This window comes from Neisseria sp. HMSC078H04 (assembly GCF_001838135.1).
Classification (GTDB): Bacteria; Pseudomonadota; Gammaproteobacteria; order Burkholderiales; family Neisseriaceae; genus Neisseria.
In genome coordinates this window covers 1-114537 of sequence record NZ_KV835825.1, presented here as the reverse complement: position 1 = coordinate 114537, position 114537 = coordinate 1, and the positions used below count along the sequence as shown (strand labels likewise).

Here is a 114537-nt window from a genome sequence, read left to right as displayed (position 1 = left end):
ACCAATTCGCCCAGCAGGAAGGTTTTTACTAAATTAGCCATTTTCGGATGCTCTTTTCGGATTGTTCTGTTTACAGGCCGTCTGAAAGCGGTTTTTTTAACCTGCCGCGCCCACCATTTCTAAAAACTCGGCTTCGGTCAGCTTCGGGGTATCGTTGGCCAAGTCATAATACGGAGCTTTGCAATCAATAAAGATTTGTGAGGTAGTTTCAAAGCCCGCGTTGTCGGCAAACAGCCCGGCGTTGATGTAATAATCGTTGCCAACCTGCACAAACAGGTGTGTGCCGCAGTGTTTGCAAAAACAGCGTTGCGCCCATTCGGACGACTGATAATGCGCGATGTGCTCGCTGCCTGTGATTTCGGGCGACCGGGCGGCCAAAGTAAAAGACGCGCCGCTGCCCCATGTGCGGCATTTCCCGCAATGGCAGGCGTGGAGTTCGCGGTTTTCAGCGGTTTCCAGTGATACTGCGCCGCACAGGCATTGAGCTTTCATCGGTTTCTCTCGGTTTGAAACGGTTAAAAATTTGGGGTTCAGGCTACCTGAAAACTTTCAGACGGCCTCCCTGCCCTATTTCCACAAATTCAGCGGTGAAATCATCCACACGCCCAAAATCACGATGTAGGCGAAGCCGATCGGAATCAGCACTTTCCAGCCCAAACGCATGATTTGGTCGTAACGGTAGCGCGGGAAAGTTGCACGGATCCACAGGTACCAGTACAGCACCGCCGCCATTTTCACGAACATCCAGAATGCGGAAGGCGTACCGACAAAGCCCCAGCTTTGCGGGAACGGAGACAACCAGCCGCCGAGGAACATCAGCGATGTCAGCGCGGCAATCAGAATCATGAAAATGTATTCGGCAAGGAAGAACAGCGCGAATGCGAAGCCGGAGTATTCAACGTGGTGACCGGCAACGATTTCAGATTCACCCTCTGCCACGTCAAACGGCGCACGGTTGGTTTCAGCAACGGCGGAAATCAGATAGACGATGAAGATTGGGAAGAGCGGCAGCCAGTTCCAAGAGAATACCGAACCGCCGGCAATACCTTTGGCTTGCGCGGCAACGATGTCGGAGAAGTTCATGCTGCCCGATACCATCACGACACACACCAGCGCAGCACTCATGGCAATCTCGTAGGAAATGCTTTGCGCGGAAGCACGCATTGCACCCAAGAACGAATATTTGGAGTTGGAAGCCCAGCCCGCGATGATCACGCCGTAAACCGACAGCGAGGTAATCATCAGGATGTACAAAAGGCCGATATTGATATTGGTCAGCACCCATTCTTCGTTGAACGGAATCACTGCCCATGCTGCAAAAGACGGGGCGAGCGACATAATCGGGCCGATGTAGAACAGGGCTTTGTTTGACAGCTTCGGACGGGTTACCTCTTTAAACAAGAGCTTGAACACGTCGGCAAACGGCTGAATCAGACCCCACGGGCCGGTTACGTTCGGGCCGACACGAAGCTGCATAAAGCCGATGACTTTACGTTCGAAATATGTCAGATAGGCAACGGTCAGAATCAGCGGAATCAGGATAATCACGATTTTGACGATGACGGATACCACCAAGCCTACGGTGATACCCAAATCGCCCAGACCGAGCGTTGCGGCAAAGAGGTTTTGGAACCATTCTTGCATGATCAAGCTCCCGCCAGTTCAATAGTGTCCATCAACGCACCCAGCGCGGCATTTTCGGTATGCAGCGGCAGATGCACCACGTTTTCAGGCAAACCGGCATCGGCTTTGACAGCAACCGATACGCTTGCGCCGTTTTGTTTGGCGACAGCGGTTTGTCCGTCTTGCAGGCCCAAGCGTGCCAATGTGTTCGGATTTACACGCGCGGCAGGCACAGCGGCATGGCTGGTTTCTTGCAACGGCGCGGAACGGCGCACGATAGAATCAGTGTGATAAATACCGACTCCGCCGACACGGACGAGGCGGTCTGAGGCCGTCTGAACGCCCTCCCCTGCCCATGTGCTGCGGTTGTCCAGTTTGGACGGCAGACTTTCCGCATCCAGCGCGTCTTTCAGAATCGCGGCGGTATCGTGGTATTCAAAGCCTTTCAGGTCAAACAGGTTGCCCAATACGCGCAACACTTTCCACATCGGACGCGAATCGCCGAAGCCTTGTACCACGCCGTGGAAAGATTGCAGACGGCCTTCCATATTGATGAAGCTGCCTGATGTTTCGGTAAACGGCGCAATTGGCAACAATACGTCGCACACGTCCAGCAACGTTTCGCTGACAAACGGCGTAAATGCCATCACGCTTTTTGCCTGTTTCAACGCTGCTACGGCTTTTGCACCGTCAACTGTATCGATTTCAGGCTCGACATTGAGCAGCAAGACTGCCTGTTTCGGCGCGTTTGCCATTTCGGCAACGCTCTCGCCGGAGTTTACATTCAAGACATCCGCACCAACGCTGTTAGCGGCTTGCGGCAAAATACCCAGCACTGCGCCGGTCGCGGTAGCCAGCTCTTGCGCGGCAGCATAAATGGCGGCGTAATCAGGATGGTTTTGCACTTCCGCGCCCAAAATCACCGCTGCTTTTTCAGCGTTTTTCAGGCTGGCGGTAACTGCGTGTTCCGCATTGGCAGACAGGTTTTTCAGACGGCCTGCCCATTCGTCGGGATGTGCGGCTTCTTGAGACAGAAGCGGCATAAACAATTCTTCTTTACTGCTGGCCAATACGCTCAAGGCCATACGGTCTTTGGCGGCGCGGCGCAGGCGGGCGGTCAAGAGCGGCTGTTCTTTGCGCAAGTTCGCTCCGACTACTAATACAGCATCGTTGTCCGCCAGCGATTCAATACTTTGTCCCAACCATTGCGCACCTTTAAGGCCGTCTGAAAGACGTTTGTCTTGTTGACGCAAACGGGTTGCAAAGTTTTTAACACCCAAGCCGTCGGAAAGTTTTTTGGCCAGATACAGCTCTTCAACCGTATTCATCGGATTGGCCCAAACGCCGACTTGGTTTTGATTGCCTTCTTTGGCGATACATTCAATCGCGCTGCGGACATATTCCAACGCGGTTTTCCAATCCACGTCCATCCACTCGCCGCCCTGTTTGATTTTCGGGTTTTTCAGACGGCTTTCGTGATACAGGCCTTCGTAGGCGAAACGATCGCGGTCGGACAGCCAGCATTCGTTGATGGCTTCGTTTTCCAACGGCAACACTCGGCGGACGGTATGGTCTTTGGTTTGCACAATCAGGTTGCTGCCCAAAGCATCATGGGCGGAAACGGATTTGCGGCGGTTCAATTCCCAAGTACGCGCGTTGAAGCGGAACGGTTTGCTGGTCAATGCGCCGACAGGACACAAATCGATGACGTTGCCTGACAATTCGGTTTCCACTGCTTTACCGATAAAAGGCATGATTTCGGAATGTTCGCCGCGGTTGGCCATGGCGATTTCTTGCACGCCGGCGATTTCTTCAGTGAAACGAACGCAACGGGTACAGTGGATACAACGGCTCATTTCCTCGGCGGAAACCAAAGGCCCCATGTCTTTGCCGACGACAGAACGTTTTTCTTCGGTATAACGGCTGGTGGTTTTGCCGTAACCCATCGCCAAATCCTGCAACTGGCATTCACCACCTTGGTCGCAGGTCGGACAATCAAGCGGATGGTTGATGAGCAGGAACTCCATCACGCCTTCTTGTGCCTCTCGGGCTTTTGCCGAATGCGTACGCACAATCATGCCGTCTGTAACCGGCGTGGCACAGGCGGGCAGAGGTTTGGGGGCTTTTTCCACGTCCACCAGACACATACGGCAGTTGGCGGCGATGGAAAGTTTTTTGTGGTAACAGAAATGCGGGATATAAGTACCGAGCTTGTGCGCGGCTTCAATCACCGTCGCGCCCTGCTCCACAGATACCTGTTTGCCGTCGATTTCGATTTGTAACATGGTTCGTTCCTAGTTACGGGTATTTAATAAATAATTCTTTTAGAGGCCGTCTGAAAACTTAGCACCACTTATTCGGTTTCATCGGTCCGCCGTGTTCGATGTAATGCACAAACTCATCACGGAAATGCTTGGTAAAGCTGCGGACAGGGAAGACGGCGGCATCGGCAAGGGCGCAGATAGTGCGGCCTGCCATTTGGTTGCCGACGGAATCCAGCAAATCCAAGTCTTCCATGCGGCCTTTGCCTTCTACGATGCGGTGGACGATGCGGTAGAGCCAGCCAGTACCTTCACGACAAGGCGTACATTGGCCGCAAGACTCGTCGTAGTAGAAGTAGCTCAGGCGTTCAAGGGCTTTCACCATGCACACGTCTTCGTCCATGACGATAATCGCGCCGGAACCCAACATCGAGCCTGCTTTGGAAATCGAGTCATAGTCCATATTGGTCTGCATCATGATATCGGCAGGCAACACGGGCGCGGACGAACCGCCGGGAATAACGGCTTTAAGTTTTTTACCGCCGCGCATACCGCCCGCCATTTTCAGAACTTCGGCAAACGGCGTGCCCAACGGCACTTCATAGTTGCCCGGACGCTCGACATGACCGGAAATACAGAATAATTTGGTACCGCCTGCATTCGGAATACCTTTATCGGCAAACGCCTGTCCGCCGTCACGGATAATGAATGGAACGGAGGAGAACGTTTCGGTATTGTTGATGGTGGTCGGTTTGCCGTACAGGCCGAACGAAGCAGGGAATGGCGGTTTAAAGCGCGGCTGGCCTTTTTTGCCTTCCAACGATTCGAGCAATGCGGTTTCTTCACCGCAAATATACGCACCGTAGCCGTGGTGGGCGAAGAGTTCAAATTCAAAATCCGAACCCAAAATATTTTTACCCAAAAAGCCTGCGGCACGCGCCTGCTCCAAAGCGGCTTCAAAGCGTTGATAGCCTTCGAAAATTTCGCCGTGGATATAGTTGTAGCCGGCTTTCGCACCCATTGCGTAACCGGCAATAATCATGCCTTCAATCAGGGCATGAGGATTGAACATGATGATGTCGCGGTCTTTAAATGTACCCGGCTCGCCTTCGTCGGTGTTACAAACCACATATTTTTCGCCCGGGAAGGAACGGGGCATAAAGCTCCATTTCAAACCGGTCGGGAAGCCTGCACCGCCACGACCGCGCAAACCGGAGGTTTTGACTTCGTCAATCACATCGGTTTGCGAGATGTTTTCGGACAGGATTTTACGCAGGGCGGTATAACCGCCACGTTTGACGTATTCGTCCAATGTCCAGCAATCGGGATTGGCGGTATCCACTTGGTCAAAAATCACGCCTGATTGGTAAATAGCCATTTTTGGTGTGCCTGTTTGTTTTCGTATAGGTTGCAGCCGTTGTTTTCAGACGGCCTAATATACCTTTGTATATCGACTCTATGCCGTCTAAAATAAAATATGTTGATTCACTAAAGTTGATATTTCAGACGACCTTGTATTTCGTTTTCATGGTTATAGACCTAGTCTACTTTGCTGAAGTTATCACAATCCACCGCATTTATCTTCACATGGGATCCCATCACCATCACCATCCATTTTGGTATCAGAACAATTCTGTAAAAACCATTTGGCCTCTTCGCATGACACCATCTGAGAACAATATTGCCTGCCATCACAACGATATTTATTACTATTGCTTTTTTTAGCTTGTATCGTAGCTGGATCATTAAGCTCTACTGGTGCATTAGTTTGTTTAGGGACTAATTTTGCTGCGGCGAATTGATATATCTGATAACCAATTAACCCGAAAAGTGCCAACCCTACCAATTGCGTCAATATGGAAGACGACGTATCTAAGGCAAAAAATGATTTTTTCTTTGCACTCGAACGATGGTTATGATTCCGCTTAAAATCTCTTGCCTCACGATTCAAGTAACGAATCTGTTTAGCAACATTTTTTCCTTTTCCGTTAGCAGATACTTCAAAGCCAACCGCCTCATTAAGTTCAGGACGAGGGCTTCTTTGGGAAAAGTCAGAAATATGGCAGAAAATTTCTTGTTTACTACCATCTATCCGTATAAAACCATAACCTTTTTCATCATCCCACTTAACAATTATCCCTTTCATTAACCGCTTCCCTTTTTATTGTTACTTTTAAATCACAATTTAAAATTTTGGAATAACTAGTAAGTTTGATTACAAACCGAATATGTTCAGACGATCTATTCTAATTCTGCTAATTTTTTCTCAATCGCTTCTTCGGTCATAAAGCTGCACATGCTGTGGTTGTTGACCAGCATGACCGGAGCGTCGCCACATGCGCCCATGCATTCGCCTTCGACAAGGGTAAATTTGCCGTCGGGCGTGGTTTCGCCGTAGCCGATACCGAGTTTTTGTTTGAGGTATTCGCCGGTAGCCATACCGCCGCGCAGGGCGCAGGGCAGGTTGGTACAAACGGTCAGTTTGTATTTGCCGACAGGCTCAAGGTCGTACATATTGTAGAAAGTAGCGACTTCGTAGGCTTGTGCAGGCGAGATGCCGATATAGTCTGCAACAAAGGCAATGGTCTCAGGAGCAAGCCAGCCTTTTTCGGTTTGTGCAATACGCAATGCGCCCATAATGGCGGATCGGCGTTGGTCGGCTGGATATTTTGCCAACTCAATATCAATTTGTTTTAAGGATTCTGCGGATAACATTATCGGTCAACCTCCCCGAATACGATGTCCTGCGTACCAATGATGGCAACGACGTCGGCCAGCATGTGGCCTTTTGCCATTTCGTCCATGCCTTGCAGGTGGGCGAAGCCGGGTGCGCGGATTTTCAGGCGGTAGGGTTTGTTTGCGCCGTCTGAAATGATGTAAACGCCGAACTCGCCTTTCGGATGTTCGACAGCGGTGTAGGTCTCACCCTCGGGAACGTGCATACCCTCGGTAAAGAGTTTGAAATGGTGAATCAGGTCTTCCATACCTGTTTTCATTTCGGTACGTTTGGGCGGAGCGAATTTGTGGTTTGTGGTAATGACCGGACCCGGATTGACACGCAACCACTCGGAACATTGTTTGATGATGCGTACGGATTGACGCATTTCTTCCATACGGCAGAGGTAACGGTCGTAACAGTCGCCGTTGACGCCGACTGGGATGTCGAAATCCATTTTGTCGTACACTTCGTAAGGCTGTGTCTTACGCACGTCCCATTCTACGCCGGAACCGCGCAACATAACGCCGGTAAAGCCTTTTTGCATGGCGCGCTCAGGAGTGACAACACCGATGCCGACGGTACGCTGTTTCCAAATACGGTTGTCGGTCAGGAGGGTTTCGAGTGTGTCGATGTTTTTCGGGAAACGCTCGCAGAAGGCGTCGATAAAGTCGAGCATGGTACCTTCGCGGGATTCGTTGAGCTGCTTCAATACTTTGGCATTGCGGAATTTGCTGCTCTCGTATTTAGGCATGAAGTCGGGCAGGTCGCGGTAAACGCCGCCGGGACGGAAGTAGGCCGCGTGCATACGCGCGCCGGAAACGGCTTCGTACAAGTCCATCAGCTCTTCGCGATCGCGGAAGGCGTAGAGAATGGCGGTCATCGCACCAATGTCGAATGCGTGCGAACCAATGCCCATCAAGTGATTGAGGATGCGCGTTACTTCAGCAAACATCACGCGGATGTATTGGGCGCGGATAGGCACATCGATACCGGCAAGTTTTTCTACCGCCAAGCAATACGCCTGCTCGTTGACCATCATGGAAACGTAGTCCAAGCGGTCCATATAGGGCAGGGCTTGCAGATAGGTTTTGGTTTCAGCCAGTTTTTCAGTACCGCGGTGCAGGAGGCCGATATGCGGGTCGGCACGGACGATGGTTTCGCCCTCCAACTCCAAAATCATACGCAATACGCCGTGCGCCGCAGGGTGTTGCGGGCCGAAGTTGATGGTGTAGTTTCTTAATTTATTGGCCACCGTAGTTCTCCTCACGGACGATACGCGGCGTGATCTCGCGCGGCTCAATGGTAACAGGTTGGTAAATCACGCGTTTTTGCTCTTCGTCGTAACGCATTTCCACATAGCCGGAAATCGGGAAGTCTTTGCGGAACGGATGTCCGACAAAGCCGTAATCGGTCAGGATGCGGCGCAAGTCCGGGTGGTTGTTGAACATGATGCCGTACATATCGAAGGCTTCGCGTTCGTACCAATCCGCGCTGTTGTAAATATCGACTACGGATTCGACTACGGGGAAGTCGTCGTCTGAAACCCAGACGCGTACGCGGATGCGTTGATTGTTTTTAACGGAAAGCAACTGACTGACGACGGCAAAGCGTTTGCCCTGCCATACTTCGTTTTTGTAAGTGCTGTAATCGACACCGCACAAGTCAACCAAAAGCTCGAAACGCAACTCTTCATGGTCGCGCAATGCGGTCATGACGGAAATATAGTGTTCGGGCAGACACTCGACGGTAATCTCACCCAAAGCTGAAATGACTTTGCTTGCCTGATCGCCAAGCACGCCGACGACGGTGTCGTATAAGTTTTGAATGCTTGCCATATCGTCCTCTCCTTACTCGTCACGCGCGATGGTGGAAGTGCGCTTGATTTTTTGTTGGAGCTGAATCAGGCCGTAAATCAGGGCTTCCGCAGTCGGCGGACAACCCGGCACATAAACGTCTACCGGCACAACGCGGTCGGCACCGCGCACAACGGAATAAGAGTAATGATAATAGCCGCCGCCGTTAGCACACGAGCCCATAGACAATACCCAGCGCGGCTCGGCGAGCTGGTCGTATACGCGGCGCAGGGCTGGCGCCATTTTGTTGGTCAGCGTACCTGCCACAATCATCAGGTCGGCCTGACGTGGGGACGGACGGAAAATGATGCCGAAACGGTCAAGGTCATAACGCGCCATACCCGCATGCATCATTTCCACGGCGCAGCAGGCCAAGCCGAAAGTAACCGGCCACAATGAACCGGTACGCATATAGTTCAACACCGTATCCGCGCTGGTGGTGATGAAACCTTTTTTCAAAACGCCTTCTATTCCCATTCCAGCGCACCTTTTTTCCATTCGTAAATAAAGCCTACCGTCAGAACGACGATAAACACCAGCATAGACCAGAAGCCGTACGCGCCCAAATCTTTGAACACAACTGCCCACGGCAACATGAACGCGACCTCCAAATCAAACAGGATGAAGAGGATGGCGACGAGGTAATAGCGCACGTCGAACTTCATCCTTGCGTTTTCAAAGGCTTCAAAACCGCATTCGTAAGCCGCGTCTTTTTCGGCATAGTGATGTTTCGGGCCTAAAATTGTGCCGAGCAGAATAAACAGCACGCCGGCCGCAAGGCCGACGAGGATGAATACGAGGACGGGAAAGTAACTGGCCAACATGGTCGTACCTAACTGGTTGACAGACAAATCTTAAAAATAGATTACCATTTTATCGAATTTCAAAAGCCATTTAAAGGTAAATATCAGCAAATCAGCAAAAAAACCCTAATAAATTCAATAAAGTTATGAGAACAATTCTTATTCTTATTTAATATTTCGCAATTTTAATTTCAGTTTAATCATGTATCATTTAATTCGGGTTTTCCGCCTGTCCGATTTACTTCAAAAATATGGAAAACCACCCTTTTCCAAACCTCAATAAAAACATCAGGCCGTCTGAAAACTGATTCTTTTCAGACGGCCTGTATTTACATCACATTATTTTAAATAGAAAAATCAATCGACACCTTTGAGCATGCGGTTCAATACCGGGGCGAGTACCAGCAGGATACCGCAGGTTACCGCGCCGATGGTGGCCAGCATCCAGTAGAAATCCAATGGCGACTGAGCATTGTAGTAGTCTTTAAACAACACTCCGCCCAAGGTAAAGCCGATGGACAAAGCCAAGAAATTCAACGCAACCATTTGTGTTTTAAACATACTCGGTGCGATTTTGGTGGAAAACGACAACGAAATCGGCGACAGCATCAACTCGCCTATCGTAATCGCCAGCAACACCAGCATAAACACGATAATCGGCATCGGGGTCTCGGATGAAATATACGGAATGAAACACAAATAAGAGACGCCGGTTATCAACATGGCCAGCGCAAACTTCAATGGCGTTTTAGGTTGGCGTTTGCCCATTTTCGTCCACACCGCTGCCATCACGCCGGAGAAGAGAACCACCCACATGGCCTGTATCGAATCTTTCCATGAAACAGGCACGGTAAAGCCGAAGAAAGTACGGTCAACCGTTTCGTCAAAATAAACCGTTGCAACGGTGTACACCTGAAACCAAACCGCCCAGAACATACAAATGGTCAAAAACAGCGGAATATAGGCCATGATGTAACGTTTATTGGCCGCCTCAACCTGGCTGCTGCCCAGCAGGCGTGCGAAATAAGCGATAACAGTGATAATGACCACGCCCAAGAGCCAGCGTGAAAAGTTCTCAAGATTGAGCGCGCCGGAAGCAATCACGCTGCCCAACACCAAAACCAGCAACACACCGACAGCTATTGCAGTCTGTACCTTTTCAGGGCGCAACGGATTCGGAGCCGGCGTATGCGGCAGGTTTTTACGGCCGCGCGAATACCACAGCAGGCCAAATGCCATACCGACGGCCGCCGCGCCGAAACCGTAATGGAATCCCATTCTGTCTTGCAAAATACCGGTCAACAAAGGGCCTAAGAAACCGCCGATATTGATGGAAATATAGAAAATGGAGAAACCGGCATCACGCAATTCGCGCAGGTCGTCCCGTTCATACAAAGAGCCGACCATCGAACCGGCAGACGATTTCACGCCGCCGCTGCCCAGCGCGATAAACACTAAACCCAACAGCAATCCCATCAAGCCCGGCACAATCGCCAATAAAATATGGCCGGTCATCACGACGATACCGGCGATAAACAGGGTACGTTCCGCGCCCCAAATGCGGTCGGCCAACCATGCGCCGAGAATGGTGGACAGGTAAACGCTGCCGCCGTATGCGCCGACAATGCCGCCGGCCAAGGCTTTATCCATACCCAAACCGCCTTGATTCGCGGTGTAATACAGATAAATCAGCAGGATGCCCTGCATACCGTAGAAGGAAAAACGTTCCCACAGCTCAATATGGAATAGGGTGGATAATTGCAAAGGATGGCCGAAGAAAGTTTTCTCGGCAGAAGACAGCTTTTGACCGGACATTTAATAAGTTCTCCTAATATATCGGACAGGATCAGGCTTCAGACGGCCTATTGCACCTACCAATCATTTTTATAGAAACTATATATTACCGCCAATCTTTGCATTTGCAAAACATGTTTTAATATTTGCAAAATAATGTTTCTTTCAAACTGAAAAATGCCGTCTGAAATCTTTCAGACGGCCTGTTTATCTCTTACGGTTTACACACCTTGTTTCAGGCTGGCTTCGATGAAGCCGTCCAAGTCGCCGTCCAATACGGCTTTGGTGTTGCCGACTTCGTAGCCTGTACGCAAGTCTTTGATGCGTGAGGAATCCAAAACGTATGAGCGGATTTGACTGCCCCAACCCACATCGGACTTGCCTTCTTCCAACGCCTGCTTCTCTTCGTTGCGTTTGCGCATTTCCAATTCGTACAGTTTGGACTTCAACATTTCCATCGCAGCGGCTTTGTTGGCGTGTTGCGAACGGTCATTTTGACACTGCACCACAATCCCGGTCGGCTCGTGGGTAATACGCACGGCAGAGTCGGTTTTGTTAATGTGCTGACCGCCGGCACCGGATGCGCGGTAAGTGTCGATACGCAAATCGGCCGGGTTGATTTCGATTTCGATGGAGTCGTCGATTTCGGGGTAAACGAACACGGATGAGAACGACGTATGGCGTTTGTTGTTGGAGTCAAACGGCGAGTAGCGAACCAAGCGGTGAACGCCGGTTTCGGTACGCAACAGGCCGTAGGCGTATTCGCCTTCCACACGGATGGTGGCGCGGTTGATGCCTGCGATTTCGCCGTCGTCTTCTTCAAGGATTTCGATTTTGAAGCCTTTGCGCTCGGCGTAGCGGCTGTACATACGGAACAGCATACCCGCCCAGTCTTCGGCTTCGGTACCGCCCGCGCCTGCGGTGATGTCGATAAAGCAGTTGTTCGGGTCGGCAGGCTGGTTGAACATTCGTTTGAATTCGAGATCGGCCATTTGTTTTTCCAAACCGGCCACATCTTCCTGCACGGCGGCGAAACCTTCTTCGTCGTTTTCTTCGACGGCCATTTCAATCAGTATGCGGTTGTCTTCGATACCTGTGGCGATGTTGTCGAGGGTCACCACGATGCCTTCGAGGATTTTGCGCTCTTTGCCGATTTCTTGGGCGCGTTTGGGGTCGTTCCAGAGTTCCGGATCTTCGGAGAGGCCGACGACTTCTTCAAGGCGGTCTTTTTTGCCTTGATAGTCCATATAGACGCGGATGTCTTCGCTGCGCTTCTCCAAGTCGTTTAGGGTGTTGTTAAGCTGGTTGATTACTTCGGCTTCCATGATTCTTGTGTTCTTTCAAAATTTTAGGGGCGTATTGTAAGGGATTTGCCTGTTTTTTTCCATGACCGGGCCGTCTGAAAATGTGCAGTTTGGCTTTTCAGACGGCCTCGATTTTGAATTTTTCCATCCAAAGCCGCCAGTCGTTGTCTATCGGCGCTTGTACAGTCATCCGGCTGCCGTCTTCTATGCTTTGGAAACTGAGGCTTCGCGCGTGCAACATTAAGCGTTGCGTGCCGATATGTTCGGCAACGGCATGGTTTTGGCGCAAATCGCCGTAGTTGGTGTCGCCGACGATGGGGTGGAAAATGTGTTTCATATGGCGGCGGAGTTGGTGTTTGCGACCTGTGTGCGGCGTAAGTTCGGCCCACGAATAACGCGAGGTCGGATAACGCAGGGCGGATTGGAACGGCAACTCGGTTTGCGCCAGACAGCGGTAGGTGGTTTGCGCTTCCTGCAATGTGGCTTCGGTCTGCGCTTCGGCGATTTTGTCGGGCATATATTTGAGGGCGTAATCAATCAGGCCGTCTGAAGGCAGATGACCGCGAACAATCGCCCAATAAGTTTTTTCGATGGTTTTGTTTTCAAACTGCTGCGTCAATAACCGTGCGGCTTCGGTATCGAGTGCAAACAGCAAGACGCCGGAAGTCGGGCGGTCGAGGCGGTGGACGGGATAGACGTGCTGCCCGATTTGGTCGCGCAGGGTCTGCACGGCAAAACGGGTTTCATGTTTGTCTAACCAGCTTCGGTGCACCAGCATTCCGGCAGGTTTGTTGACGGCAACGGTGCGGCTGTCGCGGTGGATAATATCGAGCATGGCGGAGCAGTTGAATAAAAGCAGATATTGTAACGGGCTTTTGAAAATGTGGCAGGCACACTTGCCGCCGAAACCCAACTTTCAGACGGCCTGCCCCTTTCGGGTTACAATACTGCACATAAAAACACGAAGGAAAAGCCGTGAGCCTGCTCAAAAAACTGCCCAAACCCATGCTGCCCGACGAAACCCGCCGCGATATTCAGGCGCGCGAGTCGTATCATGTATTGAAAATTATTTCCGAATTTGTCGAAGCCGGCGAAGAGTTACGCGCCATTCAGCCAGCCGTCAGCATTTACGGCAGCGCGCGTACGCCTGAAGATCATCCCGACTACGCGTTCACATTGCGCTTGGCACGCAAACTGTCGGATGCCGGATTTTCCGTCATTTCCGGCGGCGGACCGGGCATTATGGAGGCGGCCAACAAAGGCGCATTTGCAGGCGTAAGCCCGGCGGTGGGGCTGAATATCGTGTTGCCGCACGAGCAAAAAGCCAATCCGTATCAGGATTTGTCGATTAAATTCCAACACTTCTTCCCGCGCAAAGTCATGTTCGTCAAACACGCCGTGGCGTATGTCGTTATGCCCGGCGGTTTCGGTACATTGGACGAATTGTTTGAAAGCCTGACTTTGGTGCAAACCGGCAAAACACCCGACCGCCCGATTATCTTAGTGGGCAAAGCATTTTGGGCGGGACTGTTGGACTGGATACGCGAGCAGTTGCTGGGCAGAAACCTGATTTTGGAAGAGGATTTAAACCTGATCCGCGTCATCGACGACGAAGACGAAATCATCGAAGAAATCTTCGCCCATTACGAAAACCGCTTGGAAGACTTGTCCGAACACCAAAATGCTTGGTCGCTGGGGCTGTAAAAAACTAAGGTTTCAACTAAAAAAGGGCGGTTATCCCACCTGCCCTTGCTTCATTAATAAAGGCCGTCTGAAAATGTTTTCAGACGGCCTTGAGATTTATCTTTTCCGACCTTTCTTTTGTTCCATTTTATCCAACGCTTTTCCCATATCTTCTAAAGCATTCGGATTACCACCAAAATCATGGCCGCCGACACTACACACAGTAGCAGATAGTATACTCATCGTCGAAATCTCTTTCATTTCAAACCGTTCAGATTCCCTTGGGATCTCATGCAATAATTTCCCTTTTCCAAAATGACGACTGTATAGCTTTACCGGCTCCGGATTCATAATATCAATCCTGTTCAGACAATCCAGATAGTGCTTCTCTATCATGGAAGTACCTGCCAAATTTTTATTCGTATCATCAAAATTAGTTATCACATCATATACTAACAAATTTGGATTGTGAGGATGATTTTTGATACTTTCCATATCTGCATAAACACGACTCTGAGCACCCTCCAGCATCGGCAAAAATCTTGGCTTATCGGCAAATACTGAGATTGGTAAACAAATTGTCATCAAAAAAACAGCTAACTTTTTCATTTTACTTTCCCCCGATTAGATCAAGTCGTTCACGACGAATCAGTTTATCATTCGGATAACCCTGAATAGTACAGATAAGAGAAGTTTTACCGTCACTCTCTTCCAATATCAGCGATTTTTCTACTGTATTTTTTGCAGGCATCGAACCAGACGTTGCTTGCATATTTGGCTGCCAACGCAAAGACTTATGACTATTAATAATAATTTGCGGAGAAGTCACAAAATCCTCTCCCATCGGTTTCAATCCCCATTGAGGGAACTTTGCTACCACATCAGCAGCCCGAGCTTTTTTAAGCTCGAACCCCCAGAAATAAAAAACAGGATTTTTACCCGTCTCATTAACCGGCAGTTCCGAATATTCTGCCGAAAAACTACTAAAATGTATGCCGTTTACTATTATCGGTTTATTGAAGATAACCTGTCTTTTCCCATCTTCATCGGCACTACCTAACTGAAAACGTGCAGTCTTTCCTACTTTCTCAATCGGAGCATATTTACTCGATTGCTCCTGCTTGTTTTTCAAGATATCAAACATAGATGCATCACATTTTACAAATGCATTCAGCAACTCTTCTTCCGCACTTCCTGCCCATGCATTGGTTGTAAGTGCAAGTACAGCCATACTCAAATATTTGATAGATCGTTTCATATTGTCTTTCTAAAGTTAGCGTAGATTATCGTTGAATTACCCAACCATTTTAATTCATGACATCAAATTAAGCACGATATAAATTATTGTTTTTTTCAGACGGCCTTTTATCTTCTTTCAAAGCGTTTAATTGTTTTCCCACTCGACATGCTCACTCAAGAAGCCGCCGCTTTGGTGCGCCCAAAGTTTGGCATACAGGCCTTGTTTCTCGAGCAACTCGGTGTGGCTGCCTTCTTCGATGATGCGGCCTTTGTCCAAGACGATGAGGCGGTCCATCGCGGCGATGGTGGAGAGGCGGTGGGCGATGGCAATCACGGTTTTGCCTTCCATCATTTTGTCGAGGCTTTCTTGGATGGCGGCTTCGACTTCGGAGTCAAGCGCGCTGGTGGCTTCGTCAAGCAATAGAATCGGCGCGTCTTTAAGCATAACGCGGGCGATGGCGATGCGTTGGCGTTGGCCGCCGGAAAGTTTCACGCCGCGTTCGCCAACGTGCGCATCATAGCCGCGTCGGCCTTTGGCATCGCTTAAGTTAGGAATAAAACCGGTGGCCTCGGCGCGTTCGGCGGCAGAAATCATTTCGGCTTCGGTCGCATCGGGACGACCGTAGATAATGTTGTCGCGCACGGAGCGGTGCAGCAGGGAGGTATCTTGCGTCACCAAACCGATTTGGGCGCGCAGACTTTCTTGGGTAACGCTGTCCACGTTTTGGCCGTCGATCGAAATCGTGCCGCTTTGCGGTTCGTAAAAGCGCAGGAGCAGGTTGACGATGGTGGATTTGCCCGCGCCGCTGCGGCCGATCAAGCCGACTTTTTCGCCGGGTTTGATGTTCAGATTAAAGCCGTTGAGGAGCGGTTTGCCTGCTTCGTAGGAGAAATCGACGTGATCAAACTTGATTTCGCCTCGGGTGACTTTAAGCGGCAGGGCTTGCGGTTTGTCGAGGATGGTGTGGGGTTTGGACAGGGTAGCCATGCCGTCGTTGACGGTACCGATGTTTTCAAACAATCGGGCGGATTCCCACATGATGTATTGCGACAAACCGTTCACACGCAATGCCATGGCCGTGGCGGTGGCTACCGCGCCTACGCCGACTTGGCCGTGATACCAAAGCCAAATACCCAAGGCGGTCGTGCCTACGGTCAGCGAGCTGTTGACGATAAAACTGCAAGTATACAGCAGCGTTGCCAAACGCATTTGGGCATGGACGGTTACCATAAACTCTTCCATTGACTGCTTGGCATAAGCGGCCTCGCGTGCGCCGTGAGAGAAGAGTTTGACGGTGGCGATATTGGAATAGGCGTCGGTAATGCGGCCGGTCATCAACGAGCGCGCATCGGCTTGGCGTGCAGCGGTTCTGCCGAGTTTGGGAATCAGGAAGCGCATAATCATCGCGAATCCAATCATCCAGCAGATAAACGGCACGATAAGCCAGGCATCGAATGAGGACAGAATCACACCGGAAGTGATGAAGTACACCAGCACATACACAACCATATCGGCAACGGTCATCACCACATCGCGCAACGCCAGCGCGGTCTGCATGACTTTGGCGGACACACGTCCTGCAAATTCGTCCTGATAAAAGCCTAGGCTTTGTCCCAGCATCAGGCGGTGGAAATTCCAGCGCAGGCGCATGGGGAACACGCCTTGCAGGGTTTGCAGGCGCACACTGGACGCGAAAAAGGTCCAAACGGCAAAAAATGCCACCATGGCCATCATGCCGATTAATGCATGGCCTTTTTCAGCAAAAAGTGTTTGCGGTGTATACGCGCCGAGCCAGTCGACCACCTTGCCCATAAATTGGAACATCAAGGCTTCCATGATGCCGACGCCGACCGTAAACACGGCCAACACGGCGATCCATTTGCGCACGCCTTCAATATTGCTCCAAATAAACCGCCACAACCCTTTTTCTGGCGTTTTCGGCGCGGCTTCTGGATAAGGGTCGATGCGGGACTCGAACCATGAGAATATTTTTTTAATCATTGTTTTTGCAAATGTGATGAGACGGTCAGGCCGTCTGAAAAGAGGTGTTCAAATACATTCAAGACTGTATTTTACGGGAAAAATCCAACTGATGACAGCGGATACCGTCAGTCCGACCAAACCAATCTATCGGCTTGGCCATCTAAAAATCCCTTTTCCTTTTCCCAAAGCAAAGGCCGTCTGAAACTTTTCAGACGGCCTTTGCTGGATTTAGGTTGCCCTTAAAAATCACTCTTTACGTTGACGGCCCAAATCGGCAGCGGCAGTAAACAAAACGTCGGTGGAAGAGTTCAACGCAGTTTCTGCAGAGTCTTGAATCACGCCGATGATGAAGCCGACGGCAACCACCTGCATGGCCACATCGTTATCGATACCGAACAGGCTGCACGCCAAAGGAATCAGCAGCAACGAACCACCAGCCACACCGGATGCACCGCACGCGCTGACGGTAGCCACCAGGCTCAACAGCAGGGCGGTGGCGAAGTCAACCGTAATGCCTTGCGTGTGCGCCGCAGCCATCGCCAAAACGGTAATGGTGATTGCCGCACCGGCCATATTGATGGTTGCACCCAATGGAATGGAGATAGAGTAAGTGTCTTCGTGCAGGCCAAGTTTTTTCGCCAATGCCATGTTCACAGGGATATTGGCGGCGGAAGAACGGGTAAAGAAGGCATACACGCCGCTTTCGCGCAGGCAGGTAAACACCAGCGGGAAAGGATTGCTGCGGATTTGCGTCCACACAATAATCGGATTGACCACCAAAGCGATAAACAGCATACAGCCGAGCAATACGGCCAACAGCTGCATATAGCCGGCAAGCGCTTCAAAACCGGTTTCCGCAATGGTAGAGGACACCAAGCCGAAAATACCCAGCGGCGCAAAACGGATAATCCATTTCACAACGGTCGAAACGGTATCAGCCAAATCGGCCGCCACTTGGCGGGTCGTATCCGAACCGTGATGGCGCAAAGCCGCACCCAATATCAGGGCCCAAGCCAAAATGCCGATATAATTGGCATTAGCCAGTGCGTTAATCGGGTTGGCCACCAAATTCATCAGCAGCGTTTTCAATACTTCGACAATGCCGGAAGGCGGCGCAACGGATACATCGCCTGCCGCACGCAGAATCAGCGTGGTCGGGAATGCCATGCTGGCGACAACCGCCACCACAGCCGCTGCGAACGTACCGAAAATATACAAAATCAAAATCGGTTTTATGTGGGCCTGATTGCCTTTTTGGTGTTGCGCAATGGCGGCAGTCACCAAAACAAATACCAAAATCGGTGCAATAGCCTTAAGCGCACCGACAAACAGGCTGCCCAGCAGTCCTGCGCTGATACCGACTTGCGGCGCAACTGCGCCCACAAGAATACCTAAAACCAAGCCGATGGCGATTTGCACCACCAGGCTGACGCTGTTGATCGCGTTTAAAAGCGGATTGCCACTTGCCATATCCGTTCCTTCAATTTAAAGATATGTTAAAAAAGTCTTACATTCTAAAATAAAAAATCATTTGTCGGCGAGGTTTTCATGCACACCTCACAAAAACAGCATTAAAGTTTAGCATTTATGACACAGTTGGCACTTTATGCCAAAAATACAATCAAACCTGCTCAAATCCTACTTTCAAGCATACCCATACCGTTGCCTTATCCCTCTATAATCTTGATTTCAGACGGCCTGAAATCTGCGCCATAGAGCCGAATATAAAGGTAACTTCATCAGTCAAAACACAAAACATAAATATTACAATCAGATAGAAACAAACCAAAATCCGCCCTTACGTCGCCTTTTGCAACGTCATCGCGCTAAATTTCCGTTTACAACCATAGCCTGAAAGCTTGCAGAAATAATGTTAAAATCCCCAAACTGAAGAATTGTCGCTGTCGAACACACATCATGACCAAACTGACCTACCCTGTTTTATTTGCATCATTGGCGCTCGCCTACGGACACGCGTTGGCAGTAGATACTTCCGTTCCCAAAGCAGAAGACTACGAGGCTATTCCCGAATCTGAAATGCCCAAGCAGCCCAAAGACGACCAAACAGGCAAACTCAAGCCCAAATTCCCCGTCAAAATCGACACCCAAGACAGCGAAATCAAAGAAATGCTTGAAGAATACCTGCCGCTGATTACCCAGCAGCAGGACGAAGAGCTGGACAAAGAGCAGGTCGGCTTCCTCGCCGAAGAGGCGCCCGACAACGTCAAAACGATGCTCCGGACCAAAGGCTACTTCAACAGCAACGTCAATATTCAAGACCACGGCGAAAGCTATACCGTCAACGTCACCCCCGGCCCGCGCACCAAAGTCGACAACGTCAGCGTGGCCATCCTCGGCGACGTATTGAATGATGACAACTTGGCCGAGTACTACCAAAATGCGATGGAAAACTGGCAGCAGCCCATCGGCGAAAACTTCGACCAAGACGGCTGGAGTGCAAGTAAAACCTCCGTCCTCAGCGCGGTAACACGCAAAAAATACCCTTTGGCGAAACTCACTACCACCCAAGCCACCATCAATCCCAATACCCAAAAAGCCGACTTGAACGTCATCGTGGAGAGCAACCGCCCCATTTACTTCGGCGATTTCCAAATCACCGGCGCACGCCGCTACCCTGAGAGCGTGGTTTCCGGCATGGCGCGCTTCCAACCCGGTTCGCCTTACGACTTAGACAAAATCCTCGACCTGCAACAGGCGCTCGAACAAAACGGCCACTACTCCGGCGCGTCCGTACAGGCCGACTTCGACCAACTGCAAGGCGACCGCGTTCCCGTCAAAATCAACGTGACTGAAGTCAAACGCCACAAACTGGAAACCGGTATCCGCTACGACTCCGAATACGGAATCGGCGGCCGCATCGCCTACGACTATTACAACCTCTTTAACAAGGGTTATATCGGTTCCATCGTTTGGGACATGGACAAATACGAAACCACGCTGGCCGCCGGTATCAGCCAACCGCGCAACAACCGCGGCAACTACTGGACCAGCAACGTTTCCTACAATCGCTCGACCACGCAAAACCTTGAAAAACGCGCCCTGACCAGCGGTATTTGGTATGTCCGCGACCGCAACAATATTGATGCACGCTTCGGCCTCGAATTCATTACCGAAGACCGCAAAGTCCCCAACACCAGCTACGATTTGGGCCGAAGCCATGCCACCATGCTGACCGCCTCATGGAAACGGCAAAGCATCGAAACCGAGCTGCACCCTCAAAACGGCTATTACCTCGACGGCAAAATCGGTACAACTTTGGGCAAACTCCTCTCCTCCACCCAAATGGCACGCGCCACGGCACGCGCAGGCTATTTCTTCACGCCTGAAAACAAAAAACTCGGTACATTCATCGTACGCGGACAGGCAGGCTATGTTTATGCCCGCGAAGGCGAAGAAGTGCCGTCCAGCCTGATGTTCCGCACCGGCGGCGCAACTTCCGTACGCGGTTACGAACTCGACAGCATCGGCTTGGCAGGCCCCAACGGCTCCGTCCTGCCGCAACGCGCCTTGGTGGTCGGCAGCCTCGAATATCAATTCCCGGTTACCAAAAGCTTCTCCGGCGCCATCTTCCACGATGTCGGCGATGCGGCGAGCAACTTCAAACACATGACCTTAAAACACGGTACCGGCTTGGGCGTGCGCTGGTTCAGCCCGGTTGCACCGTTCTCCTTCGATATTGCCTACGGCCATCACGACAAAAAAATCCGCTGGCACATCAGCTTGGGCACAAGGTTTTAAAAAACATACTCACCATCCATTCCTTCAGACGGCCTCAGCCATTTCAGGCCGTCTGAACAACAGACAAACAGAAAAATATCATGACCGATACTGCAAACACTTCCACGCCGTCTGAACAACAGCCTGCCCCGCCAAAGCGCAAAAAACGCCTGTTGCGCGGCTTTGTCCTGTCCGCCTTGGGCGTATTGACCGTTTCCGCCGGCGCGATCGGCTGGCTGGTTGGGACGGAATCGGGTTTGCGTTTCGGTTTGTACAAAATCCCGTCATGGTTCGGCGTCAAAATCTCCTCGGATACGCTGAAGGGCACGCTGATTGACGGGTTTGAAGGCGACAAATGGTTGATTGAAACAGAAGGTGCGGATGTCAAAATCAGCAGCTTCCGCTTTGATTGGAAACCGTCCGAGCTGACCCGTCCGTCCTTGCACATTACCGAAGTCGTGGCCGGCGACATCGCCATCGTGACCAAACGCACGCCGCCTAAAGAAGAAGAGCCTTCAAAAGGCCTGCCCGACAGCATAGACCTGCCCGTTACCGCCTATCTCGACCGTTTGGAAACCGGCAAAATCAGCGTAGGCAAGCGTTTTGACAAGCAAACCGTCTATCTCGACCACCTACACGCAGCCTATCATTACGACAAAAAAGAACACCGCCTCCACATCAAAACTGCCGATACGCCCTGGAGCAGCTCGACAGGCGCGGTAGTGCTTGGTTTGAACAAACCCTACGTCCTCAATACCGCCATTTACACCAAAGGCCAGCTTGAGGGCGAAACCCTACATGGTACGGTGCGCCTGTGGGGCAGCCTGCAAGACGTATCCACCGACTTGCTGCTCGATAGCGACAACGTTCATTTATCGGCCAAATCCACCATTCACCCATTCGCCGACAGCCTCAATGAAACCGTCGGCGAAATCCTGATTAAAGGTTTCAATATCAATCCGCAGGCCTTCCTGCCCAGCCTGCCTAAAGCGCGCCTAAATTTCGACGCTACCACCATTCCGTCGTTTACCAACGGCGTTGCGTTGGAAGGCTCGATTGACTTGGAAAACGACCAAGCCGGTTTTGCCGATGAAAATCATATCCCCGTCAAACGCATCCTCGGCGAATTCATCGTCGACGATAAAGGCACGGTCATGATTGAAGACATCGGCGTCGACCTGCTCAAAGACGGCAGCATCGATGTATCCGGCTCTATCGATACCGCCCAAGACCAGCTCAAACTCGCACTGGGCATCAACAATACCGGCGCAGACGACTTTGTCCGTCAAAATATCGCAGGCCGTCTGAACGGCAGTATCGACGTCAAAGGCGAAACCTCCTCCCCCGTCGTCAACTGGAATCTCGACAGCGGATTTGCGCGTACAGACGGCATGCTGTTTTTCCAAACCGACAAACAGCTCGGCCAGCGCACGCTCAAGCTCGACAAAGTCCGCCTGGTTCCGCAAAACGGCGGCGAACTCAATGCCAAAGGCTCGCTCGAACTCTTCAAAGACCGCAAACTGCAACTGGACATCGTCAGCAAAGCCTTCAACCCTGCGCGCATCGATCCGCAGCTTCCGCAAGGTAGCGTCAACGGCAACATCAACTTGACCGGCATACTGGCGCAAGAAAAATTCGCCGGCAAAATGCAGTTTGCACCGAGTACGCTCAACGGCGTTCCGCTCAGCGGCAAAGCCGACGTCGCCTATGAAAACAAACACCTCTCGCGCGCCCTGACCGACCTGACCCTCGGCAGCAACATCGTCAAAACCAACGGCAGCTTCGGCAAAAAAGGCGACCGCCTCAACCTCAACATTACCGCCCCCGATTTGTCGCGTTTCGGCTTCGGCTTGGGCGGCCTGCTCAACGCGCGCGGCTACATCTCCGGCAGTTTTTCAGACGGCCTCAAAACCCTTGAAGCCGATTTGAACGGCGAAGCACGTAACTTCAAAATCGCCGATACCGTCAACATCCGCACCCTCGACTTCAAGCTTAAAGGTTCGCCCGACACCAACCGTCCGTTGAGTGCCGATATTAAAGGCGAACACATCGCCGTCTCAGGCGGCGCGGCCCTGATCGACAACGTCAACCTGCTCATCAGCGGCACAGGCTCGCACCACCACATCCGCGGCAACAGCAGCATGGCGGTGGACAACAAACGCTACAAGCTCGACCTCGACGCCACCGGCGGCCTCAACAAAGACCAAACCCAATGGAAAGGCACGGTTGACACGCTCGACATCAACGGCGCGTTCAACCTCAAACTGCAAAACCGCCTCAACCTCGAAGCCGGCAGCGAACGTGTTTCCCTCAGCAGCGCACGCTGGGCGGCCATGGGCGGCAGCCTCAACCTGCAAAATTTCGTTTGGGACAAGAAAGCCGGCATTACCAGTAAAGGCAGCGCACAAAATCTGCACATTACCGAATTGCACAACTTCTACACTCCGCCCATCGAACACAACCTCGTCTTGGGCGGCGACTGGGATTTGGCGTACAGTCAAAACGCGCGCGGCTTCCTCAACATCAACCGTCAAAGCGGCGACATCATCCTGCCGGGCAAAGACCCGAAAAACAAACAGCCTTTGGGGCTTTCCGCACTCGCCCTGCGTACCCGTTTCCAAAACGGCCGCATCGACAGCACGCTGGAAGGCAACACCCGCTTCGGCAAAGTTGACGGCACGCTCGGTATCGCCCAGCAGTTCGGCAACAACATCAACAAGGCCCCTGTCAGCGGCAAAGTCAATATCAGCGTTCCCGATTTGGGCTCGCTCAAATCCTTTATGCCGGCGACAGCCCAAGGCATTGCAGGCCGTCTGAACGCGACCGCCACCATCGGCGGCCGACTCGGTTCGCCTACCGTCAACAGCAACCTCGACCTCCAAACCAATTACGGCCGGGCCGACGGTACCGTCAACATCGGTCAAGGCACCAGCTTCGATACCGCCCCTCTGAGCGGCAAACTCAACCTGAACGTTGCCAACCTCGAAGTCTTCCGCAACTTCCTGCCCGTTGGCCAAACCCTCAAAGGCCGTCTGAACGCCGCCGTCAACTTGGCAGGCCGTCTGAACGATCCGCAACTGAGCGGCCTGATTAACGGCGACAACCTCTATTACCGCCATCAAACCCAAGGCCTGATTCTCGACAACGGCGTATTGCGTTCACGCCTGCAGGGTCAAAAATGGGTGATCGACAGCCTCAAATTCCACCGTGGCGGCACGATTGAGCTCAAAGGCGCGGTCAACCTTGCCAACGCCAACCCCGATGTCGACGTGGACATCGTCTTCGACAAATACCGCACCCTCTCGCGTCCAAACCGCCAACTGCAGCTCTCCGGCGCGGCCAAAGTCCTCTACAATCCGGAAAAAGGCGTATCACTCAACGGCACGCTCAACACCGACTACGGCAGGTTTGGTTCGCAAAAATCCTCCATGCCGACCCTCGATGACGACGTGGTTGTACTGGGCGAAACCAAAAAAGAAGCAACGGCCACCACGCCGATTAATATGAACCTTGTCTTGAACATCAACGACAATGTCCGTTTTGTCGGCTACGGCGCAGACGTTACCATCGGCGGCAAACTGGCCATCACATCACATCCGGGCGAAGCCGTCCAAGGCGTCGGTACCGTGCGCGTTGTCAAAGGCCGCTACAAAGCCTACGGCCAAGACCTCGACATCACCAAAGGATCGGTTTCCTTTGTCGGCCCGCTGACCAATCCAAACCTCAACATCCGTGCCGAACGCCGTCTCTCCCCGGTCGGTGCAGGTGTCGAAGTCCTCGGCAGCCTCAACAATCCGCGCGTGACCTTGGTTGCCAAGGAAGCCATGAGTGAAAAAGACAAACTCTCCTGGCTCATCCTCAACCGTGCCAGCAGCGGCAGTGACGGCGACAACGCCACGCTCTCTGCGGCCGCCAGCGCGCTGCTTGCTGGCCAAGTCAACGACCGCATCGGCCTTGTCGACGATTTGGGCTTTACCAGCAAACGCAGCCGCAACGCCCAAACCGGCGAGCTCAACCCTGCCGAACAAGTCCTGACCGTCGGCAAACAGCTCACCAACAACCTCTACGCAGGTTACGAATACGGCATCTCCAGCGCCGAACAATCCGTCAAACTCGTGTACCAACTGACCCGCGCCATCCAAGCCGTTGCCCGCATCGGCACGCGCTCCTCCGGCGGCGAGTTGAAATACACCATCCGCTTTGACAACTGGTTCGGCAAAGACGAACCCGAGCCGGAAGAACAACACTAAAAGCCGTGAAAAAGGCCGTCTGAAATTCATCTTTCAGACGGCCTTTATCTTGTTCTACCGTATTAGAATCTTCAGCCATGCCTCAAAAAACAAAGGCCAACGGCGCAAGTTTGAAAATAAATGCAGCTAAAAAAGTGAACGGCAAACCATGGCTTATTCAAGGTTAGCGATAAATAAAGCAGATGCAAAAAGGCCGTCTGAAACTGACAGGGGCAGGTTTCAGACGGCCTTTTTTTAATTATCGAAATATCTTGTGCATGGCGTTGCTGATTAATTCGAGCTGTTTCTTATATTCGCGGCAACGGGGGCAGAGCGACAGGTGCACGGCAAGGGCAATGCGGTTAAAAAGACTGAGACGCACTTGGTCTTGCTGTTTGGAAATCAGATCGGTCATTTTGCGGCATTTTTTCATGGCGTTTTCCTGTCAGGCATGGGAGAACCATTTGATTTGCAGGCACTGGCGCAAGGTTTCGCGCGCGCGGTGCATGATGGTGTGATAGTTGGCATGGCTGATGCCGCATTGCTCGCGGATTTCATCGCTTGAAAAACCGAGAATTTCTTTCATGGTAAACACGCGGGCGGTGTTTTCCGGCAGATGGTAGAGGCAGGTCTGTAAAACTTGGTAGAACTCTTTATTGTTCAAACTGGCTTCGGGCGAGTCCCAACCCTGAGGTTGTCCTTCATCCGTCCAATGCCCGTCAGCGGCAAAATGTCCTTCAAAGGCTTCATCCAAGGCTTCCTCGTCGCGCGTGACGAAAACTTGGCGTTGCCGTCCGATTTGGCGCAGGCAGTCGGTAATTTTGTTTTTTAAGATTGCAAACAGCCAGCTGCTCACTTGGGCGTCGCCTTTGAAACCCTCGGCCGCACGGTAGGCAGAAAGCATGGTTTCCTGTACGAGGTCTTCCGCCAAATCGGGGCGGTCGGGCAGCTGGATATGGGCAAAGCGCAACAGCAGTTTGCGGGATTCGGCAAGCTCGGCATCGGTCAGTTCGGGTAGAGCCATAATGTATCAGTATGAAAGGAATGATCAATATACTTTTGATTTTACGCTGATACGGCAAGAGCATGCGATTGAATCTATAAACGATTTCAGTAGTATTTTTGTTTCGCCGAAACCGACTGCGTCCGTTTCAGACGGCCTTGGTTTATGCCGCAACCAAAATGCCCTGTTCCCGCCAATCCGTCCATTTCTGCCTTAATGCGTCCTGCCAAGCGTTTTCAGACGGCATGAACTCTGCCAGCATGGTTTGCAGGCCATTTAGGGAAGTGGGCGTTTCTGCCAGCGTTTCCAGCAATAAGGCGTCGAATCCATCAAGCATTTGGTACATCACGTCGTCTTCCTTATCGCGCCACACCAAAACGGCAGTTTCCGCCTCCTGCAATTCGTCCGTCACGTCATACTGATAACGGCGCACAAAGGCGGCGGGAGAAAGGGTGTAGGCCAAATCGTCTGAATCGGCATGGGTTGTTTGGCTGTCGGTTTGAGCGGTTTCGGCAAGCAGCTGGGTGTGTTCAAAGTCCATCAATGCCAAGAGGTCGTCTGAAAGCGGCAGGCTTTGGCAATATCGGAGGAACTCGCCGGGGATTTCTTGAAAATAGGGCGTTTGTGCGCGCGCGTCGCGGACGAAACCTTCTTTCAGACGGCCCCATTCTTCGCTGTCAAAGTATTGCAGCGTTTCGGTATAACAGCGGTCGATAAAGCTGTGAATATTGTTGCGTATCAGGCGGATATAGACGTTCAGGCGCTCTTGCGGCAATCCGTCTGCGGCTTTGCCTTCGCGTATGGCTTGGGCAAAGCGGTGTTGGTATTGGGCAGAGGTTTCAGGCTGCACGGCGGTATTCCTTTCCGGCACGCGTTTGATAGTCGGCGATTTTGGCGACTTCAGCTTCGAGTTCGGCAAAAGGCGGGAAATTGAAATCGCGTTCCAGCAGGGTGGGCGGAATCGTCGGCAGTTTGGCATAGGCGAGTTCGAGCAAATCCCAAACAGTCGGCAATACTGCGGCGCCGTGGGTATCAATCAACAATTCGGGCGTTTCCACGTCATGTCCGGCAATATGGATATAGCACACGCGCTCTGCGTCCACATTTTCTAAAAAGGCTTCAGGCGACAACAGGCCGTGGTTGACGGCGTTGACATAAATATTGTTCACATCCAAATGAATACCGCAGTCGGCTTCACGGGCAACGGCGTTGAGGAACTCAACCTCGTTCATCTCGGCAAGCGGAGAATGCAGATAGTAGGAGGTGTTTTCCACGGCAATACGGCAGCCCAACCGGTCTTGCACTTCGCGGATACGCCGCGCGGTATGCCGCACCATCTCTTCAGTGAAGGGCAGCGGCAACAGGTCGTAGAGATGACCGCCATCATGGCAGTAGCTCAAATGGTCGGAGAAAAACGTGCAATCGTAGCGGCGCATCATTTCTTTGATTCCGTCTATCAAGGCAGTATCCAGCGGGGCCTGTCCGCCCAGCGACATGGATAATCCGTGCAACGCCAGCGGCAGCCGCTCTGCCACGCGGTCAAACTGTTTGCGCGCCCTGCCGCCCATTTTCAGCCAGTTTTCGGGGGCGGCTTCGATAAAGCGTATCGGGCTGTCGTCTGAAAGCGAGAGGAAGTCTTCCGCCAAGTCGCGGCGGTAGCCCAAGCCTGCGTGTTGAATCATGGTGATGTCCTGTTATGATGCCGTATGAACGACAAAGTCGCATTTTTGTTTATAAAATGCGACTTTGTTAAAGGTATGTTGCAGGATTATTTAGAACCGCATTTACCTTCGCCGCATTTGCCTTCTACTACTTTGGCAGCTTTGGCTTTAGATGCTTTGCCTTTTTTGGCGTGAGTTTTTTCCACGGTTGAACCGCATTTGCCTTCGCCACATTTGCCTTCGCTTGCTTTAGAAACAGCGCTTGCACCGCATGAACCTTCACCGGCTTTAACCGCACCGCAAGAGCCTTGAGCAGATTTCTGAACACCTGCTTTGCTGCTTAACGGTTTATCAGCGGCAACAACGCCGGCAGCCAGAGACAGGGACAGCGCACCGGCCAAAGCAGCAGCTACATTTTTTTTCATTTTAACTTCCTTTTTAGAATACGAGTTTAAATAAATCAAGGGATAATATCGGGCATTTAAAGTCGGCCCGCGACCGTTAATCCTTAAAGAAAATGCTTGATACGACAACAGCGTTTCTTCAGCAGGGCATCCAAAGACAGACGGCCTGCGCCCTGCAATAGGACAGGAAATAAAACCACCAAATAAATCAGTGCTATTTTATAACCGTTGTCGCACACATTGTACCCCAAGCCGGCATGTACCGCAGACCATGCGACAGCCGTTACGACCATCAATCCCAGCGCGGACAGCCGCGTTGCCAAGCCGACGATGAGCAGCGCAGGCAAAACCAGTTCCGCCCACATGGCCAAATTCCAGTTGACCGTATCCGACAACAAATTGAACGGAAAGGGAAATTGACTGTTTATTTCTGCAAACCAGTTTTCCCCGTTCCATTTTTCCAAACCGGACTCAAGAAATTCATACGCGGCAAAAAGCCTGAGCGTCAACAAACCGAAAGCAGCCTGCCAAGAGGGGTTGGATGAGGTGTTCATTTATTTTCCTAATCAATGTGTGTTGAATGGGATGGGACGAAAAATCAATCGGCACCATCCCATATTTCATGCCTGTTTAGACGCGGCAGCTTTAAAAAACTGACGAAATAAATAAAGTTATTTTCTTATTCATTGTTTTATAAAGATTAAAAATTCAAAAGGCCGTCTGAAACACCATGCTTGATTGGGTTTCAGACGGCCTTTAATGATGAACGCGGTCAATCAATCCGCTTGTTTACACAATTCGACAATTTCTGCGCCGTATTTGTCGATTTTCTCCTCATTCATGCCGTGGATTTCCGCCAACTCCGCCAAATCTTGCGGCCGTCGGGCGGCAATCGCGCGCAGGGTAACTTTGCTGCATATCTGATAGGCTTCGAGGCCTTCATGGCGGGCAGTATCGATGTTCCACTGAAGCAGACGGCGCATCAAACGGCGTTTGCGTTTATCCTCTTCGCTCAGGCCGTCTGAAAACGGGCGGCAGATGTTTAAAATGCCCTCGCCGTATTGCTCGATACGTTTTTCGCCGAGTTTATACACGCCTAAAAGGTCGATGGGTTCGGCAGGCGTATTGGTCAGCAAATCGTCCATGCTTTCGTTGGAGAATACCGTTCCCAGCGTCACTTGATCGGCACTTGCCTGCTGCTCGCGCCAAGTTTCCAAAACCTGTTTTAAGGCCTGTTCGCGCTCGCCCAAGCTGTGGATAACTTGTATATTATCTGTGGAAACTGTACCGGCTTCGGCCGTTTCGCAAACGTCGAGTATCTCCAAACCGAATTTATTGATTTTCGCCTCACCCAGGCCGTAGATTTGATGTAAATCTTCCAAACTTCGGGGCATTTTTTCGACAATATCGCGCAGGGTTTTGTCGCCGCAAACCACATAGGCCGGTACTTCCTCCGCCTGGGCGCGTTGTTGACGCCATTGGCGCAATGCCTGCCACAAACGCTCTTCGCGCTCGGTGCGCAACCAATCGTCTTTCGGCTTTTGGGTGGCCGTTTTTTCGCGGCGCAGGGGACGCAACATGACTTCGGTTTCGCCCTTGAGGACTTTTTTGGCCGCTTCGGTCAGCTGCAAGGCTTGATGCTGCTCGACGTTGACGGTGAGATAGCCCAAGCTGATGCACTGGCGGATGACACTGCGCCATTCCTTGTCAGTCTGTTCGCTGCCGATGCCGAATGTGGATAACTTGTCATGGCCGTTGCGCAGTATCCAATCGTCGCTTTTACCGCGTAAAAGGTTGGTGATGTAACCGGCGGCAAAGCGTTGTCCGGCGCGGTACACGCAGCTGAGTAATTTTTGCACCAACACCGTGCCGTCAAACCGCACGGGCGGATGCAGGCAGTTGTCGCAATGGCCGCAGGGTTCGGATTCTTCGCCGAAATGTTTGAGCAGCAGTACGCGGCGGCAGGCGGCGGTTTCGCAGACGGAAAGCATGGCATCGAGTTTTTGCATTTCGATTTGCTTTTGCACCTCGTCGCTGTTGCCTTCGGCAATCCGTTCGCGCAGCAACACCCAATCGTTCAAGCCGTAACACAGCCAGCTCACGGCAGGCAGACCGTCCCGGCCGGCGCGCCCCGATTCCTGATAGAAATGTTCGACACTTTGGGGCATATCGAGATGGGCGACAAAGCGCACGTCGGGTTTGTCTATGCCCATGCCGAACGCCACGGTCGCCACCACAATAATATTGTCTTCATGCGTAAAGCGGCGTTGGTTTTCCTCGCGCACGTCCATGCTCAAACCGGCATGATACGGAATCGCCTCCAAGCCGTTTTCACACAAAAACTGAGCCACATCCTCGACTTTTTTGCGGCTTAAGCAATACACAATGCCGCTTTGCCCATACATCTGCTTGCGGATGAAATCCAGCAATTGTTTTTTGCCATTATTTTTTTCGATAACCTGATAATAAATATTCGGACGGTCAAAGCTGGAAATAAATTCGGGCGCATTGTCCAAGTGCAGATAATGCTTGATGTCGGCGCGCGTGGCCGCATCGGCGGTAGCGGTCAGGGCGATGCGCGGGACGTTCGGATAGCGTTCGGCAAGCATGCCGAGCTGTTGATATTCGGGGCGGAAATCGTGTCCCCATTGGCTGACACAATGCGCCTCATCAATGGCAAACAGACTGACGGTTTGTTGGTCGAGAAAACGTAAAAAGCGGTCGGTAACCAAGCGTTCCGGTGCGACATAAAGCAGTTTCAGACGGCCTTGGGCAAGTTTGTCGGCAATCTCGCGCGCCTCATCTGCCGATGTGCTGCTGTTGACTGCCGCCGCTTCAATCCCGGCCACATGCAGGCTGGCCACTTGGTCGTTCATCAGCGCAATCAGCGGCGATACAACAACCGCCACGCCTTCGCGCATCAGCGCCGGAATCTGGTAACACAAAGACTTGCCCCCGCCCGTCGGCATCAGCACCATCAAACTCTCGCCGCCGGCCAAAGCATTGACGATAGCCTCCTGCTTGCCACGAAATTCGGGATAACCGAATACTTCGTGCAAAATCTGTTTGGAGGTCGGCTGAAGCATAATGGTTCCGTAGAATAGGGGAAAGCGTTATTTTAACGGTTTTACACCCGCGTATGTGCGGAACATTTTGCCGCCGCTTTTTCAGACGGCCTGAAATTCAACTCTATTAAAGTTATTTAATTTTAAATAAAGATTTATTTTGTTTTAAATGAAATGCACAAAGGCCGTCTGAATCCTAATCTTCGGATTTCAGACGGCCTTTCAAAAATAAAATCTTTAGGCTTTTTTGACGAACTCAGATTTCAAGTTCATCGCGCTGCCATCGATTTTGCAACCGATATTGTGGTCGCCCTCTTGCAGGCGGATGCCTTTGACTTTGGTGCCTTGCTTGATGACCATAGAGCTGCCTTTGACTTTCAGATCTTTAATCAAGACAACCGTATCACCATCTTGCAATACCGCGCCGTTGGCATCTTTGACTTCCAAGGCATCATCGCTTGCAGCCGCAGCATCGGCCTCGTTCCACTCATGGGCGCACTCAGGGCAAACGTATTGGGCACCGTCTTCGTAAGTGTATTCGGAGTGGCATTTCGGGCAGGAAGGTAGGGACATGAGGTTTCCTTATAAATATGATAAAAGAAGCGTAAAACGCAAATAATACAATGTCTAAATTATTGATTCGCCTTGCTGCCGCCTACGCCGTAAACGGCATTCCAAGCCGCGTCCAACATTTGGCCGGCTTGTTGCAGCTTGGCATTTTGCTGCTCTTTCTGAGCCAAAGCCGTCTGAATTTCGCCTTTCAAACGGTCAATATCGGATTGTGCGGCCTGCAAACGGCGCTGCGCGCTTTCCAAATCACTTTGCAGGGAAATGATTTTGCTGTCGTTGCTGTTTTGCTCATGCAAAGCGGCACGGTAAACCGATTGGACGGACAGCAAACGGTCTTCCGCCTCACCGGCATACGCGGCAGCGGCGGATAACATCATCAGGGCAAGTAAGGTTTTTTTCATGGGTTTTCCTTTAAAGTTGTTTGATTTGTAAAGTAAAGCGCAGAGCCGATTTTTCCGCCGCCAAGTTTACATAATATGCTTGTTGGTCTTTGTTCTTGATGGCTTATTTTATCCAATCCGGACATTCAGGCTGCCGATAAAAGTTAATTCAATCGGCAGTTGTAACAGGCAGGCGGCTATTATTTTCTCATATTCTCCGCCTTATTCCATTATTTTCTGGTTTTATTATAAAAGGCCGTCTGAAAAATTTTCAGACGGCCTTTTTGAGTTTCACAATGATGGCTCTGCCTCTCGTCAAAAAGCTTTCCTGTATTTTTAAATTACAGTCATATTTAAATATGTAAATATGATTTATTTATTGTAAAATTTATCCTTTAGTCATGCCGGAGCATATGGTGTTGCGGCTGTCTGCATCTTTTTTAATTCTTCTTCCATGAGAACCCTATGATGAAAAGCAACCATCTCGCCTATGCCGTTTTGGCAGCCCTACTATCTATCCAAACCCTGCCGGCTTCTGCAGCCAAATCTGATACTGCTTCTGCCGTCGAGGCATCCGGGCAAGAAGCGCAACAAGCCTCAGACTCTATCGCAAACTACGTTGACGACCAGATCGTCCAAGGCCCAGCAACCGTTGATTTGGGCAATCAGGCCAAACTGAAACTACCTGCAAAAATGGTCTTTGTGAAAAAAAATCGCGCCAATGCCATGATGAGAGAAGCAGGCAACGCTACAGATCCCAACCGCTACGGCCTGATTCTCCCCGAGTCGGAAAACGAGGACGGTGATACTAATTGGATGGTAGACCTAACCTTTACCGATTCCGGCTATATCAAAGACGATGATGCCAAAGAATGGGATGTTGAGGCCATGCTCGAGCAGCTGAAAGAAGGTACCGAGGAACAAAATAAAGAGCGTGCCTCCCGCAACCTGCCGGAATTGGAAACACGCGGCTGGGTAGAAAAACCGCAATATGATGCAAAGACCCATCGTCTGATTTGGTCGATTGACGTTCTGAATAAAAACGAACCCGATCCCAATCCTGCCATCAACTACAATACTTTCCAGCTGGGACGCGAAGGCTATATTGAATTGACTATGATCACCGATTTGAAAAGCATAGATCAATACAAACCTATTGTGCAAGAATTGTTGGGCAATATCGAATTCAATGAAGGCAAGCGCTACAGCGATTTCAATGCGGCAACCGACAAAGTGGCCGAATACGGACTGGCTGCCTTGGTTGGCGGTATCGCTGCAAAAAAACTGGGATTATTAGCTTTGGCCGGCGCATTACTGGCTAAATTCGGCAAACTGATTATTTTTGGTGCTGTTGCAGCAGGTGCATTGTTTAAAGGCCTATGGCGCAAAAAAGATAAAAACAAACCGAGCGAAGAAGAATAAATAAATCCTGTTCAAAATAAAAAGGCCGTCTGAAAACTTGGCATTCCCAGTTTTCAGACGGCCTTTTATCATTCATGCCTTACGAACGGATCCGTTTCAACACTTCTTCTTTGCCGATCAAAGCCAATACGGCATCGACGCTTGGGGTTTTCGCCGTACCACAGACTGCGAGGCGCAAAGGCATACCGAGTTTGCCCATTTTGATGCCTTCTTCGTCGCAGAAAGGTTTGAAGAGGTCGTGGATGGCTTCGGCGGTCCAGTCTTCCAGCCCTTCGAGGCGTTCAGCAAAGCGCAGCATACGGGCGGCGGCTTCGTCGTCCCAGTGTTTCTGCATGTCTGCTTCGGCCGGCGTTTGTTTGACGTAGAAGTAGAGGCACTCGTCGGCAAGCGTGTTCAGGTCTTGGGCACGGTCTTTGACCAATGCCAACACGTCTTCCAAAGCAGGCTTGCTTGTTTCATGGATATCGCGCAGGGCGAGGCGCGGTTTCACCATTTCGGCCAGTTTTTCGTTGGCGGTGATTTTGATGTGTTCGCCGTTGATCCAGTAGAGTTTTTTCAAGTCCATACGGCTTGGAGACGGGGAAACGTCTTTCAAATCAAACCATTCGATGAATTGTTCCATTGTGAAGAATTCATCGTCGCCATGCGCCCAGCCTAAACGTGCCAGATAGTTGAGCATGGCTTCGGGCAGGATACCCATCGCGCCGAAATCGGTAATGGCAACGGTATCGCCGCTGCGTTTGGAGATTTTTTTGCCTTGTTCGTTAAGAATCATGGGCAGGTGGCCGTATTCGGGCAGATTTGCACCGATGGCTTTTAAGATGTTGATTTGTTTCGGGGTGTTGTTCACATGGTCGTCACCACGGATAACGTGGGTAATGCCCATGTCGTAGTCGTCCACGACAACGCAGAAATTGTAGGTCGGCGTGCCGTCGGCGCGGGCGATAATCAGGTCGTCGAGTGCTTCGTTGGGGATGGAGATTTCGCCTTTGACCAAATCCGTCCATTTCGTAACGCCGTCCAAAGGCGTTTTGAAGCGGACGACGGGTTGAACGTCGGCAGGGATTTCGGGCAGAGTTTTGCCTTCTTCCGGACGCCAACGGCGATCGTACGTCGCCGTGCCTTCTTTTTCTGCTTTCTCGCGCATGGCTTCCAGCTCTTCTTTGCTGCAATAGCAGTAGTAGGCATGGCCTTTTTCTAAAAGTTCGGCGATGACTTCTTTATAGCGGTCGAAACGGCGGGTTTGGTACACGACGTTGTCGGCGTTGTCGTAGTTCAGGCCGACCCATTTCATGCCGTCGAGGATGATGTTGACGGATTCGGCAGTAGAGCGCGCCAAGTCGGTGTCTTCGATACGCAATAAGAATTCGCCTTTATGATGGCGGGCAAACGCCCATGAAAACAAGGCGGTGCGTACGCCGCCGATGTGCAGGTAGCCGGTGGGGCTGGGGGCGAAACGGGTTTTGACGGTCATGATGACTCCAAAGTCTTTGAAAACAGGTATTTTACTTTTTCGGCAAGGTTTAAACAATGTACGGCCGTCTGAAAATAATGTCGGCGCAGAAGGACCGTCTGGGAACTTTTCTCCTGAAAACAAGACAAATGATAATCATTTCTTTGAAAGTATCCGCTCATGAACAAACGCGCTTTATTTGCCGTCCTCGCCCTCCTGCCCCTTTTTGCCCAAGCCGAAATCAAAACTATCAAAGACGTATTGGGACGCGAAGTCAAAGTCGATGTCCCTGTCAAACGCGCGGTTTTGGCGTTTTACTATCCCGACTATATCGCGGTAACGGGCGCGGACAAATTTAAAAACGTCATCGGCATTTCGCGTGAGTTTTGGGAGAAATTCAATCCCGGCAGCTGGGCGATGTTCAAACAGAAGCTGCCTACGCTGCAAAACATTGCGGACATCGGCAACATCAGCACCGGCACGTTTTCACTGGAGAAAACGCTCGCGCTCAAGCCGGACGTATTGATTCTGGCCGACTGGCAGTATAAGGCCGTCGCCACCCACCTGCCGCGCATTGAAGCGGCAGGCATACCCGTCGTCGTGGTCGATTTCAACGCTGAAACCGTCGCGCGGCACACGCGCAGTGCGGAAATTTTCGGCGAACTCAACGGTACGCAGGCGCGCGCCCAAAAAATTGCCGCCGAATACGCCCGAGGCATTGCCGACATCCAAAAACGCGTCGCGCGCGCCAAGCAGTCCAAACCGAAAATCTATATCGAGTTCGGCGACAAAGGCCCGTCCGAATACAGCTACACCTTCGGCAAAGATATGTGGGGCGCGATTGCCGACACAGCAGGCGGTAACAATATCGCCGCGCCTTACGTTAAAAACTGGGGACCGATAAACCCTGAAAAATTCCTGACGGCCAAACCCGACGTCATCGTCATTTCGGGGACGGAAAACGGCCATAAAGACAAGCCTGGCATTATGGCGATGGGCATAGGCATCAGCCAGGCCGATGCGCAACGCCGCCTGGCCGGATTTGTCAAACGCAAAGGCTGGGCAGACATTCCTGCCGTCAAAAACAAACGCGTTTACGGCATCTACCACACCGCCTCCCGCTCGATCGCCGATTTGGCCAGCGCGCAATTTATCGCCAAAACCCTGTATCCGCAGCAGTTTGCCGACATAGACCCAAACAAGACCTATCTGGACTTCTACCGCAAATACCTGCCCGTCGTGCCGGACGGTACATTTTATATCCGATTGAAATAGCGGCTGCAAAAATCATAGGCTCAGGCCGTCTGAAGATTCAGACGGCCTGAACATGCTATGCCGATACTGTTCTTTCAACAAAGTTACTGGGTACGTATGAACGGAAAAAACCAAATCGATCGGCCTCAGGCTCCGGTCGTCAGCATCAGCGAATGGTTGGTTGGTAACCAGCTTGATTATGATGATTCCGCTGGTCAATCTGATCATGATGTTTGTGTGGGCATTCAGCTCAAACACCAATCCGAATAAAGCCAATTATTTCAAGGCTGCCTTGATTCTGTTTACCATCGTAATGGCAATTTATCTGGTGCTGGCCGTAGTCATTTTTGGCAGTATAGCTGCAAATCAATATTAATAAGTAAGAATACATTTAGGCCGTCTGAAACCTAAAAGGCTTCAGACGGCCTTTTGTATGGCTTGCCCAAGGCTCAACTGCTTATCCAATTCCAAACGGCATCGCTCCATTTTCCGATACGGTAGAGAAACAAAGAATAGCTCTCCTGCATCAGGAACTTGGCTTTCTTGCTGCGCTCGTCAAAGCGCGTGGTCGGAGTGGCGGAGAACTGCGCGTCTGACAAGCCCAAATCGGCGGCCATTTCTTCGGCGCGCGCCAAATGATACGGGTCGCTGACAACAATAATGCTGCCGACTCCGTTGGCGTGCATGATGGGGACGATATTGCGCAGGTTTTCGTAAGTGTTGCGCGACGTGTTTTCAAACAGGATATTGTGCGCCGGTATGCCCTGCTTGAGCGCGTATCGGCGCCCCACTTCGGCTTCGGTCATAAATCCTTTTTTGGGTGTACCGCCGGTGAAAATGATTTTGCCGACCCGATGGCTTTGGTAGAGCGTGATGGCATGGTTGATTCGCTCACGGAATACCGGCGACGGGCGTTTGTCCCACGCCGCCGCACCCAACACCACCGCCGCATCGGCATGAACGTCCTTCGGCAAGGTTTGCAAACCTGTCCGGTAAATCTGCCATGTGCCGCTCAAAAAAATACCGCACACCAGCAAAACGCTCAAAGCAAGGCCGCGAAACAGGTAATATCGCAGGCCATTGCGGCTTTTAAGCAGGGAAATCATCTTCAGACGGCCTTATCCAACCCCGTCAGCCGAGTAGGGCGGCAATGTTTTCTAACGGACGGCCGATGGCTGCACGCGTAGGCGTTACCAAAATGGGACGCTCGAGCAGGGCGGGGTGTTCGGCGATTGCCTGAAGCAGGGCAGCATTGTTCAAATCAGGATTATCCAAACCCAATTCTTTGTACAAATCGTCTTTCGTGCGCATCATGCCGCGCACCGATTCGATACCGAGTTTGGCAAACATATCCTGCAAAGTCGCCAAATCGGGCGCGGTATCCAGATATTTGACCACGTCGGCGGCAACGCCTTTTTCTTCGAGCAAAGCCAGCGCGGCACGCGATTTGCTGCAACGCGGGTTGTGATAAAGTGTGAATTCAGACGGCATGAAAATCTCCGTATTATTGCAAAATCATTTAATGATGGCGGTTATTATCGTCTGCAACTGATTTTTACTCAAACTTTTTACCTGATATCTTGATACGAATCGGTAGGCATACCCACCAAACCGTTTTACAATAAACACAATTTCGATTGGCAACCTCAAGGATACAACCATGAAAGCCTTAACCGCCCTTCTACTGTCCACCACCGTTTTTACCGCTGCACCGGCCTTTGCGGCCGACGAAACGGCAGGTTGGCAGGACAACAAACCGCAAAGTCTGGAATCGCTCAAAGCCCCCGTGCGCGTGGTCAACCTTTGGGCAACCTGGTGCGGCCCCTGCCGTAAAGAAATGCCCGCCATGTCCGCATGGTACAAAGCGCAGAAAAAAGGCAGCGTCGATATGGTCGGCATCGCGCTGGATACCACCGACAACATCGGCAAGTTCCTGAAACAAACGCCGGTCAGCTACCCGATTTGGCGTTACACCGGCGCCAACAGCCGCAACTTCATGAAAGCCCACGGCAACAACGTCGGCGTATTGCCCTTCACAGTCGTTGAAGCGCCGAAATGCGGCTACAAACAAACCATCACCGGCGAAGTCAACGAAAAAAGCCTGACCGCCGCCGTGAATTTGGCCAAAACCAAATGTAAATAAAACAGCGGATAGGGTGCTTAACCTACGCTGCTGATACCGAGGCCGTCTGAAACCCAACCGTTCAGACGGCCTTTTTTCAAACCATATTACTTTGTGTTGCAAACCGACAGTGTCTCCACAGGCAGAACCGGGGTTTCACTATCAAAAAGCAGCCGAAATATTTATAATCTGTGAATATCCCCATTTTTTCAGACGGCATGTTGCCCTATCGATGACGCCGGCCGTCTGAATCCCTATTTTCAGGAAAACCCATGATCCGTTTCGAACAAGTTTCCAAAACCTATCCCGGCGGTTTCGAAGCCCTGAAAAATGTCAGTTTCCAGATTAACAAAGGTGAGATGATTTTTATTGCCGGCCATTCGGGCTCAGGAAAATCCACCATTTTGAAGCTGATTTCAGGCATTGCCAAGCCTACCAAAGGCAAGGTTTGGTTCAACAACCAAGACCTCGGCACCTTAAGCGACAATCAGATCGGCTTTATGCGCCAACACATCGGCATTGTCTTCCAAGACCACAAAATCCTCTACGACCGCAATGTCTTGCAAAACGTTATCCTGCCTTTGCGGATTAGCGGTTATCAGCCGCGCAAAGCGGAAGAGCGTGCGCGCATTGCGATTGAGAAAGTCGGCTTGAAAGGCCGCGAAAACGATATGCCCATCACTTTGTCCGGCGGCGAACAACAACGTTTGTGCATCGCGCGCGCAGTGGTTCACCAACCCAGCCTGCTGATTGCCGACGAACCGTCCGCCAGCCTCGACCGCGCCTATGCGCTGGATATTATGGAATTGTTTAAAACCTTCCATGAAGCAGGCACGACCGTGATTGTTGCGGCGCACGATGAAACGCTGATGGCGGATTACGGCCACCGCGTCTTGCGCCTGCAGAAAGGACGCCTCGCATGAGTATGATTCATTACATCTCGTTACACGTCGAATCGGCACGCGCCGCACTCAAAGAGCTTCTGCGCCAACCCATCGGCACGCTGCTGACCCTGCTCATGCTTGCCGTTGCCATGACCTTGCCGCTGTTTATGTATTTGGGCATCCAAAGCGGACAAAGCGTGTTGGGCAAACTCAACGAGTCGCCGCAGATTACGGTTTATATGGACACCGATGCGGCAGGTTCTGATACCGATACGGTGAAAAACCTGCTCCAACGCGACAGCCGTATCGATAAAGTCCGCTTTATCAGCAAGCAGGAAGGTTTGGAAGAATTGCAGACCAATCTCGACCAAAACCTCGTTTCCATGCTCGATGGCAACCCGTTGCCCGACGTCTTTATCGTTACGCCCGACCCTGCCACTTCTCCGGATCAGATGCAGGCCATCTATAAAGACATTACCAAACTGCCGCGCGTTGAATCGGCAACCATGGATACCGAATGGGTACAAACCCTTTATCGTATTAACGAATTTATCCGCAAGATTTTGTGGTTCCTCTCGCTGACTTTGGGCATGGCCTTTGTCTTGGTGGCACACAACACCATCCGCCTGCAAATCCTCAGCCGTAAGGAAGAGTTGGAAATCACCAAACTGTTGGGTGCGCCCGCTTCCTTCATCCGCCGTCCTTTCCTTTATCAAGCAATGTGGCAGAGTATTTTCTCCGCCGCCGTCAGCTTGGGCTTGTCGGCTTGGCTGCTGGCCGAAGTACGGCCGCTGGTGGACGCGATGTTCAAACCCTACGGTCTGAACATCGGCTGGCGTTTCTTCACATTTAGCGAAGTGTCGCTGGTATTCGGCTTCGTCATCGCGCTGGGCGTATTCGGCGCATGGCTGGCCACCACACAACACCTCTTAGGCTTCAAAGCCAAAAAATAAGCCTTAGCAAACAGGCCGTCTGAACCATTCAGACGGCCTGAAATCTTATCCTTTCGCAACTTAAACAAACCTTGTGAAAATTTAATACTGCCAAATCTAACAGCAAGGGCATAATCCCTTATAATTGATGATTTATTATCCATCTCATTTCATTTGTGCGGCATAAGCCGTGCAGACAAATAACGAAAGACATCCTGTGGACAAACTCAAAATCTCTGCCAACGGCCCCCTTAACGGCGAAATCATCGTATCCGGCGCAAAAAACGCCGCCCTGCCGCTGATGTGTGCCGGTCTGTTGACTTCCGGCACTTTACGCTTAAAAAACGTACCCATGCTCGCCGACGTCAAAACCACCCAAAAACTGCTGCAAGGCATGGGCGCACGCGTTTTGACCGACAACATCTCCGAATTTGAAATCAACGGCGGCACTGTCAACAACACCTGCGCACCTTACGAGCTGGTAAAAACCATGCGCGCATCCATCTTGGTTTTGGGCCCGACCCTCGCCCGCTTCGGTGAAGCCCAAGTCAGCCTGCCCGGCGGCTGCGCCATCGGTTCGCGCCCGGTTGACCAACACCTCAAAGGCCTCGAAACCATGGGGGCGGAAATCACCATCGAACACGGTTACGTCAAAGCCAAAGGCCGTCTGAAAGGCACGCGCGTCACCATGGACGTCGTGACCGTAGGCGGTACCGAAAACCTGCTGATGGCGGCCACGCTCGCCGAAGGCACCACCATCCTCGAAAACTGCGCCATCGAGCCCGAAGTTGTTGATTTGGCCGAATGCCTCGTCAAAATGGGCGCAAAAATCAGCGGCATCGGTACAGCAACCATGACCATCGAAGGCGTAAAAGAACTGCACGGCTGCGAACACAGCGTCGTTCCCGACCGTATCGAAGCCGGTACCTTCCTCTGCGCCGTTGCCATGACCGGCGGCAAAGTCGTCCTGCGCAATGCCGCCCCCAAAACCATGGAAGTTGTGTTAAACAAACTGACAGAAGCCGGCGCCATCATCGAAGCAGGCGACAACTGGATTTCCATCGACATGCAACAACGCCCCAAAGCCGTGGACATCCGCACTGTCGTCCACCCTGGCTTCCCAACCGACATGCAGGCGCAGTTTATGGCCATGAACGCCATTGCCGAAGGCAGCAGCCGCGTGGTGGAAACCATTTTTGAAAACCGCTTCATGCACGTTCCCGAACTCAACCGCATGGGCGCAGACATCACCACCGAAGGCAACACAGCCTACATCAAAGGCGTAGAAAAACTCTCCGGTGCCGTCGTGATGGCAACCGACCTGCGCGCCTCCGCCAGCCTCGTCATGGCCGGTTTGGTCGCAGATGGCGAAACCATCGTCGAACGCATCTACCACCTCGACCGCGGCTATGAATACATCGAGAAAAAACTCGGTGGCGTAGGCGCAAAAATCGAACGCGTACGCGGTTAATCCCATACACAGCCGATAAATAAAAGGCCGTCTGAAACACAGGCAATCGGGTTTCAGACGGCCTTTGCGTATTGTTTTGCGGTATAATTCCCGACATCTTTATCCATTGTTTTTAAAAGCACAAACCATGACACGCAAAATCCTTGTCACTTCCGCGCTGCCGTATGCCAACGGCAGCATCCACCTCGGCCACATGGTCGAACACATCCAAACCGACGTTTGGGTGCGCTTCCAAAAACTGCGCGGCCACGAGTGCCACTACTGCTGCGCCGACGACACCCACGGCACGCCCGTGATGCTTGCCGCGCAAAAACAAGGCATCGCGCCTGAAGACATGATTGCCAAAGTACGCGAAGAGCACCTCGCCGACTTTACCGGTTTCAACATCGGCTACGACAATTATTACAGCACCCATTCCCCTGAAAACAAACAGTTTTCCCAAGACATTTACCGCGCGCTGAAAGCCAACGGCAAAATCGAAAGCCGCGTCATCGAGCAGCTTTTCGACCCTGAAAAACAAATGTTCCTGCCCGACCGTTTCGTCAAAGGCGAATGCCCCAAATGCCACGCCCACGACCAATACGGCGACAACTGCGAAGTCTGCGGCACGACCTATTCCCCAACCGAACTGATTAATCCGTATTCCGCCGTATCCGGTGCCAAACCCGAATTGCGCGAATCCGAACACTTCTTCTTCAAACTGGGCGAATGCGCCGACTTCCTCAAAGCATGGACCTCCGGCAACAACCCGCACGACGGCAAGCCCCATCTGCAACCAGAAGCCCTCAACAAAATGAAAGAATGGCTGGGCGAAGGCGAAGAAACCACGCTGTCCGACTGGGACATCTCCCGCGACGCGCCGTATTTCGGTTTTGAAATCCCCGACGCGCCGGGCAAATACTTCTACGTCTGGCTGGACGCGCCCGTCGGCTACATGGCGTCGTTTAAAAACCTGTGCGACCGAATCGGCATCGATTTTGACGAATACTTCAAAGCCGACAGCCAAACCGAGATGTACCACTTCATCGGCAAAGATATTCTCTATTTCCACGCCCTGTTCTGGCCCGCCATGCTGCATTTCTCCGGCCACCGCGCCCCGACCGGCGTGTACGCACACGGCTTTTTGACCGTGGACGGACAAAAAATGTCCAAATCGCGCGGCACCTTCATCACCGCCAAATCCTATCTGGAACAAGGCCTGAACCCCGAGTGGATGCGCTACTACATCGCCGCCAAGCTCAACAGCAAAATCGAAGACATCGATTTGAACCTGCAAGACTTTATCAGCCGCGTCAACAGCGACCTCGTCGGCAAATACGTCAACATCGCCGCCCGCGCTTCAGGTTTCATCGCCAAACGCTTTGAAGGCCGTCTGAAAGACGTTACCGACAGCGAATTGCTGGCAAAACTGACTGCGCAAAGCGAAGCCATTGCCGAATGCTACGAAAGCCGCGAATACGCCAAAGCCCTGCGCGACATCATGGCCTTGGCAGACATTGTTAACGAATACGTTGATGCCAACAAACCTTGGGAACTCGCCAAACAAGAAGGCCAAGACGAACGCCTGCACGAAGTATGCAGCGAACTCATCAACGCCTTTACCATGTTGACTGCCTACCTCGCCCCCGTATTACCGAAAGTGGCCGAAAACGCCGCCAAATTCCTGAATTTGGAAGCCATCACTTGGGCAAACACGCGCGAAACCTTGGGCGAACACACCATCAACAAGTACGAACATTTAATGCAACGAGTGGAGCAAAAACAAGTGGACGATTTAATCGAAGCCAACAAACAAAGCATCGCCGCCGCAGCCGCGCCTGCCGCCGAAGAGAGCAAATACGAAAAAGTCGCCGAACAGGCAAGCTTTGACGACTTTATGAAAATTGACATGCGCGTCGCCAAAGTATTGAACTGCGAAGCCGTCGAAGGCAGCACCAAACTTTTGAAATTCGACCTCGATTTCGGTTTTGAAAAACGCATCATCTTCTCCGGCATCGCCGCGTCTTATCCCAACCCCGCCGAATTGAACGGCCGCATGGTCATCGCCGTCGCCAACTTCGCCCCGCGCAAAATGGCAAAATTCGGCGTATCCGAAGGCATGATCCTCTCCGCCGCCACGGCAGAGGGCAAACTGAAGCTCCTCGACGTTGACGCAGGCGCACAGCCCGGGGATAAAGTGGGCTAAGCCTTAGCCAAACCATAAGGAGAAACCATGTTAAACCTTTCCGCACCGGTACTTAAAGAAATCGAGTTGCTTCATGCCGCAGGCTTATCGGTTGGCGCTATTGTTACAGTGTTGCGTCTGAAGTTTCCGGTAGAGCTCCATGATCGGGAGGACAAACAAATTGAAGAAGCCGTGCTTCTCATGATCAATCCGCCACGAAAAGCACCTTCTCTTTCCCGCTAAGGTAGCAGTGCCGGTTGAAAGGTAAATTTGGTTATTCTTTAAAAAAAGGCCGTCTGAAAATTTCAGACGGCCTTTTTATTTATCCAAACGCTTATTTCCACTCAAACTTTATCTCAACAATTCATCGGTAACGCGTTGCAGAAACTCAATACGCTCGGGTTTGGCTTCGCCTGATTCGGCAGCGGCTTTGACGGCGCAGCCGGGTTCAGCGCGGTGGGTGCAGTTGTGGAAACGGCACTGGCCGATAAGGTGGCGCAGGTCGGGGAAGTATTGTAATAAATCGGCAGCTTGGAGATGGTGCAGGCCGAATTCTTGCAGGCCGGGGGAATCGATGAGTCGGGTTTCTGCGTCTAAATCGTACAGTTGGGCGTGGGTGGTGGTGTGTTTGCCGGAGTCGAGCGCGGTGGAAATGTCGCCGGTTCGGGCGGCTTGGTTGCCGAGTAGGGCGTTGGTCAGGGTGGACTTGCCCATGCCGCTTTGTCCGAGCAGGATGTTGGTTTGCCCTTCTAAAATGGGACGCAGGATGTCGGCGTTTTCCAATGCGTTGGTTTCGACCACGGGGTAGCCGAGGGTTTCGTAGAATTTGAGTTTCTCGCGCCATTGGGCGGCTTCGGGGAGGTCGGCTTTATTGAGGACGATGACGGCGTTAATGCCGGCCGCTTCGGCTGCGAGGAGGGCGCGTTGCAACAGGGCTTCGCTGGGTGAGGGGCTGGCGGCGGTTACGATGAGCAGTTGGGTAACGTTGGCGGCAATCAGTTTGGTTTTCCACGCGTCTTGGCGGTAGAGCAGGCTTTCGCGCGGGAGGTAGTCTTCAATCACGACTTGTTCGCCGTTGATGGGGCTGATGCGGACTTGGTCGCCGCAGGCGAAATCGACGCGTTTTTTGCGGGTGGTGGCGTCATATGTTTGGCCGTCAGGGGTACGGACAATATAGCGGCGGCCATAGCTGGTAATGATTTGGGCGGTATCGGTCATGATGGGATTTATTGTTTGGAATGGTGTGATTGTACCGAAAGTCGGCTATGGCCGTCTGAAAACTTGTTTGCACCTTTTAACTTTCTTTGGCTTGGTTTTTGGGTGTTTCTACTCTATATTTGCAATGTATTGGTTTTCAGGAGATTTTTTTATGGATTTCAGTCAGTTGCTCAATCAGGTTTTGGATGCGGCTCAAAAAGGCGGCAAAGCGGTGGCGGACAGCCCGCTCAATTCTTTCGGCGGCGGCGCGTTGACGGGTGCTTTGGCATCGATGCTGTTGAAAAAGAAAAACGCAAAGAAGCTGGTCAAGGCTGGCTCGGTCGCCGCTTTGGGTTTTCTGGCTTATAAAGGCTATCAAAACTGGAAACAAAACCGCCAGCAGGACGAATTGCCGCAAAGTGCGTTCCAACCTGCCGGCCTGATTGGTGAAAACCACAGCCGTGTAATTTTGCAAACAATGATTGCGGCGGCGGCTTCAGACGGCCTGATTGACGATGCGGAACGCGCGGCCATTGAGCGTGAAAGCGGCAGCGATGCGGAAACGGCGGCATGGTTGCAGGCGGAATATGCGCAACCGGCCTCCATCGAGCAAATTGCTGCTTCGGTTGGCAATGACGAGGCTTTGGCAGCCGAAACTTATCTGGCGGCCCGATTGGTCTGCGCAGACTTGTCGCGCAAGGAAATCGTGTTCCTGAGCCGTTTGTCCCAAGCTTTGAATTTGGACGACCAACTGGTCGAAAGTTTGGAAAAACAGCTCGAATTGGCTTAAGCCGGATTTAAAAGGCCGTCTGAATCCTAATTTCAGACGGCCTTTCGACTTAATTTCAGAGTAAAATAACCCTTTCGACATATTAAAGGCTGTCTGAACATGAATAAACTTTTTTCCACATTCAAAACGTTTTTAGCCGCTTCGTCCGTCTTGGTATTGGCCGCCTGCCCGAGCGGCAACGCGCCGCAATCCAAACCTTCTACGCAGGGTCAAAATACGGTTTCGCATACTGCACCCAAACCGAAAGCCACGGTTGCGCTGGCTTTGGGCGGCGGCGCATCCAAAGGATTTGCCCATATCGGGATTATTAAAGTTTTGAAAGAAAACAATATTCCGATCAAAATCGTTACCGGCACATCCGCAGGCTCGATTGTCGGCAGTATGTACGCTTCGGGAATGTCGCCCGACCGCCTCGAATTGGAAGCGGAAATTTTGGGTAAAACCGATTTGGTGGATTTGACCTTGTCCACCAGCGGCTTCATCAAAGGCGAAAAACTGCAAAACTACATCAACCGCAAAGTCGGCAACCGCCCGATGCAGCAGTTCCCCATCAAATTTGCCGCCGTTGCAACCGATTTTGAAAGCGGCAAACCGGTGGTGTTCAACGTAGGCAATGCCGGACAGGCCGTCCGCGCTTCTGCTTCGATTCCGAACGTGTTCCAACCTGTTGTTATCGGCAGCCGCAAATATGTAGACGGCGGCCTGTCACAGCCCGTACCGGTCAGCGCGGCGAAAAAACTGGGTGCAAACTTCATCATTGCCGTCGATATTTCCGCCCGTCCGGCCAAAAATGTCAGCCAAGGTATGTTCTCCTATCTTGACCAAACCTTCAACGTGATGAGCCAAACCGCCTTACACCAAGAATTGGGCCAAGCCAATGTAGTCATTAAACCGCAGGTTTTGGAGCTGGGCTCGATTGGCGGTTTCGACCAAAAACAACGCGCCATCCAATTGGGCGAACAGGCCGCACGCGCCGCCCTGCCTGAAATCAAACGCAAACTGGCGGCATATCAGTATTAATCATCCGCCGTTTTGACAGGCCGTCTGAAAGTATGTTTTTCAGACGGCCTTTCTTGTGCAAATCTGCTAAAATCACGCGTTTCCTACAAATCATAAAATCCTAAAAAAATGAATATCTTTTACGAAGAGTCCGGCCAATTCAAAGTTGCCTCCATCGTCCAAAAAAACGACGCCACCTACCAAGTCGATACCCAACACGGCAAACGCACCAAAGTGAAGGCAAACAATGTCTTTGCCGAGTTTGACGGCGATATGGCGGCATTTTTGGAGAACGCGCAGGCGCAGGCGGCGGACATCGACACCGATTTATTGTGGGAAGTATGCGGCGAAGAGGAATTTACCGCCGAAGCCATCGCCGAAGAATATTACGGCCATGCGCCGACCAAAACCGAGCTGGCGGCGACCTTGATTGCGCTTTACGCCGCGCCGATGTATTTCTACAAAAAAGCCAAAGGCGTGTTCAAAGCCGCGCCTGAAGAAACTTTGAAACAGGCGCTTGCCGCCATCGAACGCAAAAAACAGCAAGACGCGCAAATCGACGCTTGGGCGGAAGCCTTGAAACGCGGCGAGATGCCATCTGAAATCGCGGCAGATTTGAAAACCATCTTACACGCGCCCGACAAGCAGTCGCTGACTTACAAAGCCTTTACCAAAGCCGCCGACGCGCTGAAAACCTCCGCCTACGAATTGGCGAAAAAAACGGGCGGCATTACGTCCATCCCCCAATACCTGCAAGACGGGTTTGAAATCAAATACTTCCCCAAAGGAACAGGTTTCCCCGATCTTCCGCTTCCTGAAATGCCCGACCTGCCCAAGGCCGATGTTACCGCCTTTTCCATTGACGACGAATCAACCACCGAAGTCGATGACGCTTTGAGCCTGACCGACTTGGGCAACGGCATGAAACGCGTCGGCATCCACATCGCCGCGCCGTCGCTTGCCGTTAAACCGGGCGACAAAATGGCAAAAAACATCATGGAACGCTTGAGCACGGTTTATTTCCCCGGCGGCAAAATCACCATGCTGCCCGAAAACTGGATTGCCGCGTTCAGCCTTGATGCAGGCGCATACCACCCTGCCGTCAGCATTTATTTTGATGTGGACAGCGAGTTCAACGTCGGCGAGCCGACCTGCAAAATCGAAGCGGTCAACATCGCCGAAAACCTGCGCATTCAAGCCATCGAACCGCATTTCAACGCCGAAACCGGCTTGGACGAAGCCGGCGAAATGATGTTTGCCCACCATCAAGACCTGATTTGGTTCTATCAATTCGCCATCGCCCTGCAAAAAGCGCGCGGCAAATACGAACCCGACCGTGCGCCGCAATACGATTACAGCATCGAATTGGATGAGGAAGGCAACGTATCCGTCGTCTGCCGCGAACGCGGTTCGCCCATCGATACGCTGGTCAGCGAGATGATGATACTCGCCAACAGCACTTGGGCACAAATGCTGGACGAAAACGAGCTGCCCGGTCTTTTCCGCGTCCAACCGGCAGGCAAAGTGCGCATGAGCACCAAATCCGAACCGCACATCGGCATGGGCGTGCAGCATTACGGCTGGTTCACCTCGCCGCTGCGCCGCGCCGCCGACTACATCAACCAAAAGCAGCTGATCAGCCTGATCGACGACACTGCCGAGCCGCTGTACCAAAACAGCGATGCCGAGCTTTTCGCCGCGCTGCGCGACTTCGATGCCGCCTATACAGCCTACGCCGACTTCCAACGCCAAATGGAAGCCTACTGGAGCCTCGTCTACCTGCAACAGCAAGGAATGAGCGAGCTGACGGCTACCATCCTCAAAGAAGACCTCGTCCGCATTGAGGGGCTGCCGCTGGTAACGCGCGCGACCGGTATTCCGTTTGACGCGCTGCCCAAATCGCAGGCATTGTTCAAAATCACCGAATTGGATGCCGAGAAGCAGTTTATCGCGCTCAACTATCAAAAAGCCGTTTTACCGGGCTGATAACGTTATTCCGTTTGAAAAAAGGCCGTCTGAACGCAAAAACAGAAATCTTTGATTTCGTTTTCATCCCTGTTCAGACGGCCTTCATCATCTAAAAATGCTACAATTCCCTTTTCTGCCCATCATTTCAAACCATGAAAAAAAACGCCCCCCAATCCTTTGAAGAAGCCTTATCCCGCCTTGAAACCCTGACCCAGGCCATGCAAAGCAGCGAAATGCCGCTGGAAGACGCCCTGGCCGCCTATCAGGAAGGCAACGAATTGGTCAGATACTGCCAAACCAAATTGGCGGAAGTCGAGCAAAAACTGCAAGTCTTGGATGCCGGCGAACTGAAGGAGTTGAACCTTGAACCCGGCGAATGAACTCAAAACATGGCAGCAAAAAGCCCAAGCGCAAACCGAATTGCTGCTGGCGCATTTCTTGCCGTCTGAAAGCCAAGTGCCGCACACGCTGCACGAAGCCATGCGTTACGTTACCCTCGGTGGTGGCAAACGGCTGCGCCCGCTCTTGGTGCTTGCCGCATCCGAATTGGGCGAAGCAAACCAAAATGCCGTCGAGCAGGCGATGGCGGCCATCGAAATGGTGCACGTCTATTCTCTAGTTCACGACGATATGCCGGCGATGGACAATGACAGCCTGCGCCGCGGCAAACCGACCTGCCATGTGCAATACGATGAAGCAACCGCCCTTTTGGTCGGCGATGCGCTGCAAACCCAAGCCTTTGATGTACTGAGCCGTCCGACAGACCTGCCTGCCGAACGTCAGCTTGCCATGTTGTCCACGCTGGCTCAGGCATCCGGCAGCCTCGGCATGGCGGGCGGACAAGCCATAGACCTTGCCAATATCGGCAAAGCCATGAATCAGGCCGAACTGGAACAGATGCACAGCCTCAAAACCGGCGCGCTCATCCGCGCGGCCGTGGCCTTAGGCGCACTTTCCTGCCCAGACTTAACACCGGCGCAAATCCAAACCTTAGACCACTACGCCGCCAAATTAGGCTTGGCTTTCCAAGTGATCGACGATGTATTGGACTGCGAAGCCGATACCGCCACATTGGGCAAAACCGCCGGCAAAGACTCGGACAACGACAAACCGACCTACGTCAAACTGATGGGCCTGCAGGCCGCGCGTACTTACGCAGAAACGCTGATTGCAGAAACCGTTTCCCTGATCGAGCCATTCGGCAGCAAAGCCCTGCGCCTGCGCCAACTGGCAGAGTTTGTTACCGCACGGAAAAACTAAATCTGCAAATAAATAAAGGCCGTCTGAAACCTGATTTTAAGTTTCAGACGGCCTTTTTAACAGCCTGTTTGGCTGGTATCACCCGAATACGGAGTCTTTCAAAATACGGCTCAGAAATCCCCCGCAAACTGCGTTTACAAGCCTCAGCCTGTCTGTTTAATCCAATAGGGCATCTACAAACGCTTTGGCATTAAACGGACGCAAATCGTCGATGCCTTCGCCTACGCCGATGTAGCGGACAGGAACAGGGCGGTCAGAGGCAAGGGCAGCAAGGATGCCGCCTTTGGCCGTACCGTCTAGCTTGGTGACGATAAGGCCGGTCAGACCCAGCGCTTCGTCAAAGGCTTTTACTTGGTTGACGGCGTTTTGACCGATGTTGGCATCAAGCACGACGATGATTTCATGTGGCGCATCAGGCATGGCTTTTTGCAACACGCGCTTCACTTTTTTGATTTCTTCCATCAAATGAAGCTGCGTCGGCAGACGGCCGGCAGTATCAGCCAGCACGATATCGATCCCGCGCGCTTTCGCGGCTTGGACGGCATCAAAACAAACGGCAGCGGAATCGCCCGTAGTTTGCGAAATCACGGTTACATTGTTGCGTTCGCCCCAAGCCTGAAGCTGCTCACGCGCGGCGGCACGGAAAGTATCGCCTGCCGCCAGCAATACAGATTTACCCTGCGCTTGGAAGTATTTGGCCAGTTTGCCGATAGAAGTGGTTTTGCCTGCGCCGTTGATACCGGCAAGCATAATCACGAAAGGCTCCTTGGTTTCCGGCAATACCAAAGGCTTCTCCAGAGGCTTAATCAAATCGTACAGCGCATCTTTCAGCGCACCGCGCAATTCGTTGCCGTCTTTGAGGCCTTTGAGGCTGACACGGTCGCGCACGTCTTTCATCAAGTATTCGGTGGCTTCCATGCCCATATCGCTGGTAATCAGCACGGTTTCCAGCTCTTCGTACAAATCCTCGTCGATTTGTCCGCCGCCGAACACGCCGGCCAACGATTTTGCCATTTTGTCGCGTGATTTGGTCAAGCCTTGTTTCAAACGCGCGGCCCAACTGAGCTTATGTTCTTCTGCCGGAGCAGGGGCTTCAACCGGTGTTTCCACAACGGCTTCTTGAACTTGCTCGACAGCTTCGCTAACTGCCTCAACAGCTTCTTCTTTTACCGCTTCGGCCTGTTCTGCTGCTTTCTCAGCAGCTTCAGCCACTTCAGACGGCATCTCGGAAACAGTTTCTTGAACCTGTTCAACAGCCTCGCTGACTGTTTCAACAGCTGCTTCTTTTACCGCCTCAGCCTGTTCTGCCACTTCTTCAGCAACCTCAGCCGCTTCAGACGGCATCTCGGCAACGGTTTCTTGAACCTGTTCAACAGCCTCGCTGACGGTTTTAACAGCCGCTTCTTTTGCCGCTTCAAGGTGTTCTTCTACTTTTTCCACTGTTTCAGACGGCGTTTCGGTCAAAGCTTCCCGTACCTGCTCGACGGTTTCGCTGACAGTTTCTACAGCCGATTCGACAACTGATTCAACATGTCCTTTGACGTTTTCTGCTAAAGATTCGGCATCTTCTTTAATATTTTCAAATACTTGAGCAACTTCAGATTCTACTTTTGCTGCGGTTTCCTGAACTTGAGCCTCCTCAGGAGCCGGAGTTTCCTGTTTTTTCTTGCGACGGAAGAAGCTGAACATTAAATTTTCCTTTTAATTTTAGAAACTTGAAATAGGGAGTATTGTAGCGTATTTTACGTGGCAAGGTCGTCTGAAAATCAAGGTTGTCAGGTTTTGGCATTTCCAACGTCTAACAAGGCAAACCATCCATACAGGAAACATAGAGATGAAACCCCGTACCTTCTTTTCCCTTTGCGCCAAGTTCGGCTGCCTGCTTGCGCTGGGCGCCTGCTCATCCAAAATGATGGATACCGAAGCCGCAACCGTACCGCAAGCATTGTCCTCGTTGAAAACTCCTGACAACCGCCCTGCCAGTGTCTTCCTGAAAAAAGACAAACCGACCCTGATTAAATTTTGGGCAAGTTGGTGTCCTTTGTGTTTGTCCGAATTGGGACAAACCGAAAAATGGGCGCAAGATGCAAAATTCGGTTCTGCCAACCTGATTACCGTTGCCTCACCCGGTTTTCTACACGAGAAAAAAGACGGCGACTTTCAAAAATGGTATGCCGGTTTGAATTATCCCAAGCTACCCGTCGTTACCGACAACGGCGGCTCCATCGCCCAAAGCCTGAATATCAGTGTTTACCCTTCATGGGCGTTAATCGGTAAAGACGGCGACGTGCAGCGCATCGTCAAAGGCAGTATCAACGAAGCGCAGGCATTGGCTTTAATCCGCGACCCGAATGCCGATATAGGCCGTCTGAAAAACTCGTTCTACAAACCCGACACACAGAAAAAGGATTCAGCAATCATGAATACGCGCACCATCTACCTTGCCGGCGGCTGCTTCTGGGGCTTGGAAGCCTATTTCCAACGCATAGACGGCGTGGTTGACGCAGTATCCGGCTACGCCAACGGCAAAACGCAAAACCCAAGCTACGAAGACGTTTCCTACCGCGATACAGGCCATGCCGAAACCGTCAAAGTCACCTACGATGCCGACAAACTCAGCCTAGACGACATCCTGCAATATTTCTTCCGCGTCGTTGACCCGACCAGCCTCAATAAACAAGGCAACGACATCGGCACGCAATACCGCAGCGGCGTATACTACACCGACCCCACCGAAAAAGCCGTCATCGCCGCCGCCCTCAAACGCGAGCAGCAAAAATACCAACAGCCCCTCGTCGTCGAAAACGAGCCGCTGCAAAACTTCTACGACGCCGAGGAATACCATCAGGACTACCTGATTAAAAACCCCAACGGCTATTGCCACATCGACATACGCAAAGCCGACGAACCGCTGCCGGGCAAAACCAAAGCCGCCCCGCAAGGCAAAGGCTTTGACGCGGCAACGTATAAAAAACCCGGCGATGCCGAACTCAAACGCCTCCTGACCGAAGAGCAATACCAAGTTACTCAAAACAGCGCGACCGAATACGCCTTCAGTCATGAATACGACCACTTGTTCAAACCCGGTATTTATGTGGACATTGTCAGCGGCGAACCCCTGTTCAGCTCTGCCGACAAATTCGATTCCGGCTGCGGCTGGCCGAGCTTTACCCACCCGATTAATGCCGCCGCCGTTACCGAACACGACGATTTCAGCTACAACATGCGCCGCACCGAAGTGCGCAGCCATGCCGCCGACTCGCACTTGGGACACGTCTTCGCCGACGGTCCGAAAGACAAAGGCGGCCTGCGCTATTGCATCAACGGCGCAAGTTTGAAATTCATTCCTTTAGAAGAAATGGACGCTGCCGGCTACGGCGCATTGAAAGACAAAGTAAAATAACAGATTGAATCGAAAAAGGCCGTCTGAAAAAGATTTCAGACGGCCTTTTAATTTGTCGGATGTAGAAAGCTGGTTCTTATCTATCAAAAAATCTCAATAACTAAGAAAGTGCACCCTACAAAAGCCTTTTAAATTCGTTTTGCCAACTCTTCGGCTTTGCCCACATACAACGCAGGGGTCAGCTCAAGCAATTTGGCTTTGGCTTCTGCCGGAATTTCCAACGACTCGATAAAGAGTTTCAACACTTCAGGCGTAATGCCGTCTTTACCGCGTGTCAGGTCTTTCAGCTTCTCATAAGGATTGGCCACGCCGTAACGACGCATGACGGTTTGAATCGGCTCGGCCAGCAGCTCCCAAGTAGCGTCCAAATCGGCAGCAAGGACGGCAGGATTCGGCTCAAGCTTATTCAGACCGCGCAGATGGGCGGCAAAGCCCAATACGGTATAGCCCACGCCTACGCCCATGTTGCGCAATACGGTGCTGTCGGTCAGGTCGCGCTGCCAACGGGAAATCGGCAGTTTTTCAGACAAAAAGCCCAATACGGCATTGGCCATACCGAGGTTGCCTTCGGAGTTTTCAAAGTCGATCGGATTGACTTTGTGCGGCATGGTGGAAGAGCCGACTTCGCCTGCTTTGACTTTTTGTTTGAAGTAACCCAAAGAAATATAGCCCCAAACATCGCGGTTGAAGTCGATCAGAATCGTGTTGACACGGCTGATGGCTTGGAAGAGTTCCGCCATATAGTCGTGCGGCTCGATTTGAATGGTGTAGGGGTTGAAGGTCAGGCCGAGGCTGATTTCAACGAAGTTGCGGCAATGGGTTTCCCAATCCACATCGGGATAGGCGACCATATGGGCATTGTAGTTGCCGACTGCGCCATTGATTTTGCCGAGGAACTCTTGCGCTTGCAGGTTTTTAAACTGACGTTGCAGGCGGTACACAACATTGGCGATTTCTTTACCCAGTGTGCTTGGTGTAGCAGGCTGGCCATGCGTGCGGCTCATCATAGGGACGGCAGCCAACTCATGCGCCATGCCGGTCAGTTTTTCAATGATTTCGGCCAGTTTCGGCAGCAAAACAGCCTCACGCGCTTCTTGCAGCATTAAAGCATGGGACAGGTTGTTGATGTCTTCGCTGGTGCAGGCAAAGTGGATGAACTCGCTGGCAGCAGCCACTTCAGGCACGCCGGAGAAGCGTTCTTTAAGCCAATATTCGATGGCTTTAACGTCGTGATTGGTGGTCGCCTCAATGGCTTTGACGGCGGCGGCATCTTCAAGCGAGAAGTTTTCGATCACTTTGTCGATTTCGGCAAGCGTAAAATCGCTGAAAGCAGGAACTTCTACAATCTTAGGCTCGGCGGCAAGGGCTTTGAGCCAGTTTAATTCAACTTTGACACGCGCACGCATCAGACCGTATTCGGAGAAAATCGGACGCAATGCTTCAACGGATTTGGCGTAGCGGCCATCTAATGGGGAAAGTGCAGCGATAGGGTTAATCATGTCGGATCTTCCTATGGGATGAAAACCAAATTGTTTGCAATTATACATGATTTTACACTCTAAGGCCGTCTGAAAGACAGGTTTCAGACGGCCTTTTCAGCGTATTTTTCATAAAATTCTTTTCAGAGGTTCAACTTTGCAAAATCGATTTACGATATATGCCATCTTCACGGATAATATCGGCTGACTTTCTGTAAATAATGAGGTTTTATGAATATCAAACGTTTTTCCCTAGCTGCAACCGTATTTGCGGCTTTGATGTTGAGTGCCTGTGAAACAACCACCACTTCAAGCGGCGGCAGCAGCTGGACCAATATCGGCACCATCTCTGAAGGCAATATCAAAGTGGCCATTGATAGAAGCAGCATTAAAAGAAATGGCGCACTGGTTACTTTCCGTGATAAAAAAACCGTTTCCAAACTGAAAGAAGAGCGTTTCGTCAACACACCGGCCTATAAAACAGCCATCGGCAACTGGGAAATTCATTGCTCAAACAAAACCTATCGTCTGGCAGCGCTGCAACTGATGGACGAACACGGCCGGGTAATTTCCAACCAAAGCTATACGCCGACCAGCATCCGCCCAATGAGCGTCATGAGCGGCACGATTACTGAAAAACAATACGAAACTGTGTGTGGACATAAGCTTTAATCCACACTTATTCACAAAGTTATCCACAGTTTAAATATTTAAAAGGCCGTCTGAATGCTTTGAATATCAAGTTTCAGACGGCCTTTTTATGTTTTGATGGAAATTTATCTTCAAATTTATCCACAAATTTTGTTTATTCAAAAATAATTTATTACAGCGATTCATTCACGCTCAAAATTTGCTTCATTCTTTGCAAGAGCATTTCACAAAATACTGCTTTCTGCTCTATTTACTGACTTACTATCTGCTTAATCTATCTGTATTTTCAGACTGCTATGCATCAAACCAAACTGAATCTGCGCTAAATGCTTTTTACAAAGGTATTCCACAATCTTTTAGAAAAAATTTGCTTCTCCAAATAAATACCTTTCCTTTGATGATACAACCCTTCTTTAACGCAGCCTTGCCCCTGTTTCTCCGTCAATAATCTGGCTAGGCGTTTTCTGCTTACCTATCAATCCGCCTACAACCCAGACTTTCCTGCCAAACTGTCTTCTGACTTCCCTTTCCGTTTTGCACGCCCGTTTTCCTGCACGATTGCATGAAGTAGAGACTAAAGGCATTTCCAAAACCTGACACAAACGCCTTGCACCTGCGTGCGCAGGAACTCTGACAGCCAATTTACTGCGTCTTTTTCCCCGCAATGAAGGCAATACTTTTTTGCCGGCCGGCAATAAAAAAGTTTTCGAAGCCGGCCATGCTTCATGCAGCATGGTTTGGATATTTTCAGACGGCCTTTGCAGCAAAGGTTGCAACTGTTCCAAGCTATGGCCAATGACAATCATGCCTTTGTGTTGCGGTCGTTTTTTCAGATGAATCAGTTGATTGAGTGCTTTAGGCAAAGTAGGGACACAGCCCAAGCCATAGCAAGACTCGGTAGGATAGGCGACCAAACCGCCTTTTTTAAGATGCGCCTGCAACCTGCGTTGAGCTGCAGCCGATAAAATTCTGGGGAACATCATCATATACCAAGGCCGTCTGAAACTGCGATTGTCGGACAATCTGTGTTCAGACGGCCTGTTTCTATTCATTATTAACGGTTGATGGCTTTATCGGCAATGTCTTTACGGTATTGCATACCGTCAAAACGGATGGTTTCCAATGCCTCATAAGCTTTGCTTTTAGCTTGTGCAACATCATCGCCCAAACCGACGACACACAATACACGGCCGCCGTTGGTTACAACTTCGCCTTTTTCATTCGTTGCAGTACCGGCATGGAAAACTCTACCTATTTGATTGACCTTATCCAAGCCGAAGATCACATCGCCTTTTTTCGGAGAGTCAGGATAATTTTGTGCAGCCAACACTACGCCTACTGCAGTCTGCGGATTCCATTCGGCAGAAACACTATCCAGTTTGCTGTCGATTGCCGCTTCAACCAAGTCCACTAAATCGCTATCCAAACGGCTCATAATCGGCTGGGTTTCAGGGTCGCCGAAACGGCAGTTAAATTCGATGGTATAAGGCGCACCGGTTTTATCAATCATTAAGCCCGCGTATAAAAAGCCGGTAAATTCATAACCTTCTGCTTTCATACCGGCCACGGTCGGCAAAATAATTTCATTCATCGCGCGTTCATATACGTCAGGCGTTACCACCGGAGCAGGGCTGTATGCGCCCATACCGCCGGTATTAGGGCCTTTGTCGTCATCCAACAGGCGTTTATGGTCTTGACTAGTTGCCATCGGCAAAACATGATTGCCGTCCACCATAACGATAAAGCTTGCTTCCTCGCCTTGCAGGAAATCTTCAATCACGACGCGCGCGCCTGCATTGCCCATTTTGTTGCCCAACAACATATCGTCAATAGCGGCATGGGCTTCATCCAAAGTCATGGCGACAATCACGCCTTTACCGGCAGCCAAACCATCTGCCTTAATAACAATCGGCGCACCTTTTTGATTGACGTAATCATGTGCCGCATCGGCATTTTCAAAAGTTTGGTATTGCGCGGTTGGAATCTTATATTTTGCCATAAATGCTTTAGCAAAATCCTTTGAGCTCTCCAGTTGAGCTGCGTATTGAGTCGGGCCAAAAATCTTCAATCCGGCAGCACGGAAATCATTCACCACACCCGCAGCCAAAGGAGCTTCAGGGCCGACTACGGTAAAGGCAATATTTTCATTACGGCAAAAATCAATCAAATCTTGATGCGCCGTCAACGCTACATTCTGCAGTTTAGGCTCAATTGCCGTTCCGGCATTACCAGGTGCAACAAAGACAGTTTCTACTTTAGACGACTGCGCCAATTTCCAAGCCAGTGCGTGTTCACGTCCACCATTACCAATAACGAGCAATTTCATACCGTCTCCTTGAAGAATAGATGTTGTAAATAAAATTCAATCGATGGAATATTATTCCATCTTGCATAGCTGTTTCAAATTAAGAATAATATTGCACCAAGACAACCATACTCTAATTTCAAACAACGAAAGGAAAATCATGCAAAAACGTATTGACGAAATTCAAAGCAAATACCGCGAATGGTGCGAATTACTGCCGCAACTGGAAGCAGATATTGCCCGCTGGAAACATGCTGCAAGCCTTATGCAGGACATGGATGAATTCTATACCAACGAATACCAAGCATGCCATCAAGCCATTGAAGAAGGGGCAGATGTTGATTTGCGTACACAGGGCGAATACAGCATTATGAGCGAAGATGCCCTATGGAACGCACTGGGGGAATTTCATCAACTGGCTTGGGAACACCTGCGCTCAAGCGTAAATGCTTTAGACAAATACCAAGGCTAAAACATCAAAGGCCGTCTGAAACTTTTGATTTCTCAAATATGTTCAGACGACCTTTTATTCAAACGGCTTCTCAGTATCTACTTCAATTTGACGCGTATTTTTCCAAGCAGCAATACAAGCTTCATAATCGGCCAATGCTATTTTCACTGTCAACTTACAATCCAGCTGCAAATCCTGTTCCACAATATCGGCCTGATATTGTTTGGCAATCCGTATAGCCTCATTCAAAACAGGATATTCACACTTCAACCAAACTGTCTTTTCGACATTCTTTTCAACAACTTCTGCTATCGCCAATGCCTGAGCTGTCGATTCCTTATAAGCATGAATCAGACCGGGAACACCCAATAGCGTACCGCCAAAATAGCGTACAACCACAACCAACACATCCGTTACGCCGACAGAATCAATCTGTCCCAGAATAGGGCGGCCTGCGCTTCCGGACGGTTCTCCATCATCGTTTGCGCGAAACTGCATTCCATCCACACCCAATCGATAGGCGTAACACCAATGTCGCGCCTTGTGATGCTCTTCCTTTAATGGGTCGAGATATTTCTTCACATCGGCCAAAGTGCGGATCGGATAGGCGTATGCGATGAAGCGGCTGCCTTTATCTTTAAATTCAGCCTGTGTCGGTGTGGTAATGGTCTTATAGGTCGTAATCATGCCAAAATATTTTCAGACAGCCTTACATAACAAAGGCCGTCTGAACGTTTCACGTGAAACATTAGTTTTTCAGTGCTTCAGTCAATTGAGGCACAACTTCAAACAAATCACCAACCAAGCCGTAATCTGCTACATTGAAAATCGGAGCGTCAGCATCTTTATTGATGGCGACAATCACTTTACTGTCCTGCATACCGGCAACGTGTTGGATGGCTCCAGAAATACCGATAGCGAAGTACAGTTGCGGCGCAACCACTTTACCGGTTTGACCGACTTGAGCATCGTTTGGCGCATACTCGGCATCCACTGCCGCACGGGAAGCACCAATCGCGGCACCCAAAACATCCGCTAAAGGAGTCAACACTTCATTGAATTTTTCAGCACTACCCAATGCACGGCCACCGGAAACAATCACTTTTGCCTGAGTCAATTCAGGGCGGTCAGACTGGGAAAGTTGACGGTTTACGAAACGGCTCAGGTTTTGAGCAGGCGTTGCCTCAACATTGACCACTTCTGCATTACCGCCTTGTCCGGCAGCATCAAATGCGGTTGCACGGAAAGTCAGCACCAGTTTTTCAGAATTGGATTGAACGGTTTCAAATGCATTACCGGCATAAATCGGACGGACAAATGTCGAGTTATCCACAACTTCGGTTAAATCCGAAACTTGTGGCACATCCAACAGGGCGGCTACTCGGGGCAACAGATTTTTACCAAACGCTGTTGCAGTCGCAGCCACATAGCGGTAATCCGCAGCCAATTTAACAACCAAAGACGATAATTCTTCTGCCAAGCCTTCAGCGTAATAGGGCGCATCGGCTACCAAAACTTTCGCCACGCCTGCAACCTGTTTCGCCTCTTCAACCACCGCAGCAGCATTGCTGCCGGCAACCAATAAATCTACATTACCCAATTTGGCGGCAGCCGTTACCGCATGCAAAGTGGCAGGATTCAAATGTTGGTTATTATGTTCCGCAATAATCAATACGCTCATTTCATACTCCTTAGATCACTTTGGCTTCGTTTTTCAGCTTTTCAACCAACTCGGCAACATCAGCCACTTTCACACCGGCTTGACGTGCTTTAGGTTCGGCAAATTTCACGGTATTCAAACGCGGAGAAATATCCACAGCCAAATCGGCAGGACTTAATTTTTCCAAAGGTTTTTTCTTTGCCGCCATGATATTAGGAAGTTTGACAAAGCGTGGTTCGTTCAAACGCAAATCTGCACTAATGACCGCAGGCAGCTTCAATGCAACAGTCTCTTCGCCGCCGTCAATTTCACGGGTTACCAATGCTTCTTCGCCTTCAATTTGCACTTTTGATGCAAAAGTACCTTGGGCCGCATTCAACAACGCAGCCAGCATTTGGGCAACTTGGTTGGCATCATCGTCAATTGCCTGTTTTCCCAGCAGTAAAATTTGCGGATTTTCTTTATCCGCAACAGCTTTCAGCAATTTCGCAACGACCAAAGACTCCAACTTCGCATCAGTCTCAACATGAACCGCACGGTCGGCACCCATCGCCAAAGCAGTACGCAACGTCTCTTCGCATTTTTTCTCGCCAAGAGAAACAGCAACAATCTCGCTTACTTTTCCGGCTTCTTTCAAACGGACAGCTTCTTCTACCGCGATTTCATCAAACGGGTTCATCGACATTTTGACATTACCGATATCCACATCGGAACCATCGGCTTTCACACGAACTTTGACGTTGTAGTCCACTACGCGCTTTACTGCGACCAGTGCTTTCATTCAATTCTCCTAAAAAGAATGTCCATCAAATCAAGCATACTGCTTTTGATACATTCTTTATATAAAATCCAATTCGGTTTTCCCAACATGACAAAACCAAATTTGTATAAATCTTGGCAAATAGAGCGGAATTATATCATTTCTAAAGCATTTACTCAGAAAATAAATCCAACTCCCCAGCAATTATTTACCGTATACTGCAACACAATCCATCAAGGTTTGATAAACCTCGTCAACATTGGGAATTTGAGCAATACCGCCTAAATTTTCTGCATAAGCCGAAACTTGAACGCCGGTCTTGGCCGGATCTGTATCTGTATAAATTCCTACAACAGGCTTTTCCAACGCATTGGCAAGATGCAACAATCCGGTATCTACGCCAATAATACCCTCTGCGTTTTTCAATAAAAATGCAGCCTGTAATAAATTCATTTTGTCGCAAACCGAAGCAAACGGTAAATCGCTTGCAATCTGTTCGGCACGCATTTTTTCGGTTTCATTTCCCCACGGCAGATATACATTGCATTGTTGCTCTTCATTCAACTTTTTCAATAATGCACGCCAGTGTTCTACCGGCCATAATTTACTGTCGCGACTGGTTGCATGCAAAGCAACGTAATAGGGGGATTGTAAATTTTTCAGACGGCCTGATTCAGGAACCGACAAACCAAATACCTGCGTCTCAGGCATTGTATAACCAAATACTTGGGCGAATAATTCACGGTTTCGCCAGACCGCATTTTTACCTTTCGGTACGGCAAATGTTTTACTGTATGCAAGGGCAGCCAAACTTTCACGCGCGCTGTGTTTATCCAAACCGTAAATAGGGGATTTCGCCATTTTGGCAAAGCATGCGCTTTTAATCAGTCCTTGGCTATCTAAAACAAAATCAAAAGATTCAGCCTGTAAATCCGATTTCAGACGGCCTATTTCACGCCATGTTCCAGCCTGAAAAAGGTGTTTGCGCCACTGCCGCCATTTCATCACATGAACTTTTTTGACAAAAGGATGCAAGCGGGCAATATCTGCAAACCCTGCCTCACACAGCCAATGGAGCTCCACCTCAGGACATTGTCGCGCCAAATCTTCAACTGCGGGCAACGTATGAATTAAATCGCCCATACTGGACAAGCGGACAAGTAAAATCTTCATATTTTGGAAAATGTTTCACGTGAAACAACAGAATTTTAAATATAATTTATTGATTGTTAATGTATTTTTTTATTTCTTCGGCGTTTTCTAAAATAATAGCCCCGGCAGAATGCATTTCCTGCCATGCAGATTCAACCGTTTCCGGAGCAATGCCACGACAAGACGCCTGATTGACGATGACTTTCCAAGCCCCGCCTTTAAGTAACTGTAAAACCGTTGTCTTCACACAATAATCCGTTGCCAAACCGCCGACAATGACTGTATCTGCATTTTGACAGCGCAACCATTCGATCAAACCTGTACTGAGCTTTTCTTCAATATCGTGAAAACATGCACCGTAAGGATGTAACTCAGGATCAACGCCTTTCCAAACGCAATAATCGTATTCCTTGGCTGAAGGCAGGCCATCCAACAACTCATAGCCATATGTTCCAACCATCGCATGTGACACCCAAGTCAAATCCGCATCGGGTAAACCCGTCGGTTTTAACATATCAACAGGATTATCCACAAGCCATTTTGCCGCGACATGATGCGCATCTTTCGTCATAACGCGTAAATCCGCCAATGCGGCTTGGACATTGAGTTCATCCGCAATCAGATGACCTTCGGCAACAGGTAATTCTTTCGGGCACAAAGGCGTAAACGTTTTTTGTGCATCTACATCGATAGAAACAATCATGTATTAATTTAACCTATTGATTTTATTTTAAATAATTTAAATTATTCATTTATTGCCAATGTACGGACATTTGGAATAAATGCTTTGTATTATAACAAATTACTACTGCAAAATGTGGGAAAACATCTGTGATATGATGACAGTTTGCACAGAATATTTATCCACAAATTATGTCCTATTCGATTACGCCTATTGCAACCGTTCATTCCCCCTACAAACAAAAATTCGGCATTGCCCGCCAACCAGGTTTGGTTCCTGCGGCAGAAATTTGCATTGAACTCACTCCTGAATTTACCGCTGACAGCGTTCGGGGCTTGGAAGATTTCGACTATGTGTGGATAAGTTTTATTTTCCACGGCGTATTGGATGAAGGTTGGGCGCAAATGGTGCGTCCGCCACGGCTTGGAGGCAAACAAAAAATGGGCGTATTTGCCACACGCAGCCCGCACCGCCCCAATCATCTCGGTTTATCCCTGCTAAAACTCGAACGCATCGAATCAGGCAAACCTGTCCGCATCTATTGCAGCGGTGCAGACCTGTTGGACGGTACTCCGGTAGTGGATATCAAACCCTACATCCCGTTTGTGGAATCCAAACCTGACGCATCATCAGGCTTTGTCAGCGGCAAACCTGAAGAATTGAGTGTAGTCTGGGCAGAAAGTACGCTTGCGGAACATTTATCCACAGAAGAAAAACATCTCATTGAACAAAGCATCGCCCAAGATCCCCGTCCTGCCTATCAAGATATTCCCGAACGGGTTTATGTAATGAATATTGCAGATTATGAAGTGCAGTTTAGGATAGAAAACAAATGTGCCACAGTGATTAAACTATCCACAATCTGATTGCAAATTTAATCTATCTACAAACAAAAGGCCGTCTGAAATGTTCAGACGGCCTTTTAATTATCCACAGACTGATTGATTCAGCCTGTTATCCTTTAGATTTTGCTGGCAAAAAATTCCAAGGTACGAACCAATTGGCAAGTGTAAGACATTTCATTGTCGTACCAAGCAACGGTTTTCACCAATTGTTTGTCGCCAACAGTCATCACGCGGGTTTGAGTGGCATCGAAGAGTGAGCCGTACTCGATACCGATAACGTCGGAAGAAACGATTTGATCTTCAGTGTAGCCTAAAGCATCGTTGGCGGCAGCTTTCATGGCTGCATTGATTTCTTCTTTGGTAACAGGGCGTTCGAGAACAGAAACCAGTTCGGTCAAAGAGCCGGTGGCTACAGGAACGCGTTGGGCAGAACCATCAAGTTTGCCGTTCAACTCAGGGATAACCAAGCCGATGGCTTTAGCGGCACCGGTGCTGTTCGGTACGATATTCAACGCAGCGGCACGGGCGCGGCGGAAGTCGCCTTTGCGGTGTGGCGCGTCAAGGGTGTTTTGGTCGCCGGTATAAGCGTGGATGGTGGTCATCAGGCCTTCAACAATACCGAATTCTTTTTGCAATACTGCAGCCATAGGAGCTAGACAGTTAGTCGTACAAGAAGCGGCGGAGATAACAGTTTCGCTGCCGTCCAAAATATCTTGGTTTACGCCGTATACAACGGTTTTCACATCATTGCCGCCAGGTGCAGAAATCACAACTTTGCGCGCACCGGCACGGATATGGGCTTCAGCTTTGGTTTTATTGGTAAAGAAACCAGTACATTCGAGGACAACGTCCACACCCAGCTCGCCCCAAGGCAATTCTTCAGGATTAGGATTGGCAAATACCTTGATTTCTTTGCCGTTAACAACAATCGCATCATCTTTCAATTCAGCAGAGCCTTCAAAACGGCCTTGAGTACTGTCGTATTTAAAGAGGTGCAGCAGCATATCGGCAGGAGTCAAATCGTTAACAGCAACGACTTCGATACCTTGGGCTTTTTCAATTTGACGTAATGCCAGACGACCGATACGGCCAAAACCATTAATCGCTACTTTAATACTCATTTTGCTACTCCTAATTAGATGGAATGGGAAAAATTTTTCAGTAAGGCCATTGTATCCTGAAATAAAATTACTTTCTAGGATTAAAGATAATTACTTTTAAGTTGTTTGATTTAAATAAAGAAAACATGAAATTCTTGTTTGTAGAAAAATATCAGGTAAATCGAATCAGTCCTGAATTTTGATATTTTATTTCATAAAAACCATTTTCCAATCTTAAAAGTTTCATAAGTTTATGGAAATCATAAACTTAGTTCTATTTCCTCCTTATTTTGCCATTTTTGTGTTGATCATTCAGTGTTTTCTTCAAATCATAATATTTTAATTCTTAAAATGATGATTTTGATGAAGAACCAAACTATCTGTGGATAACGGGATAACTTTCTTTAAAACCAATTTGATAATTCCTTTTTATCTTTGAGGCCAACCCCAACTGAATGCGGGAATAAAAAAGGATAGAATCTTAGTTTCCCTATTAATCTGTGGATAAAATTCAAATTACCCACTTCAATTTCACATATTATTGTGGATAATTTAAATCTAGAAGTTTCTCTCGCAAAACATCCATATTGGCAAATACTATTAAAAATGATGGCTTGTTTTTTCCTTTTTAACGTATCATTTGCCCATCAGACTTTTTAAAAGGAAGCAATTATGCTGCAACGGACTTTAGCCAAATCAGTAAGCGTTACCGGCGTTGGCCTGCATTCAGGCGAAAGGGTCGCTCTGACTTTGCATCCTGCTGAAGAAAACAGCGGTATTTCGTTCCGCCGTACTGATTTAAGTGGAGAAATGGGCGAAGTAATCAAATTGAATCCTTATTTGATTAACGATACCCGCCTCTCTTCAACCATTGTTACCGATAAAGGCGTGCGCATCGGCACGATTGAACACATTATGTCGGCACTGTCTGCCTACGGCATCGACAATGCCTTGATTGAATTGAACGCACCTGAAATTCCGATTATGGACGGATCCAGCCTGCCGTTTATTTACCTTTTACAAGATGCAGGCGTGGTGGATCAAAAAGCCCAAAAACGTTTTTTGAGAATCCTCAAACCCGTTGAAATCAAAGAAACCGGAAAATGGGTGCGCTTTACGCCTTATGACGGTTTTAAAGTTACTTTAACCATCGAATTCGACCATCCCGTATTCAATCGCAGCGCACCTACTTTCGAGATTGATTTTGCAGGAAAATCCTATATCGATGAAATTGCCCGCGCCCGTACCTTCGGCTTTATGCACGAAGTAGAAATGATGCGCGCCCATAATCTCGGATTGGGCGGCAATTTGAACAACGCCATCGTGATTGACGACATGGACGTTTTGAATCCGGAAGGTTTGCGCTATCCCGATGAATTTGTCCGCCACAAAATCCTCGATGCCATCGGCGATTTGTATATCGTCGGACACCCGATTATCGGCGCATTTGAAGGTTACAAATCAGGCCATGCCATCAATAATGCACTGTTGCGTGCCGTTTTGGCAGATGAAAGCGCTTACGAATGGGTTGAGTTTGCCGATGATGAAGACTTGCCTAGTGCTTTTCACGAGCTGCCGGCAGCCTGATAGAAAATAGACAAAACAGTCCAATAAAAAGGCCGTCTGAACCTTTCAGACGGCCTAAATCATGTTGTTTTCCACAAGTAATTATCCACATATTCATATCTTTTATCTTATTGAAAAATAAAAATATTAAAATTTGACGTTATTCTTATACACATCTTATCCATATATTTTCCTAAACTAAAAAGGCCGTCTGAAACGAAGCTGTTCAGACGGCCTTTACATGTCAAACCGACAAAATCAATCGCCCATGACCTTGCCTTCACGGCGCGGGTCGGCGCCGCCGAGCAAACCTTCTTTGCCGATCACAATGCCTTGCACGCCGGAATTCAAATCGCGGATTTGAACTTTGTAACCCAGTTTTTCCAATGCAGCTGCTTTGTCCACTGCTGCAGTTTTATCCTCGATTTCATACTGGCTGCCGCGATTGAGCATATTCGGCAATGAAATTGCCGTCTGAATGTCCATACCCCAGTCGATATGCGCCACCAACGTTTTGGCAACGAAACCGATAATACGGCTGCCACCCGGCGAACCGACCGCCATATAAGGCTTACCGTCTTTCATCACAATAGTCGGCGCCATCGAAGAACGCGGACGTTTGCCGCCTGCCACGCTGTTGGCCACCGTTTTACCGTCCGCGCCGACAGGATTGAAGGCAAAATCGGTTAATTCGTTGTTGAGCAGATAACCGTTTGCCATCAGCCCCGAACCGAACGCGTTTTCAATCGAAGTCGTCATCGATACAACGTTACCGTCTTTATCCACAACCACCAAATGGCTGGTGGACGGCAGCTCGACCGCCATGCCTTGCGCGTATTCCTTGCCGAACTTGCCTGCCTGAACAGTTTCCAATGCCTTGTCGGATTGGCGGATTTCTTCGGCACGCGGTTTCAAATAAGCCTGAGAAATCATGGCACGGGTCGGAACATTCACAAACGCAGGATCGCCGACATAATAATCACGGTCGGCAAAAGCAATCCGCGACGCATCGCCTATCCAGCGCCAACTGTGGATATTTTCCGCGCCCAACGTTTTCATATCCTGATTCTGCAATACGCCCAAAATCTGCCCCAAAGCGATTGCGCCGGAACTTGGCGCGCCCATGCCGCAAACTTCATATTCACGATACGGCGCACAAACCGGCTTACGCTCGATAACTTGATAGTTTTTCAAATCCGCCATGCTGATTTTGCCAGGATTATCCACAGCACCGGTAACGGCACGAACAATATTCTGCGCCTGCATTCCCTGATAAAACGGCGCACTGCCTTTTTCCGCCAACAGGCGTACGGAACGCGCAAATTCAGGGTTTTTCAAAACCGTTCCCGCAGCCAAAGGTTTGCCGTCAGGCAGGAAGTAAGCGGCGGTTTGCGGATAACGTTGCAAGGGTTCCAAATTTTGTTCGATGGATTTCGCCATACGCGGAGAAACGGCAAAACCTTGTTCCGCCAAAGTAATCGGTTTCTCAAACAAACTTGCCCAGGGCAATTTGCCGTAACGCTTGTGGACATCTTCGAGCAGCTTTGGAATCCCCGGCACACCGACCGAACGGCCGCCGACTACCGCTTTCATAAAGCCCATCGGTTTGCCGTTTTCGTCCAAGAAAAGTTCCGGTGTTGCCGCTTTCGGCGCTGTTTCTCGGGCATCAAACGTCGTCAGCTTTTTCGCCTTATTGTCCCAATACACCAAAAACGCACCGCCGCCCAATCCGGAAGATTGCGGCTCAACCAGTCCCAAAGTTGTCTGCATGGCAATCATCGCATCTATCGCACTGCCGCCGCGCTTCAAAATTTCATAACCAGCTTCAGTTGCCAGCGGATTGGCAGACGCCGCCATATAATGCTTGGCGCGGATTAATTTCTGCTCCGTGAGCCCTGTTCCTTGCTCCGGCGCATGATTGTCCACAGATACGGAGGGCAGGGCAACTTGAGGCTTTTGAACCGGCTGTTGCGCACAAGCGGCCAAAATCAAAACGGATAACAAATTAATACTAAAGGAAAACTTCATATGCACACCTTATTGAAATATTTTCAGACGGCCTTTTCCCAGCTTAAATAAAAGGAAATATGAAAATAGCTTGAAATAAAAAACCATTTGACTATTTCTCTAGTCAATCAGTTCCAATCGGAGAAGTATAAAACAAGCTAAGATTGTGCACAGGCAAAAAGTTACCCACAGAATGGAGCAGCAGGAAAATTTTATCCACATCTGCAAACAAGGCCAACCTTACTTTATCCTCATCAAAAAATATCAGCTAAGTATTTGAAAATTTGTTGTAATAAAAGTTATCAACAAGCTGTGGCAGCACTCAATATCATCTTCTATTTATTATTTAAAATCTAATTTATAGTTTGTTTTCCCAAAGGCAAAGGCCGTCTGAAACGTAAAGGCATCTTTTCAAAAAATTAAAAAGTTAAGGATTGTTAAAAAGTTGTAAATCAGCTAGAGTTACGCTTGATAAATTTAATCAATAATGGAGTTTCACCAAATGAAAGGCGACATTGGCGTTATCGGCCTTGCCGTAATGGGGCAAAACCTGATTCTCAACATGAACGACAACGGCTTTAAAGTTGTCGCATACAACCGGACGACTAGCAAAGTAGATGATTTTTTAAACGGCGCAGCCAAAAATACCAATATTATCGGCGCATATTCACTGCAAGATCTGGTTGATAAATTAGAAAAACCACGCAAAATCATGATGATGGTTCGCGCTGGCTCTGTTGTTGACGATTTTATCGAACAACTCGTTCCGCTTTTGGACGAAGGAGACATCATTATTGACGGCGGTAATACCAACTATCCTGATTCCACCCGCCGTACACACGAGCTGGCCGCGAAAGGCATCCGCTTTATCGGCGCGGGCGTATCCGGTGGCGAAGAAGGCGCGCGTCACGGCCCGTCCATCATGCCCGGCGGCGATGAAGCCGCATGGCCTGCCGTCAAACCGATTTTCCAAGCCATCTCCGCCAAAACGCCTCAAGGCGAGCCTTGCTGCGACTGGGTCGGTCGCGATGGTGCGGGCCACTTTGTCAAAATGGTGCACAACGGCATCGAATACGGCGATATGCAGTTGATTTGCGAAGCGTACCAATTCATGAAAGACGGTTTGGGCCTGTCTTATGACGAAATGCACCAAATCTTCAATGAGTGGAACAAAACCGAACTGGATTCTTATTTGGTCGAAATTACCGCCGCGATTTTGGGTTACAGAGATGAAAACGGCGAACCTTTGGTCGAAAAAATCCTCGATACTGCAGGTCAAAAAGGTACAGGCAAATGGACCGGCATCAATGCCCTCGATTTGGGTATCCCGTTGACCTTGATTTCCGAAGCCGTATTTGCACGTTGCGTTTCTGCGTTTAAAGACCAACGCGCCCAAGCAAACAGCCTGTTTGGCAAAACCATTACCCCGATTGAAGGCGACAAAGCCGCATGGGTGGATGCTTTGCGCCAAGCCCTGTTGGCATCCAAAATCATTTCTTATGCACAAGGCTTTATGCTGATCCGCGAAGCCAGCGAAAACAACGATTGGGCATTGAATTACGGCAACACCGCCCTCTTGTGGCGTGAAGGCTGCATCATCCGCAGCGCGTTCTTGGGCAACATCCGCGACGCATACGAAGCCAATCCTGATTTGGTCTTCTTGGGTTCCGATCCTTATTTCAAAGGCGTATTGGAAACCTGTCTGCCTGCATGGCGTAAAGTGGTGGCCAAAGCGATCGAGTGCGGTATTCCGATGCCTTGTATGGCTTCCGCCATTACCTTCCTTGACGGCTACACTTCCGAGCGTCTGCCAGCCAACCTGCTGCAAGCGCAACGCGACTACTTCGGCGCGCACACTTACGAGCGTACCGACAAACCGCGCGGCGAGTTCTTCCATACCAACTGGACAGGCAAGGGCGGCGATACCGCTTCAACCACATACGATATTTAATTTATCTAGGCAAACAAAAGGCCGTCTGAGTATTTCAGACGGCCTTTTTATAGGGTTATCCACAATGAAGAATGAAACGATTTAACCTAATTGATAGATAACTTTATGAAATAAATAAAGATTAATAAAGGCCGTCTGAATATTTCAGACGGCCTTTAAAATTGTTCACAACCTTATCAACAGGTTTTCCATAGATTAAACCAGATTTTGCGGATTGCCGGCCACGAAGCGGTTGATGTTGTCCAAAAGAATGTCAAACAGACGGTTGGCGGCCTCTTGGCTTGCCCATGCAATGTGTGGCGTAACGATGAGGTTGGGCAGTCGGGCTTTCAGCAGAGGGTTGCCGTCGCGCGGCGGCTCTTGTGTCAACACGTCAAAACCTGCCCCGCCGATTTGGCCGTATTTCAACGCCGCAACCAAAGCGGCTTCATCAACCAGGCCGCCGCGCCCGCAGTTGATGAGGATGGCGCCGGGTTTCATTTGCTGCAATTCGGCTTCGCCTATCATGTTGGCCGTTTGCGGCGTGAGCGGGCAATTAAGCGACACGACATCGGCGGAGCGGATGGCTTCGTCAAAGGAAACATAGCCGTCGCGGACGCTTTGGGCATTTTTATGTTCGGCGAACACGACATTCATTTTGAAAGCCTGTGCATAAGTTGCCAGCGTTTTACCGATATTGCCGCGACCGAAAATCGCCAGCGTTTTGCCGTTTAAATCACGCATCGGTGCGCCGAGGTGGCAGAAAAACGGCGAGTTTTCCCACAAGCCTGCCGCAACGTCGCGCTGATAGGCAGGCAGGTTGCGCATCAGGGTAATCATCATCATAAACGCGTGTTCCGCCACGGATTCATTACCGTAAGCGCGGATATTGCACACGGCCGTGCCGTTTTGTTTGGCGGCCTCAACATCCACATTGTTGACGCCTGTCGCGGTAACGGCAACCAGCTTGAGTTGTGGATTTTCGGCAAATGCTTCGGCGGAAATCACGACTTTGTTGGTAATCACAATGTCCGCGCCGCGGATACGCGCCAGCGTTTCGTGCGCTTCGGTTGTGCCGTAGCTGCTTAATGTGTGTGGAAAATCAAATTCAAACGGACGGTTGACGAGGGTATCGCGGTCGAGGACGACAATTTGGAGCGAATTCATAAAATTCCTATCAAAAATAAAATATCGATTTATAAAATCTAAATAAGGATAAAGGATTTAAAATATACGCGTTAGTTGATAATAATTATTATATAGTGATTAAAACATCAATGTATCAGGAAAATAAGCTGATTGTTACACCAAAATTCCATAAAGAGATACTAGACCCGAAATACCATTTTGGAAGAGGATAGCATTATGTTAGATAGATTATATTTAATCAAATTGATTGATCAGTTAAGAAATTTTGAAGGTTCAGAAGAGGATGAAGATGTATTTCTTGAAAAATTAGAAAATTTGGTCACAGATCCAAATATATCAGATTATATATATTGGACAAACATGAGCTCCGAGGAAATAGCTGATAAAGTACTTAGTTACAAACCTATTATCCTCCCTGATTTAAGCAATTCTTAGTCTACATGAAATTTTCAGTTTTAATGTAACGTATATGTGGAATACATACATGTACTATGCGTAATAAACAACCTAAGGAGAAATGTTGATTATTTGACAAATTATAACTGAAAGGAGTAATGAAAATGAAAATTAAGAGTTTAGTTGAGAAAATGGGTGGAGTTCAAAGGTTTACATTTGAACCACTGATTCCTACATCTAGAAAATTAATGTCCAAATTTTTAGATATTACTAAAGAAGAATTTTCAGATTATTTGGATTATCTTGAATTATTTGGTGGAGAGACAGGATTTATAAAAGAATTTAAGTTAACCCCATATAGTGATTTGCCTGAATATTGTTATCCTGATGACGATATTCCTGTAGGTGGTAATATCGAATGGAGTGGTGGTGATTTAGGTTTTTTTTATGGTGAAAATATAAACTACCAAAAAAACTCCCAAATTAGTGAAAGGCTTGAAAAATACAAAAATAGAATACCAGATAATTTTCTACCAATATCAAGTAATGAATTTGGTGATTTGATTTGTCTATGTACTCAAGGAGAAAGAATTGGGCAAATTTTCTATTGGGATCATGAAAATGAATGGGATGAAGAAGATTATTTTGATGAATTTGGTGTACAAATGCCTGAAGAAGTAAAATTCCAAAATATCTATTTAATTGGTAAAAATCTATATGATTGCTTTAGCAGAATGATTCCAGTTTAATAATTGAAACAAGCCGTAGCCCGCACAAAACCTAATGATTAAAACCATTACATTTGCTATTTTGCATTTCAGCGTCGCATTTAGTGTCGCCTATATTCTGACCGGCAGTATCGGTGTTTCCAGTGCGGTGGCTTTGGTCGAACCCATCGTCAATACCGTCGTCTTTTATTTTCATGAAAAAGCGTGGAACCGCTACGAGAAAAACAAATCCGAAAAGCAAAAATTGTGGGTGCCTCTGCATCAGTGCGGCTAAAGTTTCAGATGGCCTTTTGCTTGATCAAAACCGATTATGGTTTTTCGGTTCGGCCATCGCCATCAAAATGCCAAACCCTAAAATAGAGTAAGACTTTACGAAGGCTTCATGAAGGTAAAAATGCTAAAATACGCTATTCTTGCAAACCCATTCAGACGGCCTCAATGCTCACCGATTTAGAAAAAAACGCCATCCGCGACCATTACCAAAACATCGGCAAAAACCTGCCCGGTTTCCGTCCGCGCGCTTCGCAGCGGGAAATGATTGCGGCGATTGCCAACGCTTTTTCGCGGACGTTGACGCGTGAAGAAGGCGAAGAAGCGCCCAAACGCGAGGGCGAGAGCATTGCCGTGATCGAAGGGCCAACCGGTGTGGGTAAATCGTTGGCCTACCTTTTGGCCGGTGGAATCATGGCGCAAACACGCGGCAAACGGTTGATCGTCAGCAGTGCGACAGTGGCCTTGCAGGAGCAGTTGGTTGACCGAGATTTGCCGTTTCTGGTCGAAAAAAGCGGTTTGGAGCTGACCTTTGCGCTTGCCAAGGGACGCGGTCGTTATCTTTGCCCCTACAAACTCTATCAACTGACGCAAAACAATGCCCAGCAAAACCTGCTTGGTTTTGAAGCGCCGGAAGTGTTGTGGGACAGCAAACCCAAGCCGGAAGAATTGAACCTGCTGCGTAACATTGCCGATGAATTTTCCGCCCGCCGCTTTAATGGCGACCGCGACACTTGGCCGGAAAAAATCGATGACGCGATTTGGCTCAAAGTGACCAACGACCGCCACGGCTGCCTGAAATCCGCCTGTCCCAACCGTCCGGAATGCCCGTTTTACCTGGCACGCGATGTTTTGGAAACCGTCGATGTCGTCGTTGCCAACCACGATCTTCTGCTTGCCGACATCAGCATGGGCGGCGGTGTGATTCTGCCTGCGCCCGAAAACAGTTTTTATTGCATAGACGAAGCGCACCACCTGCCCAAAAAAGCCCTCAGCCGTTTTGCCGCCGAACATTCATGGAATATTGCCGTTTGGACGCTGGAAAAACTGCCGCAGCTTACCGGCAAAATTGCCGCGCTGACCGATAAAGCCGAACTTGCCAACCTTGCCGACGAAGCTGCCACATCCTTGCTCGACAGCCTGCACGAATGGCAGTTCCATTTGGTGGAAGAGCCGTCTTTAAGTCTGGGGTCGTCTGAAAATGACAGGCGGAAACACAACGAACCGACTTGGCTGTGGGAAGACGGCAAAATCCCCGAAGGCCTTGAAACCACGGTTTCCAATACGGCCATTGCTGCGCGCAGCCTGCTCAAACACGTTATCGGCCTGAACGATGCGCTTTCCGCCGCACGCCGCGAAAAAGAACAGGACGGCGCGCTCCTCGACCGCCTGACCAGCGAGTTCGGCCTTTTTATCGCCCGTATCGAACAAATCAGTGCGGTTTGGGATTTACTCTCCACCGTTCCCATCGAGGGCGAAGAGCCGTTGGCGAAATGGATAACCCGCCGTGCCGACGACAAAAACGACTATATTTTCAACGCCAGCCCCATCAGCAGCGCATCCCACCTTGCCAACAATCTGTGGCGGCGCGCGGCAGGTGCGGTGCTGACTTCGGCTACCCTGCAATCGCTCGGCAGCTTCAACCTGATTTTGCGCCAAACCGGCCTATTATGGCTGCCCGAAACCACCACGCTTGCTTTGGAAAGCCCGTTTAATTTCGATGCGCAAGGTGAGCTGTATATTCCGCCGGTTCATGCCAGCCCGAAAGACCCTGATGCGCATACGGCCGCCATTGTCGAATGGTTGCCGAAGCTGGTTTCGCCGGTTGAAGCCATCGGCACGCTGGTGTTGTTTTCCTCGCGCAAGCAAATGCAGGACGTCGCCTTGCGCCTGCCTGACGAATACTTGCCACTTCTGCTTGTGCAGGGCGAGTTGCCCAAGGCCGTTCTTTTACAAAGGCACCATCAAGCCATTGCCGAAGGTAAAGCCAGCATTATTTTCGGCCTTGACAGTTTTGCCGAAGGCCTCGACCTGCCCGGCACGGCCTGCGTGCAAGTCATTATCGCCAAGCTACCGTTTGCCATGCCGGACAACCCCATCGAGAAAACGCAAAACCGCTGGATTGAACAACGCGGCGGCAATCCCTTTATCGAAATTACGGTGCCTGAAGCCAGCATCAAACTGATCCAAGCCGTCGGCCGCCTTATCCGTACCGAACAGGATTACGGCCGCGTGACCATCCTCGACAACCGCGTCAAAACGCAACGCTACGGCCAACAATTATTGGCCTGTCTGCCGCCGTTTAAACGGATAGGGTAGTTGTGGATAATTCAAAGGCAAAGGCCGTCTGAAACCAAATGTTCAGACGGCCTTTTATTCTTTTCAAGCTATAAATCCAATTTCATGACGGATACGGTTTCCCCGTTGTGCCAAGTCTGCGTGATTTCTTTCCAGCCGAACTTTTCATACACGGCCTGCACATCCGGCGTATAGAGAAACAGATGCGGCAAACCCAGTTCGTGTGCTTTATCCAGACAAAACGAAACCAGCTGCCTGCCTACGCCCAAACCGCGAAATTGCGGCAAAACGAACACATCGCCCAGCCAATATTCGTATTCGGGAAAACACGCCATATCAAACCGCTTCAATGCCGCCGAACCCATCAGCCGCCCTTCCTTATCCACAGCCGCAAATGCCAGCGGCAAGTTATCCCCATTAAGGCACTGCGCGTAATACGCACGGATTTTGTCCAGAGACGACCACGGCGCAAAATCGTGCCATTCCTCAAACAGCGCGAGGGCTAAAGGCTCGACAAATTCAGGCTTCAGACGGCATATGTTCATATTGGGTCCTTTTGTTGTACCGCATAGGGATAGTTTTTACAGTATAGGCCGTCTGAAAGGTTAACACATCTTAAAAAATCAGCGTAAAACACGATAAACCCGCCGCCAGCCCCATTCAAATCACTTATAATTCTGTCCATACCGCACACAAACAAAAGAAGAACATCATGGCCAAGAAATTTCCCATTTTCCCGAAAAATCCCGAGCGTATCTGCTGGGGTTGCGACAAATACTGCAAAGAAGACGATTTGCAATGCGGCAACGGTTGCGAGCGCATCCAACATCCCATCGAATTGGACGGCCGCGACTGGTATAAAAAAGGCGACTGGAGCAATTTGTTGAGCGAAGAGCAGCAAATCGAGCTTGGACTGAAAGAAGCACCCAAGCCGGCCAAACCGCATATCAAACTGCCTTTGAAAAACAAAACGGCTTAAACGGTATGCCGTAAACAAACGAGATAAAAAAAGGCCGTCTGAAACCTGAAAACAGGGTTTCAGACGGCCTTTGCGTTGTCGGATTATGCCTTCACATAATGCACAAACGCGTATTCGATGCCTTTGGCGGAAACATGATTTTCCCGAGAGGCTTCTTGCCATGTTTCTGTGGAAAACTCAGGAAAAAACGCATCGCCGTCCACATCCAAACCGACTTCGGTCAAGCGCAAATCGGTGGCAATCGGCAGGGCTTGTGCATAAATTTGCGCGCCGCCCATGATGATGACTTCTTCAACCCCCTGACACAAAGCCAGTGCATCTTCCAAAGAAGCCGCCGTTTGCGCGCCTTCGGCCTGATAAGCTTGGCGGGTGATGACGATATTTTGACGGCCGGGTAGAGGTTTGCGCGGCAGCGATTCCCATGTTTTGCGGCCCATAATGACGGGTTTGCCGGTGGTGTAGGATTTGAAAAAGGCAAAATCCTCGGGCAAATGCCAAGGCATGGTGTTGTTGATGCCGATACAGCGGCGGGCGGCGTAGGCGGCGATAAGGGTGATTTTCGGCATGATGAAATCCGTTTGTAAAATAAAATGATTATAGCGGAAGGGACTTTGAATAGACTGAATACCCGATATTTTAAAAATGTTTCAATATTTATAAAATCAATATTCAAAATACTTAATTTTGACAAAAATCATTTATTGTTCATTTTTTTAGGTATATGATAAATATCATACCAAATAAAAAAGGAAAGGAAAAAAATGATGAGAACCCTCCGTATTTCTGCTTTGACGGCTTCCCTGTCTTTGATGTTGGCTGCCTGCGGCGGCGCAACAAGCGGCTTGTCAAATGCCGTTACCGAGCCGCTCAATCCGCATCCGAAAGGCGTGTTGTCCGTTGAATTGAACGAATCCGTCCCTGAAAACGGTACGTTGGACCTGACAGCCAACGGTAAAACGCAAACCCTGCAAAAAGGTGACAAACTCGATACCGGCTTTTTGAAAACCGATAAAGTATCCTCTTACGACTACGCCCAAAAAATCAAGGTAAACGGTCAAGTCATCACTTTGGAAACGGGCGACTTCCAAGTGTATAAACAAAATTATTCTACTGTTGCTGCGCGTTACGCCAAACAAAAAGCCGATGACGCAGGCAAGCTGCAAAACCTCGATACATACACATTCACCGTCGGCGAAGTCCAAGGCGATGAAACTGCATATCGCAATTTGCCCAAACAAGGCAGCTATCAGTATTCGGGTATCGCGTTTAACGGCGATGACCGCAGCGGCCGTCTGAAATACACCGTCGATTTCGATAAAAAACAAGGTTACGGCAAAATCAGCAGCATGGCTTCCCACAATAATGTCGACCTGCTTGCCGCAGGTATTGCCAATAACAATGGCAAAGCCGCCATCAGCGGTAAAACCAGTTTGAATGGCGTGGAAAACGGCCGTTATGATTTGAAACTCTTCGGCCCGCAGGCTGAAGAAATTACCGGTAAGGCGCAAATCAAAGTTGGCGACTCTACCAAAGAAATCGGTTTGGCCGGTAAGAAAGAATAGGAAATAAGGCCGTCTGAACATTTCAGACGGCCTTATTGTGACAAAAAAAGCAACGGCTCAAACCGTTGCTTTTTTCATGCCAACCTAAATTACAGGCTGCCCAAGATAATGCGCAATACGCGGCGCAACGGCTCGGCAGCACCCCACAAGAGTTGGTCGCCGACAGTGAACGCGCTGATGTATTCGCCGCCCATCTCCAGTTTGCGGATACGGCCGACAGGAACAGACAGCGTGCCGGTAACTTTGGCAGGAGTCAGCTCGTGGATGCTGGCTTCTTTTTCGTTAGGGATGACTTTCACCCAGTCGTTTGCGCCTGCCAAAATCGCTTCGATTTCGGAAACAGGCAGGTCTTTTTTCAGCTTCAGGGTGAGGGCTTGGCTGTGGCAGCGCATAGAGCCGATGCGTACGCACAAACCGTCGATTACGGTCGGATTGTCGCTGCGGCCGAGGATTTTGTTGGTTTCCACGCCGCCCTTCCATTCTTCTTTAGACTGGCCGTTGCCCAAATCCACGTCAATCCAAGGAATCAGGCTGCCGGCGAGCGGTACGCCGAAGTTGGCTTTCGGATAGTCTTCGCTGCGCAGGAAATCGGACACTTTGCGGTCGATGTCGAGGATCGCGCTGGAAGGGTCGGCAAGCTCGTCTGCCACTTGGGCGTGAATCGCGCCCATGCCGCTGATGAGTTCGCGCATGTTTTTCGCACCCGCGCCGGAAGCGGCTTGGTAGGTCATGCTGGTTGCCCATTCGACCAAATCGTTTTGGAACAGGCCGCCCAAAGCCATCAGCATCAGGGAAACGGTGCAGTTGCCGCCGATGTAGTTTTTCACGCCGTTTTTGAGGCCGTTGTCGATGACGTTGCGGTTGACCGGGTCGAGGACGATAATCGCGTCGTCTTTCATGCGCAGGGAAGAAGCCGCGTCAACCCAGTATCCGTTCCAGCCGCTGTCGCGCAGGGGTTGGAACACGGATTTGGTGTAATCGCCGCCCTGACAGGTAACGATGATGTCCATTTTTGCCAATTTGGCAACATCGTTGGCATCCAACAATGTTTTGGCCGCCTGACCGAAATCAGGGGCAGCACCGCCGACGTTGGAAGTGGTAAAGAAAAACGCTTCGGGAATATGGGCGAAGTCGTTTTCTTCTTTCATACGCTGCATCAAAACAGAGCCGACCATACCGCGCCAGCCGACAAAACCTACTTTCATGTGTTACTCCTTACAAAGAAAATCCGGATAAGTTTATAGTGCATTAACAAAAATCGGAACGGCATCGCCTGCCGCTTTGTTCAGATTTTTGTTAACCCACTATAAAAAAGGGGAAAACAAACGTTTTAACGCCGTCTGCGGAAAATGTAAAGGTTTTTATCGAAAATTTTTAGAATGATAGGAAAATAGGTTAAGATGGCAATGAAATTGCATTTCATTAATGGTACAGAGGAAGATTAAATGAGCAAAATCAATTTGTCGGATTTGCCCCAAACAGAAATAGTAGATGTCCATATTGCTTCGCCGGGGGCGAGGGTTGCGGCATATTTGTTGAATAATCTGTTTACTTTTTTGATATGGTTGCCATTCATTGTGATGGTAGTTTTCACTTTAGATGAAAGCAAAGAATTAGTTTCGGAGTCTTCTCTTTCTAATACCCCTGAATATTTTGCCATAACATTTTTTATTTCTTTGGCTGTTTATTTGGTTTTCGGTATCTTCCAACTGTATTACATGAGCCGGGACGGTCAGTCTTTAGGTAAAAAAATTATGGGCATCCGCGTGTTAAAAAGTGACGGGAATAATCCAGGTTTTGAAGGAACAGTTTTAATCCGCGAAGTTGTTTGGGCGCTTGCTGTTGGTGTTGTGGTAACTATTGTATCGTTGGCAATAAGTGACACGGGTGGAAACCTGATTTCTCTGCTTATAGCCTTCATCAACTTCATCATGCTCTTTTCCGTCAAACGCGACCGCCGCACGCTCTACGATATGCTGGCCGATACGGTTGTCGTCAAATTGCCGCCGCGCCGATAAATCGCTTTTTTTGATAAAAAATTGGAGATTCCTTTACAAATATGCTCTTACGTGCTATTATTTAAGTGACTATTTAAAAGGAGTTAATAAATATGCGGCAAGGTATTCTTAAATAAACTGTCAATTTGATAGCGGGAACAAATAATTAGATGTCCTTTTTTAGGAGGGCTTAGTTTTTTGTACCCAGTTTAAGAATACCTTTATCATGTGATTCTAAAGTATCCAGAGAATATCTGTATGCTTTGTATACCTATGGTTATGCATAAAAATCCCAGTGATAAAAGTATTTATCACTGGGATTTTTATGCCCTTTTGGGTTTTTGAATGGAGGAAAATCACATGAAAATTATTAATATTGGAGTTTTAGCTCATGTTGATGCAGGAAAAACTACCTTAACAGAAAGCTTATTATATAACAGTGGAGCGATTACAGAATTAGGAAGCGTGGACAAAGGTACAACGAGGACGGATAATACGCTTTTAGAACGTCAGAGAGGAATTACAATTCAGACAGGAATAACCTCTTTTCAGTGGGAAAATACGAAGGTGAACATCATAGACACGCCAGGACATATGGATTTCTTAGCAGAAGTATATCGTTCATTATCAGTTTTAGATGGGGCAATTCTACTGATTTCTGCAAAAGATGGCGTACAAGCACAAACTCGTATATTATTTCATGCACTTAGGAAAATGGGGATTCCCACAATCTTTTTTATCAATAAGATTGACCAAAATGGAATTGATTTATCAACGGTTTATCAGGATATTAAAGAGAAACTTTCTGCCGAAATTGTAATCAAACAGAAGGTAGAACTGCATCCTAATATGCGTGTAATGAACTTTACCGAATCTGAACAATGGGATATGGTAATAGAAGGAAATGATTACCTTTTGGAGAAATATACGTCTGGGAAATTATTGGAAGCATTAGAACTCGAACAAGAGGAAAGCATAAGATTTCATAATTGTTCCCTGTTCCCTGTTTATCACGGAAGTGCAAAAAACAATATAGGGATTGATAACCTTATAGAAGTGATTACGAATAAATTTTATTCATCAACACATCGAGGTCAGTCTGAACTTTGCGGAAAAGTTTTCAAAATTGAGTATTCGGAAAAAAGACAGCGTCTTGCATATATACGTCTTTATAGTGGCGTACTGCATTTGCGAGATTCGGTTAGAATATCGGAAAAGGAAAAAATAAAAATTACAGAAATGTATACTTCAATAAATGGTGAATTATGTAAAATCGATAAGGCTTATTCCGGGGAAATTGTTATTTTGCAGAATGAGTTTTTGAAGTTAAATAGTGTTCTTGGAGATACAAAGCTATTGCCACAGAGAGAGAGAATTGAAAATCCCCTCCCTCTGCTGCAAACGACTGTTGAACCGAGCAAACCTCAACAAAGGGAAATGTTACTTGATGCACTTTTAGAAATCTCCGACAGTGACCCGCTTCTGCGATATTATGTGGATTCTGCGACACATGAAATCATACTTTCTTTCTTAGGGAAAGTACAAATGGAAGTGATTAGTGCACTGTTGCAAGAAAAGTATCATGTGGAGATAGAACTAAAAGAGCCTACAGTCATTTATATGGAGAGACCGTTAAAAAATGCAGAATATACCATTCACATCGAAGTGCCGCCAAATCCTTTCTGGGCTTCCATTGGTTTATCTGTATCACCGCTTCCGTTGGGAAGTGGAATGCAGTATGAGAGCTCGGTTTCTCTTGGATACTTAAATCAATCATTTCAAAATGCAGTTATGGAAGGGATACGCTATGGTTGCGAACAAGGATTATATGGTTGGAATGTGACGGATTGTAAAATCTGTTTTAAGTATGGCTTATACTATAGCCCTGTTAGTACCCCAGCAGATTTTCGGATGCTTGCTCCTATTGTATTGGAACAAGTCTTAAAAAAAGCTGGAACAGAATTGTTAGAGCCATATCTTAGTTTTAAAATTTATGCGCCACAGGAATATCTTTCACGAGCATACAACGATGCTCCTAAATATTGTGCGAACATCGTAGACACTCAATTGAAAAATAATGAGGTCATTCTTAGTGGAGAAATCCCTGCTCGGTGTATTCAAGAATATCGTAGTGATTTAACTTTCTTTACAAATGGACGTAGTGTTTGTTTAACAGAGTTAAAAGGGTACCATGTTACTACCGGTGAACCTGTTTGCCAGCCCCGTCGTCCAAATAGTCGGATAGATAAAGTACGATATATGTTCAATAAAATAACTTAGTGTATTTTATGTTTATGTAAAATCAGCACTTTCCAACATAGGCCGTCTGAAAAATCGCTTTCAGACGGCCTTTCGACACGCTATTGATTTCATGAAAAAACATTTGTACCGCATTACGCTCGTCAGCATTGCCGCGGCCATTCTTGCCGCCTGTCCGAGCAAAAGCATTAAAAACCTCCCCGAAACCGACACCAGCGTTATCAAAGGCCCTGACCGCCCCACCGGTACGCCCGATCCCGTCGGTACGACAGTGAGCGGGGGAGGAGCAAACTACACCGTAGTTTCCTACAACGAATTGCCGCACTGGGACCTCCAACACTTTACCAAAAGCCTGCAATCTTTCCGTTTAGGCTGTGAAAAACTTAAAAACCGCCAAGGCTGGCAGGACGTTTGTATCCAGGCCATGCAAACACCGGTGCACCATTTCCAAGCCAAGCACTTTTTCGAGCGCTATTTCACCGCATGGCGCGTCGATAACGGCGGCAATCCTGCCGGCACCATTACCGGTTATTACGAACCGGTCCTGCGCGGCGACGACAAATCCACGAGCCAATCCCGTTTCCCTATTTACGGCATTCCGAACGATTTTGTTTCCGTTCCGCTGGCTGCAAACTTGAGGGGCAGCAAAGCCACCGTCCGCATCCGCCAAACCGGCCCAAACAGCGGCGTCATCGACAACAGCGGCGCATACACGGCCGACTTGTCCAGATTCCCGATTACAGCACGCAGCACCGCGCTGAAAGGCCGTTTTGAAGGCAGCCGTTTCGTTCCTTACTACACCCGCAGCCAAATCAACGGCGGCGCGCTTAACGGCAAAGCGCCGATTTTGGGTTACGCAGATGATCCGGTCGAACTTTTCTTTATGCACATTCAAGGTTCAGGCCGTCTGAAAACGCCGTCCGGCAAATACATCCGTGTCGGATTTGCCGATAAAAACGAACATCCGTATGTTTCCATCGGCCGCTATATGGCGGACAAAGGCTATCTGCCGCTGGGTCAGACCAGCATGCAGGGCATCAAGGCCTATATGAAGCAAAACCCCGGCCGTCTTGCCGAAGTTTTGGGACAAAACCCAAGCTACGTCTTCTTCCGCGAGCTGACCGGCAGCAGTGATTCAGGCCCGGTGGGCGCATTGGGTACGCCGTTGATGGGCGAATACGCCGGTGCCATCGACCGTCACTACATCACGCTTGGCGCACCATTATTTGTCGCCACTGCCCATCCGATCACCAAAAAAGCCCTCAACCGCTTAATTATGGCGCAAGATACCGGCAGCGCGATTAAAGGCGCAGTCCGTGTGGATTATTTCTGGGGCTATGGCGACGAAGCAGGCGAAGTGGCCGGTAAAATGAAAACCACCGGCTATGTATGGCAGCTCCTGCCCAACGGCATGAAACCGGAATACCGTCCATAAACAGCGGTTTAAAAAAGGCCGTCTGAAACCAAGATTCAGGTTTCAGACGGCCTTTTTATTTCTATAAAAATGCGGCAGGTTTTAAAAACCTGCCGCGGTATGGGGACATACAGCTCGGACGGTAAGCCGGGTTCTGTCGCGGACAGTCATTCCTCTAGGCACATCATTGCTGGTGTGCTCAAGCAACCTACCCGAACGCTCGGCGAGCAGCGTCATCGCGTTCTGTTTGGTCTTGCTCCGAATGGGGTTTAGCCTGCTGCGCTTTGTTACCAAATGCACGGTGCGCTCTTACCGCACCTTTTCACCCTTACCTGTTTTGCCCGAAGGCAATCATCGGCGGTATTGCTTTCTGTTCCACTTTCCGTCGCGTTACCGCGCCCGGCCGTTAGCCGGCATTCTGCTCTGTGGAGCCCGGACTTTCCTCCCCGTATGCCTTACGCGATACGCGGCGACTGTCTGTCCGACCTGTATGAGGTGCGGATTATAACACAGCCGCCATAGGGTTCAGACGGCCTAAATATTTATTTTTTCTTTTTAAATGCTATTTCGGTTAAACCCAATTCCTGTGCTTTTTTGCGGACTGCGGATTCGGGCATTTCGCGTGCCAGGCGGCTGGTGCAGTATTCGGTCATGGTGGTGGCGCAGGCTTTGAAGTTGCCGGTAAAGTCGCTGGCGGCACTTAAAAACGGGATGAGGCGGCCGGCCATGATTTCTTCGGCCGGTGCGTCTGTTTGGGCGGATACGCGTCCGGACTCGACCGCCGAGAAAATTTGTTCGGTAAAGCGTCGGGCGAAGTTTGCTTCTGTTTGGCAGTCTTGGAATGCGGTGTTTTCGTGTTGGCAGACAAGGGTAACTTCGCCTTGAGTTTCTTGCAGCGGTTCGGCCAAATCGAGTTTGAGGGTTTGCTTGTCGGTTTGCAGCCAGGCGGTGCGGCCTTGGGTTTTGATGATTTTGCCGTAAACGCCGATGGCATCGTTTTTGGGGATGTTTTTCTGTTCGGCAAGTTGTTGGGCCGAGAATAAGGGGGCTTGTTCGGCAAATGCGCCGCCGGTTTCGTGTTTGAAGTAGGCGGCGAGGTCTTGTTTGATGAGGGCTTGGGTCAGTAGTTTTTCGCCTTCGGTCAGGCGGTGTGCAAAGCCGTGTGTTTTGGGGTCGGATGCGGCATCCGTGGTCTTGGTGTCCGGTGTGCAGGCGCTCAGGAGTAAAAGCAGGGGAAGGATGTATTTCATGGTTGGTCTCTCAACAGGCCGTCTGAACCTATGGTTTCAAACGGTCAGCGTTGTTTATCGATAACGATAAACCCGGCGGGGATAAACGGGATAGGCTGGGTAATTGCGGACGGGTTCGCTGTCTTGATAGATGACGGTCGTCCCGGGCGGGGCGTTGATGGTTACGGTTTTGTTGACAGTGGTTTGCGAGTGGACGGGCAGGTCCAAGACGGCGGTGCGTCCATACGGGGTCTCGGTATAGACGCATGCGCTTAGAAAGAGGGTGATGCTCAGGGCCAATGCCTTCATGTTTCAGACGGCCTTATTTGAGCAGGTTTTTCAAGGCCAGGCGCACGCCTTCGCCGACTTCCGTGCCCTTGGGAATGCCTTTGGTGGCGGCTTTGGCTTCGCGGTCGTTGTAGCCGAGGGCAAGCAGGGTGTTGATGATGTCTTGGCTTTCGTCGGCAACGGCATCAGGGGCAAACAGGCCGTCTGAAACGGTATGGGACACGAGTTTGCCGCGCAGTTCTAACACCATGCGTTCGGCGGTTTTCTTGCCGATGCCGGGGGCGGAGGAGAGGCGTTTGACGTCTTCTTCGGCGATGGCTTGCGCCAGCTCGTCGGCATTCATGGCTGACAAAATGCCCAATGCGGTTTTGGCACCGATGCCGCTGACTTTGACCAGTTGACGGAAGGTGGCGCGTTCCTCGGCTGAGGCGAAACCAAACAGCAAATGCGCGTCTTCGCGGACGACAAGCTGGGTGTAGAGATGGACGGTTTCGCCAACGGAGGGCAGGTTGTAGAAAGTCTGCATGGAAACGTCGGCTTCATAACCGACGCCGTTGACGTCGATAACGACCTGCGGCGGATTTTTCTCAATCAATTTGCCTGTGAGCCTGCTGATCATGGTGTTCCCCTGTGATTAAAAAAGGCCGTCTGAAACCTTGCAATCGGGTTTCAGACGGCCTTGTATTGTATCAAACTTCAGCGGTAACGCGGACGAAATCAGATGGCGGATGCCAGGTTCAGATGACGGGCGCGTTCGCCTGCTTCGGCGGCACGTTCTTGGCTGCTGAACGGCCCCATTTTGACAACGTATTCGTAGTTGCGTTTTTCAAGCATGACTTTGCTGTCGGACGGCAGGCTTTGTGCGGCTTGGTTCAAATAAGCTTGTGCTTCGCGTTGGGTACCGAAGGATTTCAAATCAACAAAAAATTCTTTGTTGTTTGGGGAAATAATGGTTTGAGCGGCGGTTTGGCCGGGGATGATTTGCTCAACTTTGACGTTGGCCGTGCCTTGGTTGATGAAACCCAATTGTTGGGCGGCGGCTTTGGAAACATCGATGACGCGGTTGCCGTGGAAAGGGCCGCGGTCGTTGACGCGGACGATGACGCTTTTGCCGTTTTGCATATTGGTCACGCGTGCGTAGCTGGGAATAGGGAGGGTTTTGTGGGCGGCGGAGAGGGCGTTCATATTGTAACGCTCGCCGCTGGAAGTTTTACGGCCGTGGAATTGGTTGCCGTACCATGAGGCTTTGCCGGTTTGGCTGAAAGAGGAAACTTTGGTCAGCGGCGTGTAGCGTTTGCCGGCAACTTTGTAACTGCGGTTGGCAGAAGGATGCAGTTTTTCGACTCGGACCACGCTGTCGGCGACGGCGGCATTGATGGAAAGGACGCCGATGGTGGCGGCGGCTAAGGAAAGGAGGGTTTTTTTGGTAAAAGTCAAAACGGGTTCCGTTCTTGAGTTGATAACGCAGCGGTTTCAGACGGCCTGTTATACGCCGCCGGCAAAACCGTTTTGCCGCCATGCTTCAAATAAAATCACGGCGACAGTATTGGAAAGATTCATGCTCCTGCTGTCGGGCATCATCGGCAGGCGGATTTTTTGTCCGGCAGGCAGGCTGTCGAGAACTTCGGCAGGCAGGCCGCGCGTTTCGGGACCAAACAGCAATACATCGCCTTCGCGGAAGGAAACTTCGTCGGGGCGGGTAGAGCCTTTGGTGGTCAGCGCGAAAATGCGGCGACCTTCAAGGGCCTTGAGGCAGTCTTCGAAATTCTCATGTACCGTCAGTTTGGCAAACTCGTGATAATCCAAACCCGCGCGTTTCATTTTGGACGAATCCAGAGGGAAACCAAGCGGCTTGACCAAGTGCAAATCGGCACCGGTATTGGCGCACAGGCGGATGATATTGCCCGTATTGGGCGGGATTTCGGGTTGGTACAAAACTATGGTAAACATATAAATCAATCACTTATAGAGTGGCATAATGCCGAAATGTTCCATGGGTGTCAAAAATTTTAGCTATTTTTTCATTGGCGGCCGCGCCAAAGACCAACAACAAATCCGGCCTGCGCCTGATTTTTTCAGCGTTTTCGCCAATTCGTTTAAAGTCGAGCCGGTGGTAAAGACATCGTCAATTAACAGAATATTACACGCCTTCGGCAATTCGGCTTTGATTTTAAATGCATTCTTGATATTTCGCCGACGTTCGTCGCTTTTCAGCGTACTTTGCGGCTCGCCATGCCGTCTGAAAACCGCGTGGCGCGGCAGCAGCGTCCAGCCGTAGCGTTTTGCCAAAATATCCGTCAACGCCTCGCTTTGGTTGAATCCGCGCTTGAGCCGCCGCTCTTTGCTCAAAGGCATGGGCAGGACAAAATCAAAGTGTTCCGTCGCCAGCCAGTCCGGTGCGTTTTGGCTCATCAAATCCGCCAACGGACGGCTCATGCCCAAATCCGCTAAGTGTTTCAGCTCGCGTATCATGCTGCTGACGGGCGGTTCGTAATACAGCGAGGCCCACATTCTATCAAATGCGGGCGGCTTTTTCTGACAACTGCCGCACACTGCCCCGCCTGCGACATGGCGGAAACACAAAGGGCAGCTTTGTGCCGCATCGATAAAATATTCCGTCAAATCGTTTGCGCAGCCTCGGCAAAGGCCGTCTGAAACGGAATCGTGGCATAATACGCAACGTCGCGCATTGAGCTGTTTCAAACTGCGCCACCAAGAAAGAACATTCATGCCACACTCCGCCAAAAAAGTTTATCTGATACACGGTTGGGCGGCGAACCGCCATGTATTTGACGATTTGATACCGCGCCTGCCTGCCGATTGGGACGTCCGCGCGCTTGATTTGCCCGGACACGGCGATGCGCCTTTTGCCGAACCGTTTGATATTGCCGCCGTTGCCGAAGCTTTTGCCGGACAAATCGACACGCCGGCACACATTCTCGGCTGGTCGCTGGGCGGACTGGTTGCCCTGTATTTGACCGCGCTTTATCCCGACAAAATCCAATCGCTCTGCCTGACGGCAAGTTTTGCCCGATTGACTGCCGATACGGATTATCCCGAAGGCTTGGCGCAACCTGCCTTGGGCAAGATGGTCGGCGCATTCCAGCAGGATTATGCCAAACATATTAAACAGTTTCTACAACTGCAACTGCTGCACACGCCCCATTCCGGCGAAATCTTAAACCGAGTGCTGCCCGATTTGGCACGCTGCGGCACGCCTTCCGCCTTACAGGCCGCGCTTGAAGCGGTCAACCATGCCGACGCGCGTCCGCTGTTGCCGCTGATTCAAACGCCGTCATTGCTGGTGTTTGGACAGAAAGACGCCATCACGCCGCCGCGCATGGGCGAATATTTACACCGCCATTTGAGCGACAGCGAGCTGGTACTTATCGACAAAGCCGCACACGCGCCTTTTTTAAGCCATGCCGACGAATTTGCCGAAATTTACCGCAATTTTGTCGAAAAGGCCGTCTGAAACAGCCTTAAACCATAAAAACATTGTCGGGCAAAGCCCGCTGACACGACCCACCATGACTGAACAAGACAAACGCTGGCAGATTCACCGCCATCTCGCCCAAGACACCAACGAGCGCCTGCAGCTGGTCCGCAATGCACCCAAACGCATCATGCTGATTGGTGCCGATGCCGATATCAGCCGCAGCCTGCTGGCCGCGCGTTATCCCGACGCCGTGTTTGAAGAATACGATCCGAATGCCGATTTTTTGAAAACCGCCGCCGCCGCGCGCAAAGGCGGTTTCTGGCAGAAGCTGACCGGCAAAACCATTCCGCAGCATTGCCAAGCCCTGACCGCGCCGTTACCTGAAGCATCCGCCGATATGTTGTGGGCCAACCTTAGCCTCAGCCGCGCCGATGATATTTTGCCGGTATTGAAAAACTGGGCCGCTGCTTTGAAAACCGACGGATTATTGTTTTTCACGCACTTTGGCCGCGACAGCCTGAGCGAGCTGACAGGCCGTCTGAACCATGAAGGCATCGAATGCGAAGCGCCCACGCTGATTGATATGCACGACTTGGGCGATATGCTCGCCGACAACGGCTTTTACGATCCGGTAACCGACACGGCCAAGCTTGAGTTGAGCTATAAAAAAGCCGGAACGTTTTGGCAGGACATGGAAACCTTGGGATTGTGGAATGCGTTAAAGTTCAGCAATCCGCAAGCGGCCAAGGAATGTGTGGATAAGATTTTTGAAAACGAAGGCCGTCTGAACATCACGCTTGAAACCGTGTACGGCCATGCCGTGAAGAAATTGGTGTTGCCGCAAGGGGAGAATGTGGTGCAGTTTTTCCCGAAACGGCAGGGCTAGTTTGGCGGTTGTGCCGGTAGGGTTGACACCGCGATTGCGTGTTGTCGAATGCGGTTTGGCGTTTGTATTGATTGCCTGCGCTGTTTAATATGTATGAAAAGAAAAAGGCCGTCTGAAAAGTTTTCAGACGGCCTTTTGTTTGATTCCGAATTAAGCCTGTTTGGCAGCCCATTCGGCCGGAGTGGCGGCAACGGAAATCGACAGTGCGTGCAATTCGTTGCTTTCGAGTTGCGGCTTGAGGCCGTCTTTAATCAGGCGGTGGCGGGCGAGGCGGGCTTTGCCTTCAAATGAGGAGGAAACGATTACGGCGAAGAAGTGATGGCCGTCGCCTTCGACTTCGACGTGTTCGCAAGGGGTAACGCCTTCAATCAGGGTTTTGACTTGTTCGGGTAAAAGCATGGGGGTTCCTTGGGAAATGGTTTGCTTGTAAAAGAGGGCATTATACCGAATCTTGATAAAAACAGGCCGTCTGAAAAACCAAACTTCGGGTTTCAGACGGCCTCGGTCTTTTGAAGCGTTAAATGCTTATTCGTACACTTTCAGCAGCTCGACTTCAAAAATCAAAGTCGCGTGCGGAGGAATCACGCCGCCTGCACCGTGTGCGCCGTAGCCCATTTCGGAAGGAATGGTCAGCTTGCGTTTGCCGCCTTCTTTCATGCCGCCGAAGCCTTCGTCCCAACCTTTAATCACTTGGCCGACGCCCAGAGTGATGGTCAGCGGTTGACGGCGGTCGAGGCTGGAGTCGAATTTGGTACCGTCTTCCAACCAGCCGGTGTAATGTACGGTGATTTCTTTGCCTTTGACGGCTTCTTTGCCGTGGCCTTCTTGCAAGTCTTCAATAATCAGGCTCATGATGTTCCTTTCGGATGTATGGTGAAAATCGGTTCAAGATTACCATATTGTGTGGAATCGTGAAACAAATGCGCCCATATGGCCGGCAACAAAAGGCCGTCTGAAACGGATTTTCAGACGGCCTTGTTTTATGCTAAACCTTATTTGTTGTCAGGTTGGGATTTGACATCGTGGGAGACGGGCAGCTCAGGCATGGTTCGGGCAGACTCTGGAACATTGCCGGAGAGGGCTTTCAAGAAGGCAACGATGTTTTCAGTGTCTTCCGGAGCCAGGGTTTTACCCAATTGCGCTTTCGCCATGATGTTGACGGCTTTATCCAGTTCCCAAACGCTGCCGTTGTGGAAGTATGGATAGGTACGTTCAACGTTTCTCAAGCCGGGAACACGGAAGAAGAATTCGTCTTCGGCTTTTTTGGTTACGTCCGCACGGCCTTTGTCGTGTTTAGGATCGTCGATGTGTTTCCAGTAAGGACCGTCCACCAAGCCGAATTTTTGGAACATGGTACCGCCCAAGTTGACGCCGTTGTGACAAGCGATACAGCCGTTGTCCATAAATGCGCGTACGCCTTTGCGTTCTTGTTCGCTCAGGGCAGATACGTTGCCTTTCAGGTAGTCGTCCCAACGGGTCGGGGTCAGCAGGGTACGTTCAAACGCGCCCAATGCGGTGGTGATGTTTTTGAAGGAAACCGCGCCGTCTTCAGGGAATGCGGCTTTGAATTTTTCTTGGTATTCAGGGATACCGGCGATTTTGGCGGCGGCATCGGCTTCGGTCGCGTTGGCCATTTCAACAGGGTTGAGCAATGGGCCACCGGCTTGTTCTTCCACATCGGCTGCACGGCCGTCCCAGAATTGGCTGCCCAACAAGGCGGCATTCAGAGCAGTTGGGGAGTTGCGGCCGCCGAATTGGCTTTTGTGGCCCGCGCTGGTTGGCATGTTGTCTACGCCGGCAGTTGCCAAGTTGTGGCAAGAGTTACAGCTGACGGTGTTGCCTTTGGACAGGCGGTTTTCGTACCAAAGTTGTTGGCCGAGTTTGACCTGTTCTTCGGTAAACGGACGAACTTTTTGCATTTCGGCTAAGTCAGGCAAAGGTTTGAACGTAGCTTGCGCGCGTTCCAACAGGGCTTTGTCTTCGTCAGAAACATCGGCAGAATTTTGAGGGGCTGAAACGGCGGCGGTGCCTGCGGCAGCATCGGCAGCGCTCGCGGCAGAAGCAGCTTAAGGGGTTTCGGTTGTTTGTGCAGTTTTCTCACCGCAGGCGGTCAACGCGGCAGAAACGGCCAAAGCCAGAACGATTTGGTGGAATTTCAAACGTGGCATAGGAGGTTCCTTTGTTATGCATTTGTTATGTAATGGTTTGCTGGTTGCAGCAGCAGTGTTTGAACTATATAAGATAAGTTGTTTTTGATTCTTGCTGTAAATCAACCTTTTATTTTTGATAAATTTTGAAAATATAACCAATAGAGAATTTTATACTATGAAACTTTTTTATTATTTCTTTACAATTAGTTATGGTTTTTAAGGCCGTCTGAAAAAATAAAATTCAGACGGCCTTTTAGTTTTTATTGATTACGTTCGTTATTTTCTTTTAAAAAATCTTAATAAATATAGGGTTATTAAAAAATAAAAATAATTTGCATTATTAAACATAAAGCGTTATAAATGCGTTAACAAATGAACGTTTCACTTTAGAGTTTTTTATGCTGATTGCTTTTTTGATTATGCTGCGCGAGGGCATCGAAGCCGCCCTGATCGTCGGCATTGTTGCCAGTTTTTTAAAACAGTCGGGACACAGCGAGCTGATGCCGAAGGTTTGGCTGGGCGTGTTTTTGGCTGCGGCCATGTGTTTGGGTATCGGTTACGGCATTCATTCCGTTACGGGCGAGATTCCGCAAAAAGAACAGGAATTGGTGGTCGGCGTCATCGGCCTGGTGGCCGTGGCGATGCTGACGTACATGATTTTGTGGATGAAGAAGGCCGCGCGTTCGATGAAACAGCATCTTCAGGATTCTGTTCAGACGGCCTTGAACCACGGCAGCGGCCAGGGCTGGGCCTTGGTCGGCATGGCGTTTTTGGCCGTGGCGCGCGAAGGTTTGGAAAGCGTGTTTTTCCTGCTTGCCGTGTTCCAGCAAAGCCCGACGTGGTCTATGCCGATAGGCGCGGTATTGGGGCTGCTGGCGGCGGTTGTCATCGGTACGCTGATTTATCAGGGCGGTATGCGCCTGAACTTGGCGAAGTTTTTCCGTTGGACGGGCGCGTTTTTGATTGTGGTGGCGGCCGGTCTGTTGGCCGGTTCGTTTCGTGCGCTGCATGAGGCTGGCGTATGGAATGCGATGCAGGACATCGCTTTCGACACCTCGAAATATTTGCATGAAGACAGCCCTTTAGGCGTGCTGCTCGGCGGTTTCTTCGGCTATACCGACCATCCGACCGAAGGCGAAGTCCTGATTTGGCTGCTGTATCTGGTTCCCGTCATGATTTGGTTTTTGCGCGGCAGCGCGCCGGCAAAAACGTTAACTAAATAAAAAGGAATGAAAATGAAAAAATTCAATCTGACTGCTTTGTCCGTAATGTTGGCTCTGAGTTTGACCGCGTGTCAGCCGCCTGAAGCCGAAAAAGCCGCGCCTGCCGCTTCAGGCGCATCCGCTGCCGCCAATGCCGACGGTTCGGTCAATATCGGTGTGAACGATACTGCCTGCGAACCGATGGAATTGACCGTCCCCAGCGGCCAAGTCGTGTTCAACATTAAAAACGACAGCGGCCGCAAGCTGGAATGGGAAATTCTGAAAGGCGTGATGGTGGTGGACGAGCGTGAAAACATCGCCCCGGGTTTATCCGACAAAATGACCGTTACCCTGCTGCCGGGCGAATACGAAATGACTTGCGGCCTGTTGACTAATCCGCGCGGTAAGCTGATTGTTACCGACAGCGGCTTCAAAGACACTGCCAACGAAGCGGATTTGGAAAAACTGTCCCAACCGCTCGCCGACTATAAAGCTTACGTTCAAGGCGAGGTTAAAGAGCTGGTGGCGAAAACCAAAACCTTTACCGAAGCCGTTAAAGCCGGCGACATTGAAAAGGCCAAATCCCTGTTTGCCGCCACCCGCGTCCATTACGAACGTATCGAACCGATTGCCGAGCTTTTCAGCGAACTCGACCCCGTCATCGATGCGCGTGAAGACGACTTCAAAGACGGTGCGAAAGATGCCGGATTTACCGGCTTCCACCGTATCGAACACGCCCTTTGGGTAGAAAAAGACGTATCCGGCGTGAAGGAAATTGCAGCCAAACTGATGACCGATGTCGAAGCACTGCAAAAAGAAATCGACGCATTGGCGTTTCCTCCGGGTAAGGTGGTCGGCGGCGCGTCCGAACTGATTGAAGAAGTGGCCGGCAGCAAAATCAGCGGCGAAGAAGACCGTTACAGCCATACCGACTTGAGCGACTTCCAAGCCAATGTGGAAGGCTCCAAAAAAATCGTTGATTTGTTCCGTCCGCTGATCGAAGCCAAAGACAAAGCGTTGTTGGAAAAAACCGATGCCAACTTCAAACAGGTTGAAGACATTTTGGCGAAATACAAAAAACAAGACGGCTTCGAGCTGTACGACAAATTGAGCGAAGAAGACCGCAAAGCCCTGCAGGCGCCGATTAATGCCTTGGCAGAAGACTTGGCCAAACTGCGCGGCATTTTGGGTTTGAAATAAGATAACGCGTTTTCAGACGGCCTTTGGATATTGAAAGGTCGTCTGAATCTTATTGTCGTCCACACAAAATATGCTTGAAAACCAACCTTACTTCACACGATTGCAATCTTTCCGTTCCCTGCCAAGGAGCAGACCATGAGCCAAAACAAACAACCGGCACAACCCGAAAAACGAACCCTTTTCAAAACTGCCCTTGCCGCCGGCGCCATCGGCGTTGCCGGTTATTTTGCCGGTAAAAAACAAGGCGAAGCCGCCGCCGAAACCCAAAACAACCAACATTCCGAGCTGGCCTATCCGTGTTACGGCGAGCATCAGGCAGGCATCGTTACGCCACACCAGCTCTTCGGCATCATGTGTGCCTTTGACGTTACCGCCAAAGACGCCAAACAACTTGAAAACCTGTTCCGCACACTGACCGCCCGCATCGAATTTCTTACCCAAGGCGGCGAATACCAAGACGGAGACGACAAGCTCCCGCCAGCAGGCAGCGGCATCCTCGGCAAACAATTCCGCCCCGACGGGCTGACAGTTACCGTCGGCGTCGGCAGCAGCCTTTTTGACGACCGCTTCGGCCTCAAAGACAAAAAACCGAAACACCTGCAGGAAATGCGCGACTTCCCCAACGACAAACTCCAAAAATCTTGGTGCGACGGCGACCTCAGCCTGCAAATTTGTGCATTCTCCCCCGAAACCTGCCAAGCCGCCCTGCGCGACATCATCAAAAATACCGCCCAGTTTGCCGTCATCCGTTGGAGCATAGACGGTTGGCTCCCTAAAGCCGAACCCGGCGCCATTGCCGCGCGTAATCTTTTAGGTTTCCGCGACGGCTCCGGCAATCCCAAAGTCGAAGATCCCAAAGTCGCCGATCAAGTCCTCTGGACAGGCGTTGCCGCCAACAGCTTGGACGAACCGGCATGGACGAAAAACGGCAGCTATCAGGCCGTCCGCCTCATCCGCCACTTTGTCGAATTTTGGGACCGCACCCCGATGCAGGAACAAACCGATATTTTCGGCCGGCGCAAATACAGCGGCGCGCCCATGGACGGTAAAAAAGAGGGCGACACCGCCGATTTCGCCAAAGACCCCGACGGCAAAATCACGCCCAAAGACAGCCATATGCGCCTTGCCAACCCGCGCGATCCGGAGTTCATGAAAAAACACCTGCTCTACCGCCGCGCCTTCAACTACTCGCGCGGCCTCGCCGCCAACGGCCAGCTCGATGTCGGCTTGGTGTTCATCTGCTATCAGGCCAACCTTGCCGACGGTTTCATCTTCGTGCAAAACCTGCTCAACGGCGAGCCGCTGGAGGAATACATCAGCCCGTTTGGTGGCGGCTATTTCTTCGTCCTGCCGGGTGTCGAAAAAGGCAGTTTCCTCGGCAAAGAGCTTTTGGGCGTATAAATCCGCCGATGGTTTGAATAAATAAAAAGGCCGTCTGAAACCTGATTTCCAGATTTCAGACGGCCTGTGTTTTTTCTATCAAACCAAATGTTCCGCCAAGAAAGCCAATGCGTATTCGACGGCTTGCGCCCTTACTGCTTCGCGGTCACCTGTGAATAAAGCGGTTTGCTCAAACGAACCTTTGGGCGTGGCCAGGCCGAACCAGACTGTGCCGACTGGTTTGGCCGCGCTGCCGCCGCTAGGGCCGGCGATGCCGGAAATACTCAAGGCGTAATCTGCCTGCGCCACGGCCTTTGCGCCGCGTGCCATTTCATAGACGGTCTCGCGGCTGACCGCGCCGTGTTTCAGCAAAGTATCGGGCATGACGCCGAGGCGGTCTTGTTTGGCTTGGTTGCTGTATGTGACGAAGCTTTGGTGAAACCATTGCGAGCTACCGGAGAGGGAGGTCAGCGCACCGGCAAGCAGACCGCCGGTGCAGGACTCGGCGCAGGTAACGGTTTGACGGCGGCTGGTCAGGTGTTCGGCGATGGTTTGCAGATGGGACATGGCGGCTCCTTATGGAAAAGGGTGGAATGGGGCGGGCGTTTGACCCGCCGGGTTTCAGACGGCCTGAAAGCTGAAATCAGTCTTTCGGCTGAATGAGGTGGACATCACATTGTGGGAATGGGATGTTGATGTTGGTGGCACGCAGGTTTTCAACCACTTGCTCGTTCAGGGCGAATCGGAATGGGCCGAGATTTTCTTCTTGCGTCCACGCCCAAAGGGTAATTTCGATGGCGCTGTCGCCAAGGTTGGTAATGTATACGACGGCAGGTCGTTCTTCGGTTTGAACACACAATGGATGCTCGGTTGCCGCTCTCAATACGGCGGCTTTGGCGGCTTTCAAGTCGCAGGCGTAGTCGACGCCGACAACGACTTGGGCGCGGCACAGGGGCAGGGAAGAGCGGTTGGTGATGCTGTTGGTCATGACCACGCTGTTGGGCAGGACGACTTCTTCGTTGTCCGGCGTGCTCAAAGAGGTCTGCACCATTTTAATTTCGCGGACGATGCCTTCAAAGCCGTTGACGCGGATAAAGTCGCCGACTTTAAACGGGCGGAACAGGATAATCAGCGCACCGGCGGCGAAGTTGGACAGTTGGTCTTTTAAAGATAAGGCAACCGCCAAACCTGCGCCACCGATCAGGGCGGTCACGGAAGTGGTCGGAATGCCGAGTTTGCCCAGTGCGGCGATGATGACGAGGATCAGCAGGCCGATGTTGGCGACGTTGCCGAGGAAGCTGACCAGCGTTTTATCGACTTTGGCGCGCGTCAGCGCGGCTTTCATCAGTGTTACTAAGCGCGTGGCGATCCAGCGGCCGATAAAGAATATGGCCAAGGCGGCCAGCAGGTTCATGCCGAAAGACATGCCGGTTTGGGCGAGTTGTTCCCAACCGGAGAAGGAGGAGAGGACTTGAAGATCGAAATTCATAATTGTGTGTGCGTGTAAAGTTGTTTAAAAGGTCATTGTAAAACAAGGCCGTCTGAAAAACTAATGATTTGTTTTTTCAGACGGCCTTGATGTGTTTTTAAGTTTTTCGGTTTAACGTAAAACGGTTTTGCTCCAACGGCTCACCCATTGTTTTTGTTTGGTGTTGATGTCGGCGCGGTTGGGGGAATCGCTGTGTTTCGGGGTTTGGGCAAACTCGAATACTTTGGGCAGCGGCGTGTTTTGGGCAGCCGGATAGACCCACATTTCGGCAGGCAGGGCTTTTTGCACTTCGCCGCTTTGCAGCCAGCTTACCAGTTTGGCCGCCAGCTCGGGTTGTTTCGCACTTTTTAAAACGGCCGCGCCTTCAACTTGGCGGAATGTGCCGCCTTTGAGGAAGAGGTTGCCGGTGGGTGGGGTGCTGTATTTGCCTTTGGAGTAGTGGACTTCGGCCGCCGGGCTGGTGGCATAGCTGACCACGAGGGGATAGGCGCCGCCGTTTTGGGTGAAGTCGGTGTAGTAGGCTTCGCTCCAGCCTTTGGCGACTTTCACGCCGTTTTGGCGCATTTGCGCCCACCATTTGAACGCGCCTTCTTCACCCATGCCGCCGATGTTGGCCAAGAGGAAGGAGAGGCCGGGCGAGGATGTGGCGGGAGACGGGGTCACCAGAAGGTTTTTATATTCCGGTTTGGTCAAATCTTGCAGGGTTTGCGGCAGGGGCAGTTTTTTCTGTTCAAACCATTTTTTGTCGTAGTTGATGGCGACATAGGCGTAATCGACGGCCAGCGCATCGGGCAGGGAAGCGGTTACGGGCGCGGATTTGGGTTGGTTGGCAGCGAGGATGCCTGCGGATTTGGCTTTGCCGATGTTGGCGTTGTCCAAACCGTAAACCGCATCGGCAATCGGGTTGGCCTTGCTCAAAATCAGCTTGTTGAGCATTTCGTTGCCGCTGCCTGCCTTGATGACGGACACTTTGGCATCGTTGGCTTTTTCAAATTGCGCGATGACGGATGGGGGCAGGCTGAAGGATTTGTGTACGGCCAAACGCACTTCAGTTTGGGCGTACAGGTTTGCCGAGGCCAGTAATAGAGCCACTGCGGACAATTTCAGTTTCATTCTCTTTCCTTTGTGCGGGTAAAATACGAAATATCATAACAAAATCTGCATATCAAGGCACGATATGAATTATTCCCCCGTTTGGCTGTTTGACCTCGACAATACTTTGCACAATGCCGAAGCCGGCATTTTCTACATCATCAACCGCGCCATGACCGAATACATGGCAGGCCGTCTGAAGCTTTCCGAAGAAGCCGCCTCCCAACTGCGCCAAGATTATTGGCACCGATACGGCGCGACGCTTGCCGGTTTGCAAATCCACCATCCCGAAGTTGATATCGATGAATTTTTGCTTGAAAGTCATCCACTTAAGCAAATTTTGGTAAAGGTGGAGGGTATGGATGGAACTGATAATGTTTTAGGCCGTCTGAAAGGGCGAAAAGCCGTATTTTCCAACGGGCCTTCGTTTTATGTCCGCGCATTGGTTGAGGCGTTGGGATTGGAAGCGCATTTTGACGGCTTGTTCGGCACGGACGACTTCGGCCTGCTCTACAAACCTAATCCGCAGGCCTATCTCAACGTCTGCCGCCTGTTGGGCGTCAAACCCGAACAGTGCATTATGGTGGACGACAGCGCCGACAATCTGCACCAAGCCAAAGCCTTGGGCATGAAGACCGTTTGGTACGGCGAAAAAGCCCATCCGCTGCCATTTGTCGACGGCATAGCGAAAGATATGCAGGGCTTGCTTGAATTTTGCACAAAACTGCCGTGAAGTTTTGAAAAAACAAGTACAATACACGGTATTGCCGACATTTAAAAACAAGGACAACATCATGCGTAAACTCGCTTTAATTCTGACCGCCGCCGCCGTTTTGGCCGGTTGCTCTTGGGAAACCTATACCAATGAATCCGGCCGTACCGCCGTACGCCAAAAATATGCTACCGGCACGCCTATCGTTTATCAGGACGGTACTTATTCTAAAAACATGAATTACAACCAGTTTCGCCCTGAGCGTCGCGCCGTCCAATCCCATCAAGCGGATCATGCTGAACACGGCGAACGCGGCCAGCACTGGCAAAAACCGCAATTTGCCAACCAACAGCCAGTAACCGAATAACAATATCCCCAAGGCCGTCTGAAACGGAGTGAAAAACAATCAACACTTGTTGCCCCACTTTTCAGACGGCCTCAAACAACGACAACGGAAACCGTATCATGGCTCAGACAGCTTTAAATATCGTCATCCTTGCCGCCGGCAAAGGCACGCGCATGTACTCCAAAATGCCCAAAGTGCTGCACCGCATCGGCGGCCTTCCCATGGTTGAGCGCGTTATCGACACCGCCGCCTCCCTGAATCCCCAAAACATCTGCGTCGTCATCGGCCACGGCAAAGAGCAAGTCTTGGACACCGTCAAACGCGATGTCGTTTGGGTTGAACAAACCGAACAGCTCGGTACCGGCCACGCCGTTAAAACCGCCCTGCCGCACCTATCTGCCGAAGGCCGCACGCTGGTGTTGTACGGTGACGTTCCCCTGATTGACGCAGCCACCCTCGAAACCCTGCTCGAAGCCGCAGGCGACGAAGTCGGCCTGTTGACCGACGTGCCCAACGACCCGACAGGTTTGGGTCGCATCATCCGCGACAGCAACGGCAGCGTAACCGCCATTGTCGAAGAAAAAGACGCCGATGCCGCCCAAAAGGCCGTGAAAGAAATCAATACCGGCATTTTGGTTCTGCCCAACGCCAAACTCGAAGCTTGGTTGAACAGCCTTTCCAGCAACAATGCCCAAGGCGAATACTACCTGACCGACCTCATCGCCAAAGCCGTTGCCGACGGCATCAAAGTTCATCCCGTCCAAGTGCGTGCTTCCCATCTGGCCGCCGGCGTGAACAACAAACTCCAACTGGCCGAACTCGAGCGTATTTTCCAAACCGAACAGGCGCAAGAATTGCTCAAAGCAGGCGTAACCCTGCGCGATCCGGCACGTTTCGATTTACGAGGCCGTCTGAAACATGGACAAGATGTCGTGATTGACGTCAACGTCGTGATCGAAGGAGAAGTCGAGCTCGGCGACAACGTCGAAATCGGTGCCAACTGCGTGATTAAAAACGCCAAAATCGGTGCCAACACCAAAATCGCCCCATTCTCCCATTTTGAAGGTTGCGAAGTCGGCGAAAACAACCAAATCGGCCCATACGCCCGCCTGCGTCCGCAAGCCAAACTGGCCGACGACGTACACATCGGCAACTTCGTCGAAGTTAAAAACGCCACCATCGGCAACGGCACCAAAGCCAACCACCTCACCTACATCGGTGATGCCGAAATCGGCAGCAAAACCAACTTCGGCGCCGGCACGATTATTGCCAACTACGACGGCGTGAACAAACACAAAACCGTCATCGGCGACGAAGTGCGCATCGGTTCAAACTGTGTACTGGTTGCTCCCGTTACCCTCGGCAACAAAGTGACGACAGGCGCGGGCAGCGCGATTACCCGTAACTGCGAAGACGGCAAACTCGTTCTTGCCCGTTCACGCCAAACCGTCATCGAAGGCTGGGTGCGTCCGGAAAAAGGCGATAAGAAGTAAGGTTGATCTTTTAGTTTGTTTTCAGACGGCCTTGAGAAACAACAGACCGTCTGAAACCCAGATTTGCCGTTTCAATGAATATAAAACGGCGTTTTCCGACTGCCGCTTTCGGGAGCCGGAGCAGCAGTCATTTTCTCAAACTTTTGATACTAAGGAACTTATATGTGCGGTATCGTAGGTGCTATTCGCGCCAATCACAATGTAGTCGATTTTCTGACCGACGGTCTCAAACGCCTTGAATACCGAGGCTACGATTCGTCGGGTATTGCCGTAAACATGGACGGCAAAATCAAACGCGTCCGCCGTGTCGGCCGTGTTCAGCTGATGGAAGATGCAGCACGTGAAAATGGCGTGTTCGGCCATATCGGCATCGGCCATACCCGTTGGGCAACCCACGGCGGCGTAACCGAGCCTAACGCCCACCCCCACATTTCCGGCGGCATGATCGCGGTTGTCCACAACGGCATCATCGAAAACTTTGAAGCCGAACGCGAACGCTTGAAAGCGTTGGGTTACACCTTCGAATCGCAAACCGATACCGAAGTCATCGCCCACAGCGTCAACCACGAATACACACAAAACGGCGGCAAACTGTTTGAAGCCGTTCAAGCTGCGACTGCCCGTTTCCACGGTGCGTACGCTATCGCCGTTATCGCACAAGACAACCCTGAACAAATGGTTGTTGCGCGCATGGGCTGCCCGCTGTTGGTGGCCTTGGGCGACCAAGAAACCTTCATCGCTTCCGACGTATCCGCCGTGATCGCCTTTACCCGCCGCATCGCTTATTTGGAAGACGGTGACATCGCCCTGCTGAACGCAAACGGCATCGAAAAACTGCTCGACAAAACCGGTGCGCAAACCGAACGCGCGATTAAAGTGTCCGAATTGTCTTTGGCTTCTTTGGAGTTGGGCCCATACAGCCACTTCATGCAAAAAGAAATCCACGAACAGCCTCGCGCCATCGCCGATACTGCCGAAGTCTTCTTGGACGGCGGTTTTGAGCCTGAAAACTTCGGCGCGAATGCACGCGAAGTATTCGACGACATCCACAGCATCAAAATCCTTGCTTGCGGTACGTCCTACTATGCCGCGCTGACCGCCAAATACTGGCTCGAATCCATCGCCAAAGTGCCGACCGATGTCGAAATTGCCAGCGAATACCGCTACCGCGACGTGATTGCCGATCCGAAACAATTGGTCATCACCATTTCCCAATCCGGCGAAACTTTGGACACCATGGAAGCCCTGAAATACGCGCAATCCTTGGGACACAAACACAGCCTGTCTATTTGTAACGTGATGGAATCCGCCTTGCCGCGTGAAAGCGAGTTGGTGCTGTATACACGCGCCGGTGCAGAAATCGGCGTTGCCTCTACCAAAGCGTTCACGACCCAACTGGTAGTCCTGTTCGGCCTGGCCGTTACCTTGGGTAAACAGCGCGGTCTGGTTTCCGACGAGCAAGCGCGTGAATACGTTGAAGAATTGCGCCAACTGCCGGGCAGCGTTCAGCACGTTCTCAATCTGGAGCCGCAAATCGCCACTTGGGCGCAAAAATTCGCCAAGAAAACCAGCGCACTATTCTTGGGTCGCGGTATCCACTTCCCAATCGCCCTTGAAGGCGCGTTGAAGCTGAAAGAGATTACCTATATCCACGCCGAAGCGTACCCTGCGGGTGAGCTGAAACACGGCCCGTTGGCCTTGGTGGACGAGAATATGCCCGTTGTCGTGATTGCCCCGAACGACAGCCTGTTGGACAAAGTAAAAGCCAACATGCAGGAAGTCGGCGCACGCGGCGGCGAACTCTTTGTCTTCGCCGACCTCGACAGCAACTTCAACGCCACCGAAGGCGTGCACGTTATCCGCGCCCCACGCCACGTCGGCGTACTCTCGCCGATTGTGCACACCATCCCCGTGCAGCTCCTGTCTTACCACGCCGCCCTCGCACGCGGTACAGATGTGGACAAACCGCGCAACTTGGCTAAATCAGTAACGGTTGAATAAGTAATTGACCGGTTAAAAAAGGCCGTCTGAAACCTGAGATTTGGGTTTCAGACGGCCTTTTCATTTTAAGAATCCGATTTATTTTTCGTATTCAGAAATGTATTGTGCAACAGCAGCTTCAGGATTGCTGGCCTGAATGACTTTAGGCGCTTCTTGATAGCCACGTTTTCTCAGATTTCCTTCACGCAATTTGTTGCCTTGTAAGCCAAGTACAATGCCTACACCGAAGCCAAGTGCGCTGACAAGGCTTCCCATGGCCTGATTGTCACCGGCGATTAAATTCAAAATTATAAATACAACAAAGATTCCGATACCCAAACCCCATATTTTTTTCACGCATGCCCAGATGCCGCCAAAGAGAAATGCAGGCCAAGACCAACCTTGTTTGACAGCTTCATATTGACCTGTCGGATTTTTGAATATTTTGTAAGTTTTCATAAAATATATTCCTTTTACGATCAAAAATTGAAAAAACAAGTGATTGTATCACAATAACATAAATAATTTGGATAATTAGGAAAACAGGCCGTCTGAAAAATCTTTCAGACGGCCTGTTGTTTTAAAGCGTTTTATTCTGCGCCAACAACGACGGTGTTGAGGTCTTTGAATTTGACGCGGCGTTGCCATGCGTCGCGGACTTGTTCGACGGTCAGACTGTTAATGGCTTTGGGGTAGGCTTCCAAGTAGTCGTTGGGCAGGTCGTAGAGGCCGATCAGGCTCAGGTAGTTGAGCAGTTTGTCGTTGGAATCATAGCGCAGGGGGAAACCGCCGACAATGTTGGCTTTGGCCTGTTTTAGCTCGGCTTCGGTCGGGCCTTCGGCGATAAACTGTTCGATGACGGCTTGGGTGTCGGCCAGTGAGGCTTTGGTGTTTTTCTTTTGGGTGGAGTAGGAAACGGCAAACGTGCCTTCTTCTGTCGCCGGGGCGAGGCTGCTGTATACGCCGTAGGTGTAGCCGTGTTGGTCGCGCAAAACTTTCATGAGGCGGCTGTCGAAACCGCCGCCGCCGAGGATGTAGTTGCCGGCAATGAGGGCGTAATAGTCGGGGTCGTGGCGTTTGATGAGGGAGGTGCCGAGCAGGACTTGTGCCTGTGTGCCGGCAAAGGGGATGTCGCGGCGTTGGGCGGTTTGTTTGGGAACGGGCGGGATGGCGTGGGTTGCGGTGGCTTTGACCGGCAGGTCTTTGAGGACGCGCTCGACCAGTTGCTCTGCCTGTTTGCGGTTGAGGTCGCCGACGATGGCGACGATGGCGTTGTCTTTGCCGTAGTGGGTGCGGTGGAAGGCGCGGATGTCGTCCAGACTAACGCGTTTGAGGCTGTCAACGGTTATGTTTGCGCCGCTGCCGTAGGGATGGTTCGGGTAGATGAGCTTGGTCAGTTCGCGCGTGGCGGTGTAGTCGGGGGTGGTTTCCTGTTGTTGCAAGCCGGTAATGGATTGGATTTGACGGCGGCGGAAAACGGCTTCGTCAAAGCGCGGACGGGTCAGCGAGTGGTTGAGCAAGTTGGCAGCTTTGTCGCGGATGTCGGCTTTGCTGAGGCTGCGGAAGCCTGCGGATGCGCTTTCGGTATTACTGTCGCTGCTGATGTGCGCACCGATGTTGTCGGCTTCGGCATTGAAGGCTTCTTCGTCCAGCTCTTGGGTGCCGTCGGTCAGGAGGGCGGCGGTAAATTCGGCAACTTGGCTTTTGCCGTCCGGATTGGCGACGCTGCCTGCGCCCTTAAAGCTGACTTCAAGGTCGATGATGGGGTTTTCGTGGCGTTCGACAAGGAGGATTTGGGTGCCGTCGCGGTTGCGCCAGCGTTGGATGTCGGTGGCGGCTTGGACGCTTAAGGGCAGGAGTAGGGCAAGGGCGAACAGGGTGGGTTTCATGTTGTGGCTTTCTGTTAAGGCCGTCTGAAAGGGTATGGGCTTTCAGACGGCCTGATGTTTATCGGCGTTTGGCAGCTTTTTTGCTTGGCGCGGCGGCAGGTTTTTGCGGCTCGATGATGACGGTACTCATGCGCTCGTCGGTCAACATCCGGGCGGCGGCCTGTACTTCTTGTGCGCTGACTGCCTGTAAGCGGCGGTGGATTTCTTGTTCGTCGGTATATTGGAAACCGCGCGCTTCGAGGCGGCCCATCATAGAGGCTTGGGAAGACATGGAGTCTTTGGCGTAGATTTCGCTGACCGCTGCCTGGGTTTTGACGCGCTGCAATTCTTCTTCGGAAACGCCGTGGTCGGCAATGTCTTTGATTTCTTGGCGCAGCTGGGCAATCAGAGTATCGGTTTTCACGCCTTCGGCAGGCATAGCCATGACGCTGAACAGCGGCATTTCACGGCTGATGATGTCGTAATGCGTTCCTGCGTTCAATGCGGTTTGCTTGCCGCGCACGAGGTTTTTATCAAAACGGCTGGACGCGTTGCCTGCCAAAATATCGGAGAGGATGTCGAGGGCGAAAGGCATCGTGTCATCGAGTTTTTGGAGTTTCGGCACACGGAAGTTGATGGCAATCAGCGGCTGGTGTGTAACCGGAGAAGTGGCTTTGACCGTAACAGGCTTGCGCAAATAGGGTTCGGTATGGAGTTTGTTGCGCGGCGGCTGGGCTTTGGCCGGAATATCGCCAAAGAGTTTGGCGGCCGTCTGAAGCGTTTGTTTGGCATCGACATCGCCGACAATGACCAATACGGCATTGTTGGGCGCGTAATATTGTTTGTACCACGCGCGCAAGTCGTCGGCTTTTAGGGTGTGCAAATCTTTCATGTAGCCGATGACGGAGGCGCGCATCGACGGTTGGGTAAAGGCGGCAAGATAGGCTTGCTCCCACATTTTGCCGTCGGCCGTGTCTTCCGTGCGTTGGCGGCGTTCTTCGCGGATGACGTTCATCTCATTGAGGAATTCTTTGTCGCTGAAGTTGAGGTTGTGCATGCGGTCTGCCTCGAGCTTCAGAATCTCGGGCAGGTTGGCGGCGGCGACGTTTTCGTAATACACCGTTTCATTGCGGCTGGTGTAGGCATTGTTTTGCCCGCCCAGCTCGGATACGCGGCGGTTGAACTCGCCGGAGGGAACGTCTTTCGTGCCTTTAAACATCATGTGTTCCAAAGCGTGGCTCAAGCCGCTTTTGCCCGGTTTTTCATCCACGCTGCCGATTTTGTACCAAATCTGCGAAACGGCCACAGGCGCGCGGTGGTCTTCTTTAACGATGATTTTCAGACCGTTGGGCAGGGTTTCAGAAAGCGTCTGCGCCCATGAGGCGGCAGGCAGCGCGAAGGCAAGCATTAAAGCAATTCGGCGTAACATGGTTCAATCCGTAAAATGAAAATCAATCGCCAAAGTATAGCGGAAATCTGCAAAGATTGGCCGAATGTTTCAGACGGCCTGCGGCTTTATCTGCTGATTCACATCAAGCGCGGCCGTTGCCAATCTTTACCGTCGCGCCTCATTCGCGGATAATCCCAAACATTCCCGTTTCCAACCATCACAAAGGAATCATCATGGCATTTTTGAAACTGACCGAACAAAATGTTCAAGGCAAAACCGTTCTGATCCGCGCCGATATGAACGTCCCGTTTAAAGACGGCAACATCAGCGACGACACCCGTATCCGCGCTTCGCTCGCATCCATTAAATACTGCTTGGACAACGGCGCGTCTGTGATCGTGATGACCCACCTCGGCCGACCGACCGAAGGCGAATTCCATCCTGAAGACGATGTAGCGCCTGTTGCTGCGCATTTGGGCAAACTGTTGGGTAAAGACGTGAAAGTATTGAACGACTGGCGTGAAAACAAACCGACTTTGAACGCCGGTGATGTCGTGATGCTGCAAAACGTGCGCATCAACAAAGGTGAGAAGAAAAATGACTTGGAGCTGGGCAAAGCCTACGCTTCTTTGTGCGACGTGTTCGTCAATGACGCATTCGGTACCGCCCACCGCGCCCAGGCTTCGACTGAAGCCGTTGCCCAAGCCGCACCGGTTGCCTGCGCCGGCGTGTTGATGGCGGGCGAACTCGATGCTTTGGGCAAAGCCCTGAAACAATCAGCTCATCCGATGGTTGCCATCGTTGCCGGCAGCAAAGTGTCTACCAAACTGACCATCCTCGAATCTTTGGCTGACAAAGTCGACCAACTCATCGTCGGCGGCGGCATTGCCAATACCTTCCTGTTGGCAGAAGGCAAAGCCATCGGCAAATCTTTGGCCGAACACGATTTGGTGGAAGAATCCAAAAAAATTATGGCGAAAATGGCGGCCAAAGGCGGCTCTGTTCCGCTGCCGACCGATGTAGTTGTCGCTAAAGCCTTCGCCGCCGATGCCGAAGCTGTGGTGAAAGACATTGCCGACGTTGCCGAAGACGACATGATTTTGGACATCGGCCCGAAATCTGCTGCTGCTTTGGCCGATTTGCTCAAAGCTGCCGGTACGGTCGTATGGAACGGCCCGGTCGGCGTGTTTGAATTTGACCAATTTGCCGGCGGTACCAAAGTATTGGCCGAAGCGATTGCCCAAAGCGATGCGTTCTCGATTGCCGGCGGCGGCGATACTTTGGCGGCGATTGCCAAATTCGGCGTAACCGATCAAATCAGCTACATCTCTACCGGCGGCGGCGCGTTCCTTGAGTTCTTGGAAGGCAAAGAGTTGCCTGCCGTTGCTGCTTTGGAAAAACGCGGCGCGTAATCGGTTTTAATCTCGATGGCTGAATAAAGGCCGTCTGAAATCTGGAAATCAGGTTTCAGACGGCCTTTATTTTGTTGAAATGTATTATCGGTTTAGGCGGTTTGCGTATCCGACTGTCTGTGCAATGCCTGATAACACGGTGCAAGCTGGCGGATGATGAGGTCGAGCTGGTGTTTGAGGATTTGGTTTTGTTGGGATTGCTCTTTGTCGGTCTGTTCCAAATCGGCAAACTCCTGTCGGATGGCTTCGATGCTTGCATCGAAGGTGGCCGGTTCGGTCTGCGGCATTTGTTTGAGGAGTTCGGCGATGTGGTGGGTCAGGCGGGCATATGGGGCGAAGGTATCGCTGCCGTCGTGATGAACTTGGTCGCGGTATGCGCCGAGCGCGGAAATGTGGCCGGTCAGCGCATAGCTGGTTTTGAGCAGGGTAAAACCGTCTTGCAGGCGGTCTTGGTATTTTTTCGGGTTGCTGCTCATGTCGGACAGGGTGCTGCTGAGGGCGGCGGTGCTTTCATGGGCTTGGCGGCGGGTAAGGCGGTAGTCGACATCGTCGCGGCTGCCGTTTTGCAGCTGGTCGAGGATGGCGTCGAGATAGCGACCGTTGGCAGTGATGGTCTGGGAGGCGGTGTGGCTGAGGGTGAGGTAACGCCAATCGGGCCAGAGGTAGGTGGCGGCGGCCCATGCGATAACGGAACCGACGATGGTGTCGATGATGCGGATGGGCATGGCGTGGTACACGTCCAAACCGGCAAGCGAAAGGCTGGTCAGGGCTTGGATGGTGATGAAGAAGGTGGAGAAGCTGTATTTGTAGCTTCGGGTCATGAAAAACAGAGTGGTGCTGGCGATAACAATCCAGAGCTTGGTTTCAACGGACGGGGTGAAGTAGGGGACGAGCGAACCGACAATTACGCCGAGAATCGTGCCTGCGATACGTTGGTACACGCGGCTTTTGGTGGCGGTGTAGTTGGGCTGGCAGACGAAAAGGGCGGTCAGCAGAATCCAGTAGCCGAGGTTGAGATGGAGGATTTCGACAATGATGCAGGCCGCGGCCACGACGATGGAGAGGCGGGTGGCATGGCGGAAGACGCCGGATTCGAAATTGAGCTGGCTGAGGACGGTTTCGCCGATATTGCGGAACTTGGTGTTTTCAAGGGCGGCGATGCGGGTGTCGGCGTTGTCGTTTTCGGCAAGGGACGCATCGTTTTGCAGTTGCCGCAGTTGGTAATCGACGCTGCTGAGGTTGTCGAGCAGGCGGCGGATATTGTGAAGGTTGGCATTGTCGGCATGGGTCTCGGCAAAATGGCTGAGGGATTGGCGGCAGCCTTCCATGGCGCGGCCGAGGCGTTTGCTGTATGCGTAGGGTTTGTTGTTGCGCAGGGAGGCGGCAACGTTGCGGCACGCCTGGCCTTGCATTTCGAGCAGGCGGCGGATGCGGAAGATGAGGTCGGTATTTTTGAGCTGCTCGGCCATTTCGCTGTAATCGACGTGGGCGGAGCTGATGCGTTCGTGCATGTCTTGCGCGCAGAGGTAGTAGCGCAGCATTTTGGCGGTACGCGGATGGCGGTGTTGGCCGCGCAATCGGTAGAAAAGTGCGCCGCGGCATTGGTTGAAGGCAGTAATCACGCCGGTGTTGCTCATGGCCAAGTCGATTTGGCGGTTGCCCAACCATGCGGCTTCGTCGGGATCGAAAAAGTCGGCTTTGGCATCGAAGTAGTTGCTGAGTGCGTCGTAGGCGTTGGCAACGGTTTCTTGGACAGGGCGGTGGGGCAGGATGATTTGGAAGATCAGGGTGTTGACGCTGTATAGAACAGTGCCCAACAGAATCATGACGGGGTTGGTCAGCCAGTAGGTCTCGGGTGTGTAGGTCAGCGTGGTGTAGGTGGCGACGGCGAGCGCACCGAAAGCGAAGGTGCGGTATTTGAGGCCGATGGTGCCGAGGATGGTAAAGCCGAAAGTCATCAGGGTCATGGCCAAGATGAAGGGGACGCCTGTGCCGATGGTGCTTTGGGCAAGCAATGAGGAGAGGGTAAACAGGGCAACGGTGATGACGATGTTTTTCAGACGGCCTGTGAGGCGGTTGTCCAAATCGACTAAACCGCCGGCAATAATGCCGAGTACGAAGGGCATGACGAGCTTGGGCGTGTTGAAGTGCCAAACGAGGGTGGCGGCGATGAATACGCTGGCGAAGACGGGCAGGGAGGCAATGATCAGAGGTTTGAGCGGCGGAGTGTTCATGATGGTGTTGTTTATTATTCGTTATGAGGTGAATGATTGGATTTTAACAGGATTTTCAGTCGGTTTCAGAATGCTTTAAATGAGATAAGGCCGTCTGAACGGATACGGGAAAATACTTGATTTCGTTTCCACATCCGTTCAGACGGCCTTGTTTGGCTTGCGCCATCAGGTCATCAGGTTGAGGTCGCTGATGCGGTCGTAGAGACGCTCGGTATTGTTGCCCTCGTCGTGCATTTGAATGCGCAGGCGCAAATCGTTGGCGGAAACTGCTTGGCGCAGGGCTTCGCTGAGTTCGATTTGGCCTTGTGCGTAGAGGTTGAAGAGGTTTTGGTCGAACGTCTGCATGCCGTTGCTGCCGGAGCGTGCCATCAGGTCACGGATTTCCAGCAATTCGCCTTTGAAAATCAAGTCCTGCATGGCCGGAGTATTGAGCAGGAGGTCGGTAACGGCCGTGCGTTGGCGGTTTTTCTTGATGGTGAGGCGTTGGCCGATGATACCGACGAGGTTTAACGCCAAATCCATCAAAACCTGTTGGCGTCGGTCTTCCGGATAGAAGTTGATGATACGCTCGATGGTTTGGGAGGCCGTGCTGGCATGGATGGTGAAAACGCACAGATGGCCGGTTTGAGCCAGTTGGAGGGCGTATTCCATGCTTTCTTCGCTGCGGACTTCGCCGATACAGACGACATCGGGTGCTTGACGCATGGCGCTTTGAACGGCGGTTTTCCAGTTGTCGGTATCGATGCCGATTTCGCGCTGGGTGAAGATGCTGCGGCAAGGTTTGTAGATAAACTCGATGGGGTCTTCGATGGTAACGATATGGCCGGGCAGCTTTTGGTTGCGGTAGTTGAGCATGGAGGCCATGGTGGTGGACTTACCCGAACCGGTCGGGCCGGCGAGGATCAGCAGGCCGCGCGGAGCGAGTGCAAGCTCTTGGAGCTTTTCGGGCAAGCCGAGGGTCTTCATTTCGGGAATGTCTTGGCTGACGCGGCGCAATACCATGCCGACGCGGCCTTGCTCGTGGTAGGCGTTGACGCGGTAGCGCGTGTTGCTGCGCGATTGGACGGAATAGTTGATTTCCCAGTCGCGATTGAAGGCTTCGAGCTGGTCGGGGTTCATGGTGGACTCGGCGATGGCGGCGGTGTCTGCGCCGGTCAGCGCTTTGTGGGGCATGGGCGTGAGGGTGCCGCCGACTTTGATGGCAGGGGGAAAGCCTGCGCTGATGAAGATGTCGGACGCGTTGCGTTTTTCGGCCTCTTCACACATACGGTCGAGCAGGGGGTGAAGATGCGTGCCGATTTCGGCCGGGGTCGGGATGTGCGGTGCTTGGTTTTTTTGTGAGTAGGCTTGCACCATTTCGCTTAACAGGTCGTGCAGAGGGGCGAGGTCGCTCATGATGATTCTCTTTAAAACGGGTATTCGGTCAGGCTGAAAGGCCGTCTGAAAACGGGATGATGGGGTTCAGACGGCCTGAATATGGTTTAGAAAACAGAGAGGTTTTCGATGTTTTGCGCTTTGCTGCGTGCCAGCTCGGGGCTGATGGTGCCTTGGCGGACAAGGGTTTGCAGGGCTTGATCGAGGGTTTGCATACCGTGGGCCTGACCGGTTTGGAGGACGGCGTTGATTTGGGCGATTTTATTCTCGCGGATGAGGTTGCGTACGGCCGGTGTGGAAATTAGGATTTCGTGTGCGGCGACGCGGCCGTTGCCGTCGCGGGTTTTCAGCAGGGTTTGGGAAATAATGGCGCGCAAGGATTCGGACAACATGGAGCGCACGATTTCTTTTTCGCCTGCAGGGAATACGTCGACAATACGGTCGATGGTTTTGGCGGCGCCGGTCGTGTGCAGCGTGCCGAAAACCAAGTGGCCGGTTTCGGCGGCGGTCAGGGCGAGGGAGATGGTTTCAGGGTCGCGCATCTCACCGATCAAAATCACGTCGGGGTCTTCGCGCAGTGCGGAACGCAGGGCGTTGGTGAAGCTGTGGGTGTGTTGATGCAGCTCGCGCTGGTTGATGAGCGCCTTTTTGCTTTGGTGGACGAACTCAATCGGGTCTTCGATGGTCAGAATGTGGGCCGGTTGGGTTTCGTTGATGTAGTTGACCATCGCCGCCAGCGTGGTGGATTTACCCGAACCGGTCGGGCCGGTTACCAAGACCAAACCGCGTGGATTTTCGGCAATTTTTTGGAAAATGCGCGGCGCACGCAATTCTTCCAGCGTTAGGACGGTGCTCGGAATGGTACGGAATACGGCGGCCGGGCCGCGTTCGGTCATAAAGGCGTTGACGCGGAAACGGGCAACATTGGGCAGCTCAAATGAGAAATCGACTTCAAAATCCTGTTGGTAGAGCTTGCGCTGGTGGTCGTTCATGACCGAGGTAATCATGGTACCGACTTCTTCCGAACTCATCTCGGGCAGGTTGATGCGGCGGATGTCGCCGTGTACGCGTATCATGGGGGAAATGCCCGAACTTAAATGGAGGTCGGAGGCTTTGTTTTTCACGCCGAACGCGAGTAAGTCGGTAATCTGCATAATGTGGCCTTGTTTTGGTTTAGAATAATAAAATCGCTTTATTTTAAATAGATAAACCCGTTCGACCAAGTAAAATTTTCAAAATGCCGAGTGATGAACGGGTTAAAGGAGAAAACCATGTCGGTATTGCAACAAAACTATCGGGACGTATGCCGGGCGGTTGAACAGGCGGCTGAGGCTGCCGGACGGCCTGCGGAAGCGGTGAAGCTGGTAGCGGTCAGCAAGACCTTTCCGGCAGACGATATCCGCGCAGTATATGCGGCCGGTCAGCGCGATTTTGGCGAGAACTATATTCAGGAATGGTTTGAGAAAACGGAAACGCTGGCCGATTTGCCGGATATTGTTTGGCACGTTATCGGCGATGTGCAGTCCAATAAAACCAAATTTGTGGCCGAACGCGCACATTGGGTGCATACGATAGGCCGTCTGAAAACGGCGCGGCGCTTGAGCGAACAAAGGTCGTCTGAAATGCCGCCGTTGCAGGTGTGCATTGAAGTGAACATTGCCGCAGAGGAGGCGAAACACGGCGTAGCGCCCGCAGAAGCGATTGCGCTGGCCCTTGAAGTGGCCAAGTTGCCGAATATTAAAGTGCGCGGATTGATGTGTGTGGCCAAGGCCGACAGCAGCGACGATGAGTTACGCAGCCAGTTTCATACCATGCAGCGGCTGTTGGCTGAGTTGAATGCGGCAGGCGTCGAAGCAGATGTTTTGTCTATGGGTATGTCCGGAGATATGCCAATCGCGGTAGAATGCGGCGCAACCCACGTCCGCATCGGCAGCGCGATTTTCGGTAAGCGGCATTATCCTCAATAAAAGTAATAGGCCGTCTGAACAGGGTAGACAGCAGTTTCAGACGGCCTGATCGATATCACAAAGGAGTGACATATATATGAATATCTATTTTCTCGGCGGCGGCAATATGGCGACTGCCATTGCAGGCGGTTTGGTCAAACAAGACGGTTATCGTGTTCACATTGTCGAATGCGGCGCCGAAAGACGAGCGCAACTGGAGCAAGAATTGGGCGTAGCCACTTCTGAAAACCTGCCAGAATTGAGTGCGGACGATGTCCTCATTCTCGCCGTCAAACCGCAAGACATGCAGGCAGCCTGTCAAAACATCCGTTTGAATGGTGCGCTGGTGTTGTCCGTAGCGGCAGGTTTGTCCATCGATACCCTCAGCCATTATCTGGACGGTACACGCCGTATCGTGCGCATCATGCCCAATACGCCGGCCAAAATCGGTTTGGGCGTATCCGGTATGTTTGCCGATGCAGGCGTTTCAGAAGCCGACCGCACAGCCGCAGACGGCATCATGCGCTCTGTCGGCACAACCGTTTGGCTGAACGAGGAAGAGCAACTCCACAATATTACCGGCATCAGCGGCAGCGGCCCCGCCTATGTTTTCTATCTGTTGGGCGCGCTCCAAAATGCGGCTTTGGCACAAGGTTTCAACGAACAAGATGCACGCGAACTGAGCCTCGCTACATTTAAAGGCGCAGTGGCTTTGGCCGAACAAACCGGCGAAGCATTCGCACAATTACAGCAAAACGTGACTTCCAAAGGCGGCACGACACACGAAGCCATCGAAACCTTCAAAGCACGTCACGTTGCCGAAGCCATCGAACAGGGCGTAGAAGCTTGCGTTAAACGTTCGCAAGAAATGGCACAACAATATAAGGCCGTCTGAACATGCGTGGCGACTTGCTCTTATTATTGGCAGACGCTATTGCCATCCTGTGTATCACACGCTTTTTGCTCCGATACGCAGGATTGGCAGCAGAACATCCCCTGCTCAAATTCAGCATACAGGCAACAGGTTGGCTGACCAAACCTTGGCAAAAAGCATTTCCATCCGGCGCGAAAACCGATTGGTACTGCCTGCCTTCAGGTTTTCTGGTGTACTACCTTGCCTGTACCGCCATTATTTTCATCTCGCCGGCGCTATCCATCAGCAATAAGCTGATTTTGGCAAACTTCTGGTTTGCCGCACTCCATATGCTGAAGGCCGCAGCTTATACATTACTTATTGGTCTGATTATTAGAATGGTGTCCAGTATACAGGGCCGGTATTCGCCGTTGACTTATGCCATCGAACGAATCTTGCAGCCATTGCTCAAACCGTTTTCCTTCTTACGCGCAGGACGATACGATTTTTCAGGCAGTTTGTTGGCACTCTTATTATGGTTGTGGCTGACCCGATGGTTTCCCCAACTTATCCAGCAAACCAACCTGTGGTTGCTTCAATAGGCCGTCTGAAAGCGCAGCAGGTATTAACGACCAAAAATACAACGTCCTAAAAAGTGCTTTAATACATTTAGGTGTAAGGTAGTGCAAAAAAGTGCAAATCGAAATATAAAGAACAAATGAATAGGTAAAACATGATATGATTCGCCCAATTTCCAAAACGGAAATTCAAGAAAACCCAATAAAAGCAAACCCGTAGCATCCAAATCATTAACAACAAACCGAAAGCAGACACCATGGCAAAGCTGACAGAACAAGATATTTTAAACTGGGATGGTCCTGAAGAGGACTACATGAACAGCGACCAATTGGCCTTCTTCCGCGAACTACTGGTTAAAATGCAAGAAGAACTGATTGAAAATGCAAACACCACTACTGGCCATCTTCAAGAGCACGAATCCGCTCCCGATCCTGCCGATAGAGCTACTCAAGAAGAAGAATACGCTTTAGAACTGCGCACCCGCGATCGCGAGCGTAAACTTCTCAATAAAGTGCAAGCGACTCTCCGCAGTATTGACGAAGGCGATTACGGTTTCTGTGCCGATACCGGCGAACCCATCGGCCTCAAACGCCTGCTGGCACGTCCGACTGCGACATTGTCCGTAGAAGCGCAAGAGCGACGCGAACGAATGAAAAAACAGTTCGCCGACTAAGAATATAGATATAGAAGCCTCAAAAGGCCGTCTGAAAGAGCATTTCAGACG

Annotated in this window: 110 protein-coding genes, 1 other RNA gene and 1 pseudogene (1 of these 112 only partly in view); 47 read left to right on the top strand and 65 right to left on the bottom strand. The window is 50.8% G+C overall.

Annotation, left to right across the window (positions count from 1 at the left end; all coding sequences use genetic code 11):
* The 14 genes from nuoI to truC all read right to left on the bottom strand — a co-directional run.
* Positions 1–41, bottom strand: partial view of an NADH-quinone oxidoreductase subunit NuoI gene (nuoI, locus tag HMPREF2560_RS02480; protein ID WP_002216341.1) — the beginning only. Its footprint begins 439 nt before the window's first position; only the first 41 of its 480 coding nucleotides appear in the window; it begins with the start codon at positions 39–41; its stop codon lies off the left edge, out of view.
* 55 nt (positions 42–96) lie between these two features.
* Positions 97–492, bottom strand: coding sequence for a GFA family protein (locus tag HMPREF2560_RS02475; protein WP_003676990.1), 396 nt, complete (start codon positions 490–492; stop codon positions 97–99).
* 75 nt (positions 493–567) lie between these two features.
* Positions 568–1644 (bottom strand): NADH-quinone oxidoreductase subunit NuoH, encoded by a 1077-nt coding sequence (gene nuoH / locus HMPREF2560_RS02470; protein WP_070829753.1) that lies wholly within the window; start codon positions 1642–1644, stop codon positions 568–570.
* Positions 1645–1646: 2 nt separating this feature from the next.
* Positions 1647–3908: an NADH-quinone oxidoreductase subunit NuoG gene (gene nuoG, locus HMPREF2560_RS02465; protein WP_070734949.1), complete on the bottom strand. Its 2262-nt coding sequence runs from the start codon at positions 3906–3908 to the stop codon at positions 1647–1649.
* A gap of 58 nt (positions 3909–3966) precedes the next feature.
* Entirely contained in the window at positions 3967–5262 is a 1296-nt protein-coding gene (gene nuoF, locus HMPREF2560_RS02460; protein ID WP_003686543.1) for an NADH-quinone oxidoreductase subunit NuoF, read from the bottom strand.
* A 183-nt stretch (positions 5263–5445) separates the two neighbouring features.
* Positions 5446–6030, bottom strand: coding sequence for a cold shock domain-containing protein (locus tag HMPREF2560_RS02455; RefSeq protein ID WP_070873677.1), 585 nt, complete (start codon positions 6028–6030; stop codon positions 5446–5448).
* A 95-nt stretch (positions 6031–6125) separates the two neighbouring features.
* The gene (nuoE, locus tag HMPREF2560_RS02450) at positions 6126–6599 is read right to left on the bottom strand and encodes an NADH-quinone oxidoreductase subunit NuoE (protein WP_004467713.1); all 474 of its coding nucleotides are present in this window, start codon (positions 6597–6599) and stop codon (positions 6126–6128) included.
* A complete protein-coding gene (gene nuoD / locus HMPREF2560_RS02445; RefSeq protein ID WP_049332998.1) occupies positions 6599–7855 on the bottom strand; it encodes an NADH dehydrogenase (quinone) subunit D in 1257 nt (418 codons plus the stop codon). Before nuoD ends, nuoE begins: the two co-directional genes overlap by 1 nt.
* Positions 7845–8438 carry an NADH-quinone oxidoreductase subunit C gene (locus HMPREF2560_RS02440; protein ID WP_070734951.1) on the bottom strand — a complete coding sequence of 198 codons (594 nt, stop codon included), beginning with the start codon at positions 8436–8438 and terminating at the stop codon, positions 7845–7847. The genes nuoD and HMPREF2560_RS02440 overlap by 11 nt, the downstream gene beginning before the upstream one ends.
* Before the next feature lie 12 nt (positions 8439–8450).
* The gene (locus HMPREF2560_RS02435) at positions 8451–8933 is read right to left on the bottom strand and encodes a NuoB/complex I 20 kDa subunit family protein (RefSeq protein WP_002215610.1); all 483 of its coding nucleotides are present in this window, start codon (positions 8931–8933) and stop codon (positions 8451–8453) included.
* Complete coding sequence (locus tag HMPREF2560_RS02430) at positions 8924–9280, bottom strand: NADH-quinone oxidoreductase subunit A (RefSeq protein ID WP_070606431.1); 357 nt, start codon at positions 9278–9280, stop codon at positions 8924–8926. Before HMPREF2560_RS02430 ends, HMPREF2560_RS02435 begins: the two co-directional genes overlap by 10 nt.
* Positions 9281–9616: 336 nt before the next feature.
* The gene (locus HMPREF2560_RS02425; protein WP_070606434.1) at positions 9617–11074 is read right to left on the bottom strand and encodes an oligopeptide:H+ symporter; all 1458 of its coding nucleotides are present in this window, start codon (positions 11072–11074) and stop codon (positions 9617–9619) included.
* A gap of 200 nt (positions 11075–11274) precedes the next feature.
* Positions 11275–12378 (bottom strand): peptide chain release factor 2, encoded by a 1104-nt coding sequence (prfB, locus tag HMPREF2560_RS02420; RefSeq protein WP_070606437.1) that lies wholly within the window; start codon positions 12376–12378, stop codon positions 11275–11277.
* Between the two features lie 97 nt (positions 12379–12475).
* Positions 12476–13192: a tRNA pseudouridine(65) synthase TruC gene (gene truC / locus HMPREF2560_RS02415; RefSeq protein ID WP_070606686.1), complete on the bottom strand. Its 717-nt coding sequence runs from the start codon at positions 13190–13192 to the stop codon at positions 12476–12478.
* A gap of 140 nt (positions 13193–13332) precedes the next feature.
* Between truC and HMPREF2560_RS02410 the strand changes: the two genes are divergently transcribed.
* Positions 13333–14061 carry an LOG family protein gene (locus tag HMPREF2560_RS02410; RefSeq protein WP_070606439.1) on the top strand — a complete coding sequence of 243 codons (729 nt, stop codon included), beginning with the start codon at positions 13333–13335 and terminating at the stop codon, positions 14059–14061.
* A gap of 96 nt (positions 14062–14157) precedes the next feature.
* Here the strand turns inward: HMPREF2560_RS02410 and HMPREF2560_RS02405 are convergent, their stop codons facing one another.
* From HMPREF2560_RS02405 to sstT, 4 genes are all read right to left on the bottom strand, one after another.
* Positions 14158–14649, bottom strand: a complete 492-nt coding sequence (locus HMPREF2560_RS02405; RefSeq protein WP_070606441.1) for a surface-adhesin E family protein — start codon at positions 14647–14649, stop codon at positions 14158–14160.
* 1 nt (position 14650) lies between these two features.
* The gene (locus HMPREF2560_RS02400; protein WP_070873676.1) at positions 14651–15298 is read right to left on the bottom strand and encodes a hypothetical protein; all 648 of its coding nucleotides are present in this window, start codon (positions 15296–15298) and stop codon (positions 14651–14653) included.
* Between the two features lie 126 nt (positions 15299–15424).
* On the bottom strand, positions 15425–17281 hold the full coding sequence (locus HMPREF2560_RS02395; protein WP_070873675.1) for an ABC transporter ATP-binding protein: 1857 nt from the start codon (positions 17279–17281) through the stop codon (positions 15425–15427).
* A 228-nt stretch (positions 17282–17509) separates the two neighbouring features.
* Complete coding sequence (gene sstT / locus HMPREF2560_RS02390; RefSeq protein ID WP_070646271.1) at positions 17510–18733, bottom strand: serine/threonine transporter SstT; 1224 nt, start codon at positions 18731–18733, stop codon at positions 17510–17512.
* A 447-nt stretch (positions 18734–19180) separates the two neighbouring features.
* Here sstT and HMPREF2560_RS02385 point away from each other — a divergent pair, with 447 nt between their 5' ends.
* Together HMPREF2560_RS02385 and HMPREF2560_RS02380 are read left to right on the top strand one after the other, a co-directional pair.
* Entirely contained in the window at positions 19181–21022 is a 1842-nt protein-coding gene (locus HMPREF2560_RS02385) for an autotransporter assembly complex protein TamA (protein WP_070606454.1), read from the top strand.
* 80 nt (positions 21023–21102) lie between these two features.
* On the top strand, positions 21103–25251 hold the full coding sequence (locus HMPREF2560_RS02380; protein WP_070606457.1) for a translocation/assembly module TamB domain-containing protein: 4149 nt from the start codon (positions 21103–21105) through the stop codon (positions 25249–25251).
* 238 nt (positions 25252–25489) lie between these two features.
* Here the strand turns inward: HMPREF2560_RS02380 and HMPREF2560_RS11075 are convergent, their stop codons facing one another.
* The 9 genes from HMPREF2560_RS11075 to HMPREF2560_RS02340 form a co-directional block, all read right to left on the bottom strand.
* The gene (locus tag HMPREF2560_RS11075) at positions 25490–25663 is read right to left on the bottom strand and encodes an anti-sigma factor family protein (RefSeq protein ID WP_094192861.1); all 174 of its coding nucleotides are present in this window, start codon (positions 25661–25663) and stop codon (positions 25490–25492) included.
* 12 nt (positions 25664–25675) lie between these two features.
* Positions 25676–26254 (bottom strand): sigma-70 family RNA polymerase sigma factor, encoded by a 579-nt coding sequence (locus HMPREF2560_RS02375; RefSeq protein WP_063068580.1) that lies wholly within the window; start codon positions 26252–26254, stop codon positions 25676–25678.
* A gap of 142 nt (positions 26255–26396) precedes the next feature.
* Positions 26397–27083, bottom strand: a complete 687-nt coding sequence (locus HMPREF2560_RS02370) for an HvfC family RiPP maturation protein (RefSeq protein ID WP_070606460.1) — start codon at positions 27081–27083, stop codon at positions 26397–26399.
* Positions 27073–27915 (bottom strand): HvfB family MNIO-type RiPP peptide maturase, encoded by an 843-nt coding sequence (locus HMPREF2560_RS02365; protein WP_070606462.1) that lies wholly within the window; start codon positions 27913–27915, stop codon positions 27073–27075. Before HMPREF2560_RS02365 ends, HMPREF2560_RS02370 begins: the two co-directional genes overlap by 11 nt.
* A gap of 86 nt (positions 27916–28001) precedes the next feature.
* On the bottom strand, positions 28002–28319 hold the full coding sequence (locus HMPREF2560_RS02360; RefSeq protein ID WP_003686668.1) for an HvfA family oxazolone/thioamide-modified RiPP metallophore: 318 nt from the start codon (positions 28317–28319) through the stop codon (positions 28002–28004).
* 83 nt (positions 28320–28402) lie between these two features.
* On the bottom strand, positions 28403–28852 hold the full coding sequence (locus tag HMPREF2560_RS02355) for an HvfX family Cu-binding RiPP maturation protein (protein WP_004519155.1): 450 nt from the start codon (positions 28850–28852) through the stop codon (positions 28403–28405).
* A gap of 222 nt (positions 28853–29074) precedes the next feature.
* Positions 29075–31384 (bottom strand): DNA helicase RecQ, encoded by a 2310-nt coding sequence (recQ, locus tag HMPREF2560_RS02350; RefSeq protein WP_070873674.1) that lies wholly within the window; start codon positions 31382–31384, stop codon positions 29075–29077.
* 216 nt (positions 31385–31600) lie between these two features.
* On the bottom strand, positions 31601–31936 hold the full coding sequence (locus HMPREF2560_RS02345) for a zinc ribbon domain-containing protein YjdM (RefSeq protein ID WP_004519157.1): 336 nt from the start codon (positions 31934–31936) through the stop codon (positions 31601–31603).
* A 59-nt stretch (positions 31937–31995) separates the two neighbouring features.
* The gene (locus HMPREF2560_RS02340) at positions 31996–32334 is read right to left on the bottom strand and encodes a hypothetical protein (protein WP_004519158.1); all 339 of its coding nucleotides are present in this window, start codon (positions 32332–32334) and stop codon (positions 31996–31998) included.
* Between the two features lie 444 nt (positions 32335–32778).
* Between HMPREF2560_RS02340 and HMPREF2560_RS02335 the strand changes: the two genes are divergently transcribed.
* The gene (locus HMPREF2560_RS02335; RefSeq protein WP_004519160.1) at positions 32779–33735 is read left to right on the top strand and encodes a DUF2167 domain-containing protein; all 957 of its coding nucleotides are present in this window, start codon (positions 32779–32781) and stop codon (positions 33733–33735) included.
* A gap of 79 nt (positions 33736–33814) precedes the next feature.
* On the opposite strand, the gene gltX is transcribed toward HMPREF2560_RS02335, so the two are convergent.
* Positions 33815–35209, bottom strand: a complete 1395-nt coding sequence (gene gltX / locus HMPREF2560_RS02330; RefSeq protein WP_004519161.1) for a glutamate--tRNA ligase — start codon at positions 35207–35209, stop codon at positions 33815–33817.
* A 159-nt stretch (positions 35210–35368) separates the two neighbouring features.
* On the opposite strand from gltX, the gene HMPREF2560_RS02325 reads away from it, so the two are divergent.
* Positions 35369–36463, top strand: a complete 1095-nt coding sequence (locus tag HMPREF2560_RS02325) for an ABC transporter substrate-binding protein (protein ID WP_070606482.1) — start codon at positions 35369–35371, stop codon at positions 36461–36463.
* 178 nt (positions 36464–36641) lie between these two features.
* Positions 36642–36818: a hypothetical protein gene (locus HMPREF2560_RS02320; RefSeq protein ID WP_283116066.1), complete on the top strand. Its 177-nt coding sequence runs from the start codon at positions 36642–36644 to the stop codon at positions 36816–36818.
* Positions 36819–36891: 73 nt separating this feature from the next.
* On the opposite strand, the gene HMPREF2560_RS02315 is transcribed toward HMPREF2560_RS02320, so the two are convergent.
* Together HMPREF2560_RS02315 and arsC are read right to left on the bottom strand one after the other, a co-directional pair.
* Entirely contained in the window at positions 36892–37548 is a 657-nt protein-coding gene (locus tag HMPREF2560_RS02315; protein WP_070606488.1) for a YdcF family protein, read from the bottom strand.
* A 25-nt stretch (positions 37549–37573) separates the two neighbouring features.
* Complete coding sequence (arsC, locus tag HMPREF2560_RS02310) at positions 37574–37933, bottom strand: arsenate reductase (glutaredoxin) (RefSeq protein ID WP_070734957.1); 360 nt, start codon at positions 37931–37933, stop codon at positions 37574–37576.
* Between the two features lie 169 nt (positions 37934–38102).
* On the opposite strand from arsC, the gene HMPREF2560_RS02305 reads away from it, so the two are divergent.
* From HMPREF2560_RS02305 to HMPREF2560_RS02280, 6 genes are all read left to right on the top strand, one after another.
* A complete protein-coding gene (locus HMPREF2560_RS02305; protein WP_070606494.1) occupies positions 38103–38585 on the top strand; it encodes a TlpA disulfide reductase family protein in 483 nt (160 codons plus the stop codon).
* A 251-nt stretch (positions 38586–38836) separates the two neighbouring features.
* Entirely contained in the window at positions 38837–39487 is a 651-nt protein-coding gene (gene ftsE / locus HMPREF2560_RS02300) for a cell division ATP-binding protein FtsE (RefSeq protein WP_070606497.1), read from the top strand.
* Entirely contained in the window at positions 39484–40401 is a 918-nt protein-coding gene (ftsX, locus tag HMPREF2560_RS02295; RefSeq protein ID WP_070606500.1) for a permease-like cell division protein FtsX, read from the top strand. Before ftsE ends, ftsX begins: the two co-directional genes overlap by 4 nt.
* Positions 40402–40597: 196 nt before the next feature.
* A complete protein-coding gene (murA, locus tag HMPREF2560_RS02290; protein WP_070504121.1) occupies positions 40598–41851 on the top strand; it encodes a UDP-N-acetylglucosamine 1-carboxyvinyltransferase in 1254 nt (417 codons plus the stop codon).
* 127 nt (positions 41852–41978) lie between these two features.
* Positions 41979–44036 carry a methionine--tRNA ligase gene (gene metG / locus HMPREF2560_RS02285; RefSeq protein ID WP_070606503.1) on the top strand — a complete coding sequence of 686 codons (2058 nt, stop codon included), beginning with the start codon at positions 41979–41981 and terminating at the stop codon, positions 44034–44036.
* 27 nt (positions 44037–44063) lie between these two features.
* Positions 44064–44258 carry a virulence regulator gene (locus HMPREF2560_RS02280; RefSeq protein ID WP_070606506.1) on the top strand — a complete coding sequence of 65 codons (195 nt, stop codon included), beginning with the start codon at positions 44064–44066 and terminating at the stop codon, positions 44256–44258.
* Positions 44259–44366: 108 nt separating this feature from the next.
* On the opposite strand, the gene rsgA is transcribed toward HMPREF2560_RS02280, so the two are convergent.
* Complete coding sequence (rsgA, locus tag HMPREF2560_RS02275; protein WP_070606508.1) at positions 44367–45233, bottom strand: ribosome small subunit-dependent GTPase A; 867 nt, start codon at positions 45231–45233, stop codon at positions 44367–44369.
* 151 nt (positions 45234–45384) lie between these two features.
* On the opposite strand from rsgA, the gene HMPREF2560_RS02270 reads away from it, so the two are divergent.
* The 5 genes from HMPREF2560_RS02270 to HMPREF2560_RS02250 all read left to right on the top strand — a co-directional run bounded on the left by HMPREF2560_RS02270 (position 45385) and on the right by HMPREF2560_RS02250 (position 50229).
* Positions 45385–46002 carry a tellurite resistance TerB family protein gene (locus HMPREF2560_RS02270; RefSeq protein ID WP_070606511.1) on the top strand — a complete coding sequence of 206 codons (618 nt, stop codon included), beginning with the start codon at positions 45385–45387 and terminating at the stop codon, positions 46000–46002.
* Between the two features lie 99 nt (positions 46003–46101).
* Positions 46102–47022, top strand: a complete 921-nt coding sequence (locus tag HMPREF2560_RS02265; protein WP_070734959.1) for a patatin-like phospholipase family protein — start codon at positions 46102–46104, stop codon at positions 47020–47022.
* Between the two features lie 108 nt (positions 47023–47130).
* Positions 47131–48987 (top strand): ribonuclease catalytic domain-containing protein, encoded by a 1857-nt coding sequence (locus HMPREF2560_RS02260; protein ID WP_070734961.1) that lies wholly within the window; start codon positions 47131–47133, stop codon positions 48985–48987.
* A 134-nt stretch (positions 48988–49121) separates the two neighbouring features.
* Positions 49122–49349 carry an exodeoxyribonuclease VII small subunit gene (locus tag HMPREF2560_RS02255; RefSeq protein ID WP_003681131.1) on the top strand — a complete coding sequence of 76 codons (228 nt, stop codon included), beginning with the start codon at positions 49122–49124 and terminating at the stop codon, positions 49347–49349.
* Complete coding sequence (locus HMPREF2560_RS02250) at positions 49333–50229, top strand: polyprenyl synthetase family protein (protein WP_070734963.1); 897 nt, start codon at positions 49333–49335, stop codon at positions 50227–50229. Before HMPREF2560_RS02255 ends, HMPREF2560_RS02250 begins: the two co-directional genes overlap by 17 nt.
* Positions 50230–50385: 156 nt before the next feature.
* Here the strand turns inward: HMPREF2560_RS02250 and ftsY are convergent, their stop codons facing one another.
* Positions 50386–51918, bottom strand: coding sequence for a signal recognition particle-docking protein FtsY (ftsY, locus tag HMPREF2560_RS02245; RefSeq protein WP_168163291.1), 1533 nt, complete (start codon positions 51916–51918; stop codon positions 50386–50388).
* A gap of 145 nt (positions 51919–52063) precedes the next feature.
* On the opposite strand from ftsY, the gene msrAB reads away from it, so the two are divergent.
* On the top strand, positions 52064–53632 hold the full coding sequence (gene msrAB / locus HMPREF2560_RS02240) for a bifunctional peptide-methionine (S)-S-oxide reductase MsrA/peptide-methionine (R)-S-oxide reductase MsrB (protein ID WP_070606526.1): 1569 nt from the start codon (positions 52064–52066) through the stop codon (positions 53630–53632).
* 128 nt (positions 53633–53760) lie between these two features.
* Here msrAB and purB read toward each other — a convergent pair whose 3' ends face one another.
* Positions 53761–55131, bottom strand: coding sequence for an adenylosuccinate lyase (gene purB, locus HMPREF2560_RS02235; protein WP_070606528.1), 1371 nt, complete (start codon positions 55129–55131; stop codon positions 53761–53763).
* A gap of 210 nt (positions 55132–55341) precedes the next feature.
* Between purB and HMPREF2560_RS02230 the strand changes: the two genes are divergently transcribed.
* Positions 55342–55782: a surface-adhesin E family protein gene (locus HMPREF2560_RS02230; protein ID WP_070606532.1), complete on the top strand. Its 441-nt coding sequence runs from the start codon at positions 55342–55344 to the stop codon at positions 55780–55782.
* Positions 55783–56174: 392 nt separating this feature from the next.
* Here the strand turns inward: HMPREF2560_RS02230 and HMPREF2560_RS02225 are convergent, their stop codons facing one another.
* Positions 56175–56744, bottom strand: a complete 570-nt coding sequence (locus tag HMPREF2560_RS02225; RefSeq protein ID WP_070606691.1) for an L-threonylcarbamoyladenylate synthase — start codon at positions 56742–56744, stop codon at positions 56175–56177.
* Between the two features lie 71 nt (positions 56745–56815).
* The gene (gene purD, locus HMPREF2560_RS02220) at positions 56816–58087 is read right to left on the bottom strand and encodes a phosphoribosylamine--glycine ligase (protein ID WP_070734965.1); all 1272 of its coding nucleotides are present in this window, start codon (positions 58085–58087) and stop codon (positions 56816–56818) included.
* 139 nt (positions 58088–58226) lie between these two features.
* Here purD and HMPREF2560_RS02215 point away from each other — a divergent pair, with 139 nt between their 5' ends.
* A complete protein-coding gene (locus tag HMPREF2560_RS02215) occupies positions 58227–58538 on the top strand; it encodes a DUF4298 domain-containing protein (protein ID WP_070734967.1) in 312 nt (103 codons plus the stop codon).
* Between the two features lie 54 nt (positions 58539–58592).
* Here HMPREF2560_RS02215 and HMPREF2560_RS02210 read toward each other — a convergent pair whose 3' ends face one another.
* The 5 genes from HMPREF2560_RS02210 to HMPREF2560_RS02190 all read right to left on the bottom strand — a co-directional run bounded on the left by HMPREF2560_RS02210 (position 58593) and on the right by HMPREF2560_RS02190 (position 62792).
* A complete protein-coding gene (locus HMPREF2560_RS02210; RefSeq protein ID WP_049333071.1) occupies positions 58593–59204 on the bottom strand; it encodes an IMPACT family protein in 612 nt (203 codons plus the stop codon).
* 61 nt (positions 59205–59265) lie between these two features.
* Positions 59266–60198 (bottom strand): electron transfer flavoprotein subunit alpha/FixB family protein, encoded by a 933-nt coding sequence (locus HMPREF2560_RS02205; RefSeq protein ID WP_070873673.1) that lies wholly within the window; start codon positions 60196–60198, stop codon positions 59266–59268.
* Positions 60199–60208: 10 nt separating this feature from the next.
* A complete protein-coding gene (locus tag HMPREF2560_RS02200; RefSeq protein ID WP_070606536.1) occupies positions 60209–60958 on the bottom strand; it encodes an electron transfer flavoprotein subunit beta/FixA family protein in 750 nt (249 codons plus the stop codon).
* A gap of 183 nt (positions 60959–61141) precedes the next feature.
* Complete coding sequence (gene waaC, locus HMPREF2560_RS02195; protein WP_070606538.1) at positions 61142–62110, bottom strand: lipopolysaccharide heptosyltransferase I; 969 nt, start codon at positions 62108–62110, stop codon at positions 61142–61144.
* 46 nt (positions 62111–62156) lie between these two features.
* Complete coding sequence (locus HMPREF2560_RS02190; RefSeq protein WP_070606541.1) at positions 62157–62792, bottom strand: nicotinamidase; 636 nt, start codon at positions 62790–62792, stop codon at positions 62157–62159.
* Positions 62793–62962: 170 nt separating this feature from the next.
* Here HMPREF2560_RS02190 and tsaA point away from each other — a divergent pair, with 170 nt between their 5' ends.
* On the top strand, positions 62963–63637 hold the full coding sequence (tsaA, locus tag HMPREF2560_RS02185; protein WP_070606544.1) for a tRNA (N6-threonylcarbamoyladenosine(37)-N6)-methyltransferase TrmO: 675 nt from the start codon (positions 62963–62965) through the stop codon (positions 63635–63637).
* A 95-nt stretch (positions 63638–63732) separates the two neighbouring features.
* On the opposite strand, the gene gap is transcribed toward tsaA, so the two are convergent.
* Positions 63733–64737: a type I glyceraldehyde-3-phosphate dehydrogenase gene (gene gap / locus HMPREF2560_RS02180; protein WP_049335677.1), complete on the bottom strand. Its 1005-nt coding sequence runs from the start codon at positions 64735–64737 to the stop codon at positions 63733–63735.
* Between the two features lie 651 nt (positions 64738–65388).
* Between gap and lpxC the strand changes: the two genes are divergently transcribed.
* Positions 65389–66303, top strand: a complete 915-nt coding sequence (gene lpxC / locus HMPREF2560_RS02175; RefSeq protein WP_070606547.1) for a UDP-3-O-acyl-N-acetylglucosamine deacetylase — start codon at positions 65389–65391, stop codon at positions 66301–66303.
* A gap of 237 nt (positions 66304–66540) precedes the next feature.
* Here the strand turns inward: lpxC and ggt are convergent, their stop codons facing one another.
* A complete protein-coding gene (ggt, locus tag HMPREF2560_RS02170) occupies positions 66541–68310 on the bottom strand; it encodes a gamma-glutamyltransferase (RefSeq protein WP_070606550.1) in 1770 nt (589 codons plus the stop codon).
* A 481-nt stretch (positions 68311–68791) separates the two neighbouring features.
* On the opposite strand from ggt, the gene gnd reads away from it, so the two are divergent.
* The gene (gnd, locus tag HMPREF2560_RS02165) at positions 68792–70240 is read left to right on the top strand and encodes a decarboxylating NADP(+)-dependent phosphogluconate dehydrogenase (protein WP_070606554.1); all 1449 of its coding nucleotides are present in this window, start codon (positions 68792–68794) and stop codon (positions 70238–70240) included.
* Between the two features lie 195 nt (positions 70241–70435).
* Here the strand turns inward: gnd and HMPREF2560_RS02160 are convergent, their stop codons facing one another.
* Positions 70436–71386: a D-2-hydroxyacid dehydrogenase gene (locus HMPREF2560_RS02160; RefSeq protein WP_070873672.1), complete on the bottom strand. Its 951-nt coding sequence runs from the start codon at positions 71384–71386 to the stop codon at positions 70436–70438.
* Between the two features lie 198 nt (positions 71387–71584).
* On the opposite strand from HMPREF2560_RS02160, the gene HMPREF2560_RS02155 reads away from it, so the two are divergent.
* The 4 genes from HMPREF2560_RS02155 to dinG all read left to right on the top strand — a co-directional run bounded on the left by HMPREF2560_RS02155 (position 71585) and on the right by dinG (position 75081).
* Positions 71585–71803 carry a hypothetical protein gene (locus HMPREF2560_RS02155; protein ID WP_003743387.1) on the top strand — a complete coding sequence of 73 codons (219 nt, stop codon included), beginning with the start codon at positions 71585–71587 and terminating at the stop codon, positions 71801–71803.
* Positions 71804–71928: 125 nt separating this feature from the next.
* Entirely contained in the window at positions 71929–72513 is a 585-nt protein-coding gene (locus HMPREF2560_RS02150; protein ID WP_070829737.1) for an SMI1/KNR4 family protein, read from the top strand.
* A gap of 34 nt (positions 72514–72547) precedes the next feature.
* Entirely contained in the window at positions 72548–72766 is a 219-nt protein-coding gene (locus HMPREF2560_RS02145) for a DUF2061 domain-containing protein (RefSeq protein WP_070826381.1), read from the top strand.
* 164 nt (positions 72767–72930) lie between these two features.
* Positions 72931–75081 (top strand): ATP-dependent DNA helicase DinG, encoded by a 2151-nt coding sequence (gene dinG / locus HMPREF2560_RS02140; RefSeq protein ID WP_070873671.1) that lies wholly within the window; start codon positions 72931–72933, stop codon positions 75079–75081.
* A 68-nt stretch (positions 75082–75149) separates the two neighbouring features.
* Here dinG and HMPREF2560_RS02135 read toward each other — a convergent pair whose 3' ends face one another.
* Positions 75150–75605 carry a GNAT family N-acetyltransferase gene (locus tag HMPREF2560_RS02135; protein ID WP_070873670.1) on the bottom strand — a complete coding sequence of 152 codons (456 nt, stop codon included), beginning with the start codon at positions 75603–75605 and terminating at the stop codon, positions 75150–75152.
* A 167-nt stretch (positions 75606–75772) separates the two neighbouring features.
* On the opposite strand from HMPREF2560_RS02135, the gene HMPREF2560_RS02130 reads away from it, so the two are divergent.
* Positions 75773–76039, top strand: a complete 267-nt coding sequence (locus HMPREF2560_RS02130) for a DUF3079 domain-containing protein (RefSeq protein WP_003686685.1) — start codon at positions 75773–75775, stop codon at positions 76037–76039.
* Between the two features lie 83 nt (positions 76040–76122).
* Here the strand turns inward: HMPREF2560_RS02130 and HMPREF2560_RS02125 are convergent, their stop codons facing one another.
* Positions 76123–76605, bottom strand: coding sequence for a dihydrofolate reductase (locus HMPREF2560_RS02125; protein WP_003747727.1), 483 nt, complete (start codon positions 76603–76605; stop codon positions 76123–76125).
* A gap of 198 nt (positions 76606–76803) precedes the next feature.
* Between HMPREF2560_RS02125 and HMPREF2560_RS02120 the strand changes: the two genes are divergently transcribed.
* A complete protein-coding gene (locus HMPREF2560_RS02120; RefSeq protein ID WP_070873669.1) occupies positions 76804–77601 on the top strand; it encodes a factor H-binding protein in 798 nt (265 codons plus the stop codon).
* Positions 77602–77690: 89 nt separating this feature from the next.
* Here HMPREF2560_RS02120 and asd read toward each other — a convergent pair whose 3' ends face one another.
* Complete coding sequence (gene asd, locus HMPREF2560_RS02115; protein ID WP_070606570.1) at positions 77691–78806, bottom strand: aspartate-semialdehyde dehydrogenase; 1116 nt, start codon at positions 78804–78806, stop codon at positions 77691–77693.
* A 240-nt stretch (positions 78807–79046) separates the two neighbouring features.
* Here asd and HMPREF2560_RS02110 point away from each other — a divergent pair, with 240 nt between their 5' ends.
* The 4 genes from HMPREF2560_RS02110 (at position 79047) to HMPREF2560_RS02100 (ending at position 83292) form a co-directional block, all read left to right on the top strand.
* Positions 79047–79619: an RDD family protein gene (locus HMPREF2560_RS02110; RefSeq protein WP_070587859.1), complete on the top strand. Its 573-nt coding sequence runs from the start codon at positions 79047–79049 to the stop codon at positions 79617–79619.
* A gap of 207 nt (positions 79620–79826) precedes the next feature.
* The gene (locus HMPREF2560_RS10800) at positions 79827–79943 is read left to right on the top strand and encodes a tetracycline resistance determinant leader peptide (RefSeq protein ID WP_001791010.1); all 117 of its coding nucleotides are present in this window, start codon (positions 79827–79829) and stop codon (positions 79941–79943) included.
* A 15-nt stretch (positions 79944–79958) separates the two neighbouring features.
* Positions 79959–81878 carry a tetracycline resistance ribosomal protection protein Tet(M) gene (gene tet(M), locus HMPREF2560_RS02105; RefSeq protein ID WP_063856397.1) on the top strand — a complete coding sequence of 640 codons (1920 nt, stop codon included), beginning with the start codon at positions 79959–79961 and terminating at the stop codon, positions 81876–81878.
* Positions 81879–81969: 91 nt separating this feature from the next.
* Entirely contained in the window at positions 81970–83292 is a 1323-nt protein-coding gene (locus HMPREF2560_RS02100; RefSeq protein WP_070873668.1) for a murein transglycosylase A, read from the top strand.
* A 106-nt stretch (positions 83293–83398) separates the two neighbouring features.
* Here the strand turns inward: HMPREF2560_RS02100 and rnpB are convergent.
* From rnpB to HMPREF2560_RS02065, 7 genes are all read right to left on the bottom strand, one after another.
* An RNA gene (gene rnpB / locus HMPREF2560_RS02095) (RNase P RNA component class A) lies at positions 83399–83760 on the bottom strand.
* Between the two features lie 53 nt (positions 83761–83813).
* Positions 83814–84521, bottom strand: a complete 708-nt coding sequence (locus HMPREF2560_RS02090) for a hypothetical protein (protein WP_070873667.1) — start codon at positions 84519–84521, stop codon at positions 83814–83816.
* Positions 84522–84575: 54 nt separating this feature from the next.
* Positions 84576–84809, bottom strand: a complete 234-nt coding sequence (locus HMPREF2560_RS02085) for a hypothetical protein (RefSeq protein WP_049335660.1) — start codon at positions 84807–84809, stop codon at positions 84576–84578.
* A gap of 13 nt (positions 84810–84822) precedes the next feature.
* Positions 84823–85407 (bottom strand): Holliday junction branch migration protein RuvA, encoded by a 585-nt coding sequence (gene ruvA, locus HMPREF2560_RS02080; RefSeq protein ID WP_070606583.1) that lies wholly within the window; start codon positions 85405–85407, stop codon positions 84823–84825.
* Positions 85408–85505: 98 nt separating this feature from the next.
* Positions 85506–86225, bottom strand: a complete 720-nt coding sequence (locus HMPREF2560_RS02075; protein WP_070587848.1) for a septal ring lytic transglycosylase RlpA family protein — start codon at positions 86223–86225, stop codon at positions 85506–85508.
* Between the two features lie 48 nt (positions 86226–86273).
* Positions 86274–86738 carry a tRNA (uridine(34)/cytosine(34)/5-carboxymethylaminomethyluridine(34)-2'-O)-methyltransferase TrmL gene (gene trmL / locus HMPREF2560_RS02070; protein ID WP_049329344.1) on the bottom strand — a complete coding sequence of 155 codons (465 nt, stop codon included), beginning with the start codon at positions 86736–86738 and terminating at the stop codon, positions 86274–86276.
* A 63-nt stretch (positions 86739–86801) separates the two neighbouring features.
* Positions 86802–87518: a ComF family protein gene (locus tag HMPREF2560_RS02065; RefSeq protein WP_070606585.1), complete on the bottom strand. Its 717-nt coding sequence runs from the start codon at positions 87516–87518 to the stop codon at positions 86802–86804.
* Between HMPREF2560_RS02065 and bioH the strand changes: the two genes are divergently transcribed.
* A complete protein-coding gene (gene bioH, locus HMPREF2560_RS02060) occupies positions 87517–88263 on the top strand; it encodes a pimeloyl-ACP methyl ester esterase BioH (protein WP_070504086.1) in 747 nt (248 codons plus the stop codon). The genes HMPREF2560_RS02065 and bioH overlap by 2 nt on opposite strands.
* Before the next feature lie 55 nt (positions 88264–88318).
* Entirely contained in the window at positions 88319–89113 is a 795-nt protein-coding gene (locus tag HMPREF2560_RS02055) for a class I SAM-dependent methyltransferase (protein ID WP_070873666.1), read from the top strand.
* 150 nt (positions 89114–89263) lie between these two features.
* Here HMPREF2560_RS02055 and HMPREF2560_RS02050 read toward each other — a convergent pair whose 3' ends face one another.
* The 3 genes and pseudogenes from HMPREF2560_RS02050 to HMPREF2560_RS02040 form a co-directional block, all read right to left on the bottom strand.
* Positions 89264–89512 (bottom strand): BolA family protein, encoded by a 249-nt coding sequence (locus tag HMPREF2560_RS02050; RefSeq protein ID WP_003686612.1) that lies wholly within the window; start codon positions 89510–89512, stop codon positions 89264–89266.
* A 126-nt stretch (positions 89513–89638) separates the two neighbouring features.
* Complete coding sequence (locus HMPREF2560_RS02045; RefSeq protein ID WP_094192864.1) at positions 89639–89968, bottom strand: FKBP-type peptidyl-prolyl cis-trans isomerase; 330 nt, start codon at positions 89966–89968, stop codon at positions 89639–89641.
* 137 nt (positions 89969–90105) lie between these two features.
* Positions 90106–91281 (bottom strand): annotated as a pseudogene (locus tag HMPREF2560_RS02040) (cytochrome-c peroxidase).
* A 380-nt stretch (positions 91282–91661) separates the two neighbouring features.
* Between HMPREF2560_RS02040 and efeU the strand changes: the two are divergent.
* The 3 genes from efeU (at position 91662) to efeB (ending at position 95066) form a co-directional block, all read left to right on the top strand.
* The gene (gene efeU / locus HMPREF2560_RS02035; protein ID WP_070749699.1) at positions 91662–92486 is read left to right on the top strand and encodes an iron uptake transporter permease EfeU; all 825 of its coding nucleotides are present in this window, start codon (positions 91662–91664) and stop codon (positions 92484–92486) included.
* Between the two features lie 12 nt (positions 92487–92498).
* Positions 92499–93665: an iron uptake system protein EfeO gene (efeO, locus tag HMPREF2560_RS02030; RefSeq protein WP_070606591.1), complete on the top strand. Its 1167-nt coding sequence runs from the start codon at positions 92499–92501 to the stop codon at positions 93663–93665.
* A gap of 135 nt (positions 93666–93800) precedes the next feature.
* Positions 93801–95066, top strand: a complete 1266-nt coding sequence (gene efeB, locus HMPREF2560_RS02025; protein WP_070606594.1) for an iron uptake transporter deferrochelatase/peroxidase subunit — start codon at positions 93801–93803, stop codon at positions 95064–95066.
* 78 nt (positions 95067–95144) lie between these two features.
* Here the strand turns inward: efeB and HMPREF2560_RS02020 are convergent, their stop codons facing one another.
* The 3 genes from HMPREF2560_RS02020 to HMPREF2560_RS02010 all read right to left on the bottom strand — a co-directional run bounded on the left by HMPREF2560_RS02020 (position 95145) and on the right by HMPREF2560_RS02010 (position 97647).
* Positions 95145–95612, bottom strand: coding sequence for a CinA family protein (locus HMPREF2560_RS02020; protein WP_070606596.1), 468 nt, complete (start codon positions 95610–95612; stop codon positions 95145–95147).
* Positions 95613–95688: 76 nt separating this feature from the next.
* Entirely contained in the window at positions 95689–96534 is an 846-nt protein-coding gene (locus HMPREF2560_RS02015; RefSeq protein WP_070606599.1) for a mechanosensitive ion channel family protein, read from the bottom strand.
* 111 nt (positions 96535–96645) lie between these two features.
* On the bottom strand, positions 96646–97647 hold the full coding sequence (locus tag HMPREF2560_RS02010) for a thiamine ABC transporter substrate-binding protein (RefSeq protein WP_070606601.1): 1002 nt from the start codon (positions 97645–97647) through the stop codon (positions 96646–96648).
* A 64-nt stretch (positions 97648–97711) separates the two neighbouring features.
* Between HMPREF2560_RS02010 and HMPREF2560_RS02005 the strand changes: the two genes are divergently transcribed.
* The 4 genes from HMPREF2560_RS02005 (at position 97712) to glmS (ending at position 102178) form a co-directional block, all read left to right on the top strand.
* Positions 97712–98359 (top strand): pyrimidine 5'-nucleotidase, encoded by a 648-nt coding sequence (locus tag HMPREF2560_RS02005; RefSeq protein ID WP_070873665.1) that lies wholly within the window; start codon positions 97712–97714, stop codon positions 98357–98359.
* Between the two features lie 61 nt (positions 98360–98420).
* Complete coding sequence (locus HMPREF2560_RS02000; RefSeq protein WP_070873735.1) at positions 98421–98705, top strand: membrane lipoprotein lipid attachment site-containing protein; 285 nt, start codon at positions 98421–98423, stop codon at positions 98703–98705.
* 98 nt (positions 98706–98803) lie between these two features.
* Entirely contained in the window at positions 98804–100177 is a 1374-nt protein-coding gene (glmU, locus tag HMPREF2560_RS01995; RefSeq protein WP_049335633.1) for a bifunctional UDP-N-acetylglucosamine diphosphorylase/glucosamine-1-phosphate N-acetyltransferase GlmU, read from the top strand.
* A 162-nt stretch (positions 100178–100339) separates the two neighbouring features.
* Positions 100340–102178, top strand: coding sequence for a glutamine--fructose-6-phosphate transaminase (isomerizing) (glmS, locus tag HMPREF2560_RS01990; protein WP_070606612.1), 1839 nt, complete (start codon positions 100340–100342; stop codon positions 102176–102178).
* 78 nt (positions 102179–102256) lie between these two features.
* Here the strand turns inward: glmS and HMPREF2560_RS01985 are convergent, their stop codons facing one another.
* The 3 genes from HMPREF2560_RS01985 to HMPREF2560_RS01975 form a co-directional block, all read right to left on the bottom strand.
* Positions 102257–102616 (bottom strand): DUF2628 domain-containing protein, encoded by a 360-nt coding sequence (locus HMPREF2560_RS01985; RefSeq protein ID WP_070606615.1) that lies wholly within the window; start codon positions 102614–102616, stop codon positions 102257–102259.
* Positions 102617–102747: 131 nt separating this feature from the next.
* On the bottom strand, positions 102748–104046 hold the full coding sequence (locus tag HMPREF2560_RS01980; protein WP_070606618.1) for a M16 family metallopeptidase: 1299 nt from the start codon (positions 104044–104046) through the stop codon (positions 102748–102750).
* Between the two features lie 58 nt (positions 104047–104104).
* Entirely contained in the window at positions 104105–105454 is a 1350-nt protein-coding gene (locus HMPREF2560_RS01975; protein WP_070606621.1) for a M16 family metallopeptidase, read from the bottom strand.
* 194 nt (positions 105455–105648) lie between these two features.
* Between HMPREF2560_RS01975 and HMPREF2560_RS01970 the strand changes: the two genes are divergently transcribed.
* Positions 105649–106827 (top strand): phosphoglycerate kinase, encoded by a 1179-nt coding sequence (locus HMPREF2560_RS01970; protein WP_070606624.1) that lies wholly within the window; start codon positions 105649–105651, stop codon positions 106825–106827.
* Between the two features lie 92 nt (positions 106828–106919).
* On the opposite strand, the gene yccS is transcribed toward HMPREF2560_RS01970, so the two are convergent.
* The 3 genes from yccS to HMPREF2560_RS01955 all read right to left on the bottom strand — a co-directional run bounded on the left by yccS (position 106920) and on the right by HMPREF2560_RS01955 (position 111589).
* Positions 106920–109061 carry a YccS family putative transporter gene (gene yccS, locus HMPREF2560_RS01965; protein ID WP_070606629.1) on the bottom strand — a complete coding sequence of 714 codons (2142 nt, stop codon included), beginning with the start codon at positions 109059–109061 and terminating at the stop codon, positions 106920–106922.
* 165 nt (positions 109062–109226) lie between these two features.
* Complete coding sequence (locus HMPREF2560_RS01960; RefSeq protein WP_049333157.1) at positions 109227–110456, bottom strand: PilT/PilU family type 4a pilus ATPase; 1230 nt, start codon at positions 110454–110456, stop codon at positions 109227–109229.
* 86 nt (positions 110457–110542) lie between these two features.
* Positions 110543–111589 carry a type IV pilus twitching motility protein PilT gene (locus HMPREF2560_RS01955; RefSeq protein WP_070826367.1) on the bottom strand — a complete coding sequence of 349 codons (1047 nt, stop codon included), beginning with the start codon at positions 111587–111589 and terminating at the stop codon, positions 110543–110545.
* Between the two features lie 117 nt (positions 111590–111706).
* On the opposite strand from HMPREF2560_RS01955, the gene HMPREF2560_RS01950 reads away from it, so the two are divergent.
* The 4 genes from HMPREF2560_RS01950 (at position 111707) to dksA (ending at position 114486) form a co-directional block, all read left to right on the top strand.
* Entirely contained in the window at positions 111707–112402 is a 696-nt protein-coding gene (locus HMPREF2560_RS01950) for a YggS family pyridoxal phosphate-dependent enzyme (protein WP_070826366.1), read from the top strand.
* Between the two features lie 76 nt (positions 112403–112478).
* On the top strand, positions 112479–113276 hold the full coding sequence (gene proC / locus HMPREF2560_RS01945) for a pyrroline-5-carboxylate reductase (protein WP_070826365.1): 798 nt from the start codon (positions 112479–112481) through the stop codon (positions 113274–113276).
* Between the two features lie 2 nt (positions 113277–113278).
* Complete coding sequence (locus tag HMPREF2560_RS01940; protein ID WP_070826364.1) at positions 113279–113836, top strand: YggT family protein; 558 nt, start codon at positions 113279–113281, stop codon at positions 113834–113836.
* Positions 113837–114069: 233 nt separating this feature from the next.
* Positions 114070–114486, top strand: a complete 417-nt coding sequence (gene dksA, locus HMPREF2560_RS01935) for an RNA polymerase-binding protein DksA (protein ID WP_004519243.1) — start codon at positions 114070–114072, stop codon at positions 114484–114486.
* The last annotated feature ends 51 nt before the right edge of the window (positions 114487–114537 follow it).

What these genes read in the sequence shown, in the direction of transcription:
- HMPREF2560_RS02475 (WP_003676990.1), bottom strand. Translation starts at nt 492, where the DNA reads ATGAAAGCTCAATGCCTGTGCGGCGCAGTATCACTGGAAACCGCTGAA.
- nuoH (WP_070829753.1), bottom strand. Translation starts at nt 1,644, where the DNA reads ATGCAAGAATGGTTCCAAAACCTCTTTGCCGCAACGCTCGGTCTGGGC.
- nuoG (WP_070734949.1), bottom strand. Translation starts at nt 3,908, where the DNA reads ATGTTACAAATCGAAATCGACGGCAAACAGGTATCTGTGGAGCAGGGC.
- nuoF (WP_003686543.1), bottom strand. Translation starts at nt 5,262, where the DNA reads ATGGCTATTTACCAATCAGGCGTGATTTTTGACCAAGTGGATACCGCC.
- HMPREF2560_RS02455 (WP_070873677.1), bottom strand. Translation starts at nt 6,030, where the DNA reads ATGAAAGGGATAATTGTTAAGTGGGATGATGAAAAAGGTTATGGTTTT.
- nuoE (WP_004467713.1), bottom strand. Translation starts at nt 6,599, where the DNA reads ATGTTATCCGCAGAATCCTTAAAACAAATTGATATTGAGTTGGCAAAA.
- HMPREF2560_RS02440 (WP_070734951.1), bottom strand. Translation starts at nt 8,438, where the DNA reads ATGGCAAGCATTCAAAACTTATACGACACCGTCGTCGGCGTGCTTGGC.
- HMPREF2560_RS02435 (WP_002215610.1), bottom strand. Translation starts at nt 8,933, where the DNA reads ATGGGAATAGAAGGCGTTTTGAAAAAAGGTTTCATCACCACCAGCGCG.
- HMPREF2560_RS02430 (WP_070606431.1), bottom strand. Translation starts at nt 9,280, where the DNA reads ATGTTGGCCAGTTACTTTCCCGTCCTCGTATTCATCCTCGTCGGCCTT.
- HMPREF2560_RS02425 (WP_070606434.1), bottom strand. Translation starts at nt 11,074, where the DNA reads ATGTCCGGTCAAAAGCTGTCTTCTGCCGAGAAAACTTTCTTCGGCCAT.
- prfB (WP_070606437.1), bottom strand. Translation starts at nt 12,378, where the DNA reads ATGGAAGCCGAAGTAATCAACCAGCTTAACAACACCCTAAACGACTTG.
- truC (WP_070606686.1), bottom strand. Translation starts at nt 13,192, where the DNA reads ATGCTCGATATTATCCACCGCGACAGCCGCACCGTTGCCGTCAACAAA.
- HMPREF2560_RS02405 (WP_070606441.1), bottom strand. Translation starts at nt 14,649, where the DNA reads ATGAAAAAGTTAGCTGTTTTTTTGATGACAATTTGTTTACCAATCTCA.
- HMPREF2560_RS02400 (WP_070873676.1), bottom strand. Translation starts at nt 15,298, where the DNA reads ATGAAACGATCTATCAAATATTTGAGTATGGCTGTACTTGCACTTACA.
- HMPREF2560_RS02395 (WP_070873675.1), bottom strand. Translation starts at nt 17,281, where the DNA reads ATGATTAAAAAAATATTCTCATGGTTCGAGTCCCGCATCGACCCTTAT.
- sstT (WP_070646271.1), bottom strand. Translation starts at nt 18,733, where the DNA reads ATGGCAAGTGGCAATCCGCTTTTAAACGCGATCAACAGCGTCAGCCTG.
- HMPREF2560_RS02385 (WP_070606454.1), top strand. Translation starts at nt 19,181, where the DNA reads ATGACCAAACTGACCTACCCTGTTTTATTTGCATCATTGGCGCTCGCC.
- HMPREF2560_RS02380 (WP_070606457.1), top strand. Translation starts at nt 21,103, where the DNA reads ATGACCGATACTGCAAACACTTCCACGCCGTCTGAACAACAGCCTGCC.
- HMPREF2560_RS11075 (WP_094192861.1), bottom strand. Translation starts at nt 25,663, where the DNA reads ATGAAAAAATGCCGCAAAATGACCGATCTGATTTCCAAACAGCAAGAC.
- HMPREF2560_RS02375 (WP_063068580.1), bottom strand. Translation starts at nt 26,254, where the DNA reads ATGGCTCTACCCGAACTGACCGATGCCGAGCTTGCCGAATCCCGCAAA.
- HMPREF2560_RS02365 (WP_070606462.1), bottom strand. Translation starts at nt 27,915, where the DNA reads ATGATTCAACACGCAGGCTTGGGCTACCGCCGCGACTTGGCGGAAGAC.
- HMPREF2560_RS02360 (WP_003686668.1), bottom strand. Translation starts at nt 28,319, where the DNA reads ATGAAAAAAAATGTAGCTGCTGCTTTGGCCGGTGCGCTGTCCCTGTCT.
- HMPREF2560_RS02355 (WP_004519155.1), bottom strand. Translation starts at nt 28,852, where the DNA reads ATGAACACCTCATCCAACCCCTCTTGGCAGGCTGCTTTCGGTTTGTTG.
- recQ (WP_070873674.1), bottom strand. Translation starts at nt 31,384, where the DNA reads ATGCTTCAGCCGACCTCCAAACAGATTTTGCACGAAGTATTCGGTTAT.
- HMPREF2560_RS02345 (WP_004519157.1), bottom strand. Translation starts at nt 31,936, where the DNA reads ATGTCCCTACCTTCCTGCCCGAAATGCCACTCCGAATACACTTACGAA.
- HMPREF2560_RS02340 (WP_004519158.1), bottom strand. Translation starts at nt 32,334, where the DNA reads ATGAAAAAAACCTTACTTGCCCTGATGATGTTATCCGCCGCTGCCGCG.
- HMPREF2560_RS02335 (WP_004519160.1), top strand. Translation starts at nt 32,779, where the DNA reads ATGATGAAAAGCAACCATCTCGCCTATGCCGTTTTGGCAGCCCTACTA.
- gltX (WP_004519161.1), bottom strand. Translation starts at nt 35,209, where the DNA reads ATGACCGTCAAAACCCGTTTCGCCCCCAGCCCCACCGGCTACCTGCAC.
- HMPREF2560_RS02325 (WP_070606482.1), top strand. Translation starts at nt 35,369, where the DNA reads ATGAACAAACGCGCTTTATTTGCCGTCCTCGCCCTCCTGCCCCTTTTT.
- HMPREF2560_RS02320 (WP_283116066.1), top strand. Translation starts at nt 36,642, where the DNA reads ATGATGATTCCGCTGGTCAATCTGATCATGATGTTTGTGTGGGCATTC.
- HMPREF2560_RS02315 (WP_070606488.1), bottom strand. Translation starts at nt 37,548, where the DNA reads ATGATTTCCCTGCTTAAAAGCCGCAATGGCCTGCGATATTACCTGTTT.
- arsC (WP_070734957.1), bottom strand. Translation starts at nt 37,933, where the DNA reads ATGCCGTCTGAATTCACACTTTATCACAACCCGCGTTGCAGCAAATCG.
- HMPREF2560_RS02305 (WP_070606494.1), top strand. Translation starts at nt 38,103, where the DNA reads ATGAAAGCCTTAACCGCCCTTCTACTGTCCACCACCGTTTTTACCGCT.
- ftsE (WP_070606497.1), top strand. Translation starts at nt 38,837, where the DNA reads ATGATCCGTTTCGAACAAGTTTCCAAAACCTATCCCGGCGGTTTCGAA.
- ftsX (WP_070606500.1), top strand. Translation starts at nt 39,484, where the DNA reads ATGAGTATGATTCATTACATCTCGTTACACGTCGAATCGGCACGCGCC.
- metG (WP_070606503.1), top strand. Translation starts at nt 41,979, where the DNA reads ATGACACGCAAAATCCTTGTCACTTCCGCGCTGCCGTATGCCAACGGC.
- HMPREF2560_RS02280 (WP_070606506.1), top strand. Translation starts at nt 44,064, where the DNA reads ATGTTAAACCTTTCCGCACCGGTACTTAAAGAAATCGAGTTGCTTCAT.
- rsgA (WP_070606508.1), bottom strand. Translation starts at nt 45,233, where the DNA reads ATGACCGATACCGCCCAAATCATTACCAGCTATGGCCGCCGCTATATT.
- HMPREF2560_RS02270 (WP_070606511.1), top strand. Translation starts at nt 45,385, where the DNA reads ATGGATTTCAGTCAGTTGCTCAATCAGGTTTTGGATGCGGCTCAAAAA.
- HMPREF2560_RS02265 (WP_070734959.1), top strand. Translation starts at nt 46,102, where the DNA reads ATGAATAAACTTTTTTCCACATTCAAAACGTTTTTAGCCGCTTCGTCC.
- HMPREF2560_RS02260 (WP_070734961.1), top strand. Translation starts at nt 47,131, where the DNA reads ATGAATATCTTTTACGAAGAGTCCGGCCAATTCAAAGTTGCCTCCATC.
- HMPREF2560_RS02255 (WP_003681131.1), top strand. Translation starts at nt 49,122, where the DNA reads ATGAAAAAAAACGCCCCCCAATCCTTTGAAGAAGCCTTATCCCGCCTT.
- ftsY (WP_168163291.1), bottom strand. Translation starts at nt 51,918, where the DNA reads ATGTTCAGCTTCTTCCGTCGCAAGAAAAAACAGGAAACTCCGGCTCCT.
- msrAB (WP_070606526.1), top strand. Translation starts at nt 52,064, where the DNA reads ATGAAACCCCGTACCTTCTTTTCCCTTTGCGCCAAGTTCGGCTGCCTG.
- purB (WP_070606528.1), bottom strand. Translation starts at nt 55,131, where the DNA reads ATGATTAACCCTATCGCTGCACTTTCCCCATTAGATGGCCGCTACGCC.
- HMPREF2560_RS02230 (WP_070606532.1), top strand. Translation starts at nt 55,342, where the DNA reads ATGAATATCAAACGTTTTTCCCTAGCTGCAACCGTATTTGCGGCTTTG.
- HMPREF2560_RS02225 (WP_070606691.1), bottom strand. Translation starts at nt 56,744, where the DNA reads ATGATGTTCCCCAGAATTTTATCGGCTGCAGCTCAACGCAGGTTGCAG.
- purD (WP_070734965.1), bottom strand. Translation starts at nt 58,087, where the DNA reads ATGAAATTGCTCGTTATTGGTAATGGTGGACGTGAACACGCACTGGCT.
- HMPREF2560_RS02215 (WP_070734967.1), top strand. Translation starts at nt 58,227, where the DNA reads ATGCAAAAACGTATTGACGAAATTCAAAGCAAATACCGCGAATGGTGC.
- HMPREF2560_RS02210 (WP_049333071.1), bottom strand. Translation starts at nt 59,204, where the DNA reads ATGATTACGACCTATAAGACCATTACCACACCGACACAGGCTGAATTT.
- HMPREF2560_RS02205 (WP_070873673.1), bottom strand. Translation starts at nt 60,198, where the DNA reads ATGAGCGTATTGATTATTGCGGAACATAATAACCAACATTTGAATCCT.
- HMPREF2560_RS02200 (WP_070606536.1), bottom strand. Translation starts at nt 60,958, where the DNA reads ATGAAAGCACTGGTCGCAGTAAAGCGCGTAGTGGACTACAACGTCAAA.
- waaC (WP_070606538.1), bottom strand. Translation starts at nt 62,110, where the DNA reads ATGAAGATTTTACTTGTCCGCTTGTCCAGTATGGGCGATTTAATTCAT.
- HMPREF2560_RS02190 (WP_070606541.1), bottom strand. Translation starts at nt 62,792, where the DNA reads ATGATTGTTTCTATCGATGTAGATGCACAAAAAACGTTTACGCCTTTG.
- tsaA (WP_070606544.1), top strand. Translation starts at nt 62,963, where the DNA reads ATGTCCTATTCGATTACGCCTATTGCAACCGTTCATTCCCCCTACAAA.
- gap (WP_049335677.1), bottom strand. Translation starts at nt 64,737, where the DNA reads ATGAGTATTAAAGTAGCGATTAATGGTTTTGGCCGTATCGGTCGTCTG.
- lpxC (WP_070606547.1), top strand. Translation starts at nt 65,389, where the DNA reads ATGCTGCAACGGACTTTAGCCAAATCAGTAAGCGTTACCGGCGTTGGC.
- ggt (WP_070606550.1), bottom strand. Translation starts at nt 68,310, where the DNA reads ATGAAGTTTTCCTTTAGTATTAATTTGTTATCCGTTTTGATTTTGGCC.
- gnd (WP_070606554.1), top strand. Translation starts at nt 68,792, where the DNA reads ATGAAAGGCGACATTGGCGTTATCGGCCTTGCCGTAATGGGGCAAAAC.
- HMPREF2560_RS02160 (WP_070873672.1), bottom strand. Translation starts at nt 71,386, where the DNA reads ATGAATTCGCTCCAAATTGTCGTCCTCGACCGCGATACCCTCGTCAAC.
- HMPREF2560_RS02155 (WP_003743387.1), top strand. Translation starts at nt 71,585, where the DNA reads ATGTTAGATAGATTATATTTAATCAAATTGATTGATCAGTTAAGAAAT.
- HMPREF2560_RS02150 (WP_070829737.1), top strand. Translation starts at nt 71,929, where the DNA reads ATGAAAATTAAGAGTTTAGTTGAGAAAATGGGTGGAGTTCAAAGGTTT.
- HMPREF2560_RS02145 (WP_070826381.1), top strand. Translation starts at nt 72,548, where the DNA reads ATGATTAAAACCATTACATTTGCTATTTTGCATTTCAGCGTCGCATTT.
- dinG (WP_070873671.1), top strand. Translation starts at nt 72,931, where the DNA reads ATGCTCACCGATTTAGAAAAAAACGCCATCCGCGACCATTACCAAAAC.
- HMPREF2560_RS02135 (WP_070873670.1), bottom strand. Translation starts at nt 75,605, where the DNA reads ATGAACATATGCCGTCTGAAGCCTGAATTTGTCGAGCCTTTAGCCCTC.
- HMPREF2560_RS02130 (WP_003686685.1), top strand. Translation starts at nt 75,773, where the DNA reads ATGGCCAAGAAATTTCCCATTTTCCCGAAAAATCCCGAGCGTATCTGC.
- HMPREF2560_RS02125 (WP_003747727.1), bottom strand. Translation starts at nt 76,605, where the DNA reads ATGCCGAAAATCACCCTTATCGCCGCCTACGCCGCCCGCCGCTGTATC.
- HMPREF2560_RS02120 (WP_070873669.1), top strand. Translation starts at nt 76,804, where the DNA reads ATGAGAACCCTCCGTATTTCTGCTTTGACGGCTTCCCTGTCTTTGATG.
- asd (WP_070606570.1), bottom strand. Translation starts at nt 78,806, where the DNA reads ATGAAAGTAGGTTTTGTCGGCTGGCGCGGTATGGTCGGCTCTGTTTTG.
- HMPREF2560_RS02110 (WP_070587859.1), top strand. Translation starts at nt 79,047, where the DNA reads ATGAGCAAAATCAATTTGTCGGATTTGCCCCAAACAGAAATAGTAGAT.
- HMPREF2560_RS02100 (WP_070873668.1), top strand. Translation starts at nt 81,970, where the DNA reads ATGAAAAAACATTTGTACCGCATTACGCTCGTCAGCATTGCCGCGGCC.
- HMPREF2560_RS02090 (WP_070873667.1), bottom strand. Translation starts at nt 84,521, where the DNA reads ATGAAATACATCCTTCCCCTGCTTTTACTCCTGAGCGCCTGCACACCG.
- HMPREF2560_RS02085 (WP_049335660.1), bottom strand. Translation starts at nt 84,809, where the DNA reads ATGAAGGCATTGGCCCTGAGCATCACCCTCTTTCTAAGCGCATGCGTC.
- ruvA (WP_070606583.1), bottom strand. Translation starts at nt 85,407, where the DNA reads ATGATCAGCAGGCTCACAGGCAAATTGATTGAGAAAAATCCGCCGCAG.
- trmL (WP_049329344.1), bottom strand. Translation starts at nt 86,738, where the DNA reads ATGTTTACCATAGTTTTGTACCAACCCGAAATCCCGCCCAATACGGGC.
- bioH (WP_070504086.1), top strand. Translation starts at nt 87,517, where the DNA reads ATGCCACACTCCGCCAAAAAAGTTTATCTGATACACGGTTGGGCGGCG.
- HMPREF2560_RS02065 (WP_070606585.1), bottom strand. Translation starts at nt 87,518, where the DNA reads ATGAATGTTCTTTCTTGGTGGCGCAGTTTGAAACAGCTCAATGCGCGA.
- HMPREF2560_RS02055 (WP_070873666.1), top strand. Translation starts at nt 88,319, where the DNA reads ATGACTGAACAAGACAAACGCTGGCAGATTCACCGCCATCTCGCCCAA.
- HMPREF2560_RS02050 (WP_003686612.1), bottom strand. Translation starts at nt 89,512, where the DNA reads ATGCTTTTACCCGAACAAGTCAAAACCCTGATTGAAGGCGTTACCCCT.
- efeU (WP_070749699.1), top strand. Translation starts at nt 91,662, where the DNA reads ATGCTGATTGCTTTTTTGATTATGCTGCGCGAGGGCATCGAAGCCGCC.
- efeO (WP_070606591.1), top strand. Translation starts at nt 92,499, where the DNA reads ATGAAAAAATTCAATCTGACTGCTTTGTCCGTAATGTTGGCTCTGAGT.
- efeB (WP_070606594.1), top strand. Translation starts at nt 93,801, where the DNA reads ATGAGCCAAAACAAACAACCGGCACAACCCGAAAAACGAACCCTTTTC.
- HMPREF2560_RS02020 (WP_070606596.1), bottom strand. Translation starts at nt 95,612, where the DNA reads ATGTCCCATCTGCAAACCATCGCCGAACACCTGACCAGCCGCCGTCAA.
- HMPREF2560_RS02015 (WP_070606599.1), bottom strand. Translation starts at nt 96,534, where the DNA reads ATGAATTTCGATCTTCAAGTCCTCTCCTCCTTCTCCGGTTGGGAACAA.
- HMPREF2560_RS02010 (WP_070606601.1), bottom strand. Translation starts at nt 97,647, where the DNA reads ATGAAACTGAAATTGTCCGCAGTGGCTCTATTACTGGCCTCGGCAAAC.
- HMPREF2560_RS02005 (WP_070873665.1), top strand. Translation starts at nt 97,712, where the DNA reads ATGAATTATTCCCCCGTTTGGCTGTTTGACCTCGACAATACTTTGCAC.
- HMPREF2560_RS02000 (WP_070873735.1), top strand. Translation starts at nt 98,421, where the DNA reads ATGCGTAAACTCGCTTTAATTCTGACCGCCGCCGCCGTTTTGGCCGGT.
- glmU (WP_049335633.1), top strand. Translation starts at nt 98,804, where the DNA reads ATGGCTCAGACAGCTTTAAATATCGTCATCCTTGCCGCCGGCAAAGGC.
- glmS (WP_070606612.1), top strand. Translation starts at nt 100,340, where the DNA reads ATGTGCGGTATCGTAGGTGCTATTCGCGCCAATCACAATGTAGTCGAT.
- HMPREF2560_RS01985 (WP_070606615.1), bottom strand. Translation starts at nt 102,616, where the DNA reads ATGAAAACTTACAAAATATTCAAAAATCCGACAGGTCAATATGAAGCT.
- HMPREF2560_RS01980 (WP_070606618.1), bottom strand. Translation starts at nt 104,046, where the DNA reads ATGAAACCCACCCTGTTCGCCCTTGCCCTACTCCTGCCCTTAAGCGTC.
- HMPREF2560_RS01975 (WP_070606621.1), bottom strand. Translation starts at nt 105,454, where the DNA reads ATGTTACGCCGAATTGCTTTAATGCTTGCCTTCGCGCTGCCTGCCGCC.
- HMPREF2560_RS01970 (WP_070606624.1), top strand. Translation starts at nt 105,649, where the DNA reads ATGGCATTTTTGAAACTGACCGAACAAAATGTTCAAGGCAAAACCGTT.
- yccS (WP_070606629.1), bottom strand. Translation starts at nt 109,061, where the DNA reads ATGAACACTCCGCCGCTCAAACCTCTGATCATTGCCTCCCTGCCCGTC.
- HMPREF2560_RS01960 (WP_049333157.1), bottom strand. Translation starts at nt 110,456, where the DNA reads ATGAGCGACCTCGCCCCTCTGCACGACCTGTTAAGCGAAATGGTGCAA.
- HMPREF2560_RS01955 (WP_070826367.1), bottom strand. Translation starts at nt 111,589, where the DNA reads ATGCAGATTACCGACTTACTCGCGTTCGGCGTGAAAAACAAAGCCTCC.
- HMPREF2560_RS01950 (WP_070826366.1), top strand. Translation starts at nt 111,707, where the DNA reads ATGTCGGTATTGCAACAAAACTATCGGGACGTATGCCGGGCGGTTGAA.
- proC (WP_070826365.1), top strand. Translation starts at nt 112,479, where the DNA reads ATGAATATCTATTTTCTCGGCGGCGGCAATATGGCGACTGCCATTGCA.
- HMPREF2560_RS01940 (WP_070826364.1), top strand. Translation starts at nt 113,279, where the DNA reads ATGCGTGGCGACTTGCTCTTATTATTGGCAGACGCTATTGCCATCCTG.
- dksA (WP_004519243.1), top strand. Translation starts at nt 114,070, where the DNA reads ATGGCAAAGCTGACAGAACAAGATATTTTAAACTGGGATGGTCCTGAA.